This window comes from Halorubrum sp. Ib24 (assembly GCF_002252745.1).
Lineage (GTDB): Archaea > Halobacteriota > Halobacteria > Halobacteriales > Haloferacaceae > Halorubrum.
Genome location: NZ_NHOX01000028.1, coordinates 1 through 115,343, shown reverse-complemented (window position 1 = coordinate 115,343; position 115,343 = coordinate 1). Strand labels below are relative to the sequence as shown.

The 115,343-nt window shown below is 59.1% G+C and carries 108 protein-coding genes and 12 pseudogenes (1 of these 120 running past the window's edge); 66 read left to right on the top strand and 54 right to left on the bottom strand.

Translation table 11 applies throughout. The annotated features are described in order from the left end of the window. The 3 genes in view from DJ82_RS07630 to DJ82_RS07620 are tightly spaced (at most 57 nt apart) and all read left to right on the top strand, a layout consistent with a single transcriptional unit that may run on beyond the window. A protein-coding gene (locus DJ82_RS07630; protein WP_094581484.1) for a helix-turn-helix domain-containing protein crosses the window boundary here: on the top strand, positions 1-672 show its 3' portion. Its footprint begins 63 nt before the window's first position; only the last 672 of its 735 coding nucleotides appear in the window; its start codon lies off the left edge, out of view; it ends in the stop codon at positions 670-672. A 57-nt stretch (positions 673-729) separates the two neighbouring features. Continuing rightward, the gene (locus DJ82_RS07625) at positions 730-1,335 is read left to right on the top strand and encodes a class I SAM-dependent methyltransferase (protein ID WP_094581483.1); all 606 of its coding nucleotides are present in this window, start codon (positions 730-732) and stop codon (positions 1,333-1,335) included. Positions 1,336-1,373: 38 nt separating this feature from the next. Next, positions 1,374-2,183, top strand: coding sequence for a nucleoside phosphorylase (locus tag DJ82_RS07620; protein WP_094524483.1), 810 nt, complete (start codon positions 1,374-1,376; stop codon positions 2,181-2,183). 742 nt (positions 2,184-2,925) lie between these two features. Here DJ82_RS07620 and DJ82_RS07615 read toward each other — a convergent pair. Continuing rightward, entirely contained in the window at positions 2,926-3,270 is a 345-nt protein-coding gene (locus tag DJ82_RS07615; protein ID WP_241881461.1) for a co-chaperone YbbN, read from the bottom strand. A gap of 159 nt (positions 3,271-3,429) precedes the next feature. On the opposite strand from DJ82_RS07615, the gene DJ82_RS07610 reads away from it, so the two are divergent. Next, complete coding sequence (locus DJ82_RS07610) at positions 3,430-5,484, top strand: glycoside hydrolase family 15 protein (RefSeq protein WP_094581482.1); 2,055 nt, start codon at positions 3,430-3,432, stop codon at positions 5,482-5,484. Positions 5,485-5,659: 175 nt separating this feature from the next. Beyond that, entirely contained in the window at positions 5,660-6,601 is a 942-nt protein-coding gene (locus DJ82_RS07605; protein WP_094581481.1) for a 2-dehydropantoate 2-reductase, read from the top strand. Positions 6,602-6,618: 17 nt separating this feature from the next. On the opposite strand, the gene DJ82_RS07600 is transcribed toward DJ82_RS07605, so the two are convergent. From DJ82_RS07600 to DJ82_RS07580, 5 genes are all read right to left on the bottom strand, one after another. Then, complete coding sequence (locus DJ82_RS07600; RefSeq protein WP_094524480.1) at positions 6,619-7,035, bottom strand: helix-turn-helix domain-containing protein; 417 nt, start codon at positions 7,033-7,035, stop codon at positions 6,619-6,621. After that, the gene (locus DJ82_RS07595; protein WP_094524479.1) at positions 7,028-7,459 is read right to left on the bottom strand and encodes a helix-turn-helix domain-containing protein; all 432 of its coding nucleotides are present in this window, start codon (positions 7,457-7,459) and stop codon (positions 7,028-7,030) included. The genes DJ82_RS07600 and DJ82_RS07595 overlap by 8 nt, the downstream gene beginning before the upstream one ends. 91 nt (positions 7,460-7,550) lie before the next feature. Beyond that, positions 7,551-9,977, bottom strand: a complete 2,427-nt coding sequence (locus DJ82_RS07590; protein ID WP_094581480.1) for a PAS domain S-box protein — start codon at positions 9,975-9,977, stop codon at positions 7,551-7,553. Between the two features lie 161 nt (positions 9,978-10,138). Beyond that, positions 10,139-10,504 (bottom strand): DsrE family protein, encoded by a 366-nt coding sequence (locus DJ82_RS07585; protein ID WP_094524477.1) that lies wholly within the window; start codon positions 10,502-10,504, stop codon positions 10,139-10,141. Positions 10,505-10,624: 120 nt separating this feature from the next. After that, a complete protein-coding gene (locus DJ82_RS07580; protein ID WP_241881460.1) occupies positions 10,625-12,247 on the bottom strand; it encodes a methyl-accepting chemotaxis protein in 1,623 nt (540 codons plus the stop codon). 255 nt (positions 12,248-12,502) lie between these two features. Here DJ82_RS07580 and DJ82_RS07575 point away from each other — a divergent pair, with 255 nt between their 5' ends. Beyond that, the gene (locus tag DJ82_RS07575) at positions 12,503-12,808 is read left to right on the top strand and encodes a putative quinol monooxygenase (RefSeq protein WP_094581478.1); all 306 of its coding nucleotides are present in this window, start codon (positions 12,503-12,505) and stop codon (positions 12,806-12,808) included. Positions 12,809-12,843: 35 nt separating this feature from the next. Here the strand turns inward: DJ82_RS07575 and DJ82_RS07570 are convergent, their stop codons facing one another. Next, on the bottom strand, positions 12,844-13,626 hold the full coding sequence (locus tag DJ82_RS07570) for a methyl-accepting chemotaxis protein (protein WP_241881459.1): 783 nt from the start codon (positions 13,624-13,626) through the stop codon (positions 12,844-12,846). Positions 13,627-13,704: 78 nt separating this feature from the next. On the opposite strand from DJ82_RS07570, the gene DJ82_RS14795 reads away from it, so the two are divergent. From DJ82_RS14795 to DJ82_RS07565, 3 genes are all read left to right on the top strand, one after another. Then, positions 13,705-13,845, top strand: coding sequence for a hypothetical protein (locus DJ82_RS14795; RefSeq protein ID WP_158217296.1), 141 nt, complete (start codon positions 13,705-13,707; stop codon positions 13,843-13,845). A gap of 22 nt (positions 13,846-13,867) precedes the next feature. Continuing rightward, positions 13,868-14,014 (top strand): hypothetical protein, encoded by a 147-nt coding sequence (locus tag DJ82_RS14790; RefSeq protein WP_158217295.1) that lies wholly within the window; start codon positions 13,868-13,870, stop codon positions 14,012-14,014. A gap of 260 nt (positions 14,015-14,274) precedes the next feature. Beyond that, on the top strand, positions 14,275-15,366 hold the full coding sequence (locus tag DJ82_RS07565) for a PAS domain-containing sensor histidine kinase (RefSeq protein ID WP_094581477.1): 1,092 nt from the start codon (positions 14,275-14,277) through the stop codon (positions 15,364-15,366). Between the two features lie 263 nt (positions 15,367-15,629). On the opposite strand, the gene DJ82_RS07560 is transcribed toward DJ82_RS07565, so the two are convergent. Continuing rightward, positions 15,630-15,986, bottom strand: coding sequence for a YbjQ family protein (locus DJ82_RS07560; protein ID WP_094581476.1), 357 nt, complete (start codon positions 15,984-15,986; stop codon positions 15,630-15,632). 196 nt (positions 15,987-16,182) lie between these two features. Here DJ82_RS07560 and DJ82_RS07555 point away from each other — a divergent pair, with 196 nt between their 5' ends. The 3 genes from DJ82_RS07555 to DJ82_RS07545 all read left to right on the top strand — a co-directional run bounded on the left by DJ82_RS07555 (position 16,183) and on the right by DJ82_RS07545 (position 18,592). Then, on the top strand, positions 16,183-17,097 hold the full coding sequence (locus DJ82_RS07555; protein ID WP_158217294.1) for an alpha/beta fold hydrolase: 915 nt from the start codon (positions 16,183-16,185) through the stop codon (positions 17,095-17,097). Between the two features lie 122 nt (positions 17,098-17,219). After that, positions 17,220-18,041, top strand: coding sequence for a CPBP family intramembrane glutamic endopeptidase (locus tag DJ82_RS07550; RefSeq protein WP_158217293.1), 822 nt, complete (start codon positions 17,220-17,222; stop codon positions 18,039-18,041). A gap of 80 nt (positions 18,042-18,121) precedes the next feature. Then, complete coding sequence (locus DJ82_RS07545) at positions 18,122-18,592, top strand: sensor domain-containing protein (protein ID WP_158217292.1); 471 nt, start codon at positions 18,122-18,124, stop codon at positions 18,590-18,592. 596 nt (positions 18,593-19,188) lie between these two features. On the opposite strand, the gene DJ82_RS07540 is transcribed toward DJ82_RS07545, so the two are convergent. Then, complete coding sequence (locus tag DJ82_RS07540; RefSeq protein ID WP_143420525.1) at positions 19,189-19,644, bottom strand: DUF5518 domain-containing protein; 456 nt, start codon at positions 19,642-19,644, stop codon at positions 19,189-19,191. Between the two features lie 784 nt (positions 19,645-20,428). Between DJ82_RS07540 and DJ82_RS07535 the strand changes: the two genes are divergently transcribed. The 3 genes from DJ82_RS07535 to DJ82_RS07525 all read left to right on the top strand — a co-directional run bounded on the left by DJ82_RS07535 (position 20,429) and on the right by DJ82_RS07525 (position 22,421). After that, positions 20,429-20,998 (top strand): hypothetical protein, encoded by a 570-nt coding sequence (locus DJ82_RS07535; protein ID WP_094581472.1) that lies wholly within the window; start codon positions 20,429-20,431, stop codon positions 20,996-20,998. Positions 20,999-21,086: 88 nt separating this feature from the next. Next, positions 21,087-21,770: a helix-turn-helix domain-containing protein gene (locus tag DJ82_RS07530; protein WP_094524464.1), complete on the top strand. Its 684-nt coding sequence runs from the start codon at positions 21,087-21,089 to the stop codon at positions 21,768-21,770. Between the two features lie 231 nt (positions 21,771-22,001). Beyond that, positions 22,002-22,421 (top strand): DUF4260 domain-containing protein, encoded by a 420-nt coding sequence (locus DJ82_RS07525; protein WP_094524463.1) that lies wholly within the window; start codon positions 22,002-22,004, stop codon positions 22,419-22,421. 174 nt (positions 22,422-22,595) lie between these two features. Here DJ82_RS07525 and DJ82_RS07520 read toward each other — a convergent pair whose 3' ends face one another. Continuing rightward, positions 22,596-23,258, bottom strand: a complete 663-nt coding sequence (locus DJ82_RS07520; protein WP_094524462.1) for a hypothetical protein — start codon at positions 23,256-23,258, stop codon at positions 22,596-22,598. Positions 23,259-23,631: 373 nt separating this feature from the next. Here DJ82_RS07520 and DJ82_RS07515 point away from each other — a divergent pair, with 373 nt between their 5' ends. The 6 genes from DJ82_RS07515 to DJ82_RS07490 all read left to right on the top strand — a co-directional run bounded on the left by DJ82_RS07515 (position 23,632) and on the right by DJ82_RS07490 (position 28,632). Continuing rightward, entirely contained in the window at positions 23,632-24,657 is a 1,026-nt protein-coding gene (locus tag DJ82_RS07515) for an ABC transporter ATP-binding protein (RefSeq protein ID WP_094581471.1), read from the top strand. Then, complete coding sequence (locus tag DJ82_RS07510) at positions 24,654-25,220, top strand: ABC transporter permease (RefSeq protein WP_094581470.1); 567 nt, start codon at positions 24,654-24,656, stop codon at positions 25,218-25,220. The genes DJ82_RS07515 and DJ82_RS07510 overlap by 4 nt, the downstream gene beginning before the upstream one ends. Then, a complete protein-coding gene (locus DJ82_RS15480; RefSeq protein WP_094581469.1) occupies positions 25,166-25,504 on the top strand; it encodes an ABC transporter permease subunit in 339 nt (112 codons plus the stop codon). Before DJ82_RS07510 ends, DJ82_RS15480 begins: the two co-directional genes overlap by 55 nt. A 1,085-nt stretch (positions 25,505-26,589) precedes the next feature. Next, positions 26,590-27,363, top strand: a complete 774-nt coding sequence (locus DJ82_RS07500; protein ID WP_141212018.1) for a CPBP family intramembrane glutamic endopeptidase — start codon at positions 26,590-26,592, stop codon at positions 27,361-27,363. Between the two features lie 73 nt (positions 27,364-27,436). Continuing rightward, entirely contained in the window at positions 27,437-28,213 is a 777-nt protein-coding gene (locus DJ82_RS07495) for a CPBP family intramembrane glutamic endopeptidase (protein ID WP_158217291.1), read from the top strand. Next, positions 28,210-28,632, top strand: a complete 423-nt coding sequence (locus tag DJ82_RS07490) for a twin-arginine translocation signal domain-containing protein (protein ID WP_094524457.1) — start codon at positions 28,210-28,212, stop codon at positions 28,630-28,632. Before DJ82_RS07495 ends, DJ82_RS07490 begins: the two co-directional genes overlap by 4 nt. A gap of 390 nt (positions 28,633-29,022) precedes the next feature. On the opposite strand, the gene DJ82_RS07485 is transcribed toward DJ82_RS07490, so the two are convergent. Beyond that, on the bottom strand, positions 29,023-29,982 hold the full coding sequence (locus tag DJ82_RS07485) for an NADPH:quinone reductase (protein WP_094524456.1): 960 nt from the start codon (positions 29,980-29,982) through the stop codon (positions 29,023-29,025). Between the two features lie 280 nt (positions 29,983-30,262). Here DJ82_RS07485 and DJ82_RS14970 point away from each other — a divergent pair, with 280 nt between their 5' ends. The 9 genes and pseudogenes from DJ82_RS14970 (at position 30,263) to DJ82_RS07435 (ending at position 36,627) form a co-directional block, all read left to right on the top strand. Next, a complete protein-coding gene (locus DJ82_RS14970; RefSeq protein WP_198948036.1) occupies positions 30,263-30,937 on the top strand; it encodes a helix-turn-helix domain-containing protein in 675 nt (224 codons plus the stop codon). 375 nt (positions 30,938-31,312) lie between these two features. Further along, the gene (locus DJ82_RS07470; protein ID WP_094581467.1) at positions 31,313-31,594 is read left to right on the top strand and encodes a helix-turn-helix transcriptional regulator; all 282 of its coding nucleotides are present in this window, start codon (positions 31,313-31,315) and stop codon (positions 31,592-31,594) included. Between the two features lie 427 nt (positions 31,595-32,021). Then, complete coding sequence (locus DJ82_RS07465; RefSeq protein ID WP_094524455.1) at positions 32,022-32,318, top strand: DUF6516 family protein; 297 nt, start codon at positions 32,022-32,024, stop codon at positions 32,316-32,318. A 72-nt stretch (positions 32,319-32,390) separates the two neighbouring features. Continuing rightward, positions 32,391-32,786: a hypothetical protein gene (locus tag DJ82_RS07460; protein WP_094524454.1), complete on the top strand. Its 396-nt coding sequence runs from the start codon at positions 32,391-32,393 to the stop codon at positions 32,784-32,786. Between the two features lie 250 nt (positions 32,787-33,036). Next, a complete protein-coding gene (locus tag DJ82_RS07450) occupies positions 33,037-34,005 on the top strand; it encodes a site-specific integrase (RefSeq protein ID WP_241881458.1) in 969 nt (322 codons plus the stop codon). A 321-nt stretch (positions 34,006-34,326) separates the two neighbouring features. Next, positions 34,327-34,497, top strand: a pseudogene (locus tag DJ82_RS15275) (PadR family transcriptional regulator); the annotation flags it as partial. A gap of 116 nt (positions 34,498-34,613) precedes the next feature. Continuing rightward, complete coding sequence (locus DJ82_RS07440) at positions 34,614-34,937, top strand: hypothetical protein (RefSeq protein WP_094581466.1); 324 nt, start codon at positions 34,614-34,616, stop codon at positions 34,935-34,937. A gap of 319 nt (positions 34,938-35,256) precedes the next feature. After that, positions 35,257-35,397, top strand: coding sequence for a DUF2080 family transposase-associated protein (locus DJ82_RS14535; RefSeq protein WP_141212017.1), 141 nt, complete (start codon positions 35,257-35,259; stop codon positions 35,395-35,397). Positions 35,398-35,406: 9 nt separating this feature from the next. Further along, complete coding sequence (locus tag DJ82_RS07435; protein ID WP_094581465.1) at positions 35,407-36,627, top strand: RNA-guided endonuclease TnpB family protein; 1,221 nt, start codon at positions 35,407-35,409, stop codon at positions 36,625-36,627. Positions 36,628-37,630: 1,003 nt separating this feature from the next. On the opposite strand, the gene DJ82_RS07430 is transcribed toward DJ82_RS07435, so the two are convergent. Beyond that, complete coding sequence (locus DJ82_RS07430; protein ID WP_170938201.1) at positions 37,631-39,100, bottom strand: orc1/cdc6 family replication initiation protein; 1,470 nt, start codon at positions 39,098-39,100, stop codon at positions 37,631-37,633. A gap of 851 nt (positions 39,101-39,951) precedes the next feature. Here DJ82_RS07430 and DJ82_RS15710 point away from each other — a divergent pair. Beyond that, positions 39,952-40,071 (top strand): annotated as a pseudogene (locus tag DJ82_RS15710) (RNA-guided endonuclease TnpB family protein); the annotation flags it as partial. Between the two features lie 951 nt (positions 40,072-41,022). Here the strand turns inward: DJ82_RS15710 and DJ82_RS07420 are convergent. From DJ82_RS07420 to DJ82_RS07410, 3 genes are all read right to left on the bottom strand, one after another. Continuing rightward, on the bottom strand, positions 41,023-41,358 hold the full coding sequence (locus DJ82_RS07420; protein WP_094524451.1) for a winged helix-turn-helix domain-containing protein: 336 nt from the start codon (positions 41,356-41,358) through the stop codon (positions 41,023-41,025). Positions 41,359-41,481: 123 nt separating this feature from the next. Further along, a complete protein-coding gene (locus DJ82_RS07415) occupies positions 41,482-41,871 on the bottom strand; it encodes a winged helix-turn-helix domain-containing protein (RefSeq protein ID WP_094524450.1) in 390 nt (129 codons plus the stop codon). A 99-nt stretch (positions 41,872-41,970) separates the two neighbouring features. Continuing rightward, positions 41,971-43,143 (bottom strand): NAD(P)/FAD-dependent oxidoreductase, encoded by a 1,173-nt coding sequence (locus DJ82_RS07410; RefSeq protein ID WP_094581464.1) that lies wholly within the window; start codon positions 43,141-43,143, stop codon positions 41,971-41,973. A 226-nt stretch (positions 43,144-43,369) separates the two neighbouring features. Here DJ82_RS07410 and DJ82_RS07405 point away from each other — a divergent pair, with 226 nt between their 5' ends. Further along, positions 43,370-43,750: a winged helix-turn-helix domain-containing protein gene (locus DJ82_RS07405; protein ID WP_094524448.1), complete on the top strand. Its 381-nt coding sequence runs from the start codon at positions 43,370-43,372 to the stop codon at positions 43,748-43,750. Positions 43,751-43,820: 70 nt separating this feature from the next. Here DJ82_RS07405 and DJ82_RS07400 read toward each other — a convergent pair whose 3' ends face one another. From DJ82_RS07400 to DJ82_RS07355, 11 genes are all read right to left on the bottom strand, one after another. Then, the gene (locus DJ82_RS07400) at positions 43,821-48,287 is read right to left on the bottom strand and encodes a PAS domain S-box protein (protein WP_094581463.1); all 4,467 of its coding nucleotides are present in this window, start codon (positions 48,285-48,287) and stop codon (positions 43,821-43,823) included. Positions 48,288-48,377: 90 nt separating this feature from the next. After that, on the bottom strand, positions 48,378-49,127 hold the full coding sequence (locus DJ82_RS07395) for a sensor domain-containing protein (RefSeq protein ID WP_094581462.1): 750 nt from the start codon (positions 49,125-49,127) through the stop codon (positions 48,378-48,380). Between the two features lie 72 nt (positions 49,128-49,199). Next, positions 49,200-50,042 (bottom strand): DUF4097 family beta strand repeat-containing protein, encoded by an 843-nt coding sequence (locus DJ82_RS07390; protein WP_241881457.1) that lies wholly within the window; start codon positions 50,040-50,042, stop codon positions 49,200-49,202. Between the two features lie 46 nt (positions 50,043-50,088). After that, positions 50,089-50,775, bottom strand: a complete 687-nt coding sequence (locus tag DJ82_RS07385) for a sensor domain-containing protein (protein WP_198948035.1) — start codon at positions 50,773-50,775, stop codon at positions 50,089-50,091. Positions 50,776-50,885: 110 nt separating this feature from the next. Continuing rightward, the gene (locus DJ82_RS07380) at positions 50,886-51,158 is read right to left on the bottom strand and encodes a hypothetical protein (protein ID WP_094524443.1); all 273 of its coding nucleotides are present in this window, start codon (positions 51,156-51,158) and stop codon (positions 50,886-50,888) included. Further along, complete coding sequence (locus tag DJ82_RS07375) at positions 51,155-51,514, bottom strand: hypothetical protein (RefSeq protein ID WP_241881456.1); 360 nt, start codon at positions 51,512-51,514, stop codon at positions 51,155-51,157. Before DJ82_RS07375 ends, DJ82_RS07380 begins: the two co-directional genes overlap by 4 nt. Then, positions 51,511-51,867, bottom strand: coding sequence for a helix-turn-helix domain-containing protein (locus DJ82_RS07370; RefSeq protein ID WP_094524442.1), 357 nt, complete (start codon positions 51,865-51,867; stop codon positions 51,511-51,513). Before DJ82_RS07370 ends, DJ82_RS07375 begins: the two co-directional genes overlap by 4 nt. 501 nt (positions 51,868-52,368) lie before the next feature. Further along, positions 52,369-52,542 carry a hypothetical protein gene (locus tag DJ82_RS14785; RefSeq protein WP_158217290.1) on the bottom strand — a complete coding sequence of 58 codons (174 nt, stop codon included), beginning with the start codon at positions 52,540-52,542 and terminating at the stop codon, positions 52,369-52,371. 515 nt (positions 52,543-53,057) lie between these two features. Further along, positions 53,058-53,762 carry a YqjF family protein gene (locus DJ82_RS07365; protein WP_094527439.1) on the bottom strand — a complete coding sequence of 235 codons (705 nt, stop codon included), beginning with the start codon at positions 53,760-53,762 and terminating at the stop codon, positions 53,058-53,060. Positions 53,763-53,824: 62 nt separating this feature from the next. Then, positions 53,825-54,274, bottom strand: coding sequence for a hypothetical protein (locus DJ82_RS07360; RefSeq protein WP_094581460.1), 450 nt, complete (start codon positions 54,272-54,274; stop codon positions 53,825-53,827). Positions 54,275-54,709: 435 nt separating this feature from the next. Then, positions 54,710-55,897 (bottom strand): sodium:calcium antiporter, encoded by a 1,188-nt coding sequence (locus DJ82_RS07355; protein ID WP_094581459.1) that lies wholly within the window; start codon positions 55,895-55,897, stop codon positions 54,710-54,712. A gap of 319 nt (positions 55,898-56,216) precedes the next feature. On the opposite strand from DJ82_RS07355, the gene DJ82_RS07350 reads away from it, so the two are divergent. From DJ82_RS07350 to DJ82_RS07335, 4 genes are all read left to right on the top strand, one after another. Then, a complete protein-coding gene (locus DJ82_RS07350; RefSeq protein WP_094527442.1) occupies positions 56,217-56,867 on the top strand; it encodes a DUF998 domain-containing protein in 651 nt (216 codons plus the stop codon). 298 nt (positions 56,868-57,165) lie between these two features. Beyond that, a complete protein-coding gene (locus DJ82_RS07345) occupies positions 57,166-58,419 on the top strand; it encodes a trans-acting enoyl reductase family protein (protein WP_094581458.1) in 1,254 nt (417 codons plus the stop codon). A 289-nt stretch (positions 58,420-58,708) separates the two neighbouring features. Then, entirely contained in the window at positions 58,709-59,983 is a 1,275-nt protein-coding gene (locus tag DJ82_RS07340; RefSeq protein ID WP_094581457.1) for an RNA-guided endonuclease TnpB family protein, read from the top strand. A 381-nt stretch (positions 59,984-60,364) separates the two neighbouring features. Continuing rightward, entirely contained in the window at positions 60,365-60,820 is a 456-nt protein-coding gene (locus DJ82_RS07335; protein ID WP_141212014.1) for a hypothetical protein, read from the top strand. Here DJ82_RS07335 and DJ82_RS07330 read toward each other — a convergent pair whose 3' ends face one another. The 3 genes from DJ82_RS07330 to DJ82_RS07320 form a co-directional block, all read right to left on the bottom strand. Continuing rightward, the gene (locus tag DJ82_RS07330) at positions 60,821-61,297 is read right to left on the bottom strand and encodes a hypothetical protein (RefSeq protein ID WP_094581456.1); all 477 of its coding nucleotides are present in this window, start codon (positions 61,295-61,297) and stop codon (positions 60,821-60,823) included. A gap of 24 nt (positions 61,298-61,321) precedes the next feature. Continuing rightward, the gene (locus tag DJ82_RS07325; RefSeq protein WP_094581455.1) at positions 61,322-61,522 is read right to left on the bottom strand and encodes a hypothetical protein; all 201 of its coding nucleotides are present in this window, start codon (positions 61,520-61,522) and stop codon (positions 61,322-61,324) included. Positions 61,523-61,972: 450 nt separating this feature from the next. Beyond that, positions 61,973-62,512, bottom strand: a complete 540-nt coding sequence (locus DJ82_RS07320; RefSeq protein ID WP_241881455.1) for a hypothetical protein — start codon at positions 62,510-62,512, stop codon at positions 61,973-61,975. 416 nt (positions 62,513-62,928) lie between these two features. Here DJ82_RS07320 and DJ82_RS07315 point away from each other — a divergent pair, with 416 nt between their 5' ends. The 5 genes and pseudogenes from DJ82_RS07315 to DJ82_RS07290 all read left to right on the top strand — a co-directional run. Beyond that, complete coding sequence (locus tag DJ82_RS07315; RefSeq protein ID WP_158217289.1) at positions 62,929-63,648, top strand: CPBP family intramembrane glutamic endopeptidase; 720 nt, start codon at positions 62,929-62,931, stop codon at positions 63,646-63,648. Positions 63,649-63,984: 336 nt separating this feature from the next. Beyond that, positions 63,985-64,446 carry a hypothetical protein gene (locus DJ82_RS07310; RefSeq protein WP_094581453.1) on the top strand — a complete coding sequence of 154 codons (462 nt, stop codon included), beginning with the start codon at positions 63,985-63,987 and terminating at the stop codon, positions 64,444-64,446. A 328-nt stretch (positions 64,447-64,774) separates the two neighbouring features. Continuing rightward, entirely contained in the window at positions 64,775-65,701 is a 927-nt protein-coding gene (locus tag DJ82_RS07305; RefSeq protein WP_094581452.1) for a helix-turn-helix domain-containing protein, read from the top strand. Between the two features lie 6 nt (positions 65,702-65,707). Beyond that, positions 65,708-66,346, top strand: a complete 639-nt coding sequence (locus tag DJ82_RS07300) for a helix-turn-helix domain-containing protein (RefSeq protein WP_094581451.1) — start codon at positions 65,708-65,710, stop codon at positions 66,344-66,346. Positions 66,347-66,586: 240 nt separating this feature from the next. Continuing rightward, a pseudogene (locus tag DJ82_RS07290) lies at positions 66,587-66,787 on the top strand (IS5/IS1182 family transposase); the annotation flags it as partial. A gap of 103 nt (positions 66,788-66,890) precedes the next feature. Here DJ82_RS07290 and DJ82_RS07285 read toward each other — a convergent pair. Continuing rightward, positions 66,891-67,082, bottom strand: a complete 192-nt coding sequence (locus DJ82_RS07285; protein WP_141212012.1) for a hypothetical protein — start codon at positions 67,080-67,082, stop codon at positions 66,891-66,893. A gap of 150 nt (positions 67,083-67,232) precedes the next feature. Here DJ82_RS07285 and DJ82_RS07280 point away from each other — a divergent pair, with 150 nt between their 5' ends. After that, positions 67,233-67,523: a hypothetical protein gene (locus tag DJ82_RS07280; protein WP_094524424.1), complete on the top strand. Its 291-nt coding sequence runs from the start codon at positions 67,233-67,235 to the stop codon at positions 67,521-67,523. Between the two features lie 520 nt (positions 67,524-68,043). On the opposite strand, the gene DJ82_RS07275 is transcribed toward DJ82_RS07280, so the two are convergent. Further along, positions 68,044-71,241, bottom strand: a complete 3,198-nt coding sequence (locus DJ82_RS07275; RefSeq protein WP_094581450.1) for a PAS domain S-box protein — start codon at positions 71,239-71,241, stop codon at positions 68,044-68,046. Between the two features lie 679 nt (positions 71,242-71,920). Here DJ82_RS07275 and DJ82_RS07270 point away from each other — a divergent pair. From DJ82_RS07270 to DJ82_RS14780, 7 genes are all read left to right on the top strand, one after another. Then, entirely contained in the window at positions 71,921-72,190 is a 270-nt protein-coding gene (locus DJ82_RS07270) for an AbrB/MazE/SpoVT family DNA-binding domain-containing protein (protein WP_094581449.1), read from the top strand. A gap of 11 nt (positions 72,191-72,201) precedes the next feature. Then, entirely contained in the window at positions 72,202-72,675 is a 474-nt protein-coding gene (locus DJ82_RS07265) for a PIN domain-containing protein (protein ID WP_094524421.1), read from the top strand. Positions 72,676-73,097: 422 nt separating this feature from the next. Next, on the top strand, positions 73,098-73,394 hold the full coding sequence (locus DJ82_RS07260) for a ribbon-helix-helix domain-containing protein (protein ID WP_094581448.1): 297 nt from the start codon (positions 73,098-73,100) through the stop codon (positions 73,392-73,394). Further along, positions 73,384-73,671 (top strand): type II toxin-antitoxin system RelE/ParE family toxin, encoded by a 288-nt coding sequence (locus DJ82_RS07255; RefSeq protein WP_094524419.1) that lies wholly within the window; start codon positions 73,384-73,386, stop codon positions 73,669-73,671. The genes DJ82_RS07260 and DJ82_RS07255 overlap by 11 nt, the downstream gene beginning before the upstream one ends. 614 nt (positions 73,672-74,285) lie before the next feature. Further along, entirely contained in the window at positions 74,286-74,498 is a 213-nt protein-coding gene (locus DJ82_RS07250) for a helix-turn-helix domain-containing protein (protein WP_094581447.1), read from the top strand. A gap of 603 nt (positions 74,499-75,101) precedes the next feature. After that, complete coding sequence (locus DJ82_RS07245) at positions 75,102-75,611, top strand: methyltransferase (RefSeq protein ID WP_158217288.1); 510 nt, start codon at positions 75,102-75,104, stop codon at positions 75,609-75,611. Positions 75,612-75,643: 32 nt separating this feature from the next. Continuing rightward, positions 75,644-75,832 (top strand): hypothetical protein, encoded by a 189-nt coding sequence (locus DJ82_RS14780; RefSeq protein WP_094581445.1) that lies wholly within the window; start codon positions 75,644-75,646, stop codon positions 75,830-75,832. A 147-nt stretch (positions 75,833-75,979) separates the two neighbouring features. Here the strand turns inward: DJ82_RS14780 and DJ82_RS07235 are convergent, their stop codons facing one another. Further along, positions 75,980-77,047 (bottom strand): methyltransferase, encoded by a 1,068-nt coding sequence (locus tag DJ82_RS07235; RefSeq protein WP_094581444.1) that lies wholly within the window; start codon positions 77,045-77,047, stop codon positions 75,980-75,982. Positions 77,048-77,613: 566 nt separating this feature from the next. Then, a pseudogene (locus DJ82_RS15270) lies at positions 77,614-78,015 on the bottom strand (transposase); the annotation flags it as partial. 1,607 nt (positions 78,016-79,622) lie between these two features. Between DJ82_RS15270 and DJ82_RS07225 the strand changes: the two are divergent. After that, the gene (locus DJ82_RS07225) at positions 79,623-80,618 is read left to right on the top strand and encodes a helix-turn-helix transcriptional regulator (protein ID WP_094524414.1); all 996 of its coding nucleotides are present in this window, start codon (positions 79,623-79,625) and stop codon (positions 80,616-80,618) included. Between the two features lie 235 nt (positions 80,619-80,853). Next, complete coding sequence (locus DJ82_RS07220) at positions 80,854-81,396, top strand: cupin domain-containing protein (protein WP_198948034.1); 543 nt, start codon at positions 80,854-80,856, stop codon at positions 81,394-81,396. Between the two features lie 420 nt (positions 81,397-81,816). Here DJ82_RS07220 and DJ82_RS07215 read toward each other — a convergent pair whose 3' ends face one another. Then, complete coding sequence (locus tag DJ82_RS07215) at positions 81,817-82,626, bottom strand: winged helix-turn-helix domain-containing protein (protein WP_094524413.1); 810 nt, start codon at positions 82,624-82,626, stop codon at positions 81,817-81,819. A 181-nt stretch (positions 82,627-82,807) separates the two neighbouring features. On the opposite strand from DJ82_RS07215, the gene DJ82_RS07210 reads away from it, so the two are divergent. Further along, positions 82,808-83,239 carry an ester cyclase gene (locus DJ82_RS07210; RefSeq protein WP_094557101.1) on the top strand — a complete coding sequence of 144 codons (432 nt, stop codon included), beginning with the start codon at positions 82,808-82,810 and terminating at the stop codon, positions 83,237-83,239. 827 nt (positions 83,240-84,066) lie between these two features. Here the strand turns inward: DJ82_RS07210 and DJ82_RS07205 are convergent. Next, positions 84,067-84,840, bottom strand: a complete 774-nt coding sequence (locus tag DJ82_RS07205; RefSeq protein ID WP_094524411.1) for a hypothetical protein — start codon at positions 84,838-84,840, stop codon at positions 84,067-84,069. Positions 84,841-85,189: 349 nt separating this feature from the next. On the opposite strand from DJ82_RS07205, the pseudogene DJ82_RS14530 reads away from it, so the two are divergent. Continuing rightward, a pseudogene (locus tag DJ82_RS14530) lies at positions 85,190-85,621 on the top strand (hypothetical protein); the annotation flags it as partial. Here the strand turns inward: DJ82_RS14530 and DJ82_RS15265 are convergent. Then, positions 85,608-85,822: pseudogene (locus tag DJ82_RS15265) on the bottom strand (hypothetical protein). The pseudogenes DJ82_RS14530 and DJ82_RS15265 sit on opposite strands and share 14 nt — an antisense overlap. A gap of 437 nt (positions 85,823-86,259) precedes the next feature. Here DJ82_RS15265 and DJ82_RS07195 point away from each other — a divergent pair. Then, positions 86,260-88,980, top strand: coding sequence for a type IV pilin N-terminal domain-containing protein (locus DJ82_RS07195; protein WP_094581494.1), 2,721 nt, complete (start codon positions 86,260-86,262; stop codon positions 88,978-88,980). Positions 88,981-89,382: 402 nt separating this feature from the next. On the opposite strand, the gene DJ82_RS14525 is transcribed toward DJ82_RS07195, so the two are convergent. After that, positions 89,383-89,586: a hypothetical protein gene (locus DJ82_RS14525; RefSeq protein WP_094524410.1), complete on the bottom strand. Its 204-nt coding sequence runs from the start codon at positions 89,584-89,586 to the stop codon at positions 89,383-89,385. Positions 89,587-89,609: 23 nt separating this feature from the next. Here DJ82_RS14525 and DJ82_RS15705 point away from each other — a divergent pair. Continuing rightward, positions 89,610-89,948: pseudogene (locus DJ82_RS15705) on the top strand (heavy metal translocating P-type ATPase); the annotation flags it as partial. On the opposite strand, the pseudogene DJ82_RS07185 reads toward DJ82_RS15705, so the two are convergent. Together DJ82_RS07185 and DJ82_RS07180 are read right to left on the bottom strand one after the other, a co-directional pair. Continuing rightward, positions 89,934-90,353 (bottom strand): annotated as a pseudogene (locus DJ82_RS07185) (RNA-guided endonuclease TnpB family protein); the annotation flags it as partial. The pseudogenes DJ82_RS15705 and DJ82_RS07185 sit on opposite strands and share 15 nt — an antisense overlap. Positions 90,354-90,565: 212 nt before the next feature. Next, positions 90,566-91,054, bottom strand: a complete 489-nt coding sequence (locus DJ82_RS07180; RefSeq protein ID WP_094524409.1) for a winged helix-turn-helix domain-containing protein — start codon at positions 91,052-91,054, stop codon at positions 90,566-90,568. Positions 91,055-91,169: 115 nt separating this feature from the next. On the opposite strand from DJ82_RS07180, the gene DJ82_RS07175 reads away from it, so the two are divergent. The 3 genes and pseudogenes from DJ82_RS07175 to DJ82_RS07165 form a co-directional block, all read left to right on the top strand. Continuing rightward, positions 91,170-91,970: a hypothetical protein gene (locus DJ82_RS07175; protein WP_094581442.1), complete on the top strand. Its 801-nt coding sequence runs from the start codon at positions 91,170-91,172 to the stop codon at positions 91,968-91,970. A 162-nt stretch (positions 91,971-92,132) separates the two neighbouring features. After that, entirely contained in the window at positions 92,133-93,449 is a 1,317-nt protein-coding gene (locus DJ82_RS07170; RefSeq protein WP_094524407.1) for an RNA-guided endonuclease TnpB family protein, read from the top strand. 49 nt (positions 93,450-93,498) lie between these two features. Beyond that, a pseudogene (locus DJ82_RS07165) lies at positions 93,499-93,825 on the top strand (PadR family transcriptional regulator); the annotation flags it as partial. Between the two features lie 34 nt (positions 93,826-93,859). Here DJ82_RS07165 and DJ82_RS07160 read toward each other — a convergent pair. The 9 genes from DJ82_RS07160 to DJ82_RS07120 all read right to left on the bottom strand — a co-directional run bounded on the left by DJ82_RS07160 (position 93,860) and on the right by DJ82_RS07120 (position 102,942). After that, positions 93,860-94,783, bottom strand: a complete 924-nt coding sequence (locus DJ82_RS07160; RefSeq protein ID WP_094581441.1) for a MarR family transcriptional regulator — start codon at positions 94,781-94,783, stop codon at positions 93,860-93,862. Positions 94,784-95,281: 498 nt separating this feature from the next. Continuing rightward, positions 95,282-95,701: a metal-dependent transcriptional regulator gene (locus DJ82_RS07155; RefSeq protein ID WP_094524383.1), complete on the bottom strand. Its 420-nt coding sequence runs from the start codon at positions 95,699-95,701 to the stop codon at positions 95,282-95,284. A gap of 155 nt (positions 95,702-95,856) precedes the next feature. Further along, complete coding sequence (locus tag DJ82_RS07150; protein WP_094581440.1) at positions 95,857-96,648, bottom strand: hypothetical protein; 792 nt, start codon at positions 96,646-96,648, stop codon at positions 95,857-95,859. A gap of 1 nt (position 96,649) precedes the next feature. Next, positions 96,650-97,567, bottom strand: coding sequence for a hypothetical protein (locus tag DJ82_RS07145; protein WP_094557056.1), 918 nt, complete (start codon positions 97,565-97,567; stop codon positions 96,650-96,652). Positions 97,568-97,660: 93 nt separating this feature from the next. Continuing rightward, positions 97,661-98,602, bottom strand: a complete 942-nt coding sequence (locus DJ82_RS07140; protein WP_143420522.1) for an FAD-binding protein — start codon at positions 98,600-98,602, stop codon at positions 97,661-97,663. Positions 98,603-98,605: 3 nt separating this feature from the next. After that, on the bottom strand, positions 98,606-99,850 hold the full coding sequence (locus tag DJ82_RS07135) for an ABC transporter substrate-binding protein (protein WP_094581439.1): 1,245 nt from the start codon (positions 99,848-99,850) through the stop codon (positions 98,606-98,608). A 71-nt stretch (positions 99,851-99,921) separates the two neighbouring features. Then, a complete protein-coding gene (locus DJ82_RS07130) occupies positions 99,922-100,680 on the bottom strand; it encodes an FAD-binding protein (RefSeq protein WP_094581438.1) in 759 nt (252 codons plus the stop codon). A 3-nt stretch (positions 100,681-100,683) separates the two neighbouring features. Continuing rightward, complete coding sequence (locus DJ82_RS07125; protein WP_094524378.1) at positions 100,684-101,871, bottom strand: ABC transporter substrate-binding protein; 1,188 nt, start codon at positions 101,869-101,871, stop codon at positions 100,684-100,686. Between the two features lie 60 nt (positions 101,872-101,931). Then, positions 101,932-102,942 (bottom strand): HEAT repeat domain-containing protein, encoded by a 1,011-nt coding sequence (locus tag DJ82_RS07120; protein WP_094557053.1) that lies wholly within the window; start codon positions 102,940-102,942, stop codon positions 101,932-101,934. 268 nt (positions 102,943-103,210) lie between these two features. Here DJ82_RS07120 and DJ82_RS14965 point away from each other — a divergent pair, with 268 nt between their 5' ends. Together DJ82_RS14965 and DJ82_RS07110 are read left to right on the top strand one after the other, a co-directional pair. Then, positions 103,211-103,723 (top strand): hypothetical protein, encoded by a 513-nt coding sequence (locus tag DJ82_RS14965; protein WP_198948033.1) that lies wholly within the window; start codon positions 103,211-103,213, stop codon positions 103,721-103,723. A gap of 285 nt (positions 103,724-104,008) precedes the next feature. Continuing rightward, positions 104,009-104,646: pseudogene (locus DJ82_RS07110) on the top strand (IS6 family transposase). Positions 104,647-105,575: 929 nt separating this feature from the next. Here DJ82_RS07110 and DJ82_RS07095 read toward each other — a convergent pair. After that, positions 105,576-105,923 carry a helix-turn-helix domain-containing protein gene (locus tag DJ82_RS07095; protein WP_394338190.1) on the bottom strand — a complete coding sequence of 116 codons (348 nt, stop codon included), beginning with the start codon at positions 105,921-105,923 and terminating at the stop codon, positions 105,576-105,578. A 228-nt stretch (positions 105,924-106,151) separates the two neighbouring features. Here DJ82_RS07095 and DJ82_RS07090 point away from each other — a divergent pair, with 228 nt between their 5' ends. The 3 genes from DJ82_RS07090 to DJ82_RS07080 all read left to right on the top strand — a co-directional run bounded on the left by DJ82_RS07090 (position 106,152) and on the right by DJ82_RS07080 (position 109,736). Next, positions 106,152-107,060, top strand: a complete 909-nt coding sequence (locus DJ82_RS07090) for a CPBP family intramembrane glutamic endopeptidase (protein ID WP_241881454.1) — start codon at positions 106,152-106,154, stop codon at positions 107,058-107,060. Between the two features lie 232 nt (positions 107,061-107,292). Beyond that, positions 107,293-108,162, top strand: coding sequence for an ABC transporter ATP-binding protein (locus tag DJ82_RS07085; RefSeq protein WP_094524372.1), 870 nt, complete (start codon positions 107,293-107,295; stop codon positions 108,160-108,162). Next, the gene (locus DJ82_RS07080; RefSeq protein WP_094581436.1) at positions 108,159-109,736 is read left to right on the top strand and encodes an ABC transporter permease; all 1,578 of its coding nucleotides are present in this window, start codon (positions 108,159-108,161) and stop codon (positions 109,734-109,736) included. Before DJ82_RS07085 ends, DJ82_RS07080 begins: the two co-directional genes overlap by 4 nt. A gap of 21 nt (positions 109,737-109,757) precedes the next feature. On the opposite strand, the gene DJ82_RS07075 is transcribed toward DJ82_RS07080, so the two are convergent. Next, complete coding sequence (locus DJ82_RS07075) at positions 109,758-110,768, bottom strand: hypothetical protein (RefSeq protein ID WP_094581435.1); 1,011 nt, start codon at positions 110,766-110,768, stop codon at positions 109,758-109,760. 184 nt (positions 110,769-110,952) lie between these two features. Between DJ82_RS07075 and DJ82_RS14520 the strand changes: the two genes are divergently transcribed. After that, positions 110,953-111,408 (top strand): MarR family transcriptional regulator, encoded by a 456-nt coding sequence (locus tag DJ82_RS14520; RefSeq protein WP_394338191.1) that lies wholly within the window; start codon positions 110,953-110,955, stop codon positions 111,406-111,408. Positions 111,409-111,579: 171 nt separating this feature from the next. Here DJ82_RS14520 and DJ82_RS07065 read toward each other — a convergent pair. From DJ82_RS07065 to DJ82_RS07055, 3 genes and pseudogenes are all read right to left on the bottom strand, one after another. Beyond that, positions 111,580-111,903, bottom strand: a pseudogene (locus DJ82_RS07065) (site-specific integrase); the annotation flags it as partial. Next, positions 111,900-112,358, bottom strand: coding sequence for a hypothetical protein (locus DJ82_RS07060; RefSeq protein ID WP_094524368.1), 459 nt, complete (start codon positions 112,356-112,358; stop codon positions 111,900-111,902). The gene DJ82_RS07060 and the pseudogene DJ82_RS07065, both read right to left, overlap by 4 nt. A gap of 3 nt (positions 112,359-112,361) precedes the next feature. Then, a complete protein-coding gene (locus DJ82_RS07055; RefSeq protein ID WP_094524367.1) occupies positions 112,362-112,943 on the bottom strand; it encodes a hypothetical protein in 582 nt (193 codons plus the stop codon). Positions 112,944-113,125: 182 nt separating this feature from the next. On the opposite strand from DJ82_RS07055, the gene DJ82_RS07050 reads away from it, so the two are divergent. Then, positions 113,126-113,869, top strand: coding sequence for an ATP-binding protein (locus DJ82_RS07050; protein ID WP_198948032.1), 744 nt, complete (start codon positions 113,126-113,128; stop codon positions 113,867-113,869). Further along, the gene (locus DJ82_RS07045) at positions 113,866-114,420 is read left to right on the top strand and encodes a response regulator (protein WP_094524366.1); all 555 of its coding nucleotides are present in this window, start codon (positions 113,866-113,868) and stop codon (positions 114,418-114,420) included. Before DJ82_RS07050 ends, DJ82_RS07045 begins: the two co-directional genes overlap by 4 nt. On the opposite strand, the pseudogene DJ82_RS14515 reads toward DJ82_RS07045, so the two are convergent. Beyond that, a pseudogene (locus DJ82_RS14515) lies at positions 114,401-114,499 on the bottom strand (IS200/IS605 family transposase); the annotation flags it as partial. The gene DJ82_RS07045 and the pseudogene DJ82_RS14515 overlap by 20 nt on opposite strands. Positions 114,500-115,343 lie beyond the last annotated feature (844 nt).

Here is a 115,343-nt window from a genome sequence, read left to right as displayed (position 1 = left end):
CGACATCCGGACTTGACCATCCGTGAGTGGCCGCTGAGCGACTGCCAAGTGCTGGAGATCACGTCAGAGACGACCCCGACCGACGGGCTGCGTGACGATATCGACCACCTCGGAACCGTTCTACACGAATCGAAAGATGACGACGGGTATCACGTTGTCACACAGTCGTGTCTCTGTTCACTCGAACGGTCCATCATCGACCGCTTCGAGAAACACAACTGTCTGTATCAGTCGCCGACGATCTACCGCCAAGGCTGGGAACACTACACCGTAGTAGCATTCGACGGTGAAGACGTCCAGGAGTTACTCGGTGATCTGAGATCCGACAGAGAGATCGAACTGCTCTCGAAGACCTCGATTTCGGAGACGCAGATCCCCCACAGCATGCTGGCTCCGGCGAGTGAACTGTTCGAGGACCTCACTGCCCGACAGCTTGCGGCACTCCAGTTAGCACTGGAAAGTGGGTACTACGAGCAACCGCGGGGGACCTCGCTTCGAGATCTGGCCGATCAGACGGCCGTCGCTCGTTCGACGTACGAAGAACACCTCCGGAAAGCGGAGAACAAACTCCTCACGAACGCGGGACAGTTCCTACGACTGGTTACCGCGACATCCACCGACGACCCGCTACAAGTAGAGAAGACCCGACGAACCGAACGAACCGCCGACTAATCTGTCATCAGTTCGCCAGGCAATAAGTTATTTATTCAATAGCAATCGCCCAATGAGATGAGCGACGTCCGGAGTTTCGTTCGATTCTGTGAGACCGAGTTTGGGACTGCGGTCATGGATCGAGAGGCCGCCTATATCAGACAGCACGTCACCGAAGATGACCGAATTCTGAACGTTGGATGCGGCATCGGGTCACTCGAAGAGCGCCTTTTAAACTACGAAATAATCGGTTTAGATCGCTCGGAGGATATGGTTCAAGCAGCCCGGGACCGAGTTGCTGCACCGATTGTTCTCGGTGATGCGACCGCACTTCCCATTGCAACGGCGTCGGTCGGTACTGTCGTCTTCGTTTCAACGCTCGAATTCATTCCCGAGGTCGATTCAGCGCTTGCCGAGGCGACCCGCGTCCTCGCTTCCGAAGGAGCCCTAGTTGCACTGGTGTTGAACACGCGCTCCGAGTACGTGCAATCGAACCTGCAGCGAGAGGGGTCCTATTTACGGCGGATGATCCACCGAGGTTCTGAGACGCTGACCCAAACGATATTGGAACACGTCGATGGCGAGCAGGGGTTCTTTTTGGGTATCTCCGACGAGGAAGTCTTCGAGAGCTCTGATCCGACGACTGCCGCCATCTCGGCGATAGTCGGGACCCCAACCGGCTGACCACAATATCCTTGTCTGGCCCCGCGAACACGAAAGACATGACCGACTCGCCCGGTTCAGGTTCTTCTCCGCTTTTCGACGCGAAAGAATTCGACGAACCGTCCGTTTTCACACCAGAAGCGCTGCTGGAGAACGCCCGACGGCAAAAAGACCTCCCGGAACGCTCCGTGCCCGATATCTGTCTCCTCGATCCGGACGGTGATATCGTGCGCCACCTGAAGGCCACCGGAGAAGCGGACAAAGTCGAAACGTGGCCCGGCTACCACACTGATCTCTATCGGTTCGAACGGAACGGTAAGGTGTTCGGTATCGTGGGATGCGCTGTTGGGGCATCGTTCGCCGTTCTCGTTGCGGAGCAACTGTTCGCCGCTGGCTGTCGATTTCTCGTTAGCGTAACCTCTTCGGGGCAGATTGTGCTGAAGGATGATCCACCGTACTTCGTTCTCATTGAGCGTGCGCTCCGCGACGAAGGAACGAGCCACCACTACCGTTCGACCAGCCGTTATGCGACTCTCGGTGACGAGCTCAGCGCTCCGGTCGAAGAAGCGTGCAAAACTGTGTCACGTCCTGTGTACACGGGAACGACGTGGACGACGGATGCGCCGTTTCGGGAAACGGAGACTGCGATTGAACGTGCTAGATCAGAAGGAGTTCTTGCCGTCGAAATGGAGGCAGCGGCGCTGTACACGTTCGCCGAGGTTCGAGAGTTGCCAGTCGTTTGCGTCGCTCATGTAACCAATCAGATGGGACAGACCGAGGACGATTTCGAGAAGGGGGAAGCAGCTGGAAGTCAAGATGCGTTAGAGGTGATTGATGCAGCCGCTGCCGCCTGGCAGTCTCTCAATTGAGTAGAAATTCATCAGACGGAGAGGCGGTTACTGACACGAAGTTAGTGGAGCAGCACTGTACGTTGATACGTGTGTTCCCTGTACTGAGCGACTGTTGGTGAAAAACAATCGGCTGCTGAGTATTTCAACAGAGCGGTCGCAGTTCTTCGCCTCCCAGTCGAGAAAACCCCAGCAAGAACGCGAGACCCTGTCGGGAATTGCTAACTTTCCTGTACGAGGAGGAAGTAGCCAAAACGATGCGGGTTCGTGGCCGGCCGTTCTCGTTCTGGCTCCTGTTACGGAGAATCAAGGAGAAAGCCTCGCGCTTCAGCGCGCGGATGAATCCGACAATTCTCTACAGTAACCAGGAACTTCTGGTCGGGTGGTTCAAGTGAGTGATTCTCGTACTACTCGGTAGCCGAGGCGGTCTACCCGCCCATCTAATCGGACAATATCGGGATGGCCCGAACCCACACAGAAAGCACCCTTTCTGTTGTGGATTTCAGGGTGCAGTAAGAAGTACCTCTGAATCCCAAGTCGGGATAGGAGTAACGGTTGATTGACACAGCCAGTAGCCGTCACCGAGACAGCTACAAACAGTAAACACCCCAACCCAGCGGTACGGTGCCGTGGGAATCTTCGCCCTTCAGGGCGGAGAGGATGTCAAGGGCTGAGAATACATCGGGTCCGAACTGATATGCGAAGACGCGTCGACGCCCGCCGCGATCCGATGTCCGCCAGACCGTCTCAGCGCTCCCCGTCCTCACTCCAGCGCCGCCCGAATCGTGTCGGCTCCCGTGACGCCGACGAACCGCTCGATCTCCTCGCCGTCGCGGTAGACCGCGACCGTGGGGATCGACCGGACGCCCGCCTCCGCGGCGAGTCCGTTGTGTTCGTCGGTGTCGACGCCGAGGATCGGCGCGTCGATCATGCCGGACAGCTCCTCGAGGATGGGCGTCTGCTGTTTACACGGACCGCACCAGTCCGCGAAGTAGTCGACGACGACTTGATCGTTCTCTGCGACCGCCTCATGGAACGACTCCGCGCTCTCCACGTCGACAATACCGTCTGTCTTCGCACCGCCGCCGGAAGCCGCGTCAGATGACATATCGGATCGGAGGGCCTACGCCTTCATATCGCTTCCCGAACCACGAGGTAAACGGGTTACCATCGGCTCACCGGCGAAGAGTCGAACATGATCATGCCGAATGGTAACGCAAGTACATTATCGCCTCGGTCTTATCAACGCACCAATCGTTCACCGACCATGCCAGTCGAGTCGAACGCGCCGTCGGTACCGAGTGACAAGGACGCGATTCTCAGCGCGCCGCGCGACGACGGTGCGAACGTCCTCTTGACCGCGAACAGATACGACGATCCTCAGCGCGACCGTCACGGCGCAATTATCGAGGAGACGTCGGCGTTTCGGTCAGACATCGAGTTATTCTACGATCTCCACACACTCGCGTGGAACGCCGACGAGGAACACACGCTGGACGCCCGCGACGACGCCGTTGAGAGCGACGTCTCGTACGCGTCGAGCGAGGTCCCGGAGATAACCCTCGAGAACCGCTTCGACGAGGACGGATCGACCGGGACCCTCACGCAGCGCGTCGTCGCGAGCGTGGACACTTGCGGCCTGCTGATCGAGACAGACGTGGCGTTCGAGACGGTCGCGGAGCGGACCTTCTACACCGTCGCCGACCTCGGAATCCACGGCCACGACCACGAGGACCCCAACGCGGTTCAGGAGGCGTTCGTCACTGAGCGCGACGGCGCGGAGCTAGTGGTCGCGACCGACGGCGACCGGTGGGTGGCGATAGCACAGGACCGCGACGGGGACCGCGATTTCGACGGGCGCCGGATCGGCCACACCGGCGTCACGGAGGGCCCGGACCGGAGCGCGTGGGCGGATATCTACGAGAGGAACCACGGATTCATCGACGACACCGACCGGGCCGAGGGGAACCTCGACGTGGGCGTCGGGCTGTACGTCGGCGAGACCGACGCGGCGTCGTGGCTCACTGGGGTGGGATTCGGGTACGGCGAGGAGGCGGCGGTCGAGCACGCCCTCCGGCTCCTCGACCGCGGTTACGAGTCGGAGCGGGAGTCGTTCGCGGCGGCGTGGGAAGACTGGCACGAGACGGTCTCGGACGGGCCGACAGACGACCCCGATGTCAACGACCTGTACGAGCGATCGCTGACGGCGATGAAGTGCGCGCAGGACGGCTGCTGTGGCGTCATCGCCGGCGCGTTCAAGCCGAGCGATATGACGTACAAGTTCATCTGGCCCCGCGATCAGGTTATCATCACGCAGGCGCTGGTCGCGGCCGGGGCCGAACGCGAGGCGCGACTCGCGCTACGGTGGTTCGACGAGAACCAGATCACCGGCGACGTCGTCGACGACCGCGGCATCGACCGGCACGGGACGTGGTGGCAGAACTACTTCGTCACCGGCGAGGCCCACTGGCGGGCGCTCCAACTCGACCAAATCGGTGGGCCGATATACGCCCACTGGCTCGTTTGGCGGGAGACGGGCGACGACGACCTCCTCGACGAGCACTACGACATGTCCCGGCGCGCCGCCGAGTTCCTCCTCTCGTACGACAACGGCTACGGCTTCCCGGAGAAACACCAGGACCCGTGGGAGGAGATCTGGGGCCACAGCACCGAGGGCACCGCCGCGGCGATCGCCGGACTGCGCTCGATGGGGGAGCTCGCCGACGCGCACAGGGACGAGGCGTTCGCCGAGGAGTGCCGTGAGCGGGCGGCGGTGTGGGCGGATAACTTCGAGAAGTACTGTTTCAAGTCCACGCCGTACGGCGACGCCCTCGTCACGGCGGACAGCCCGGAGACACCGGCCGATCCGCCGGCCGACGCCCGGCCGGACGCGGCGTCGTTCATGGCCGTCTGGCCGTGGAACGTCGCCGACGCCGAGAGCGACGCCGTCACAGCGACCCTCGACGCCGCCGCCGACGAGGCGTGGGTCGCTGGCGACTCGCCCTGTCTCGGGCGGTACCCCGGCGACCGCTACACGCCCACGGGGACCGTCGAAGACGGCGGCTGGCCGCTCTGCGAGGCGTACGCCGACGTCGCCAGGCGGCTCGGCGGGAGCGGCTCGGACGCCGTCGCGGACCACGTGTTCGAGGACGTCCACGAGTGGACGACGACGGCCGGGCTCCTCCCGGAGCCCGTCGACGGAGGCGGTCGGGTCCGCTGGAACTCGAACCTCCAGTGGAGCCAGGCGACGTACCTGCTACTCGTCGAACACCACGTCCGCGACGAGGCGTTCGGGCTCGCGCCAGACGGCGGGACCGACTGACCGGCGTGCGGGAAGGCTCTCCGGCGACGCCCGCCGCGACGAAGAAGTCGTGTCGATCGGCGAACCACCTGGAAACTGCGCGACCGGCGGGAGTAGACAAGGGTTAACACGACCGGTCCGAACCGTACCGAACGATGTCAGACTCCAGTCCGATTCCGACGGAGAGTGAGGGCCGGTGAAGGTCGCGGTGTACGGGGCGGGCGGCGTCGGCGCGTACTTCGGCGGTCGTCTCGCTCGGGCCGGCGCCGACGTCCACCTCATCGCGCGAGGCGACCATCTCGACGCGCTCCGCCGCAACGGCCTTCGCGTCGAAAGCGTCGACGGGGACTTCTCGGCGGATCTCCCCGCGACCGACGACCCGGCCGACGTCGGCCGCTGCGACGTCGTGCTGTTCACGGTCAAATCATTCGACACCGAGGCGGCGGCCCGTGAGCTTGGGCCACTTCTCGGTGACGACACCGCCGTCGTCTCGCTGCAGAACGGCCTCGACAACGAGGAGACGCTCGCCGCCGAGATCGGCCGGGAGCACGTCATGGGCGGTGTCGCCTACATCTTCTCGACGATCGCGGAGCCGGGCGTCGTCGAACACACCGGCGGTCCGACTAGCTTCACCTTCGGCGAACTGGACGGCGCGCACAGCGACCGGGCCGAGCGGTTCTTGGAGCGGTGCGACCGCGCCGACGGAATGGAGGCCGAGCTGTCCGACGCCATACGGACCGATCTCTGGGAGAAGGCCGCGTTCATCTGCGCCCAGGCCGGGATGACCGCGGCGGTGCGCCTCCCGCTAGGCGAGATACGGAGCCACGAGGAATCCCGGGAGATGTACCGACGGATCGTTCAGGAGGCGTGTCGGGTCGGCCGGGCCGCCGGGATCGAGCTCCCGGAAGGGACCGTCGGCCGGTGGATGGAGTTCGCCGAGGGCCTCGGCGCGGACTCGTACTCGTCGCTCCACTACGACATGACGCACGACAAGCCGATGGAGCTCGAAGCCCTCCACGGCGCGGTCGTCCGGCGGGGTCGAGAGCACGGCGTCGCCGTCCCGATGAACGAGGCCGTCTACGCGGTTCTGCAACCGTGGGCGCAGCGAAACCGGTCGAGCAAATCCGACGACTCCTGACTGCTGTGAAAACTGCGCTACTCTGACACAACCGCGTTGAGCGCGGCCGACCGCCAGCGGTCGACCGCCCGCGCGACGACGTCGTCGCTCGATCCGACGGCGGAGTACTGGTAGACGTGCCCGCCCGCATCGAGTAGGCGACGGTTCCGCGTCACCAGTCCCACCTCTCGGAGCCGGTTCAGCGACCGGTTCACGTTGCTACGGTCGCGGTCGAGGTCGTCTGCGAGCTCCCGGGTGGTGGATCCCGGCGACTCGGCGACCGCGTCGTACGTCCGGACGTCGTGGCCGCCGAGCCCGAACACGGTGCGGAGCACCTCCTCGCGGGAGGGCTCCTCCACTGCGAGCCCGTCGTCCCGGTCCGACCGGCCACCGGTCCCGCGCGTCGCGAGAGCGTCTGCGGTCGCGCTGCCGCCGCGGTCGGAGCGACTACTCATCGGCGACCTCCTCCCCGCCGGGGCGACCCGGGAGACGCGGGCCGGCCGGCTCCCGCGGACGGTCGACTACATCGCCGGCGAGATGCTCGCGACCCCACCTGAGCATCGGATCGAGGACCGACTCTAGTTCCCGCCCGCGGCGGGTCAGGGTGTACCGGACCCGGACCGGCTTCTCGCTGACGACCTCTCGGTCGACGAGCCCCTCTGATTCGAGCGTCGAGAGGCTGTCCGAGAGCATCTTGTTCGACACGTCGTCGATCGCCGCCCCGAGCTCGCTGAACGTGTGCGGCTCCCCGTTCAGCAGTTGGGTGAGGATGACCGGATGCCACTTGTGACCCAAGACGTCGGCGACCTCGATGAGGAGGCGCTGCGTGCGCTCGTGTGAGCCGTCGAGACGGGATATCGGGATCGGTTCGGTGCTCATGGTTCTGGGGTCACTCCCCAGTAGTATGGTCACCCACGCTACGTGTCTCGGTGGAGGGGTACCGAGACACATAGGGTCCCGGGTCACTCCGTCACTCTCGCTCGTCGTCGACGAACGACGAGACGAGGGTGTGCTCCGCCGCGCGCAGGTGCTGGTGCAGCGTCGCCGAGGCGATACCGAGGCTCTCGGCAACCTCTTCGGCCGTGTGCCTACGGGGCCAGTCGTAGTATCCCTCCTCGTAGGCCGTCTCCAGTACCGACCGCTGCCTGTCGGTGAGGCCCGCCGCGCCGTCTATCGGGACCGGGAGGTCCGCCCTGCGGGTCGGGGTCTGGCGCTTGGCGACCAGTTCGACGCCGTCCCAGTGCTCCGAGAGCGTGTCGAGTACGCGCGTAACGTCCTCGTCGCTTGGGACCTCGGCCATCAGTCTCGTGTCGCCGTCGCTCGCGTGTAACGACACCAGACTGAACCCGGCCTCGGCAAGCAGCCCCGGTGGGGCGCCCGCCACCGTGATCTCGACGACGCACGTCGCGCCGCGACGCTCGACGAGGCGACACTCTCGGACCGCGGGGTAGTCGTCGAGAAACGCGCGGATCTCGGCGAAGTCGCCGTGGGTGATCCGCGTCTCGTAGGCGTGGGCGTCGCCCGCGTCGGTGACGCTCCCGAGGTGATCACACCGGCAGTCGAACGCCGCTGAGAGATCCCCAAGCGGGCTTTCGAAGGAGAACTCCAGTTCGACGGAGTCGCTCTCGATCAGCGTGTTCCGGCGCCGGTCGGCGATGATCGCGAACCCGAGCGTCTCACCGAGCAGTTCGAGGCCGCTCTGCGTCGCCTCGGCGAACCCGCTCTCTTCGGCCCCGGCCACGGCGAGCACGCCGAAGCGTTGGCGGCCGCAGGCGACGGGGACCGCCGCGGCGATGGACTCGTCGTCCGCGACCGACTCGGCTTCGTCACGGCTCTCGGACTCGAAGCGTCGGCGCTCGACGACCGCGGTGTCAGCGTCGTGTGCCTTCCGGACCAGTCGGCGCGCGAACGGCGACGTGAGGAACGACTCCTCGTCGGTCTCGCTGAACGAGCCCGTCGCGACCGCACTGGAGTCGATCGTCACGGCGTCGGCGTCGTCTCTCGTCTCCACGGTCGCGATCCACGCCGCCTCGTACAGCGACGAGCCGGCGAGTTCGTCACAGACCGACTGCCTGACCGCCGCACCGCTGGTCGCTCGCAGGACCGAGCGAATGACCTCGGTGACGAGGGTGTTGAATCGGTCCGCCGCCGCCAACTCCTCGCGGCGGCGCTCCAGTTCGCTCCGCCGGGTCCGGAGTCGTTCCTCGCGCTCCGCACGGGTGAACGCCGAACGAACGACGCCGGCGAACAGCTCGATCAGCCGGACGTCGACCGCCCCCATCGGTGCCTCGCGGTCGAAGGCGCTGAGGACGCCGAACTCGCCGAGCGGCACGTGGACTTCGGCCCGACACGGGTCGTCCGTGTACGCCTCGTCGGTCGGCGACCCGTTCCGGACGGTCTCCCCGCTCCGGTACGCCGCGCCGGCGTTCGACGATTTGAGGTCGTACGCGAGCGCCGACTCGACGAGCTCCGCGGCCGCGTCCGACGTGACCGTCCGAACCAACTCGTTGGCGTCGGCGTCGTACAGTCTGACGCAGGCGATTTCGTGGCCGAGGATATCGACGACGGTCCGGATCGCGATCCGGCTCACGTCGTCGCGGTCGGTCGCGGCGAGGAGGTCGCGGCTCGCCTCGGTCAACCCCGTGAGCCGGCGTTCCCGGCGACGCTCCTCGCTCACGTCGCGAGCGACGCAGACGAACTCGCCGTCCTCCAGTCCCGTCACCGACGCTCGGACGGGCACGTCGTCGCCGTCTTCCCGCGGGACGGTTAACTCCCCCCGCCACTCGCCCGACTCGGCGACCGAGGGTCGGCAGTCGAGTTCGAATCGGTCCGGATTCGCGTACAGTGCGCCCCACGTCGCACCGGCGATAGCCTCCGGGTCGTCGTACCCGAACAGCGAGGCGTACGCCTCGTTCGCGTGGACGACCGCACCCTCGCCGTCGAGCACGGCGACCCCGTCGTCGGCCGCGGCCATCGCCGCCGATCGACGGCGCAGCTCCCGCTCGCGCTTCGTACGCGCCGATGCGTCCCGCACGATCGCGAGTATCCGGTCGTCTCCATCGAACCGGACGGTCGTCGCGGTGACGTCGACGGCGACGACTTCGCCGTCCCGCGTGTGACACGACAGCTCCGCGGTGAACCCGCTTCCGCTGTCACGGACGCGTTCGACGAACTCCTCGAACACCTCGTAGTCGTGCGGATGGATGTCCGGCGGTCCGAGTGCGAGGAGACGCTCCCGATCGTATCCGAGCAGTTCGCAGGCCCGGTCGTTACAGCGGAGGATGCGGTTCGCCTCGGAGTCGATGACGAGGACCGCGTCCGGGGTGTGCTCGAACAGGCGCTCGAAGACGGTGGCTTCGTCGCCCGACGCGGTACCGGATTCGGAGGTCCCCGTCATGGCGTCGGAGCGCGCCGGGACGCGAGGCGTGAGTGGATCATTCGAACGTCTCTCGTCTGATTCGTTCGGTGCGCTCGCTTAAGAAACCAGCCGCACGAGAGGGTCGCCGCTCCGATGGGACGGCGGACCTGCCCCTCGTCCACAACGGGGTCGGTCCGGCCTCACGACATCGTGAGCAGTTCGTATCCGTCGTCGACGAGGGCCGCGACGTCCGGTCCGTGTTCTTCTCCGGCCGTTCCGAGAAGAGGAATGCCCTCCGTTCGACAGCCCGACGTCGCATTGAACGCGGCCGCGCAGAACGCGCAGGCGGCGATCTCGACATCGCCGGCCACTGCCCGGTCGAGGTTGTCGCGAAGCGGGTGGTCGGCTCGCGTCGCCAGTTCGCCGGGCCATCGGGTCGCCCGGCCGTCGAGGTACACCCGCACGTCGTGGCCGTCGTCGGCGAGCCGGAGCGCGTACTCCACCCCGTTAAGCGCGCTCCCGGTCCTGTCGGGACCGGCGCTGAGCAACACCGCGTACTTTCCCATACGGGCCCGCAGGTGCGTTCAATATAAACCCTATCGGGGGACTCAGTTACCTCGTTACGACCCAGTTACCGGCGAGGAGAGGGCCGGAGACCGAGACATACCGCGCCAACCAGCGCGGCGTCAGTCGTCGGCCGCCGACGGCGCGTCACTGCGTTGCCCCTCGGCCGACGGTATGTCGCCCCGGTCACGGGTCCGGAACGTCGCGAGCGACTCGCGGAGGCGGGTCGTCCGATCCGCTAGGCCCTCCACCTTCTCGGAGACGCGGTCCGAGGAGACGGCCTGCTCCTCGGCGGCGGCCGCGACCGACGAGGCGTTCGTCGAGGTCCGCTGGCTGATCTCGGCGACGTCGTCGACCGATGTCGTCACGTCGTTGACCGCACGGGCCTGCTCGTCCATCGCGTCGGATATCTCCTTGACCCCGTCGTCCGCCTCGGTGATTCGGTCGTCGATGTCGGCGAGCGCGGCTTCCGCCGCCTCCACAGTGTCGACGCCCGCGTCGATCCGCTCCTGGATCGCCGCCATCTCCGTCACGCTCTCGTCGGTCCGCTCTTCGAGCTCCGCGATGAGCGACTCGACCTCCGCGGCGGCCTCGCTCGTCTCCTCTGCGAGGCTCTTCACCTCTTCCGCGACGACGCCGAACCCGGAGCCCGCCTCGCCCGCCCGCGCCGCCTCGATCGAGGCGTTCAACGCCAGCAGGTTCGTTTGGTCGGCGATCTCCGTGATCGTGTCGACGATGACGCCGATGCGCTCCATCCCGTCTTCGAGCTGACTGACGGTCTCCGTGGCGGACCGGGAGCGCTCCTCGACGGCGTGGAGCTCCTCGACGGCGCGCCGCGTCGCCGACCGCCCCTCGTCGCTGAGTTCGGTGGCTCGCTCGGAGGTCGCGGCGACCTGCTCGGCCGAGACGGCGACCTCTTCCGTGGTCGAGGACATCGTCTCCATCTCGCCGGCGATCTCGACGAGCCGATCGTTCTGCTTCTCCGCGCCGGCGGATATCTCGTCAATCGACCCGCTCGTCTCGCGGGCGGCCGCGGCGACCTCCTCCGCGCTCGTCGTCATCGCGTCGCTCGCGTCCGCCACTTCGCCGGCGAAGCGGCGCACGTCGGAGACGGTGGTCTCGAGCTCCGACAGCGCCTCGTTGAACGCGTCCGCGATCTCGCGGAGCCCCTCCGGGTCGTCGCGTTCGACCGAGAGCCGGGCGGTCAGGTCGCCGTCCGCGGCCTCTCCCATCGTCCCCGCGAAGGCCTCGGCGCGGGTTTCCAGGGCGTCGGCGAACCGCTCCGTCTCGCGTTTCGCCTCGCGGGCGCGCTCGCGCTCCGCTTCCACGTCCTCGATCCGGGATCTGAGCGCGGTTCGCATCGCGCCGAACGACTCGTAGAGCCGGCCGATCTCGTCGTCCGTCTTCGGTTCGAGGTCGACGTCGAGGTCGCCGTCTTCAAGCGCCTCCGCCCGTCGACCGAGTTCGTCGAGTTCGCGGATCGTCGGGCGGGCGAGTCCCACCCTGACGGCTCCGAGACCGACGACGGCGACGGCGATGATCAGGAGGATGTTCCGGGTTACGGCCGCGTGCGCGGCTGGGTCGACGACCCCGGCCGTCTGCCGGATCGTAAACAGGCCCGTCACAGCGATCGCGGCGATGACGAAGGCGATCGAGAGGCCGAACTTGACGAGCCGGTTCTGTTCCACCACGGCGGGGACGAGTCTGCTTCGAACCGCTCCGCGGCGGCTTTGATCCGACGTCACGCACCCCACCTCCACCGACGGTCAAGCGGGACGCAACCTGTGATCTGTCGCGAGTCCATGTGGGTGGCTGTGACGGTCTTCGATTTAATTCGTCGGTGCCGATTATCAATCACGGGTCTCACGCGTAACGCGGACGTAACGGGATTTCTTGCGGCTCACGTTGGCGTTTGCCTCGCGAGCCGTTACTTCCGTCTGCCCGAGTCGAACGCCCTCGCGACGGGGGTTTATTCGTCGCGGCCGACGAGCGGGGATCGCATGATCGTGTTACACGCAGTCTTCCCGCTGGACCCGGACAAGCGCGCCGAGGCGCTCGAACTGATCGCCGACCTCGCAGAGCAGTCCCGCGCCGAGCCGGGCGTGATCGACTACCGACCGGCGACGGACGTGGACGATCCGAACGTCGTCCGGTTCTTCAAGCAGTACGAGGACGAGGCCGCGTTCGAGGCGCACTCGCAGACCGACCACTTCCAGGAGTTCGAGGCGGCGTTGCCCGACCTGCTCGCCGGCGAGCCGGAGGTCACCCGGTTCGAGGTCGACTCGGCGACCGAGATGGAGCTGTGAGGCGAGCGTAGCCGGTTGCCCGGGGCCGGACGAAATTATCGACCCGTCGCCTCATCCGTTCGATCGTTCAGCTCGTTCGCCTGACTGATCGCGTCGATCACGTCTCGAGCGATGTCGTCGAGGTTGTCCGCGTACGCCTGCGTCGTCTCGGTCACTTGGTCGACGTTCTCCGACGTCCGAACCGCGCTGTCGGCGATCCCGTGGAGGTCGTCAACCGCGTCCGTGATCGACGCCGCCGCGGTGTCGGTACGCGTGTCGACCGTTTCGATCTGATCTATCGTCTCGTCTGCGGTCGATCGCACCTCCTCAACGGTCGCCTCGATCTCCGTCGCGCGCTCCTGTGCCTGTTCGGCCAAGTCCTTGACCTCGTCCGCCACGACAGCGAAGCCGGAGCCCGCCTCACCCACGCGAGCGGCCTCGATCGAGGCGTTCAACGCGAGCATGTTCGTCTGGTCGGCGATCTCGTTCAACATCCCGACGATGTCGTCGATCTCGGTGACCGTCTCGCGGAGGGTCTCCAACTTCTCTTCGGCCGCGGCGGCCGCGACCTTCGCTTCGTCGACATCGGCGTTCGCCTCCCGAGCCGATCCACGTGCCGTCTCCGCCAGCGAAGCCGTGTCAGAACTGGACGCGTTCGCCTCCGCGGCGCCGCGAGACAGCGACTCGATCGCGTCGCTCGACTCGCTCAACTCCGTCCCGATCTCCGAGAGGAGCTTCGCGTGCTCGGCCGTGAGCGTCGAGAGCGGGGTCTTCCCGTCTCGATCCGCCGCCCTGTCCGATCCTCCGCTTCCGTTGTGATCGCGTGATTGTCGACTCATGAGTGTGCGTCGGCCGAGGCGGTTGGCGTACACTTCCGCGGGGGCTATTTAATCGTGGTCCGCACATTATCAGATACGATGTCAGACCACGATCACGACGACGGCGATATCCACGCCTGTGACTGCGGCGCGACGTTCGACACGCTCGACCAGCTGAAAGATCACGCCAAAGAGAATCACCCCGACGCGTACGAGGAGAACTTCGGGGACGAAGCGTAGAGCTGGACCAACGGATCGAGCCATGAGCGGAGACGCTACCTGTCCGACCTGCGGTCGAGAAACGGAGAGCAGGCTCGCGATCATCGAGCCATCGGAGCTGAAAGATGAGCGCGAGTACTGTCTCACCTGCGAGACGTTCGTCGACGACGACGCTCGGAAGCCGGAATAAATCCAGTGTTCGCGATGCCGTGGTACCACGGGGAGTCGCGACACCCGGGACGAGCCGAACCGTCGCCTCGAGAGGGGCACCGGCGATCGGCCGGCGCGAGTGACTCCCGCCCGTCGGGCCTGTGAAATATTATCTCACCCGAGGACGAACCTGCTTCAGAGTGACGGAAAACAGGCTTTCCGCCGCGGGGAGTGATATGCCGTCGTGCGGCCCGATCGACCGAATGAGACACTGGAATTTCAGACGAGGACAGCCGATACATGGGTAACGAACCGACGGGGGGTAGAGACGTCGAAGCGAGCGAAAACGGTGGCGGCCGGTCGTCCGTCGAGGAGCGGTACCGAAAGGTATTCGAGCACAACAACGTCGCCGTCATGATCGTCGACTTCGGGACCGAGTCGTTCGTCGACGTCAACCCGAGGGCGTGCGAGCTGCTGCGATACTCCCGCGAAGAGCTCCTGTCGATGGACCCCGAAGCCATCCACCCAGACGACATCGCTCGGGTCCGCGAGGAGTTTATTTCACAGGTCAAAACGGAAGGAACCGGCTTCACCGACGACCTGACGTGCCTGACGAAGGACGGAGACGAGGTCCCGACGGAGATATCCGGAGCGGCGCTGGAGCCGGCAGACGGGGGCGATGCCGCGGCGGACGCCGAACCGAAGCAGATGGTCGCGATGCTCCGGGACGTGTCTGATCGCGTCCGGAACCGCCGGCAATTAGAAGAGAAGGTCGAGCGGCTCGACCGGTTCGCCGGTATCGTCTCACACGACCTCCGAAATCCCCTCTCAGTGATTCAGGGGCACGCGGAGCTCGCCAGACAGACCGGCGGTTCGGAGCATTTCGACGCGATCGAGAACGCCGCCGATCGCATGGAAGAGATGCTGTCGGAACTCCTCCAGCTCACCCGGGAAGGCGACTTGATTCACGAGCGGACCGAAGTCGATCTGGCGGCGGTCGCGCAGACCGTCTGGGTCGACTGCGACATGGCGCCGGCGACGCTCGAGATCGAGTCCTCGACGACCCTTCGAGCGGACCGAGACCGATTCCACGAGCTTTTCGTAAACCTCTTCGAGAACGCCAGCGACCACGGCGGGTCGTCGGTGGCTGTTCGGGTCGGAACGCTCGACGGGTCGGACCGGAGTGGCTTCTACGTCGAAGACGACGGGGCGGGTGTCCCGGCGGACGAGAGGAACGACGTCTTCGAGTGGGGTCATACGACGACGGGAGACGGAACGGGGTTCGGGCTGGCGATCGTCGCCGAAATCGCGGAGGCCCACGGCTGGGAGATCGGAGTCGGAGCGTCAGCGAGCGGCGGAGCCCGGTTCGAAGTCAGCGGAATTGACCTCTGACGCGGGCTCGGACACCTCGACGCGGACGGACGCACCGCTGCCGCAAATGTCGTGAACTCGCGGCGAACGTGTCCCTTCCGTGACTGTCCGCGACATATATGTCTCGTTAATGGGTATCTCTCGGTTACTCGAGAGAGCGGTCACGGGCGTCTGTGTATTCGAACTGGACCGGCGAGAGAGTTTTTTCAATACTAATTGATAGTTGAGACCGGTGCTCTCAATGCATATAGATCGTAGGCCGGGACAGAGCGACAGGGAGTCTTTTAAGCGAGTTTGACAGCTGTGCCGTAGGCGATCACTTCCGACGCGCCCTGGGTGACCTCCGACATTTCCATGCGGACGTTCACGACGGCGTCCGCTCCCATCTCAAGTGCGTCCGCTTCCATCCGCTCGATGGCCTGATCTCGGGCATCGGCAAGCAACGTCGAGTAGGACTTGAGTTCGCCGCCAGCGAGATTCCGAATCCCCTGGGTGATATCGCGTCCCACATTCCGTGCTCGGACAGTGTTGCCCCGGGCGATACCGAGCACCTCCACAATCTCGTGGCCAGGGACCGTCTCGGTCGTGACGGTGGCGACAAGTGACTGCTCTACATCTGTCAAAACGGCTTCTGAGGACATATCTACCGCTAAGAGGGGGGCAGAGATGATAAACCAGTAGTGACCCATGCGTTCACCTAGCGCGGCTACGGCCTCGATAGAGGCGGGCAGGTCGCTATGCGAACCAGTGGCCACGCAACTATATCGCGTCACCCGACGTGTCACTAGTATGAATACACGACCTCGCTCTGGTCGCGAACCCGCTGCCACTGATAGCATGGAGTTTTCCGAGCAATCTGCTGGCTCGGTCGACGGCGGTATTCGACCTGCCAGGGTGTCTCGGTTCGGGGACCTCTACGACGACGCCATCAGCGTACTCCTCGATGTCCCCGTTACCGACCGGTGGATCGAGACCAGAACAGGCCGAACGCACGTCCTGACTGCTGGGGATGCAACTGCACCGCCGGTAGTGGTGTTCCAGGGCGGCAACGTCACGAATCCGGTGACCCTCGCGTGGGTTCAGGAACTTTCCAGCGAGTACTACCTCATCGCGCCGGATACGCCCGGACAGCCCGGCTGGAGCGACCCGCACGAACCCGACGAGTACGGTCCGTGGGTCGTCGACGTGCTCGATGACCTCGGAATCGATCGGGCAGCGATGATTGGGGTCTCTCACGGTGGGGGAGTTCTCTTGGAGGCGGCAGTTCACGCCCCTGACCGAATCGCTGCATCCGTACTGGTCGCTCCCGCAGGGTTCGGTACTCCCCTCTCGTCGGCTCTCGCCCGAATCGTCGTTCTGTCGCTGGCGTATCGAGTCGTCCCACGACGAGGGCTATTGAGCCGTGCCCTGGCCCCGATGTTCAGCGATTCGATAGAAACTGTCGACGACGTCGTCATCGAGACTGTCGGGCAAGCACTCCGGACGGGCGATCTTCAGGCTTCATTCCCCGGTCCGGACGACCTGGCAGACCTGGGCGCGTTCGACACGCCGACCCTAGTCATCTTGAGCGAACGGGACCCGTTCTTCCCGGCGAGTCGAATTCGTCCGCGTGTCGAGCAGACGTTACCAGCACTCGTCGAGTGTATCACCCTGGCTGGCGAACGGCACTTCCTCTCGCTACCAGGCCAAGAACGTGTAACCGACCATATTCGGGGATTTCTGGATGAACGGTTTGGCCCTGACGAGGAGTGAGCTTCCCGCTCGAGATACCCATCTTGTCGTTGTCGGACGGCATGGATGGTGAAGACCGAGTATATAAAACACGGATGGGTACTGTGCGAGAACACTTGTGCTGTTCAGACGTCTCTATTCATATGACAACCTTCGTCGAGCGTCGCCCGCTGAGCTTCGCGGTCGGAACCCTCGGGTTCATCGTCGCCTTATTCATCGCCACGCGATACATACTGGGCGCCGTATTCCCGAGCCTCACGCTCGATGGCATCTCCTTGATCACGAACTGGATCTTGGTCGCATTCGTCATCGGGCTCGTCGCGTGGCTCGGCTGGTGGGGCAAGATCCGCTTGGCCGCACCGGTCAATCGCCGTGCGCTGGTGTATCTCGTGCCGCTATTCGGGTTCGTGGCCCTCCCGTTCGCGTTCGGAATCGCCATTCCCGACGTTTCGCTCACTGAGGGCGCGACATTATCCGGATGGGTCGCGTTGCTCGTCATCGTCGTCGGGAGCGCACTGGGTGCTGGTCTCAGCGAAGAACTCCTCTACCGAGGAGTGTTACTCCGCGCCCTCGAATCGAAGGGGCGATTGTTCGCCGCCCTCGTGACTGCAGCACTGTTCGCGCTATCCCACGTCTCGCAGGTGATATTCGGTGCATCGGTCGGTGACTGGCTGATCGGGGTCGTCCTGATGATTCCGATGGCGATCGGCCTGGCAGCTGTTGCGTTCCGACTGGGGAGCCTCTGGCCGCTCGTCGTCTGGCACGTCGCGGCCGACATCACGCTTCCGCTGGTCCCCGCCACAATCGGTGCTGAGGAAACGACGACGTTCATACTCGCGTATCTCGGCCTGTCAGTCGTGGTCGGTCTGATGGGGATGTGGCTCCTCTGGCAGGACCGGCGTGCCGCCCAAGCTGGTGGTGAAGCTGAGATCAGTCCTGATGCTGTCGAACGGCCATCTGGATAGAACTGGGGTACAAAGTTATACCACAAAACATCATTGCACGAACTGTTAGCACGTCCGAGGATCGCCGACAGCAGTCACTATTGAGTCAGACGCTCGGATCAGTTATCCGCCCCCGAACATACCGAAATCTCCTCTATCTCCTGCTGACGTTCCCCTTAGGAAGACTGTATTTTGTCGTCCTAACAACTGGATTGACACTCGCCATCGGACTCGTGGTTACGCTACTCGGAATTCCGCTCTTGATCGCTGTCGTAATTGGGAGTCGCCGGCTGGCCTCGTTTGAACGCCGCCTTGCAAACAACCTCCTTGGGCTTGCTATTCAAGCACCCGACGATATGGAGACCGGGGTGGACGAGGGTATCTGGTCGCGAGCGAGGACTCGCTTGACGGCGCGTTCAACTTGGGTGGGGCTTTGCTATCTGCTTTTGAAGTTCCCGGTCGGCATCGCGTCCTTTACTCTCGTAGTGACGACACTGACCGTCTCAATCGGGTTGCTCACGGCACCACTCACCTATTCCCTCGTTGAAGACGGCATCCAACTCGGCGTCTGAAGGATTGATACATTACCGGAAGCGATCGTAGCGGTTCCTATCGGCATTATTGCCCTCGGGATTACCACCTACATCCTAAACCAGGCCGCACGATTATCGGGCCGAACTGCTACAGTGTTTCTCGAAACACAGTGAGCCCTCGCGGATGATCGCCGACGAGAGTGGGGAAACATCGTGGCACCGTACTAAGCCTCGGTTTCGCCACTACAGACACTCTTCCGAACAGCTATTGAGTTCAGTTGGGAACTATTATTCTAGAAGCATCTTCGGAGAGTTCCGCGTGCCACCAAGCGTCCTTACACTCTCCGAGATGTCACGGCCGAACCAGAGACGTACGGTACAGGGGTGGTACCGTCCCGTCGTATCCATCCAGTTTCCATATACTGGTACCGTCGCAGAAAGGTTTCAACCCCTAGTGCTGTCTACTCGCTGGCGTTGTCTTCGGGTTGGTGTCGCGATAACTACGACTCTCATGAAGGCTGCGTGAACCCCCGATAGCCGGAAAGGGGAACCAAGAATATTCGGAACGGGAGTAGTAGTATTTTCGGGCGAAGACGGGGCCGCCGATATCTGCTAGCCTGAACCCGATCCTCCCTCTATTCGGCGTCACCGAACGTGTTAGCGAACGATGGGTGGGTGCCCAGGTAGGCACCGAGGATGCTCAGGCCGACCATGTACGCCACAGAGATTATCAGCGAGAATGCCAGGGTAGCGACGATGATCGCCGTCAGCCCCGTGGCGCTCCCCAGGAGACTCCAGATGACGATTGCGAACACGGTGATGACCGGGATGGTGGCGAATAGGCCAGCCAAGCCACCAGTTCGAACGGCACTGCTATCCGATCCGCGGTTGAGGTAGCCAGAGACCCCGCCACCGATGACGGGGGAGAACGGCACGAACGACGCGACGATCGTGACCATCGCCCCGAGGATGGCGTTTCCGGTCGTGCTCGGCGATACAATCCCGGTTGCGTCGAAGCGTCGTCGCGCGCGGGTCTGGAACCCGAAGAACGCGATACCAGCCACGACCAGCATCACGCCGGTTAGTGTCAAGCTGACTCCGTTTCCCCAAAATGAAGGCGTAGACCGCGTCGATCAGTTCGGGGTCACTCATCTCAGTCGATGTAATCCGTCCGGAAGCTACCCAGGACGTGACCCGCCCAACGTCCGCGAACCCGGCGAGGAGGTATCCGGCAGCTCCGAAAACCGCTCTGCGAGTACGAGAAACAACGAGATAGCCACATCGAACGTTCTGCTCAGCGGCTGCGTCTGCTCGTCGCGATCCTGTACAACTGTCTCTTCATCAATTGTTGCTCAGGACATACCAATAGATACGATCTGTATGGACACATGGCTCCCGCCGTATCCATCCGTGCCTTATATATTGAGACACAGTAGGACAGTCGGTATTCTCGATGTCGTCCTGAGATTATGGTGCGATTCAGGGACTCATCGAATTGAACTGTGGAACACATCACCCGCCAGAGAAACTTCAGGAACGCCATGTATAGGACGGAATATTGCAAATAGACTCGGCTAGGTAACGAGCACGTGATTATCCTAACTGTACACCACTTACGAATGGGTACGACGAAAGGATGTTGACGTTCGACCGAATATAAGATAGCCAGTATAAATGGCTAATACCATCTTTCAAACGGCATCCTCACGCGGAGATTCACGTCTTGACCTCATAGCCTGATGATATACACGCCCGAATTCGACTCCGAACAGAGTGGACCCGTGACCGACGGGCAGGGTTTCGATGGTCCGTAGACGAGCAAGCGGTAGCAGGGTGCATTCCTCGACGATAGCGTGGTGTGGTACCGGTGCGGTCGTGGGAGTGTTCTGCTGGACCGCCTCGTCGTTGCTGGAACCCGTCGTCTTCGGTACCAGACCATACGATGCGACCGTATTCGACGTCTTCAGGCTACTGGGTTGGACGCTGATGATAGGCGGGGTGATCGGAGTGCCAGCTACTCTCGGCGACCAGTACGGGCGAATTGGCCGAATCGGCCTCGGAGTGGTAGCTTCCGGGATGGTTCTGGTCGCAGGACTACACGTTCGGGCTGTCACCGCGTTGGTGTCGGCTGGCTTCCGGGTAGTGCCCGCAGCCGGAGAGAATACGCTGTTTCTCATTGCTGCATATGGGGGATATAGTCTCGTGGTCGTCGGAGCAGGCTTGCTCGGAATCGGCCTGTGGAAGGATCCTGATCGCCCGACGATTACGGCTGTGCTTCTCGTATTCGCAGCCGTGCTTCCAATGGGGATGCTCCTCCCCTACGACGTTCTGCCGGCGGCGCTGCGAATGCTGTTACTGCAGTCCAATAATCTTCTCGTGCCGTTTGGAGTCGCTTGGACGGCTCTCGGTGGCCTCGTTCACCGTCGCGCACGCCGACAGGACTAAATTGATAATCGTGTGCCGACTCTTCAGCTCTGCTGACACTATACTGCCTCCCGAACAGTTATTCAATCCCATTTAGAATTGTTACTCTATGAGCATATTTGGAGAGTTCCGCGTGCCTCCAAGAGCCCTCGCTCTCTCCGAAACGTTCGATGCCGAGCCGACGACGGTGGTCGAGATCGACCGGCTTGTCGCCTCGGATATGGAGTCTCTGACCCCGTATTTCGTCGTCTCGGGGGTATCGAACGCGGCCTTCGAAACCGCCGCCCGTGCGGACGACTCGATCGACACCCTCCACCGGATGCAAGACGCCGAGAATCTCACTACGTACCGCGCGACGTGGGGTGACCACGTCGAATCCCTCGCCCAAGAGTATACGAGCGATGGAACATCAATCCTCAAAGCCAGGGGAGACGCTAATGGATGGGGTCTCCGAATCCGATTCGACAGCCAGGCACGTATCGGCGAGTTCACCCGTTTCCTCCGTGACCGGGGATTCTCGTTCGACTTGGTGCGCCTCCACGAGATGACCTACGCCAAGACCGGTAGCAGATTCGGGCTCACCCCGAAACAACAAGACGCACTGGTGACGGCCTGGCAGATGGGATACTTCGATCTTCCGCGTGAAGCGTCGATGGCGGCCGTGGCCGAGGAACTGGGTATCACGCCGCAGTCGCTCTCCGACCGCTTGCGCCGGGCCCATCACACGCTCATCGGCGACACGCTACGTGCGGCTATGCCCATCGATCGAGATGGCACCTCAAAAACTGAGTGAACCTTCAGGTCTGAAGATTCGAGTCGTAGCCCGCTCAGTAACAGACACGAGCCACCGGTGACGGCTTCAACAATTACGCGGTCGGGCTTGTTGAAATCTACTGTCGGTGTCAGTATTGGCATGCAAGATACAGAGGATGTAGTCAGCAGAGCGGGAATGACGACAACCGTCACGCGACTTCGTTCACACACTTCACTACGAGTATTTATTCTCGGCCAGCGTAATCGTGGCATGTACCCGAAATTCATACTTCGGTTAGAAGGGGCTGGGATCGCCGCTGTGGCGACGGTAGCATATTTCACGATTGGTGGCCCGCTGTGGCTGTTCGTGATCCTTGCGCTCGCCCCCGACATCTCGATGGTGGCGTACCTCGCTGGCCCTCGGGTCGGCAGTGCCGTCTATAACGCGTTCCACACGTACCTCACGCCAGTCGCACTCGGGGCGGCTGGGATGTGGTTCGGCATGGCGACCGTCATATGGGTCGCACTCATCTGGGCCGCTCACATCGGAGTTGACCGTGCGGTTGGCTACGGACTAAAGTATCCGACCGGATTCAAACACACGCACCTCTCCGGTGCGACCGACCCCGGCACTCCGGCGGGGAACCCCGCCGAAGCTGTCTCCGACGCCGCCGGGACGAGAAACGACTGAAACGAAGCCACAAACAACGTTTCCGAGGCTCGAACTGTCCGTACAGCGGCTCCTCAACGAACCGTTTCGGGGCTGCCGGTACCGGGGTAACCGATTCTGTGACTGATATCGCCAAATTCGGATTTCTAAATTTAAAATAGGGGCCATTCGATACGTCCTCGACACCCCGTCTCCTCACATCATCCGCAGGGAGACCTCGCCCACGTCGCTGAAGACGTGGAGGCGGGACCCGCCGGCGTTGAGCCGACCGGTAACCCGCCGGCGCTCGGACCGGCCTCCGGTGAGCGGGAGGTCGGAGTCGACACTGGCGTCGGACTCGGCTACCACGTCGAGGTCCAGCGTCTCGGCGACGCCCACGACGACGTCGCCCATCCGGGTGCCGATCTCGACATCCGTTCGGAGGCCCGCCACCTCGACTTTGATCTGGCCGAGTTCGGTTCGGACGCGGTCTAACCCCGTCACGTCGTCGGCGAGGATCGTTCCGAGCTCCGACTCGAGAGTGAGGTAGCCGTCGACGCGCGCGGCAGTCACGTCCCCCAGATTCGTTCGGGCGATCGTATCGCCGCGAGTATCGAACAGGGAGACGTTCCCGAGCCGAGAGGCGGCCGAGGAGACGATCGGTCCGGCAGTGCCCTGTGGCACGGTAATCGATACATCCGTCCCCGGCGAGGAGCGGGTGAACCACGTCACCTCGTCCGCGAGACTCGTTTCGACGGTGAGGACGCCGCTCTCGACCCCGATCCGAACGGTAATGTCTTCGAGACCCCGAGCACCGACGACCGAACGTTTGAGAACGCGGACCCCGATCTCGTCGGTGTTCACCGCTCGTACGGTCACGTCGCCGATGGCGTTGGTGACCCGTATTTCTTGTACATCGGGTGGCGCAAATGTACCTGTAACGGCCTCTGTCACCTCGTCCCGCTGGAAAGGGCCGCGAGCGAGACAGCCGGACAACGATCCGACGGCCACGAGGGCTCCGGTGCCGATGAACGCGCGGCGAGTCAAGAACCGTCGATTCGACGGACTAGCTTGAGTACTCATCTCAACCAAGTATATGACGGGGGTTGACTGATGATTGGTGCCGTACCCATACGGTAGTTAAATAATCAGGCGACGGCCGTCCTCTGCGTTGGTGAAGACAAAGAGTATATAAAACGCGGATAGGTACGGCGAGCACAATCTTGCGGCCTCCTCCCGTATTGAGTGCTGTATGAGTCAGCTTGATGAACAACTCGGCCACCGTTCTGACGGAATCGCAATCGAGCTTGTCGGACTGAGCAAGCAGTACGGCGACGTCACTGCGCTCGATAACGTTTCCTTGACAGTCCGCGAGGGAGAGATTTTCGGGTTCCTCGGGCCCAACGGCGCCGGGAAGTCGACAACCATCGACATTCTCCTTGACTTCGTCCGCCCGTCGGCAGGGACGGCGACCGTTTTGGGCGACGACGCACAGACGGAGTCGCTGGCCGTGCGACAGGCGGTCGGCGTACTCCCGGACGGCTATCACCTCTATGATCGGCTGACGGCTCGACAGCACCTCGAATTCGCAATCGCGTCGAAAGAGAGTGATGACGATCCGATCGAACTGCTAGAGCGCGTCGGTATTGCCGACGCGGCCGACCGGAAGGCCGGCGGCTTCTCGAAGGGGATGAAACAGCGCCTCGTCCTCGCGATGGCGCTGGCCGGCTCGCCGGAGCTGCTGATCCTCGACGAGCCGTCGACTGGGCTTGACCCGAACGGGGCGCGCGAGATGCGCGAGATCATTCGGGCGGAGCGCGACCGCGGGGCGACGGTGTTCTTCTCCTCGCACATCCTCGAACAGGTCGAGGCAGTCTGTGACCGCGTCGGGATCCTCCGGAACGGCGAACTGGTCGCCGTCGACACCATCGACGCGCTTCGGGATGCGCTGGGGACCGACACTCGACTGGTCCTCACCGTCGAGTCAGTGACCGACGATATGGTCGACGCGGTCGCTAATCTTCCGGACGTGACCGGCGTTCACGCCGACAGCGAGACTCGCGTGACCGTGACGTGTGCGCCGGACGCGAAGACGGCGGTCATACACGCCGTCGAGGCGGCCGGCGGGACCGTGGTCGACTTCGATGTCGAGGAGACCTCCCTCGAGGAGATGTTCGCGGCCTACACGACGGATGACGACACGGCCACGAGCAGCGCAGACGAGGACGACCGCGAAGTCGTGACTCCCTCGGCCGACGGCCAGGAGGTGCGCGCGTGAGCTGGGCCGTCGTCGCTCGGAAGGATTTCCGGGACGCGAGGCTCTCGAAGGCCCTCTGGGCAATCACCGCCGCGTTCGTCCTCCTTTCTGCAGGGCTGGCGGTCCTCTACGCTACCGTCCCGGAACTCAGTCAGGATATCGGTGAACTGAGCACCCTCGGCTACCTGACGCTCCTGCTGGCCGTGATGACGCTGTTCGTCTCGGTCGCGGCGATCGTCATCGGTGCGGGAGCGATCGCCGGCGAACGCGAACGCGGCTCTAGCAAGCTCCTGTTGGGCTTCCCACACAGCCGCGCGGACGTGGTTCTCGGGAAGCTCATCGGCCGTACTGCGGTGCTCGCGGTTGCCGTCCTCGTCGGCCTCGCCGTCACGCTCGCGGTGATCGTCGCGTTGTTCCCGACGTTCTCGCCGGTCGACTACGCGATCTTCGCCGCGGTTACGCTCCTATTTGCCCTCATGTACGTGGGCATCATGGTCGCCGTCTCCGCGACGACGAGCGGCGGGCGGGCATGGCGTTTGGGGTCGGCGTGTTCGTCCTCCTCGAGTTCCTCGGCGATCTCCTAGCCCCGGCAGTCATGTTCGTTGTGAACGGGTTCGCCTTCGGCGGAATCGCGACGGTGCCGGGCTGGTATGCGTTCCTCAACATCGTCACGCCATCGGCCGCCTACCAGAACGCCCTCGGGTGGTTCCTCGGTGACGGTACCGCGGCGGCCCTGACTCTCGGCGGAATGCTGGACGGTGCGGTCCCGTTCTATCTCACGGGGTGGGCTAGCATCGCGGTGCTCGCGCTCTGGCTCGTCGTTCCGCTGGTGCTCGGCTACCGGCGCTTTGCCGCCGCAGACCTCTGACCACACTATTCACACACATCACAATATCTCATAAATACGACAAACTGGCTGTTACTGGGCCTCTTGTTCGTCGTTACTGGTGGTTTCCTCTGGATTCGTCCCGTTATCGAGATACCCGCTCGGTTGGCCGTTTGGCTGATCATTCTCGGGTTTACAATCGGGGTGCTCGGTGCGATTATCTCCGAGTATCGAGATTAGGATTTCCTTTTTCTGGTATCTGGTTTGATTTCAGAAAACTACAAAGCGGAGCTTCTCTGACCTAATTACTGGATCGTACTCGACCCCGACGCAGCCGACAAGTTGGTGAACAAGCTTATAGAGATTCGAGGAGAATACCTGCGGCTTCAGCCGCAGGATGAATCCGACAGAACTCTCCACGAACCATTGTTCGGTGGCATTCCCGAGTTTCCAAAGTCCGCAGTTTCAAGTGGAGTCTATTCGTATCAAAGAGTACGGCCAGGTCGGAACGAAGCGATTCCGAACGGCCTTCGGAGGTGGCCTCGCCGCCGCTAATGAGACAATATCCGAAACACCAACACGGTGAACGCGAATGCCAGAAGCGTTCGTCTGTGCCTGTTGGTCGAGCAAGCCCAAAGGTAACTCCAAGTCCACTGACGTGTCAGCCATTCCCTGCTGGCAAAAACAACCGGTGGAAATCAACGACATAGAGGATAGGAGTACCGGCGGTTTGGCACCGCCAGTCAGCCACCGTTTCGTGATGGGTTAAACGAGTTCCCGAAGAAGAAACCGGACTCATGGTTGCGAACCTGAAATTCCCAACGCTCGGGATTCCTCCGCGTTCACGCGGAAGAGGATGTCAATAGTGACCTCGCTGCCATTTTCAAAAACGGTTCCGCCTCGACCGTCATATACTCAATCGCTGGGTTGCCGAGCTGGTAGTACCCAGCTTACCGGATTCCCCGCAGCAACCAGAACAGCACAGTACCCGCGCGGGCTCGATTCCGACCGGATCAAGAAGGTGTATTTAAAAGGCGGATGGATACGGCCTACGTCTTCAGGAGTCGTCCTCCCGTATATAGGTTCGAGCAATAACGGAAGCATCGCGCTTCGTTGCGGTGTTCATCATGTCAACTTCAAATCACAACCAGCCGGATATACAGCCCCGAACTGCCGATAGCCCGCGACGGGCGATTCTCGTCGCACTCGGGCTACTATTTGCCGCCGCGATCCCGCCGCTGGCCATCGTCGAGGGCTTCAAGCTCGTGCAGGCACAGTTCGGGTACGGTGGCGACCTTGCGTTTACGTACATCGGCGGTGGCCTCCTCGCAACTATAGCCATCGGCCTGATTGGCGTCGCGTACCACCGTATCCGACCGGTTACCGTCCACGTGCCGCGATGGCTCCCGACGGTGCGCGAGAGCGGCTGGATTGTCGCGGGTATCGTCATTTCGCTTGTCGCCGCAATCCTGATCGAGATCGGGATGCAATTGGTCAATGCGATACCGCCAACGAACTTCATCACCGCTGCTGCCGCCGAACGACCGGTTCTGGTGTACGGATTTGCGCTCTTAGGCGTACTGTTCATCGTCGGCCCCATCGAGGAGTACTTCTTCCGGGGTATCGTCCAGGGCCGCCTCCGCGAACAGATGGGACCAGTACCGGCCATCGCCATCGTTTCCGTCGGCTTCACGCTGGGACACGTTCCGAGCTACTGGATCGGCGGCTCGGATCTCCTCTCGCTGGGCGTCTTCTTCGCCCTTCTGAGCATCGCCGTCGGGTCGGTCATCCTCGGTGCGATCTACGAGCGCACCCAGAACCTCGTCGTGGTCATCGCGATCCACAGCCTGATCAACGCGATCGGCGTCAGCCTGGCACTGGTCGCTGCTCTCGGAGCGTGATTAGGGGATGCAACTGAGATATTTCCAATCGCGCCCGGTACAGTTGTACGTCGGTATTCTTTCGGCGATGCTGGTGTTCGGCGTACTCGCCAGACCCCTGGTCGAGACGCTCGCACCCGGACTCTCCGTCATCGGTATCCGGGTCGTCGTCAACTGGCTGTTCGTCGCACTCGTCGTCGGCCTGGTCGCCTGGCTGGGCTGGTGGCAGAAGGTCCGGCTGACTACACCGATAGCGTTCGGGGGTCGCCGGTATCTCCTCGTGTTGGCCGCCCTGTTGCTCGTCCCGCTGGGAGTAACCCTTGCGCTCACGCCGGCGCCCTTCGCGGTCCCGGAGTTCACGATCCTTGATGGACAGTCCCTCTCGACGGCCGGTGTCGTTGTACTTGTCGTCGTCGGGTTCGCTCTCGGCGCGGCCGTCTCAGAGGAGCTCCTGTACCGGGGTGTCGTCCTCCGGAGTTTCGAGTCGCGAGGCCGGATTCTCGCCGCCCTCGCGGCCAGTTTCCTCTTCGGCGTCTCCCACCTCTCGCTGCTCGCGGTGGGCGTACCACTGAGTGAAGTGCTGCTCGTCGGCGTGTTGAGCGCCGTCTCGGGGATCGGGCTCGCGGCAATCGCGTTCAGACTGGGGACGCTGTGGCCGCTGGTCGGATGGCACTTCCTCCAGAATTCCTTTCCGGCGTTCCTTACCGCCGAGGCGATGGCGGTGTTCGTTCCCGTCAACATCGTCGTCGTCCTCGGGGTCGCCATTCTCGGGACGTGGCTCCTCTGGACTGATCGCAACCTCAGGGTCGTTGACGATGGAATGCTGGCCAATACAGCCACACGGCCCGCTGGGAGCAGGACGAGGCCATGAATCGCCGCAGCTTCCTCGGCGCCGTGGCGGGAACCACGGCTGCCGGGTCACTCGTGGCGCTGGCTGGCTGCGTCGGCTCGGAGGACGGCATCGGCGACCTCACGGTGATCGTTACCAACGAGGAGGAGGTCACGCACACAGTCGCAGTGACCGTCACGAACCAGGCCGGTGACGTCGTCGAATCGCTCGCCGGCGAGGACATCGAACCGGGCATCGGGCGGACGTTCACCAGTGTAGGGTATCCCGACGACACCTATCAGGTCGCGGTTGAAGACGACAGGGAAGACCGCCCCACCTGGAAGCAGGTCACGCGGTGGTCGAACTTGGCGGAGTGTCCCTCGTTAGTGTTCGAACTCCGGCTAACCAATCGGGACGGCGTGAGGAATGTGGTCCCATCGAAACGGTGTGAGTCGTCATGAACGTGCGTCGGATTCTGAAGACGGCACATCCCCGAGGGTTCGTCTGGAACGCCACCGAAGGCCGACTCCGGATGCCGCTACGCATCCTCGCCGGACTCGCCCTCTGGGCTCCTCGGAATCATACTGTCCGGTCTCTTGGGAACGGTCGTTACGGGACGGTCACCCCTCTTCGAACTCCGAGGGACCCCCTTTGGCAATATCGCCGTAATCCAACCGTCGCTGCCGACTCGAACGGTCCCGTTTTTGATGATACGGTTGTCTCCATCGACGGTAACGATTGTTCCGTTGTGAAGCACGAGGGAATCCATGGGTTGCTCGATCCTGTAATCTACTGAGTGGCGGAACCACAACTAATCATACAACCAACGGTATTTTATTATTATTCGCTGGTCACGGGGTTACGACGAGCTTCCCCACGTACCCGCCGGCAAGTATCTCGTGGTGGGCCCGAGCCGTATCCTCGAACGCGTACGTGTCGGCGACGACAGGCGCCAGGACGTCCTGTCTCATCAAGCGGGCGAGCCGTTCCAGCACCGGTCGTCGGGTCGGATGGTTATCCATCTTGAGCGGCTGGATGGTCACTTCTTTGTTGTAGAGTGGCCGCCCGTTCGTCTCAGGGATGTGGCCCATCGTGCTGATGACCGTCCCGCCATCGGTGACGACCGATAGATCGAGGTCGAGATACTCCTCGAGCCGATGGTCGAGGACCGTGTCGACACCGGCACCGTCGGTCGCAGCGAGAATGTCTTCAGCGAGCGAGTCACTCTCGTAATCGAACGCCACAGTCGCGCCGAGTTCCTGAAGCCGGGCCCGAGCCTCCTCCGATCCAGCCGTCGTGATAACCTCGGCCCCGCTGTGTGCAGCAATCTGGACTGCGGCGTGGCCGACACCGCCGGAGCCGCCATGGATAAGGACCCGATCACCGGCCTGGATGCCGGCGAGGTTCTCCAGTGCCATCCAGGCAGTAGCACCGACGTTACCGATGGCACCACCGGCCGTCCACGACACATCTTCTGGCAGACGCGCCAGTTTCTCCGCCGGGATTGCGGCGTACTCGGCGAAGGTGCCGCCCTCGGCACGATCCATGCCGGATGCGAAGACTCGGTCACCGGGTTCGAACGCCTCGACATCCTCGCCGACCGCCGCAACGACCCCTGCACCGTCACCGCCGGGAATCGACGGGAGCGGAAGCTCGCCGTACTGACCGGAACGGAACATCACGTCGACGCGATTGACACTGGCCGCCCGCATTTCGACCAAGACTTCGTCGTGGTCGGGCGTCGGCCGGTCGACCTCATCGACCTGGAGCACGTCTGCACTGCCGTAGTCGTGGTAGCGAACGGCTCTCATGATTGGGTCACTTCAGACAGGTGGGTTACCGCGATGGTACTCGCCAGAGCGGTGCGCCCTCGCATGTCGTTCGTGGTTTGGTTCATCGCCATCACATCTAACGCATGGGAGGCATCTCCAGTAGCGGTTCTGTGGATGATACTCTAGGGGTTTATGTTGGAGATGGACAGCAGCAGATGGCCCCATGGGGTGAATAGAGGGGTCATATCTACAGAGGCGCTCAGTGGAGGGAGTGAATTTTAGCCGTGACGGCGTGTCATACAGAACATCGTCAACAGCTATGAAACACATCCGGATCACGGTCTGTCCAGATCTCGACCGTGCACCCCCGTTCCTGCGGTACCTGTTGGATGCAGAGGCTCACGACGAAGCACGGGCTATCGACTGGAACCGCGGCGACTCGGAACTCTCGACCCATATATATGCGATCGCCGGCGATGGAAGCCGGTTCGCTGAATTAGCACGGGAGACGACTGGTGTCGAATCGGTCGAACTCTCGGCCGCCGAGGCTCGGGTATCGTACGCACTCATCGAACTACGTGACGCGGAGCTCCCGATATTCGGAGGATCCGCAACCGCGATCGACCGGACTGGAATGGTTGTTCGACGACCACTCGTCTACCGTGATGGCCGTATACACGGTCATATTGTCGGGGACCCGGCGACACTGCAGTCGACGGTTGATAGCCTCCCAGAGAGTGTTTCCGTCCAGATTGACGCAATTCAGCAGTTCCCAAGTGCCGACGTGAACCCGGCAACGACGCTGAGCGACCGACAACAGGAGGCGCTCCGAGTCGCCGTTGAGTTGGGATACTACGATACGCCGCGCGAAGCTACCCACGCCGACATCGCCGAAGAGTTAGGCTGTGCGCCAAACACGGCAAGCAACCATCTCCAGAAAGGCGAGGCAAAACTCGTCAGAGCCGGACTGGCCACGTTCTCGTCATCGCTGTGACGAACTGTCCGGCACTTGAATAGCACACTCTGTAGTGCCGACAAGTAGCCAAGGAGGGGGCGAATAGGAGGCAACACTCTCGGCAAGAAAGTCTGGGGGAACGTCTGTCAGCACTGTGATTCTTACCAAGGAAATCATTTCATCCAGCAAGAGGCACTGGAGATTGACCCTCCACTGGTAGACTGTCCACATTGTGGGGATGAACACGAATGGAGCCCGGACCAAGGGATGGGTGGGCATTCGGACAGGGATGGGCCTCATGTCCAGAATATGGTGAAATACCGGTTGGTGACCCACGGGAAGAGTGATGTATCTCTTAGTTCCATACAGGACCAGATCAGTAGTATTTCAAAACTCGAATGAGTAAATTGCGACATGTACGATCTCACTGACTTTCAGCGCGATCTGCTGTACGTAGTTGCCGGACTTGACGACCCCCACGGGCTCGCGATCAAAGACGAGCTCGAGGACTACTACGAAAAGGAAATCCATCATGGTCGGCTCTATCCCAACCTCGACACGCTCGTTGAGAAGGGACTCATCGAAAAAAGTCAGCGGGACCGACGGACCAACGAGTACAGCACTACTCGCCGGGGCACTAGAGAGATCGAAGCTCGGACTGAATGGGAAGCCGGGTATATTGACCACGACGGGTGATCGAACCGCTGCGTTCGAGGACTGTTCGACTCTAGTATTTCACGCTCTTCTCGCGTGAGCTCCACTTAGCATCACTAGACATCGTAGAAAGAGTATTTTAGATTAATATTATGGTTAAGATTAACTCGTGTCGCTTCAATTGCCGGACTCTACTGTTTTTCAATGGAGTGTCCAAAGATGGAATCGAGAATCTGTTCGAGAAGGGTATCAGCCGGGCAGTAGCTCAGACAGGCAACGGACAGTTTCCTAGGTCTCGTCGATGACGACTCCGATGACGAGTAGTACCGCATTAGCCACATCTGAGTATAGCCTCACAGCTGACAGAGCGATCGCTCGATGTTGCCGTCATGGATGCTATCTGTTTCTTTGCTCTTGTTAGGTTTCACCCTAACACTTATCGGAACAGAGTGCATCGACACGTGTGTGGATGAGCGATGATGTCACCGTACTTGAAGACGAGATTGAAGCCTACGCCGACGGCACCGTTGCGCGGATACGCGTGCTTTCGGTCCCGACCTCAGACCGGTTCGAGGACGGGATCAAGTACGCCTACCACTACGGCGAAGCCGGTGCAGATGATCCGATCATCCGGTTCGACAACCACCACGGCGTCCACGAACTCCACCTCGGCGGTGAGACCTTCGAGATCGACTACCCCGGCCTTGCGGAGATCTTCCGCGCCTGGCGGGCGGCGCTCCCAGAAGAGAAGCGCGACGACTGGTAGCCCGTTCAACTACGGTGACTGACGTACAGACCCGCGACCAATCACAACCGACCATCTCACGCCCCACCACCCATGACCCAGACACTCCACGTTCAGATCAAGTCCGCCGACCGTAGTGACCTCGAAGAGCGTCTCGAAGCGATCGACGCTGGCGAGGACGTTGACCCCAGTGAGCCGACGCTGTCGATCGAGAACCTCGAAACGTTCGGTCGCGTTTTCCGCTCGACCAACCTCGAGCTCTTGGAGGCGATCGTCGAACACGAGCCGGAGAGCATCCGCGAGCTCGCACGCCTCGTTGACCGGAACCCGCCAGAGGTCCTCGAGAACGTGAACGAGCTGGCCGACTACGGCCTCGTCGAACTCGAAGAAAATGGCCGAGCAAAGCGCCCAGTTGTGTGGTACGACGAGATCAACGCGGACCTCCCGCTCACGACTAAGTCCGGACAGGGCCCGAAGGCGAACGCCTGACTCTACGGAGAAACACGAGGGGTGACGACATCGATCCCGAGGAGCCGCGACCTGACGGACACTACCACGTCGATCGGGACGCAGAGTGGTACTACGTCGACGACGACCTCGCGGGGACGGTCGCCCTCGGGCCAGCGACCGACGGTGAGCCCGGTGACGACTGGGTCCTCACGCTCTCGGCTGCGACGCCGGACGGGGATCCCGACCCGGCCGAGCGTGTCGCTGTTCGCCTCACGCCGTGGTGACGCCGATGCGCTCCATCCCGTCTTCGAGCTGGCCGACGGCCTCCGTTGCGGACCGAGAGCGATCCTCGACGGCGTGGAGTTCTTCGACGGCGCGCCGCGTCGCCGACCGGCCCTCGTCGCTGAGTTCGGTCGCCCGCTCGGAGGACGACGGCCGCAAGCCCGGCGACCAGCAGGCCTGGACGTCGGAACAGCGCCACGCCCTCACCCGCCACGTCGACGAACGGGCCCGCGCCGCCGTCGAGGCGTACACGACACTCCCACAGGGTACTGACCGCCTCAACAAGCAGCGAGCGCGCTACGCGGCACTAAAGACGGCTCGTGACCGGGCTCTGGTGTTCGTCCTCGCGTACACCGCCGTCCGCGTCGGCGAACTCCTCCGGGACCCCAATGACCCGCGCCGGCACGGCGTCCGCTGGGAGGACCTCTCACTTGACGACGGGAGTATGGACGTCTATCGGAAAAAACAGCAATGGGACGCCGCGAGTCTCCCCGACCCGGTGCTCTCGCCGCTGCGGAGCTACCGCCAGCTGATGGACCGGCCGACGGACCGGTGGCCAGTGTTTCCGACGTTCGACCAACGGACGCTTGCGGAGCTCGTTCGGGAAGAGCTAGCCGAACGAGGGGAACGCCCAGAAGCAATTACTGAACACCGTGAAGAATATACTCGCGACCTGCTGCTGGCGCTTGATGAGAATATTCAGCCGCCGTCGATCACGACTGACGGCGCTAGGTCGATTCTCCAGCGGCTCTCGGAATCTGCAGAAATTGACATCGACCATCCGAAACACGACTATCTCGCTCCGCACGGTGGTCGACGCGGGATGGGTGAGGTCCTCGTCCGTGCGTTCGGGTACACGGTGGCGGCCCGGTATCTCGATAACTCCGAAGAGATGGTACGAGAGCGCTGCTCACACATCGAAGCCGGCGAACTCGGTGACGCTGCAACCGAAGCTCTAAATCAGATCGACGGATAAGCGGCCGTCCAACGCCTGAGAACGCCATCTCAGGAGTATCTGGTGGGAACGAGGAATGGAACTTATTGTTGCGGTCTCTCCTTGGTTTGGCTTTGCAGAAATGGATTCGATACCATCGAAACCACTCGCCGAACTGAGGGTGTTCATCGGCAAAACGCGTCAAACGGTCGTCGACTTCGAAACCGATCGCGGGAAGGTTGCGAAATTCGGCGATTAAGAGCGTAGACATCTTTTTCCATCAAGAATGGGCCTACGAGTGCGAATACCGTTGTACGTCCGGAACTAAATGATTAAGAATCCTACATTCAAAATCTATCAGCGCGAGGTCACCCCTGGAAGTTTTATCAACTCACGGAAGAGGGTCTGGAGTTCTTGGAGGAGCACAACCTGCTCGCAGCGGAGTAGACGCTCGAGCAGATCTACGACACCATCTCTGACAAACCCGAGAAAATGGTCAAGTACGACAACGCGCCCCGCCCCGACGACGTCTAACGGCCCGTTCTATTCCCGAATAGTTTGCTATTCGTACTCTTTAGCCCGTGACGGGATGATTAACCAACAAATCTATGCCAATACGCGCTCTGTTGGTTAACACGAGGCGACCGCTGATGTCTTACGAGCCACCGACGCCACCGGCGGAACTCCCGACAGATATCGTCAACACACTCAACGGCTACTCGCCGGACCAACTCCAGCACGTCGCACGCTACGCCCAGGAGCTGGCAGACCACAAAGCTCGCGAAGCCCGCCTTGAGGAGGAGTCGGATGCCGACGAGATCGACGAGCGGCCGGACGATCTTCCGGACGACGTCCCGTCGAAGGCCACGATCACGATCAAGGAGATCAACGACAACCGCTACTACTACTGGCAGTGGAGAGAGGGGGACAAAGTCACGTCCAAATATAAAGAGCCAGTCAATCCGGACGAATGAGAGGCCAATACGTCCGATTATAGAGTTCCCATACCCCGTGTGCGATTTGATTTTGGTGCACTTGGAAAAGTGATGACCACACACCCCTCATCCAGAGTGAAAACAGTGGGACGAGAAAAAATTTTAGATTAGATTAAGCCGTTAATAGTCGATAGAGCCGTTTTACCTGAATTGAGGCGCTAAGGCCCCTTCCTCAACGAGCGAGCGGAGCGAGCGAGTAGGGAGCGGATACAGCGCCGCACGAGTAGTAAACACGTTCGATGCTCGGCCCACAGGCCCACCGTCATCTGCATGTTGAAATATGGTGTAAACACAGGTGATGGATAGACACGAAATCGAAGGTCACGAAGTCATAGACGGGACGGCTAAAGCTACTGGTAACAGCGCTCACGTCCTCGTCCCAAAGGGTTGGCGTGGTGCGGACGTGAAAGTTGTCCGGACCACCGAACCCGACGAGTAACACCACTCGATGAACTACAACTACAGGTATCGGCTCCGACCGTCCGACGTGATTGAAGAGCAGCTAGCGTGGACTGTCGATACCTGTAGGCAGGTCTACAACCACTTCCTTCACCGACTCAACCGAGCAGACGACATGTCGGCATACTCCGAACAGAAACTCCTGCCGAGTCTCAAAAAGTGGTGGAACGACCTGAAACAAGTCCACTCGAAAGTTCTTCAAAAAGTCGTTCAACGGCTGTACGACAACCTCTCGACGCTACGCGGACGCAAAGAGAACGGCTACCGCGTCGGGACGCTCAAGTGGAAAGCGCCGGGCGAGTACCGCAGTTTCACCTACAGTCAATCCGGCTTCAAGCTCAAGAACACGGGCGGTCGGACCCGACTGTGGCTCTCGAAACTCGGAGAAATCCCACTCACTTTCCACCGCGACCTCCCCGACGACGCCGAAATCAAGACCGTCACGGTCAAACAGGAACCGACCGGCAAGTGGTACGCTATCCTCGGCGTCGAAACCCCGGACGACCCACCTGCGAAACCGGAGACTCCCGATCGGTGCGTCGGTATCGACGTGGGGATTCTCAAGTACGCCCACGACACCGACGGGACCGTCGTCAAATCGCTTGACCTGTCTGACGAACGCGAGCGGTTGGAACGCGCACAGCGTGACCTCTCACGGAAACAGCACGGGTCTGCGAATTGGGAGAAACAGCGTCGAGTTGTGGCCGAACGACACGCCGACCTGAAGCACAAGCGGCGAGACTTCCTCCACAAGCTCTCGAACTACTGCGCCACCGAGTACGACTTTGTAGCGGTCGAGAACTTGGACACGAAGGGATTGGTCGAACTACCGGGCAACTCGCGGAACCGGGCAGGTGCGGCGTGGGGGACATTCCTCTCGTTGCTCGAATACAAGTGCGAACGCGAAGGCACGCACTTCGTGGCCGTCAACCCAAGAGGGACGACAAAAGAGTGTGCGTCCTGCGGCGTTTCGACAGAGAAGCCGCTGTGGGTGCGCGAACAGTCCTGTCCGGCGTGTGGGTTCGAGGCGGATAGAGACGCGAACGCGGCGTGGAACATTCTTTCTCGCGGCCTCGAAGACGTAGGAGTGGGATACTCCGAATCAGCGCCTGTGGAGACTGCGCTCCCTGTAGATACATCTGTGTCTGCAAAGCGCGTCGTAGAAACAGGAAGCCCCACCCTCAAGCGCGAGCCGTCAGGCGAGCGGTAGGGTGGGGTAGTTCACGCACGAACAGTCGAACAGAGTTCCACAGTTGAAGCATCTTTTTCTATTTGAGACAGACCACACCCCTGATCACGAGTGTATCCGCTGATAGATTCTCACCACACACACCGTGTACAAAGTGTAAATATGCCGTATTCCGACGACAGAGTGCTACTAAGCTGATTTTGTATTTTGGAAGAGACCTACAATCCGTAGGATAGCACAGCCTTAGCGGGGGACACCGTGTGAGAGATGAGCTGAGTAACAAGTCGAGTGAAAACAGCCCATGGGAAATGAAATTCGAACGATGACATCAGAAAAGCCGGAGACTGAACCAATATTCACATCAATGCCGGGAAGACGGTCGACCCTGAATTTACACTTCGATGACGGAGGGGGGAGCAGCTAGTTTTGATCACAGATACGTAGATATATTTGAGGGGCACCGATTCTGCGTTACACATCGATAGGAGGGTGTATCCGAATGCGATTTCCTGAACACATCGATAGAGGGGTGTCCACAAGAACTACTTCTCATGAACACGTTGACCGGTATTCTGATCTAGCGGTTTGATGTCGTTCGCTTAACTCAGCAAGACTGGATGGGCCGGATTACCGCCTAATATTTATTTTCCCGAATATATTCGTTTTGGCGGGTTTAACAGCGAATTACATATCGATAGAGGGGTGTATACGGGGACTAATAGAAACGCAATAATTGGCCTCAGATAGGTGACTCAAATAAGAATTGTGGCCCGATAACAGACAGCCAATACACATCGATAGAGGGGTGTATACGAGACCAAATGGAAAGGTAGCATTGTAGGGAAATGTCAACTGAAATGATAAAGAACGTGGCTTGGTAGCAAACACATCGAACACATCGATAGAGGGGTGTGCGGAAACTAATGGAAACTACTCATTAGGGGGGAGGCGGCCAGATACACAGAGACGGCCCTCTAAAAGAGCGCGGAGCGGACAGCTAACTACAATATGGCTGGAATCTCTACTACGTCTGGTTACGGATCTGCGCTTTGACGACAGAGGTGACCTCATCCTCAGAAATCGCTTCAATACGCGAGTCCTCTCGAAGGGTTTCAAGAATCGTCTCTGGCCGTTCTCCAAACTGGAACTCGAGAAACATCCCGGAGCTAGGGCCGTGACTCCGCCGCTCGAAGTCGACCAGCGAATACGTCGTGAGCTCTTTCATCTTATTCACATACGTTTCCTGGTGGTACTGATCGGCGTCAATAGCGTCGGTCAGATACTGATACACACGATAGCCAGTTGTACTCCTAGCGGTCCCGCCGTCAGTGTGGGAAGCAACCGCCGCAGTGGCGTACAGACAGAGCTTCTTCTGTGTGCTAATGCCGCGAACGACCTCCAACACCCGATTCTTTTCGACCTTTTCTTGTGCGGTACGGACGTGCTTTTCGCGCACGCGGGTGTCGCCTTCACGTTCAGCTAATTCGCCGGCGACCCGCATGAGATCGATCGCCTTTCTGGCGTCACCATGCGTCTGTGCTGCGAATGCCGCTGCGAGTGGGATCACGTCGTCGTCGACAACGTCGTCATGGAACGCGTCCTGACGGCGTCGAAGAATTGCTTGGAGTTGGTTCGCGTCGTAATCGTCGAAATGGACGTCTTCAGGAGTTAACGAACTGACAGCGCGACTCCCAACAGACTCCATCATCTTCGTGTCGTTTGAGATCGCAACGACCGAAATGTATGCGTTCAACTCATCGTTTGCCCCAGCTCGGGAGAGCTGATACAGCAGTCGTGAAAACGCGGGCTCCTGTTTGTCTCGCCGTCCGACGAGCATATCCAGTTCATCGAGGACAAACACAACAGAGTCGAAGTGCTCGTTGACGATCCGATAGAGCTCATCCCACTTCTCTTTCGTCGCCACGCCGTGTTTAGGCACCTCGATAGGGACACCTGCCGCATCGGCAGCCTGCTGAACGAGTTCATACACGGCGATACCAAGCGTATCCAAATCCTGGCAGTTCACTTCAATAGTGCCAAACCGGATGTCGCGGCTTTCACAGATACGGCTGATATTATGGCAAACAGCTTTTGTAATGAGGGATTTGCCTGTCCCGGACGGTCCGTAGAGAAATAGATTGGGGGGGCGGTTGTCACCGAGCGCAACGCGAAGCATCTTGGTGACTTCTTGGAGTTGCTCGTCACGACCCACGATGCGGTCCTCTTCGACAACGTAATTCGGATCGAGTAGCGCTCGGTCCCGAATCAGCCCGTCCTGATCGTCGAACTCGAGGAGCATGTCCTCGATAGACTGTGATGACTCCTCGGAGTCAGCCTCGTCTTCAGATTGTGAGTTACCATTTGTGACGTGAGAGGATGAAGACTGTCGCGAAGGATCAGACTGCGACGCATTCGACAGCTCAGCTTGAGCCGTCAACTCGTCCTCCGACGGTCCCCGGGTATCTGCGGGATCATCGGAGTCGTCAGTACCCATATGCCAATTGATACCCGCCTCTATCAAAAAGGTTCCCCCACCTCTATCGAAGTGTGATTAGCCGTGTGAAACCCGTGATGCCGGATTAACCGCTTGATAATCATGATAATGGGTTAACTGGCGGTAGCCGGTGACGATGTGTTCGTGAGTACACGGTCGAAGACACACACCCCTCTATCGATGTGTTTTGCACAAGAGTCCAGAGGGATATCTGCGTTACGTCAGGTCAATCCACCGGTGATCGGTAGAAACCACACGCCTAACATCCTCTTGAACGGGTTTGGACGATAGAATGGTAGGATAGAAAACGTTGTCTGATAAACCACAGAACACAAAGGGCGCAACACATCGAACACATCGATAGAGGGGTGTGTGTGTATCGTGTTAGTAGTAAAAGAAGAAGAAGAGAAGAAGACGATTTCAGCTACGGATAGAGAACTGTTAATAGAGGCTATCCCGCTCATACGACTTCGTGGCGCCGTCAAGTGGCAGTTCCTCGACGCAAGATTTAGGTTTATCCCCCACCCCGTGAATACATCGAACACATCGATAGAGGGGTGTGTGTCTCGACGTTCGACGAGTAGACAGTCGCGTTCGTTGGGATCGCACCGATGCCTGCGACCAAGCGGTGAATGCGGCACTGACGGATCGCCTCTTCCCGCCTATCTCATGGCTCCCACGACAGAACGTGAACACATCGATAGAGGGGTGTCTCTTCGATCACGGGCTCCATACAATCGAGACAAAGTGTGTCAATCCGAAATCCCTTGCAATCATATTTAACCAACAAAATTCTTTCATCCGCAAGCGTGTTGGTTAAGACTGAGTCACGTTCGCGAACGCATTTAGTTACGGCACCTAGTTTGGGTGTGGATAGGAGTACCGGCTGGTTGGCACAGCCCGGTGTCTACCTGTATGATCTCACCTACGGATTCCAACCGCAGGCTGAGGTGGTAGACTGCAAACCTTGACATCCTCCCCGCGCTGAAGCGCGAGCATTCCTTCGTGGGGCGTCGGGCCGTTCCGTCAGCCCCCGAAGGCAACTTCCCCTCCCGCTGGAGGGTACCGAGTTCGTGCGCTACACGTCGGCCCTCGAAACGAGGGTATGGTGTATTCAACGTCCGAGAGGGACGCGGTATCCGCTTGTGCCGTACCCGATACCGCTTGACCGAAGCGTCCGAATACCTGGCAACCACCCACGGTTGGAACGTGGACGGACACGGGTCGTGCCATCGACCGTACTCCGCCGACGAAGGCGGAGTGCAACCGCGAACGGGGCGTGTTTTGATGTGCTGTCGCCCCCTCGTGTGCGCGGTCGTTGCCGACCGTCCCCAGTGACGGGTAGGGTTACTGTGAGGACGGCGGACGAACCCTAACCACGTACTCCCCACCGGGTTTGCCGGTGGTGGGCGTGGAACCGTCCGTATCAGCGGGAAGCAACCCCGTGTCTTCCGATTGAGAGTTTACGCGATTGGCTTGCTGCACGGCACGACGCCGGGCTACTTGATAATGTCGGTTGTTGAGGGTTTGTCGGATTCATCCCAGCGCTAAAGCACGGGGCTTTCTCCTCGATTTTCCGTAATATCCCCATCTCGGGATTCCTCCGCCTGAAGAGGAGGACGATGTCAATGCCAGCCGAGTTGATGAAGCCGTTCGGTTACCACTCGTTGAAGCTGATCTCTATTCTTTGAATATATTCTCCTCCGGAACAGTTTGTCGCTAAATGTAATATATTAAACACTGAAGAACCCATCAACTCAGAAAATATCTAAAATTATTCGAGATAAACAGACCGAATGAAGAATATAGTTCGGTTTTAAATAACTAGTGGTAGTTCAGTGTAGAACATCTATGATTCACGGCAGGACTGGCGATCGATGGCCGTATCGAACTTTGATCGATCGGGGCAAACCGAGAACCTCCTAGTCACAGAATCGAATAACGAGTTCGCGAGTTCGGAGCGCGTAGACGGTCATTTCTCGCCCTTTTTTCGAGTACCACGTCTGGGTGGGCTCGATGAGGTCCCCATCGACGAGGCGGTCGAGATGATAGCAGGTGTTCTGAAGCGATGTCCCGACTGCCGTGGCGATCTCCGAGGCCGGCTTGGGCTCTTCCTCAATCGTGGCAACGATCGCTCGCGCCGTCGTTGAGGAGAGCAGCTCCCAGACAGCTGCGGACTCGTCTCCGGTGACAGAGAGTCGTACTTGATCTTCCGGTACGTGTTCGACCGGCGGCTGTCGTGGTAACGCACTATTCATTGTCTCGTGTCAGATCGCCATTGTCCATTGGCTTGGATGGTCGTGAGGAACACCATTCGCATAAAACCGACCTAGCGCTTCTTGACCGGAGACGGTGTCTGGTCTCATCATGGTTTGCTGCGGTCACCGTCGTTCCTCGGTCGTTAACCGTACCGTGACCGACACCGTGCCCGATTCGACTGTCACGTGGAGTCGGTCCATCCGTATTTGGTACGTTTCACAGTGGTGTCCGTCGGGGTCGACGTACAGTTCGGTCGCGACAAGCCCGGCCGCTTCGAGGCGGTCAAGCCGGCGGTAGACCGTCGCCCGCGACGCCTCGCAAGCGTCTATCAGGTCTCGTCCACGCTTGGGACCCCGACAGAGTGCTTCCAGTATATTCTGCGTGTGTTCGTTGTCTAATAGCTCGAGTAGTACCGGGGCCGAATCGGCCGTCCGCGGCCCTTCGGAACCATCCCCAGACGTACTGTCACCGTCCGGTGATGATTCGGTCGCCAAATCGGCAGTCGTTGCCATCGTATCACTTCATTATCGCTCTCTCCCCTATCCCTGCTGGCTACGTGTACTACCACCGACCACCAGACGGGGCTATTCAGATAGATGTGTGATGCATTATCAACGATCTGCAGCAATTCCATGTTTAAAAGAATGAGCGGCTCCAGTCACGTGACTAAACGCGAGCTGTCGAGCGAAAAACAGGAGCCGAAGCTCCGGTGACAGTGACAGATCGGGTGCTTGTACGTCGTCAAGCCAGGTTCGGAACCGGGCCGAGAGCTTTCGGCGACGCTGTTCGTACGACGAAAGCGCCTCCGTCATCGTTCCGGACGCGTCCGTGATCGCCGCTGCGAGCGACCATGACGTTTCGATATCCGTGCTGGGACCGAGATGCGTTCCGGGGAGGGCTGTTCGCGCGGCCGGCCCAATAAGCCCGATCTGTCCGGTCGATACGGACGTCGGAGCCGCGAGCCGTACCCGGCGGTACTCGAACCCGCCGTTTTTGAGCACACGTCTGAGGTCAGCCGGCGGCGAATTGAGGTGACTAAACCGATCGGCGATAGCGTCGGCTGATACGGCCGCGCGAGCGGGAGTCTCTGCCGTCGTAACGAACCGCAGGGAGGTGCTGTCACCAGTTGGAGTCGAGAATGTTGCCGCCGAGGGACCCCACGATTCGGTCGCTCTCGACGTCGTTTCGAATTGGTGACATTCCCACGTGTGGACGCGTCCGTCGGGTTCCGCCGTTTGATCGGCGCTGAGAGACTGGTCCGCCGTCACTGCGACGTCGAACGACTCTGTCCCTTCGTGATCGAACGTCGCTTGGACTCCCGATGCGGCCGACTCGAGTGCCGTCACGGCTCTGTTGGTCTCTCGAACACGGCCACGGACGGCTTGCTCTAACAGGGCCCGCAGTTGATCTCGTTTAATTGCGACCAATGCGATCTCGGTCGACCCGTCCGCCTCCCACGACTTCTCGCTGCTTGTCCGATCGAGTTCCGTCACCGGCGTGCCACACCGCTCCACCGACTGCCGCAGCCCCAGCTGGTCGAGGACACGCAACCCGGGCTCCCAAATGACGGTCACACGCGGCGGTGATCGGTCGCTCGGGGACGGAGCGAGCAGCGGATCGAACCCGGCTCGGTCGAGCAGTCCCGCCGTCACGAGCGCTGAAAAGCCGGTGTCGGCTATCAGTATCTCCTTCTCCCGGTCGCGGTGTGTTCCCGAGACGCCGTTGTCATACTGCCGCGATACGACGGGCGGTGCTCGTGTCGACCGTTCCTCACCGGCGTTCATTGCCGGTCACGCAGGGATCCGGGCGTCCGATCGCTTGGACCGATACAACACACAGACCGTCTGGACGACAGCATATAACAACCGATGGACGGTGGTCTCCCTAAATCGGCAACCGCTGTTTCTGTGTATGAGAGGAAGGCGGGTAATATGAATAGCCCTGTTACTCCGCCCCAATCAGTTCGGACTACCAGTACGCTTGGGTAGAGCGGCGTCGTTGTCGTCTCTAATGACGGCGCACCTCCTAACGACCGACCCAGACGAACGATCAGAGACCCTCGGAACCGACGCGAATCGCAACCCCGAAGTCTCGGCGGAAGAGCTACTCGCACTGTTCGGTGATGAGTACACGTGCGACATTCTCACGTCCCTCGAGGGGGAGCCGAAGCCTGCGCGGGCACTGGCCGAAGACTGCGGCATGTCCCGTCCAACCGTATATCGACGCCTCAACCGCTTAGCCGACGCCGGCCTCGTCGATGAACGGCTACAGTTAGCCTCGGGCGGCAACCACAGAAAGGAGTTCCAGCTCGTGATCACTGCCGTTACGTTCGACGTGAATGAGGACGGATTCGCTGGCTACATCGATTCCCCTGGTCGCGATATCGACTGACCGTCGCTCGAGTCGAGTCACACCCATTACTCGTATACGCCTCCCGCCTCGGGTCAAACGCACGGGCGACTTACCCCGACTCGGTGTCGCCGAACAGCAGGTCGAACACCTTGCGCTCGCCGAGTCGGATGTGTTTGTTCACCGTCGGCTGCGTGATTCCGAGCGCGTCCGCCACGGCCTCCCCGCTGCTGTCGCGCGGCCTGTTGAAATACCCCATCGCGTGACCCGTCTTGAGCGCCTCGTACTGTCGTTCGCTCAATCGGTCTTCGAGCCGACTTCTGATCCCTCCCGGTGTCGCCTCTGTCTGGCGGTTCTGGCGCTGTGCGGTGAGCTCCAACGCCGGGAACGAATCGGTAATGCGGTCGACGATCGTGCGAGTGTCCGCTTCTCGCGGGAGTTCGACGATCAGCTTGACGACTTCCGGCGTCGCTCGACTGTGACGAAGGACTCCACCGTACTCAGGAATAGGGGACCCGAACCACGACGAGCCGCGACGTTCGAGGACGGTCTGCCCGCCGCCACGGGACACGACGGTGACCGACCCGGGGAGTAACTCGTCGGCCCGCTCGGCGACCTTCGACGGCGAGTCCGACTCGAGCGTGTAATAGACGCTGATCGACTCGTTTTGCCGCCGGACCGTCCGTTCGAGCCGGACCGGACACTCGAACTCCCGGGCGAGCCGAGCGAACGGGAGATCCATGTCACTCCCTTGGAACTCCAGCTCCAGCGTGTCGTCCGACTCCAGCGCGCGGCGTCGTTCGATGGCCGTGATCGCGTACCCGATCGAGGTGCCCAGCTGTGAGAGGATGTCTCTGTCCCGATCACCGAACGCGTCGGTCTCGTCGGCAATAACGGTCAAAATGCCATAGGTGATACCGTCGTACGCGAGCGGAACCGCACAGACTGCGCCCGCTCCCGCCCGCAAGAGGTCGCGCCGCCAGTCGCTCCGACGACCCCCCGCTGCGGGATCAGTCACTACGCGCGACTCGCCCCGTTGCCACGCGTCTCTCGCCGGATGGAGATCCGAACGATCACGGTCTCCCCCAAGCGCTCTTTCGACGTCTTCACGCGTCGTGCCGACGACGGCCCGGGGCGTCAGTCGGTCAGTTCCCACCTCGGCCGTCGCGACCCACGCGGCGGTAAACGGACCCGTCTCCACCAGCTCCTCACAGACGGCCTCCTGGATACCCTCTTGAGAGGAGCGAGTCGTGATCGCGGCTTCGACGCGGCTCGTTACCTCCGTGATAGATTCCAGGTGTTCGGCACGCTCCGTCTGTTTCGCCAGCTCCTCACGCCGATCCTCCAGTTTGCGTTCCCCGTGAAGCCGATTCAGCGCGGCCTCGAGCGTCGCGGCGACGATGCTCGCAGCCTCCGTGTCAAACGCCTCATCGGCCCTCCACACGGCGAGGATACCGTTCCCGCCGAGCGGGACCAGCAATACGGTGTCGTCACTGTCGATATGAAGCACCGACGCCGCCTCCGCCTCCACCCGTCGGATGGTCTCGTCGACGAACACCTCCCAGACAGCGGTATCGGCGGCCGTCACCGAGTCCAACTCGCTCGGCGGCGGCGCCTTCGGGCCCGTCGCAATCGGATCGAGTTCCCCGGCCGACGATCCGTAGTGGTACACGGCGGTCGCCGGCATATCGAACACCGTTGCCGTGGCCTCGGTCGCGACGGTACCGGCCTCGGTCACGGTCTCAGCCGTCGTCAGTTCCGCGGTCGCATCGTGGAACGACTCCAACGACCGCTCGCGTTCCTTCTGTTGCGTGACGTCACGGCTTACGATGACGACCCGCGGAGGCCCATCCTCCCACTCGGTCGGATAGAAGTCCGAGCGGACCCATCTCCGCTCCCCGTCCGGTCGTTCGATGCGGAACTCCCTCGTGTACCGCTGGTCCGCGTCGCCCTGCTCGACGGCACCGCTCACCCGCTCGACGAACGCCATGTAGTCGTCGTAGTCGTCGGGGTGGATCGTCCCGAAAAACCCCTCCTCGTGCGTCTTTTGGAGCTCATCGAGCGATCGCCCCCAAATCTGGTCGTATCCGGAGCTGACGAAGTCCGGGGCCGGCTCCGGCTCCGTCAGTTCAGCGGCCGGCGCGAGGAAAATGGTCTCGTCGATACGGTCGACGATGGCCTCGAGTCGGCGTTGGTTCTCCCGAAGCTGCCGAGAGTTCGCGACACGCTCGAGCGCACCGGTGACGTGGCCTGCCAGCACCTGCATAATGTCGACGAAGTACGACGCGTACTCGTCTCGGTGCCCGTGGCCCGCCGCCAGCAGCCCCCGGCCGCCGAGCCGCCCGAGGACCGCGGCTGTCAATGGGTTGTGGTCACGATGGCGGCTCGGATCATACGTCGTCGCCTCCCCGCGCTCGAAGAGCTCGTACTCACGGTCACCGCGCGTAAATGAGTCCGGACCGATCGGCATCTCTTCGACGGGCTTCGTTCCGGCGGCGTACTCCAGCCGCCGCCGATCATCGTCGAGACGCCAACACGCCGCCATCGGTAGGTCGAGCACGTCACTCGCCGTCTCGACGGCGATCTCGTACACCGCGTCCGCCGTCTCTGCGCCCTGAAGGCGTTCGGTGGCCGTCTGGAGCTGCTCGACGGCTCGTTCGCGCTGGCGGCGCTCAGTCACGTCCCGAATCGTCGCTAGGGTTGCCGGCGAACCTTCATGCTGAATACGCGACACAGACGTCTCCAACGTCAGCCGTGTCCCGTCGGGTCGTTCGACTTCGAGATCGTACTGGTCTGGCGGAGATTCTCCCGCTACCCGCCGCTGGTAGCGTTCCCTGACGAGATCGCGATACCCTTCGGTGAACACACGCTGGAACGGCATCCCGAGCAGCGCCGACTCCTCCCGGCCAGTCATCGCCGTGAACTGCTCGTTGACGAAGACGTATTCGCCGTCCCTGACGACGACCACGCCGTCGGTACTCTGCTCGACCAGCGTCGAGTATTTTTCGCGTTCCTCCTCGATCGTCCGTTCCCGACGCTTCCGTTCGGTGATGTCGGTGTACCAGACGTACGCGTGTCGTCGACCGTCCACCTCGAACGGCAACACCCGAAGCAGGAAGTCCCGGACCCCGTCCGCCGATTCCCGTCGGACTTCCGTTTCCACCGGCTCGCCGTCGATAACCTGTCGGCGGATCGCATCATACCCTTCCCGTTCAGAGTCGGGGACCACAACGTCGGCTATCGGCCGGTCTGCTGCCGTTTCGTCGTTGACGCCGAAATCGGTCTCAAACGCTGAGTTGACCTCGGTGATATACGGCTCTCCGTCGACGAACTCGACGGTCATAATCGGATCGGGCGTGTTTTCGAAGAGAATAGACCGCCTGTCTCGCTCGGTTTCGAGGCGGCGCTGCCGCCTACGGCGTTCGGTGATATCTCGTGAGATGGCGAGGAACCGTTCCTCGCCGTCGATAACCGCGCTGGTCGGATTGACCTCTAGCCACCGACGCTCGCCGTCCGCCGTCTCGATGGCTTGCTCGTACGGCTCAACGTCGTCCCCCTCCGCTACTCGCTCGATAATTCGTGGTATCCGCTTGGGGTCAAACGATTCAGTCGCTACCGTGATCCCCTTCGCACCCCGCTCTAAGAGCGTCTCACGGTCGTACCCCGTTATCGAACACAGCGTCTCGTTGACTCTACACAGCTCTCCGGTTTCCGGGTCGTGAACGGCGATCGCGTCGTTCACCCCGTTGAATATCTGCTCGTACTCGCGTTCCCGTCGTTTCCGTTGCGTAATGTCCCGCTGAATGGAGAGCACACGGGGTTTCCCGCCGATCATCGCCGGCGCTAACGTCGCTTCTAACCATACTTTCTCCCCGATTCGCGTCCGGCCACGCCACTCGACTGTCACCGACTCATCGGTTTCCGCGACCTCCTTGATAAGCTCCCAGCCGCGGTCTGCTGTGTACCCCTCCGCCGAGACGCTGAGCCCGTCAATACCAAGCTCGCGAATCGTCTCGATGTCGTCGTATCCGAGTAGCTCGTGATAGGATTCGTTGACGTCTGCGAACTCACGGTTTTTCGGGTCGAACACGACGATGGCGTCGTTCACGCCGTCGAATATCTGCTCGTAGTCACGACTGCGGTACTCTCCCTGTGTCAGTTCCGGAGTCGTCGCGTCGTCCTCCGTCTCTCTGCGCTCATCCGCCCGTTCCCGATCAGCGATCGTTTTCAGCCACTCAGCCGCCACCTTCGGGCTCGACAAGATCAGTGACCGCGGAACATGGGCCGTCGCACCGCCCCGGATCGCCGTCTCAACGCCGCCCGTATCCGTGGTAACCGCAACGACGGGAAGCGGCGATATTTCGTCCGCGAGCCGGTCGATAACCGATCCCCACGACGCCGACGGGAGGCCCTGCTGAACGACGACGGCGTCGACGCCGGAAAGCCGGGCGGTATCGGCAGACGACGACAGGGATACTACCTCTACCGAGAAGGAGTCGGGATCGATGGAGCGGAGGAGGCTCCCGATCGCGGCGTCTCCGACGACACCGATCCGATACTGTTGTGAGACGTTGCTCATTGAAGAAAAACCAATTTAGGCAATATGTTCGCTCGGTACACAAAACTATTGCCAACTGAAAGGTCGCTGTGAACGCCCCCACGCCGAGAGTTATCTCACCGTTTTCCCGGGACTGAGCGTTAACTCTGCCCAGCGTGCGCAGATCCACCCCCCTGCGGTTATGATATTCATCCCGAGCAGCAGAACGAATACCCCGAGTACCGACAGCAGTAGTGCTCCCGGAAGCGTCGAAACTTCCCACGACGTGAGACGAACGATGAACGAGATCCCGACCTCGAACTGTTCCCAGGGGACGACGAGCGAGAGTTCCCGCTGAATCGGTTCAGGCAGGAAGACTCCGACTGAGGTACCGGGCATATCGTAGTACAGCGGGGCTCCGAGCAGCGACAGTCCGACGGAAAGGACGACCACGATGACCGTGAAAGCGGCGACACCGATAGCCAGCTTCGAGAGTACGAAGATAAGCGACCCCCACAAAACGGGATTCGTCAGCACCGTCAGTACCTGGTCACGCAGTCGAGACGCTTCCGAAAGCCCCCACGACGGGGCAGGGATATCGGCGCCGAGCAACCGCCGCGCTACAACACGTTCGGCGGCGGCGACAACCACGACACCGCCTAACGTCGCTGCGAGAATCGGCAGGCCGATCAAGAGCACTGACAGGCTGATTCCGAGTGACAGCCCGACAACGGTGCCAACGAAGTACCCGATTCCGAGCGGGAACGCGAGGGCGAGATACAATATCACCCCATACGTCCGGCGTCGAAACGGAACTAACACCACCTGTCGAACTGAGGGGAGGGTGGTCGAGACGTCCGATACCGGGTCCGAGAGAGCCATCAACGGAACGTTTGGTGTGTCATCGTGTATAAATTCCCGTCTTGTCGTCGGGGAGAACTGCTCCGGCGCTGGTCAGGCCCGAAGCAAGACGTCTCCGTCGTTGGTATGCGCCCGTAGCGGCGTGGTACCGTCGCCGACGACCGCCTCCAGTTGGGACTCCGTCTGACTCCGGATCTGCACCCCGGAGGCCACGTCGCTGACGAGTATTTCACCGTCGGCCGTGGCTGCCGTGAGTACCGTATCGAGCGTCTCTCCTATCCGCAGGACCAAGTTGCCGTCCGACGACACGACCTCGGCGTCATCGGCCACAGCCGGGACGTCAGTCGCAACGTTCCCGTCTCGGGTGCTGATCTCGCCGACACGCGCCGGGTCCCGCACCTGTATCGACCCGTCCTGCGTGGCCGCCGAGAGCGTACCGTCCGTCCCGTCGACGGAGATGTCTCCGTCGCTCGTCTCTGCTGTGACGTCGCCCCGAGCGTCAGTGATCTGAATCGCGCCGTCTCGGGTGCGGAGCGCGGCACCGTCCGGGACTCCCTGTGCCGTCACCGCCCCGTCAGCGGTCTGGAGCCGATCAACAGCCATCTCCTCGGGCACATACAGTTCCAAAGACACGCTTGCTCCGCCGAGACCGATAACGTCCGGCTTGTCAGTAGTGATCTCGACGCGGTCAGCAGTCGTTTCCACGTCGACCGTCAGTTCGTCGAGCGAAACGCCACCAAACGCCTCCTTCTCGGCGATGATCTTGACGTCATCGCGCGGTTCGGCCGTGAAGGCGATCGCGTCCGTCGCATCGACTACCGCGAGCGTCGCGTCCGTCGGCGGGTCGACCGTCCGCTCGTCGGTCGTTCCGTCGCGTTCGATCCGGACGAGGGACCCGCAGCCGGCGAGCGTGCTCGCGATTGCGGCGCCGGCCACGCCGAGCACTCTCCGCCGAGAGGTATCGGCGTCTACCGTGTTGCGGTCAAGCATCGGCACCAGCTGTCACCGACGTCTTCGAACCCCCGAGTAGCGCGTTCGTGAGGAAGCCGCCGAACCGGGCCAGCCCGTTGAGCAGGTGGAGCGACACGATGACGAGAACGACGCCACAGCCCGCGCCGACCACCGCTTCGCCGAGCGTATCGACGACGTACGGTCCGAGCGTGTAGGTCATGCCCGGCGCGTCGTACAGTATCGGGAGCGACAGTAGCGTCACCGATATCGCACCCGCAGTGACGACGGCCGTGAAGGCGACGACGCCGAACACGAACTTCAGCCCGACGAGTAGCAGCCCGGTCCACGTCGCCGGGGTCGTGACGACGCGTTTCGTCGTCTCGATGACCTCGTCGACCGATCCGAAATCTAACTCGACGTTCGGCGCCGACCGATTGACCTCCACGTCGAGGAGCCATTCGGCCAAGTGGGCCTCGAAGGAGCCGATGCCGAGCGTCACCACGAGCGTCGCGACGATGATCGGGACGCCGATTAGCGTCACCACGAGACTGAGACCGGTCGAGAGCCCGGTCGTGATCACCGTGAAGTACGCGATCCCGAGCGGGAACGCTAACAGGAGGTACGCGAGGTTGCGATACGTCTGCCGCTGAAACGGCACACCGACGAACTGTGCGAGCGCGTCGATCGGTGAACTTGGGGACCAAGCGGGTTCGCTCATGTTGCGACTCTACCTTGTGGCGAGACCCACGTATAAAATACTGAGCGCTACAGCGCGGGCAACGCTCCCAAAAATATAAATACGAAAACTGGTACCCCAAGCCCCAGACGTTACGACGTCACCGACCGTGCCAACGCTCCGAGTCCCGCCAGGTGGGCCACCGTGACACCGAGGACGGTCACCGCGTCCGAGAGCGAAAGCAGGGGTGTCAGGACGTAACTGATCCCGTACGGTACCACGGCGATGCAGACGACGCCAACTGCCAGCAACAGCATCGTCTGGCTCTCGTTGCGCCGGTGACCGTCGTACGCGAGATACCCGACGTACGCTCCGAGACAGGCGGTCGCAATCCCGCCCGCCGTCGCGATCACGGGCAACGTCATCGGTATACCACCCCGAGGATGACGAGCAGCCCGCAGAACTTGCTCGCCGTCACCAGAATCGTCCGTTCGGTACCCGTCACCGAGTCCACGTTGCCGAACGCCAACCGAAGGAACATCGGGAGCGGAGCTAACAACAGCAGTCCGATTGTGAGATACAACAGCGGACGCCGACGCGTCCGTAGGTACCCGCGTGCGAAGCGGTACGTGACAAACACCGCGAGGACGACGGAGAGGAAGAACGCGGCGATCGTGACGGCCGCTAACGCGGCGTTGTCGCCGACGACCTCCACTTGTAAGGGAAGCGCCGACTGTTCGGCTTCGGCCAGTCGTGCCACGGTGAGACGGAACAGCATCATCCGGAGAGTTCCTCGTACAGTCTGGTCAGTCGGTCGGCGGCCGTTTCGTCGACGTACTCGACGTCGACCTCGAAGCCCGCTGCGGTCAGATCGATCGAGACGTGATCGAGCCGTGCGGCGTACACTTCGTGAGGCCCCTCGTCGGGGTCGATCTCTTGGACGCTCTCGACGAGATCCTGCTGTTGGAGCCGTTCGAGCCGCCGATATACCGTCGCCTCTGACGCGTCACAGGCGTCACAGAGCGCACTCGCCGAGCGCGTCTCCTCATATGTCTCGATGAGGATCCGCCTGGCGTACTCGTCGTCGAGCAACGAGTACACTTCGCGGGCGTCGACCACCAGCTCGGGGACCATCCGCTGGGGAGTCATTTGGACGCAACTTAACACTCCCGACACGACGAGTCTTATCGGCGGTTGAGACGAATATCATGGGGCTTGACCCCGAGGTGATTCACCGGCTGGTCGGAATCATTCAGTAGAGAAGCCTCAGTGGTGAGAGACGTCGCGGTGTTTCTCAGACTGAGACAGTGGAATACCCTTCTTGATACTTCCGCCTCAAGGAGTACATAGCCGCCGACCGGAGGCGGTTGTCACAGTATCCGGTTGCTTGGTAGCCCCCCTCCAAACTCTTGCCCCGGTTGGATCGATCTCTCCGCTCGATCCCATCGGTTGCTTGCCCCCCTATCGCTTCGGCCCTCCTTTGAGCCCGGTTCTCTAATCGCTATTAATTACCCCTGCCTTGGTCTGTTGCAATCTTCAACCGGTGATATGCTCTTAGAGCCGTGCTGAATACAGGGCGCTAGTCAGCGCTGAACTGTCGGTAAACGATGGAGGAATACTCTCCGTACCAGTAATTCAGACGTTCAGGGCATTCGATAGCCTGTTACCACCTTCGGTGGCCATGAACACGGCGAGAATCCGCCAAGCGAGCGCCATATCGGCAAAAGCGGGAACCGTGAACGTCGTAATGACAAGGGCGACCGCCCCGAGGACTTCTGCGGCCCCGATGGCAACAGCCGTCCTGTTCATGAGTATAACTACTGTTAGAGACTGTCTCACTACAATATACCGGTAATTGTGGCTCTGTTGAAATCCTATTCTTCAGATATGTTATCGCCTGAAACCCCCAGTCGATGAGAACTGCGTATCGAGCGTTGAAGATTCTACCAGCTCAACGAAATGTCCCGATAGTCGTGCGAGATACAACGCGCGTATCGGTCACGGACTTTCTGGCGAGCAGTGATACACTGAATCGTTCGATACACAGGATGTACTGACTGAATCAGGTGATCCCCTTCTCGGTGTGCGGTGTGCTGAAATATGCGTCTTGTATGTGGCACTGCGTTGGCTACATGCTTGATTTCGGCCTTGTTTAGACGCTCCTGAACGCCTCGGTTAGTGGCTACGCAGGGCGAACAGAACCAGTCCCTGAGCGCCTCTCGACCAGCTCTCGCTGTGTAGACATCGGCCGTAGCGGACGATCTCCACCGCGTCTAAACAAGGCTCTTGATTTCTGTTCCTCGTATCGGCGTCTGTCTCAGCGGTCATCCTGTGTCCGCTCGCAGTCGTTTGCTTGGAGACGCGATGACATCGAGCCCAGGACTGTAGTAGTACACCGGTTCTGTGTCTGGGCGGGCGAAGCCATCGGCCCGCAATAGTGTATCGGTTTCGACGGTTGCGTCGGCCGGGTACAGCGTCCATGTGTTGTGATCGACATCAGTGTAGCGGAGAGACCCGTCAGGCGCTTCGGTGTAGAATCGGTAACGCTCGACGAGGAACTCCGCCAGCGGGTTGGTGGGCGCGTCGAACGGTTCGCCGGTCGGCCAGTAGGTGCCCTCGTAGCGGCCGGGGCGGGCACCAGGATGGTGGCGCCGGCTCTCGAACCGGACCCGGCCGTCGTTCATCTCAAGCGAGATTCGGGCGTAGTAATACGGCAGGTGATGGAACAGCCGGGCGCCGGTAACGCTGGTGAGTCCCTGTGCGTCGAGGCTGAAGAAGTAGACGCTTGGCACGCCGTCGTGGGTGACGTACGTCCGGACGTTGATCTCTGGGAGCTGCACGCCGAGCGGTCGCGGGACGCCTTTTGGTCGGACAGCAACGTTCGTGAACGGGATCACCGAGAGCCACGCGCTCCCGTCGTGGCAGTCTGCGGTGAGTGACGCCGGGAGATGGGCGTCCATCAGTTCCGGATCGACCGGCCAGTTCTCAAACAACAGGTGCCGCCACCCCATCTCCAATGGAACGACCATACAGGGCAGTGAGGGTCACCGACAAAAATTCCCTCCGTTACACTCGGGGTTCCGAACAGAGTTCACTTGGCAGCCGAGCGAGCGCGTTCGTATAGCGTCCCAGTGAGGATGCTGGCCGGCAACGCAATCCACGACGAAGCGAGGAACGCAACAACAATGATACTACTGCTGCCGATGACGGAGTCGACGAGGGGACTGCCGGTGGCGACGGCGGAGACCGCGGCGAGTCCAACTACCAATGCGCCGGCGACGAGATAGGCCAACGCCATCGCCAGCAGACCACCTATCGCACCACTATAGCGCTGTGACGGGGGGACGACTCGCCAGGCCACGATACCGGTGACAAACAACAGTGGGGCGACGACGGCGGAAAGACCGAGAGCACCGGACAGGAGCCCGACTGCAGCGTTGGTGAAGAACGACTCACCACCAAAACCCACCCCAATCAGTAGGATCCCAACCCCGACAAAGAGATAGTAGAGAGTTGTGACGCCGACTGCCGTCAGTGCCATCACGTACCCCGCACCAACGTCACGATCTCCGCCACGTGGGAGTTGGGTGAAGCAATTGAAAGGGGAAACTGCGAGTCGCGGGATGGAGACCATACAGTTACTTCAAGTCCGAATCAGTTAGTGTTTGACTGCCTCAACGCAGGCTATAACGTGGAACTCGTAGCATACACTTCCCGAGATTAGGTAACTGAGGAGTCGGAGAGAGTCGCTCTGTTCGCTCTTCTACCTATTCACAGTCTGTCAGTAACGGTGTGACCGACTCAGAGGGTGAGTTCAGCACGACATCCCCATTTCTTTCACGCTGAAGTCAGCGAACCAGCTGTTCAGTAGACCTGCGAACTGATCGATGAAGAAACTACCAGAGAAGAGTGGTATTCGTCCTGGTATGCAAGATGGAACGTGCATATCTCGCACAGAAAGACCGAATTCGGGTCGCTATTCGCCGACCGGGACGCCGCTGAACACGATGAGCGCGATGACCCAGTAGGCGACGTAGAGTCCGCCGAGTAGGACACCGTGCCACCGTTTGACGTTGCCCGTGGAGAAGAAGTAGGCGGCGAGCGCTGTCACGATAATCATGAACGGTAGATGGAAGATGAGGACCGAATTAGAGATGCTTACCTCACTGAGGAACATTATCACGCCGATGTTGCCAGTCACCGAGAAAAGAACGCTCCCAATGACGTTGCCGACACCGATCTCCGGGAAACCCCGGCGGACCGGCTCCAGCGTCAACATGATGTCCTCAAATGTAAGGATCAGGGTGAGTATGGTCGCCCCGAAGACGGTGCCGGAGAGGCCCAATCCTTCGATCACGACACCGGAACCGCCCTCAAGAAGCATGGCCGCGAAGACGATACCGACGAGTGCTAGAATCGAGAGGCCGAGCCATACGACCCCAGAGTTCCCGTGGTCACCGAGGAACCGTTCCTCGGGGATCTCTTCGAGTGAACCGGGACGGGCCATGCCGCCATCGGCCCGCAAGTCCTCGACTTCCTGCCCGAGTTCCGTGTTCCGGAACACCGGTACGTCGCGCTGACGTTCTCGGATGATAAAGTACCCGAATGCGAAGACGAAAAAGATCGTCAGGATGACCCCGTGAATGGCCGTCAGTGTTCCGAGCAGTACGAAGGGGACGAGGATGAGCGGTCCGAGGCCGAAGACGACGATGTAGTCTGTAGGCAGGTCAACCGGGAACGGTTCGACGAGCGCCGCGAGCGCGAGCGTCAGACCGATGATCGCCAGCCCTGTGCCGAGTGCCGACCCGAGCGCCGCCTCCTCCAGACCCCCGGCCGACAGGACCAGCGCGAGGACCGTGTCGTCGAACTCGAAGCCGGTGAAGATGATCGCCAGTGCGAACAGCGACATCTTCAGGTTGAGTGAGGCACGTGCGAGGTAGCTGATGAGCTTCTCTGTAGACAGCGCTAACAGGAGTGCACCGCCGAGCAACACGATCACCGCCCCGATGGTGCCCTGTTGTTCAATAAACCCCTCAATAGCTCCCTCGATGCCACCTTCTTCCTCTCCGGTTTCGCCGCCCTCCTGTGCCGCGACGGGCGCGGCGCACAGCGAGAGGGCGAGGATACCGACCAGTACGACTGCGAGTATGTGGGCTTTTCTCATACATTACCGAATGGGTGGCCCAAACATGAAGCTGAGTTTTCAGGTAGGGGGTTTCATTGAATGATTCTACACGGAGATTCCTACACGTAGCGGGTGGATAGTTGTGGAGATGGGTCGGTTCACCAATCACACCGGTAGATACGCAGACACACTGAGCAACTGCCGTATTGTCTCTAGCACCGTGACCGATAGACTCTCTGCATCGGTCACGCCCGTACTGACAGACACTGAGTAGATCGAAGCGAGATTGCTGCATACACAGCGCGTAGTCAGCACAGATCACCTGGGTATTTTTATGGGTAGTAAATCAGATTGATGCATGATAACACGCAACTCGGCCGGTAAATGGGGTGGTCTCGTTGGTGTTGTCGGGATGGTTATCTGGTGGGTGGTTGCGACCGTGTTGGGACTCATGTGGCCCTCGTACAACGCGGTGACTAACGTTATTAGCGCGTTAGCCGGGGTTGGAGCTCCGTACGCTGGTGTCCAGCAACTCAATTTCTACATCTTCGGTGCGAGTATTATCATATTCGCAATTGGGCTCCTCGCGTGGAGTGATAGGGGCTGGCGACTACTGGTTGGTGTTCCGCTCCTTGTCGTATTTGGAACTGGCGTCATCGTGGCTGGATTCTTCCAGTATGATCCGAACAACCTCGAAGCGGCGACCACCCAATACCACAACACCGCATCACTCGTGACATTTCTCGCAGCAATACCGGCAATCTCAATCACCTCGTGGGGACTCAACCACGATGCTCGATGGCCGAACTATCGAAACAAGTTCGTCCCGCTAGGCATCGCCATCCTCACCATCGGTGGATTGGCCATCTTTCTCGTGAGCACAGGATCTGGCCCGAGCGGGTGGATGGGCCTCGGCCAGCGGATCTTCCTGCTTCTATTGACGGGCTGGCTTGCGTACCATGCATTTTTGCTCTATGGACTCAGCGATCGGAGTAATGCATCCGCATAACCACGATCGAAGCCACCTGAACCGGATGATAGAGAGAAACCGAATTGCTGAATTCATCCTCTGTATCTCGCACGTAGCTTCTATCAGCTCCGAAGGATTTCAACAGAGCCGTAATTGTGTAAACCGACTAGACGACTGGTTCGCTGGAGGGAGCGGACGGGTAGGCACTGCTGAATCCATCATCTACATCTGACACAGCAGTTCCTGATAGAACCCCGATAAGATGGTTCCACTATCTTCGGTCAGAGCCTCGCCCAAACAGTTGAGGTTCTTTGCGTCATATTGGTAGTAGAAACCCGTGTCATCTACAACAACCAACTACGATATCGTGGTCTGGGGAGCCACCGGATTCGCTGGCCAACTCGTCGCCGAACATCTCACCAGTCACTATCCCGCTGCTGAACTGTCTGTTGCTCTTGGTGGTCGAAATGAATCTAAGCTCCGCCGACTCGCAGAAGGGCTTGCGAATGAGTCTGATCGAGAGGGGGTCCCCATTGTCGTCGGTGATGCCACCAAACCGGCGAGCCTCCGCGGGATAGCCGGCCAAACGAAGGTCGTCTGTACGACAGTCGGGCCCTACACAACATACGGAACACCACTCGTCGAAGCCTGCATTGAGGCTGGAACCGACTACTGTGATCTCACCGGGGAGATTAACTGGGTTCGAGAGATGATCGACCGCTATCACGACGATGCTATGGCTGCCGACGTGAAAATTGTCCACAGCTGTGGGTTCGATTCGATCCCATCCGACCTCGGGGTCAAACTGTTGCAATCGTACGCTATCGAGGAGTTTGGAGACTCTTGTGAGTTCGTTCGTATCTATCTCGAAGATGGAAAGGGTGAGGTGAGTGGCGGCACCTTAGCTAGTGCGGCCGAATTATTCGAAGCCGCCGCAACTGATCCGATTGCCCGAGAAACAGTATCGAATCCGTACTCGTTGGCTCCACCGGGCGAACGCTGCGGTGTCGATACAGGCGAACAACGACGACCACAGCGAGATTCCATCCGCTCGATATGGACGGCTCCCTCGCCGATGGCCGCCGTCAACGAACGGGTAATCCGACGGAGCAATGCCCTCTTGGAGTATCCGTGGGGCCGAGAGTTTCGGTGTACAGAGGTCATCCCAACCAGTTCTGGGATCGGCGGTGCCGCAGCAGCCGGCGGGATCGCACTCGGCTTGGGTGTCGGAACCGCTGCGATGAAGAGTCGGCTGCTTCGGCGTGGATTGCGTCGGTTCGTGTTCCCTGAGCCGGGCACAGGGCCCTCGGAAGCGGAGATCAAATCAGGTCACTTCTTGATTCGCGTCATCGGCCGAGGGACAACGACCGACGGGCCGTTCACTGTCATGAGTGAGATCGGAGCCGAACTGGATCCTGGGTATGGCGCAACCGCCCGGATGCTCGGAGAGGCTGGGATTTGCTTGCTGCGAGGTGAGACGGTGTCACCGCTAGACGGTGGCATTCTGACGCCCGCTTCGGGGATTGGTGATCCACTCGGTGATCGACTTCGGGATGTTGGCTTCACCGTGACCGCTGGTGAGTGGCAATGAGCAACACATCATGGCGATGACTCTCGGGAGCTAATCGTGGTATTCAACCGCTTACCGAAAAGCCGTGAGGACTCATTCTGCACACTGGAGCCCGCTGGGTGTCAACTTCATTCCAACACGTTCTTCGACGTATTCGTTATGAAAGTTACAAGGCTAAAACCCCGTGCTTCAGGGCGGGGATACAGCCGACAAACCCTCCACTGACCACGTTCGATAGCACAGCCAGATATGCCACGCCAACCGATATCATTAACAAAACGGTACGCATAACCAGTTATGAAGCCAGAAAATGGGTCGAACCATCCGAACCTTCGAGGCTACGATTACGAACCAGCAACAGGTTCGTGACGGCCTCGACCAACTCGGATGGGCTGCCTCAAAGCTCTGGAACGTCGGTCGCTACTACGCACAAGAACAGTGGGACGAAACGGGCGAGATTCCCGATGATGGGGAACTCAAAGCCGAACTCAAAGGCCACAAACGCTACACGGACTTGCATTCTCAATCCAGTCAGCGCGTTCTCGAAGAACTCGCTGAAGCGTTCAACGGCTGGTTCGGTAAGCGCCGGAACGGCGACAACCGTGCCCGACCGCCCGGCTACCGCAAAAACGGAGACTCTCACCCACGTTCAACCGTGTCGTTCAAATCGGCTGGTTTCAAGCACGACGGACAGTTCACCCGTGTCCGCCTCTCGAAAGGCCGTAACCTCAAAGAACACCGTTCAGACTTCATCCTCTGCGAGTACCAGACTCGTCCGGACGTTGACCTGACCAACTGGGACATTCAACAAGTTCGAGCCGTCTACAAACGCGACGAGTGGCGGCTTCAATTCATCTGTCGCACCACCATCGACCCGGAACCACCGGGCGATGAGGTAGCTGGTGTAGACCTCGGGATATGCAACTTCGCCGCCGTCTCGTTCGGCGGAGAATCCGTGTTGTATCCCGGTGGCGCACTCAAAGAAGACGAATACTACTTCACGAAGAAGAAAGCCAAGTGCGACGATTCTTCGTCCCGTGAGGCTACCCGTCTTGACCGAAAGCGAACGGGTCGCCGGACGCACTTCTTGCACGCACTCTCGAAAGCAATCGTAGAGGAGTGCGTCGAACGAGGCGTCGGAACCCTTGTCGTGGGCGACCTCGGCGGCATCCGAGAAGGCAACAAGAACGGCAAACCCCGAAATTGGGGCGACCACGGTAATCTCGACTTGCACGGGTGGGCGTTCGACCGATTCACGACGCTTCTGCACTACAAGGCTGAAGCGGAAGGCATCGACGTGGAGTTGGTGTCCGAACGCGATACGTCGAAGGCGTGTTCGGCGTGCGGCCACACAGATGACAACCAGCGAGTTGAACGCGGTCTGTACGTGTGTGAGACGTGCGATACGGTTGCGAACGCGGACGTGAACGGTGCGGAGAACATTCGACAAAAGGTACTCCCGAGTCTCGCCACAGATGGCGGTGATAGGGATAACGGCTGGTTGGCACAGCCAGCGGTTCACCTGTTCGACCGTAGTGAGGGTGTTTTCGCCCCACGAGAACAGGTTGTTAACCGCGAATCTTAATATCCCAACGCGGGAATCCTCGCCCTTCAGGGCGGGGAGGATGTCAACTTCGGGACGATATACGCCCTAACACACAACCTGTTTCTGGTCGCCTTCCTGCACGGCATCGGGAACTTCTGGCCGCTGGTCGTCGATCCTGGCCTGGGAGCCTGGCCCAACTGGGGTGTGATCATCGCCCTGTACGGACTAGTCGTCGTATTGTATCGTCGGTGGGCCTCTGTTACGGTGCGGACACCGGAACGCGCCACGATGAAAGGTAACAAGCGGTGTATTGCGACTCCGATAGATCTTGTACACCCGTATCACTGTGGGGGGTTCGTTTGGTACAGGCGTCGTTTGTTCGAACATTCGCTTTAAGATCGTTCGCGGCGAAGCCGACGTATGACACGAAACTGGTCCCGTCGTGGCGCGCTTACAATAGGGGTGAGCGGGCTCGCAACCGCACTTGCCGGCTGTCAAACGTCGTTCGCTTCAGATGAGACCCCGATGCTGGACTTGATAATCAATAATAGTACACCCGAACCACAAAACGTAGATGTCGAGGTTATTGATCCCGACGAGAACGACAGCGAGGCGTTGGTGTACGAGCTTAGCAAGGACTCGGGAGGGTCGGGAGGAGAGTACATTGAAATTCCAGCCAACTCGGAACGGACGTTTGAAGCTGTTGCCGAGGACGAACGATATACCATCCGTGCTACGGTCGATCGGGCGTTCGATAAATGGCGGCACTATCACTATACTACTGCTCCCGTAGACTACGACGGCCAAGTCTTCGTTCTGATTGCCCGGCTTGAAGAGACCGGGAGGGATGTCATCCGGTTTGGTCCGGGGCCGTAATCACAACCGCTGTACGAGCCGGTATCCGCCGAGGCCGAGAAGGCCGATCCAGACGCCGGCAAAAAGTAAGAACCCGATCGTCTTGGCTTGCAGCACGCCGACCATCTCGATGTAGGGGGCAGCGAAACCAACGGTGGCGACGACGGCTCCAGCCCCGATAGCACCGGCGCGCATGCCCTCACGCTCGGAGGTCAGTGCCACCCACCCAACGAAGATACCGAGTGGGATCATCGTCAACCACGCCGTCAACAGTCGGAATGGGAGGTCGAACCAGCCGTGGCCGACCATCCCAGTCTGGAGCAGGAACTGGTCGTCACCGTCCTTAATCACAACGGCTGCTTCCCTCAGGTCACGTTCCTCACCGTACGTGAACTCCTCCGAAAGCTCGTCTTGGGTGTAGGCGTCACAGGTGAGGACGAATCCCTGACAGACGACCGGGGTATACTCGTTGTCCGGAGCTGCTCTCGTCCGGTCCACGAAGGTTTGGGCAGTCGGTGAGAGCTAACTATAGCGGTAGGTCGGTGCCTGCTCGACGGTTTCGTTGTATTCGGCTGCCGTGTCCGGGACGATTTGGTGGTGGTATCGGTAGGAGTCCTCAGCCACGTAGGGCGAGGCGACCGTCCCCGGGTAGGAGGCGAGCCATAGGAGGAGGACCGCGACGGCGATACCGGCGACTTGGAAGGTTCGATTGGAGGGCGACATCGAAATACCACCCTCATGTCCCTAATCAACAGTCAAGTGCTTTCGGAAACACTCTCATACGGGCAGTGTCGGTACACCTTGTTGCTGGCTTGGGTGGAAGAATGCAAGCAGAGGGATGTTTGGACGCCGGATCTCGCTCGATTGATTAGGGAAAGACGGCTCTGTTGAAATCCTCTATTCGTTACAGTTCTCAATGTCCCCGCTGTATACAACGCGCATATCTTCGATAAGCCAGATTGGCGGCTCTGTTGAAATCCTCAGAAGTTGATAGTTTCACATCCCCCAATCGCTCAGTACAGAGGACTCACATACCGACGTAGAACGCTGATATACCGATATTATGTCAGAAATCGTGTGCGAGATACAGAGGATGAAGTCAGCACAACGGCTTCGTTTATTTCGCGTCAAATCGGATGGATCACCCGTTAGTTGAACGTGCGAATGTATCGGCTATTCTCCGCTACGACTGCGCTCGTAGACGTAGCTGAAAACGAGGCTGAGTGGGACGGCTATCCAGATCGTCCACACTACCACTACCAAGATGGTATCGGGGTACAGCTCAAAGAACGCTCCGAGGAGCTCGGTGAGCGAGGTCGGCGGGTCAACTCCCCCGTATGGGTTCAAAAACTCGTAGCCGTACACCGGAGCCAGTAGCAACCACACGGCAGTTCCGGCAGGGTAGTTCCCGGCGACCGTGACCAACGCTGCGACGGCACTGTAGTATGGGACACTCGACGGCAGGGAGCGCCACGTGAGCGCCCCGACCACGAATCCCGTGGCGAGGTACACCGGGACCGCAGACAGAATCACCCCTGCGGAACCCAACGAACCCGCAACCAGCGTACTCACCGGAGCAAACACGATTCCACCGGCGAGGACACCGGCGGCCATACTGTAGCCGGCCCCGACGTCCTGTCGGTCTCCGAGCGGCAACCGTGACGGTCCGTATCGACCGTACAGCCGCACCACTCGGTCCAGCCTGGCTACCATGACACTCTCTCCACATAAATTGTACTTGAACGTACTTTGTTCCGTCGGCTGTACAGTGTCTTGCTGTCTATCTCCCCATTCGGGGCAGCCTCGGCTCCAGGGTAGCCCAGATACAAGGTAGAACAGTCTACTCGCTGAATAATCGAAGACAATCCAATCGATATATTTCTAGTCTGTATTGACCGATCCGACCAGCTCGTTTTCTGAAGAGCTTCTGTGCGAGATACGCGCGCTGTATTCAGCAACGCCAAGGAGATCTCCTCAGTTTCTGTCGGTAGTGAGGTGCGAGATACAGAGCATGACTACATCACCTTGGCCGAGCTGAATTGAGCGGTAACTACAGAGGAGAAAGTTACCGAGGGATGGAAGAATGCTTAACACGAAATTTTACAACAGTTGTCTTTGTATTCGCCCTTATGGGGATAGGGCGTTTGGGTAGAGGTCGGGACACGGTTTGGCTCGCTCTCGCAGGGATCGTAGTTTCCCTTTTCTTCTGGATTTGGCTCAAACTCGTTGGATTTGTCATCGGTCCGAGTGATGCGTTGATATTGAGCGAGTTCCCTGTCGCCCGTGACGTGGTCAGTCAACTACTTCGTGCGCTCTTCGCGGTCGGAACGGCGATTGCGGCTATTCGTTATCTGGACGTGCCGTCTCCACTCGATTGGATGGAAGTCCGTCCTCCAGACGTGTGGGATTTGGGGTATATCCTTCTTGGAGTGTTTCTCCTGATTATAGCGGCTCTCGGATCGAATATCCTGATTCAGAACGTGCTCGGATTGGAGCGGACAATGGACGGCGCGTCCCTGTCGAATGCAGTACTTTGGTCTCGGGTGGGGACGCTGCTGTTACTCGTCGGTCCAGCCGAGGAAGTGATGTTCCGAGGAATCATCCAGCGTTCGCTCCGAGATGTGATCGGTAGATGGCCAGCTATTCTCTTTGCAGGAGGGTTGTTTGGATTCTTACACATCGGTATCGCGGCGACGGCTCCCGGAGATATGCTCTGGCTTGTTGCTCTCAGCCTACTCGGTGTGATCTTGGGATGGGTGTACGAGCGGACCAACAATCTCGTAGTCCCGGCGCTTGCCCATGGAAGTTTTAATTCTCTAACTACTGCACTGCCGTTGCTGCTGGGCTGACTGTCCCTATCAACCAATAAAAGTTCGATGGCGGATACCCAGGGCACTAGGATGAACTACGCCGACCTCCATTTATCAATTAAATGGATGATATTTTTTCTAACAACAGGCGCCTCAATGACTCAAGATTTGGTGCACTCGCGCCCTCTATGCAGCACGGTCCGTGAAATCTACCCCGAGGCTGTCAGGAACCTCGTGCTGAATGTAGAGCCTGAAGTCAGCAGTCGGTGACCGTTGGTTTCACACCGATCCGGATAAATCAGCCGGTCAGTAGAACTGCGTATCGAGCACTGTATCTTTCGAAGATGTATTGACGTTCGCATTTGTTTGACCTGTATGGTCCCTCTGCAATCACTTCTTGATGAGTTGGTCGGCTACATCAGTCTCATTAGCATCCTGTTAGGAGTGGGTGTTTTTGCAACTCTCTGTTGGTCTCCATTTCTCCTGTCGGGACGGTTTCGGCAACTGTTTGAACGACTTCCGCCGTTCGAATCGTTCTCTCTCACGTACGGCGTTGTTGGTGTCGGAGCAGCAGTTCCGTACCTGCTCGGTCTAGCAGCTTCTCTGGCGGTCGCAGATACAGGGCGTGCACTGTTTACCGTAGTGGTTGTCGTCTCAGCCGGTTATCTCGTCGCTATCCCGCTTCTCGGTGCTGTCGTGCTTCCGCGGGTCGGCGTTGACTGGGATTCGACTGGATATGGCCTGTCAACGTGGGCGCTACTTTTAGCAGGGGCTATCTGGTACACGGCGCTCTTTGCAGTCCCACTTACTGTTATTTCCACCGTCTACTCATTATAATAATCTCATACTCACCGACTTTGATCTTCGATTGAGTGAACAGCATCTCGGTGGCATATCGAGTCGTGGTTCGTCTGGACTGACCGATTCAAGCGCCGAACCATAGCCGGTGAGTCACTGCTTCATTCGCGCGATGTATCTCGCACGGCTACCGGGACATCTCTTTGAACTGGTAAAACCCTCGGTAGTCGATATGCAGTTCTCATCGAACGCCTGTTTCAGGCGAGAATGTGTTTGAAGAATAGGATTTCAACAAAGCCGGAAAGACAGGAATCGCACCGCCTCCAGACAGCCCTACTTTCACTGGGATACCAGTCGTCAGACCTGTATGGAGACCGATCGGACAGCGGACGATGTCTTTGGACTGCTGGCCGACGGGATACGACTCGATATTCTTCGGACCGTCGCCAGGGCCCAACAGGAGAATCGAAAGACAGGAGTCGCCAAATTGTCCTTTTCCGATATCTACGACCGCGTTGACGTCGATGGCACGTCCAAATTATCCTACCACCTCGGGGAGCTGACCGGCACGTTTCTCAGGAAACACGAGAACGGCTACGCGTTCACGCACGCCGGCGAACAGATGGTCCGGTTCGTCCTCGCCGAGAACTACCGACATCCCTCGGATATCGGGACAATCGAGACTGACGGCGCCTGCTTGCACTGTGGCGAGACGGGCCTCCGGGCGGCGCTTCACGACCAGTACTTCCTACTGCAGTGTCGGGCCTGTGACCGACCGAACTTTTCCTACACCGTTACGCCGGCGCAAGTACAGGCTCACGACGGGGCTGCCTTGATCGATGCTGTCACGTGGACGTTAGTTGGAGATCTGGTCAAGATGCGCCAGGGCGTCTGTCCGGACTGCGCCGGGCGCATCGACACCGAGGTATTGGATGCGAGCGACCAACCGGTCGGCGACACCGTTCCAGCGTCCTTTGCGACGAGCAGCGAGTGCCAGCAGTGCCTGCGATTCATGAGTCTCCCGCTCACGCACGCGGCTGCGTATCACCCCGAATCGGTCGCGTTTCACTGGGAACACGGCGTCGACATCATGGGAACAGGGATGTGGGAGTTCCATCGCTATCTCCACGACGGGGAGTGGACCGCCGAGCAGATTGAGACCGACCCGGACGAGTACCGCGTCGCATTGCGACGCGATGCTGCAACACTCAGATTGTACCTCGATGAGAATGCCGCGGTCACGCGAACCGAGCGCGTCCAGCGACGAGACCGGCGCGACCGCCGATCCAGATAAGAACCGATGCGCGAAGTGACAATCCACCTGTCCAAAGAGGAGTTGGCGGCGTTCGGGATCGAGGAGTTCGTCTCAGTGATCCAGATGACCGGGCTGGAACGGGTCACCGAACTCCAGTGTCAGCGACCTGGGTGCCTCCTCGCTATCGAGGTGACGGAGCCGATCCCCACCGACCAGCTCTCGACGCTGGAGAACTTGGAGTGGTGGGAGCGTCTCAACCGCGAGGGCGGCGTGACCTACCTCTGTAAGCTCGCGGTGCCAGCCTTCGATGAGGGATTCGACCCGCACCACGAGACGGATGCCTCACAGAGTGCTGTCGAGGTCGCCGGCGACGGCGTCGACGTAACGATGGTCGGGAACCAGGATGCCCTCTCCGAGCGAGTGCACGAGTACGGCGACACAGGCGCAGATCCTCTCCTCCGGACGTTGACCGATTACGAGGGGCCTGCTGACCCGCTCGATGCGGTGACGCCACGCCAGCAGGAGGTGCTGGAAACCGCCTTCGATATGGGCTATTTCGAGGTTCCCATGGAAGTGACGACTGATGAGTTCGCCACGGCACTCGATCTCGATCCGTCGACTGTGCGTGAACACCTCCAGCGGGCACAAAAGAATCTTCTCACGGACATACTGGAGGCGATGTAGTGTGACGCTTCTCCGAACAATCGTGTCTGTGATCGGTATATCGGTCTGTGAGAGAGTATAAACCCACCCACGAACGTGGGAGATAATCCGACCGCCCCTCCCGTCCTATGAGAGAATGCGATGAGCGAACCCACCAGTTTCCTTGTCAAACAGGAACGTCGATAGCTGTGCCAACCAGCCGTTACTCCTATCACCGCCATCCGTGGCGGGACTCGGAGATACTTTCTGTCGAATGTTCTCGCGCTTGACAAAGCACACAACGCCCGCCACGACGAGGACACCTACCACCGCTGGTCGCTCATCGAGGCGATCTTCTACGCACTGAAGCGTCGGTTCGGCGAGACATTACGGGCTAGAACATGGTTTGGGCAGTTCAGAGTGCTCGTTCTAAAGGCTGCCGTCAGAAACATAGAACAAGCTGTCAGCACCTCATCACCGTGATCGTCCACGTCTAAACAAGCCCCAGAGCGCGTATCCGGCATACGATAATTACGTACATGTCGGAGGATTGACCAACAACCGAGCCGATTACTGTGCTTCGTGATCAGTCCTTTCTCTCCCGGTACGCGGCTGCATAGAGCCCAAGCGCGGAGAGAATCGTCACCATCGCTGCGACGAACATCACACCTGAAAACAGCCCTTCGGTCGTTCCTGCAGCAGCAAACATAATTGCAGCACTGCCTGCGACAACACCACCCTGCTGTGTCCTGTTCGAATTCTCTGTCTGGAGGGCCATACTCTCCATTATCTGAGGCTGCATAATAAATTTAGTAACCGTGTTCCACTGCTGGCAAATAGATCCCCGGAAGACGCAAATGAAAGAGAGAGTACAGGCCGGTTTTCAGTTATCCGCACGCTTTACACGGCCGAACTCTTGCTGGTACATATGGAGTTACTTCCACAGATGGTGTTCCGTGAGCCAGATGGACGAAGGAAGGGGCTCATCATGCTGTTCTTATCGTTCATCAGCCTCCTTATTTGGGTATACATTGGTGTCGTGCTCAACGCTTCTGACTTTTTCATCTTTTTTGCTATCGGGCTTGGATTCTCCGGAGTCGCCGAGTCGCTGCCACCGGACCGACGACGTTCAGCAGGAACACTTCGAATGCTAGCCGTCGGTACCTTCGTTGTCTTCCTCGGTGTCCTTGCATCGGTCCCTGGATTACTATTAGCGTAAGGGATGGCACCCGGTACTGATATATCTCTGATATTTCTCGGTGGCAATCCGGAACGGTCGGTCGGTAACTACGCAAGCGTGTTCTATCGGCTGATTCAGGATTCAGATAAAAAAGTAACTTACCCCCGTGCTGACTTGAGCCTCTGTATCGGTCATCCGCCATCTAACGTAATATTGATATATCGATTCAGAGATGCAAGATAGAGAGCGCGAACCGGGCACAAACAGGGGTCAGTTTGTAAAGAAAGAGTGATCGGTCAGTACAGGGTACACATATACCGCGACGAATAAAGATCTATCTTATATCCATTAGAAATCTGGTGAAATATGTGGGTTACAATCAGCACAAATAATTGAACATCGGCAGCGTCCCGATAAGATATCCCAGCCACCGTTTCACTCTCAACCGTGTTCTCGCATGAACCAACACTTATTCAATTTGACGCAGATTGTCTCTGATGATAACTACGCCGCCACAGAGTTCTCTTCACCGCGTACGCTGTTGGCTCACAGCAACAATTTATGAACTTCTCATAGCCGGCACCCGCAAATTAACCTCCGTCCCGTCGGTTGTCGCTACGGACACATCACCGCCGGCTTGCGTGACGATCATTCGAACCATCCACAGACCGAGCCCTCCGCCGTGATTGAGCGGCGTCTCTTCTCCCGTTTCGAGGATATCCGCCTCCATTTCCGGCATTCCGGGGCCGTCATCTCGCACGTGGACCTCAATCCACTCGTTTTCCAACTCGACGAGTTCGATCTCGACTGTAGCGTTATCGTTCAGCTTCACGGCATTTTCTACCAACTCACGGATAGCCTCTCCGAGCGTCGTCTGTAGCTGCACCGACCCATCGCCAGATATCTCAGTCAGGATCGTTGCGTCCTCGTGTTCCTCTCGGATTTCATTAACGACCTCTCCGATCAGTGGGCCAGCCTCTGTCGTGGCTGCCCCACCACCTTCCGGATTGAGGACTTGTTTTATTTGTTTCATTTTCTCTATCATCTCCCCCCACTTGTCAAGAATCGGTTTGACGGTCTCGAACTGTTCCGCCCGTTTTTCTGCGTCCGTCTCTCTGCTCATCAGCTCTGTCCAGCCTCGGACTTTTGTCAAATCGTTCCGCATGTTGTGTCGCATCACGCGCTGCATGACGTTCAAGTGGCGACCATACCGCTGCTGGGCTGTGATATCGCGCCCCTCAGCAACGAGTAGGGTAATCTCGTCGTCTTCATCTGTCACGGGTTTTATCGAGAAGTCGATTGTTGCGAAGCCGTTAGCGCCCCGCACTTCCGTTTCGTAGCGGACGAAATCCCCGCCTGAGGCTCGCTCAATTGCGTCCTGAACCCGATCGTAGACTGTCTCGGAGTGTGTCCACCACTGGGCTTCATAAAAGGGGTTCCCGACGACGTCGCTGCGCTCGAGCCCGCCGAACTCGAGGGCGGCGTCGTTGACCTCGATGACCGTCCCGTCGGTGTCCAACAAGCCCGTGAACTGGAACGTCTGGTTGAAAATGCTCTCGAACCGCCGAGCACGGTCTTTGGCTTCGGTCACATCCCTGAGGTAGACGATCACCCCGTCGATGGCGTCGTCGTCAAGCATGTTCCGGTATCGACTTTCGATGTTGAACCACCCGCCATCCGGAGATCTGAGTCGACACTCTGCTGTGACGCTTTCGGTTTCCTCAACCGAACTAAAGAACGCCTCCATCGCGTGCTCGCGTCCATCAGGGTGGAGGTAATCAAAGAGATTCTCACCGACGAGGGCGTCGGGGTCGTAGCCGAACACCCGCGTCACCGACCCGCTGGTGTAGGTGATTGTCCCGTCGGGATCGAGGACTGTAACGACGTCCTCGGACTCTTCGACGAATCGCTCGGTTCGGCGCCGTTGGCGACGGCGTTCGGTCATGTCGCGGACGATCACCGCATACCCGCGAAACACCCCATCGTCGGATTCGAGCGGCGCGTACCGGACGTCGGCGTAGAACTCCGACCCGTCGGCGCGAACTCGCCAGCCCTCGTCGGCGCTCTCGCCGGCGAGACGCGCCTGTTGTATCAACCGCTCTGGGAGGCCGGACTCGCGGTCGGACTCAGGATGGAGTTCAGCCATCGACATTCCGACCGCCGCGTCACCGTCGTACCCAAAGAGGTCCTCGGCACCGGTGTTCCACGTTTGAACGATTCCGTCCTCGTCGACGATGAGAAAGGCGTACTCGTCGACGCTCTCGGTTAGCAGGCGGAACTGTTCGCGTTCCTCATACAACCGCTGTTTGCGGCGCACTTCATCGGTTACGTCTTGCTGGACACCGATGTGGTTGACCAATTCGCCGTCATCGTACACCGGCGTCACCGACAACCGATTCCAGAACTGCTCGCCGTTTTTGCGGTAGTTCCGCAGGTCGACAGTCACCGGTTCCTCGGCGGCAATCGCCTCACGGAGTTCGTCAAGCGCCTCCTGATCTCTATCGTCTTCTTGGAGAAATCGACAGTTCCGTCCGAGTGTTTCCTCTCTGGTGTAGCCGGTCTGTTCGACAAACCCGTCGTTAGCGTATATCAGCGGATTGTCCTCGCGGTCGGGATCGCTGATCGTGATCCCGACGATAGCCTCGTCCATCGCTCGCTCTTTCAGTTCGAGCTCTCTCTTCCGCTCCTCGAGTTCGCGCTTTCGCGCTCGCCGCTCGGTAATGTCCCGAACGGTTGCGACCGTCCCGACAAGTTCAGCTCCGGTAGCCATCCGGTTCGTTATTACCTCGAAGTATCGGGTGGAGCCATCAACTTCCACAGGGACAGGATCCGTATCCTCAAGCTCGGTATTCGGACTGAACGACCGCTCGAACGCCTCAATAGTCGTAAGGTCTTTATCGGTCGCTGAGTGTAACTCCTGTCCCTGCGTGTTCGTTTCGACGAGTTCACCGTCAGTATCGTACACGAACGTCGCGTCGTCGGCTTCCTCGAAGAATCGTGAGCGGGCAGACTGCTCGATCTGTCGGAAGGGTTTCCCAACGAACACTAACACTCCCGCGAGAAACGCGGTCACACCGACCGGTTCGAAGCTCAATCCCAGCATAATAGGCGGTAGTAGCTCGGTCGGTAGCGTGCTGACAGCCAACCGCGGTATGATCGGTGACAGCGCGAGGACTCCGAGCGCCCCGAGACTCCCAGTTGGAAACGCCGATTCACGCAGCGTCGTGAGCAACCAATAGAAACTGAGTGCCACGAGTGCGTACGTGAGCGAGAACGAGACCCAGTAGAACAACTGCGGTTCAACCACGAGGTGTAGATACGGGCTTTGCTGTAGTTCCGTCGAGACGTACAGTCCGTACAGCGGGTTCGTGAGCTTAACGATGAGGAGCCCGAGATAGGTGCCGACAGCGAGTCCACGGTAACGTCGGTCGCGATGGTATGACCGACCGGTGTACGCGGAGATAAAATACATCCATGCACCCACGCCCGTGAGCCCCCAGATGAGTCCCCCAATGTAGAGCGCGTTGCTAAGCGACTCGCTGGTGGTAACCAGCCCAAGCGCTTGGAACCCCAGCCACAATCCGTTGGTAAGGAGGACCGCTCTGAGCCCGAACTGCGTATCTCGTCGCCGTAGCCGTGAGCCGTACGCAGCACCCACGAAGCAACTGACCGCAATCCCGGTGAAAATGAAAAAAAGCCCCCAGCGAACCGTACTTGGGTCCCCTGAGATGGTTAAGGGTGTGTAAAAAGTTAGCATACTATTTAAAATAGATGAGTTGTTTTATCAATTGCGGAATGCGAGACCGTGAGCGCAAGATTCGCAAGCGCATTCTATCAGGTGGTTCAGGATTCAGATGGAGAAATAAGCAGTTCCATTGCTGACTACATCCTCTGTATCGGTCACGCCGACCGTGTCAGTTTCAATATACAACGGTGCTAGTGACCTCTGTGGTGCTTATAACTATCGCGCAAACCGACGGACAGCACAGGGATTAAACGGATTCTTTGAAGCAGCGTAACGGATTCCCGGCGAGTCCACTTCTACCTTATCCGCCATTTTCAGTCGATTCGACCCCTCTACTGTCTTCTGAGTATGTGGTTGCTGAACTCGGCGAGAATTCGTTACGAGTCCTGTCGGAATCCGTCTTGACCTCGTTTGGTGCTCCGGGGCTCGAAGACACGAGAGATAATCGATCGGTCGATGACGCTGTGACGGTGTGTTTGGTTCTTCCCGAAGGCAGTGACATAGTGGTGTGTATGAAATTTCGCAGGTAGAGTAGCGCAAGACTCAGAGCGTGTAGTCAGCACAGCGCCTTCATTTGCTCCAGATACCTCGATCTGAACCAACTGCTCACTGTGGATGCGGACGTATCGATACTCTGTGGGGCACAACAGTTTTATCTATCAGTATAGTAGTGGGTATTAGGTAAAGAAAAATGGGAAAGACGTCGATCGATGGAAACCACGAGGAAGAGCTGACACTCACCGTAGACGATAGGGGTCGAGTCACTCTCCCGAAAGAAGTCAGAGATCGGTTGGGAATCGAATCGAACGACGAGCTCCCGGCGACACTCGTCGGCTCCGTGCTTGAACTCAACCCGAAGCCGAGTTCGAAGCTTGAGCCAGCAACAGCCGGGCGGGATGACTGGGATGAGACGACACCAACCGATGCGGGAGACGCACTCTTTGGGCCGATGGATCAGTGATCGGAGAACCGATGACTGATTCACTCCCGACCGAGGTAACCGTCCTCACTGATGTGAATATTCTTGCCATCGGTCTGACTGACGATCATCCGGCGCATGACGATGTGTATCCGTGGATCCAGAACGCTCTTGATGGGCCAAATGTCTTGCTCGTCTTCGACTACTATCCGCTCCGGACACAGTATCTCATGACGAATAATTTCGGAGTTGACGAAGTTGCTGCTCGAAACGCAATCCAATCGCTCGTTCGGAGTCCGGCACGAATCGTTGGTGCGACCGCGACCACGCTTCTGGAGGCATACGAGATCAGCGCCGAGAAAAATCACGATGTCTACGATTCGTTCATCCTGGCGCTCGCACGGGCATATGATGCTGACTACCTGATTACGACTGACGATGATTTCGAGGAGCTGTGCGATGGTGAGGACGTTACATACACCAATCCCATTCCGCCCGACAAGCGCAGCAAATTAACATTCATCTAGGGTTAGCGGTCCGTGGACGCTCTTTCCTGACGAGTCTGCTGATTTGCCCTGATCACAGGGCATGCGAGATATGCGCTGTATGTCTTATACGGTAACCAGTGAAAATATCATTACATCGATAGCTATTCCACAAAGAGGCTTTTGAGAATCGTTCACACGCGGTGGTGAAACGCACGAATACACCAGAATCGCCGATCCGACCATTCGACGGACAGCGCCGGGACTAAACGGATTCTTTGAAGCAGTGCAACGAAACCCCCGCGAGTCTACTTCTATCTCAACCGCCGTTTTTAGACGTTTCAGTGGCTCTATTGTCCGCTAACAGAAGCAATACTGGATTCGGGCAGAATTCGTTACGAGTCGTGCCGACATCCACACGGCGACGATACAACTTAGTATATACGGACGCAAAGCATCTGTATATGTCTGATGCGGATACCGCAAATGGTGACGATGGGCCCGAAATGGTCCAGATCAATCTCCGACTCAGCAAAGCGTTCCTCGAAGACATCGATACGACGTGGCAGGAACAGGGGTTCAACTCCCGGAGCGAGTTCCTCCGTTACGCTGCCCGAGACGCGGTGAAACATCCAGAATTTTCCCGCGAGGGGTGGAAACAGATCGCGGCGAGCGAGCACGATCTCCGTTCGGGCGACGCCGAGCTGGTCTTTCGTGAGGAAGTCGTCGAGATGATGGATCGAGACGAAAATGACGAGTGAGGACGACTGGACCTGGAAATTCACGCCGCGAGCTGCGGATCAGTTCGACTCACTCGACCCACACGTGCAGGACCGCATCGTCTCGAAACTCGACGAGGTGGTCGAGTCGGAGTGGCGCGACCCCGACGAGTACCTCGAACCGCTGACCGGCGGTCCGTTCGCGAAACTCCGCGTCGGTCAGTATCGGCTCGCCTGCATTCTCGACCGGGGTGAGTCGGTGCTGGAGGTCCATCGGATCGAACACCGAAGCGGTGCCTACACCGCTGACGACGACTGACGGAATCCGATCTGCAACCGAACGACAGCACGGGGATTAAACGGATTCTTTGAAGCAGTGTAACGAAACCCCCGCGAGTCCACTTCTGCTTCATCTGGCATTTTCGGATGTTTCAGGCCCTCTGCCGTCCACTGAGTATGATATTGTTGAATTCGGGTAGAATTCGTTACGAGTCGTAACGGTGGTCATGGCTGGTTTGGATTCGCGTTCCCTAACTCGGAGACGGGCGAGATAATCGATCAGTCATTGCTCCCGATTGCACTCGTCTTGTGACGCCGCCTATACCAGAAGTAATGTAGCCCCGGTGAAATGAGTAGGACTGATAGATTTTCCAGATGCTGTTGCATACAGGCGCGAGTCTTGCAAGAAGTTTTCGACAAATCGGATCGGTCGTTACAGACAAATGATATACCGGTGCGGCTTTCTATCTCTGTGAATTATTATTAGAACCACATACAAGACGTAGAGGCGGTCTATTTATCAGAATCGCATTCTAGTACAGAATTTGGTCCGAACCAGTCTGTTCAAGATGGCCAGAAAACGCTCTCCCATAATTTTGGCACAGTGGGTGTTATTGCCTTCTGTGTTAAACATTCACACGCAAGTGAGCGCCGATGACATCGAATCCCCACGGGTCCGAGACCGACGACGAAGACCACTTTGAGGTGTGTCCGATGACACAAGCATTCGAGGAGATTGGATCGAAATGGCGACTCGTCGTCTTGCACTACCTCGTGATGAACGGTGAACAGCGGTTCAACAACATAAAAGAAGAGACACCTGCCGATCCCTCGAAGCTCTCTCACAAGACGTTCTCAAGGAACTAAGAGGAGCCGAAACCCAACTCCCGAGCGCTTAGAAGATCGCCCCGATGCCACTATTCGAATCGACCGAGAAGGGCGAATCGCTCGCAATCAGTCGATGATATCGAAGAGTGGGCTGATATTGGACCGCAGCGGACAGCGACGATCATTACCCCAACCGAATAGTTGAGGTTCGGACTTACTTCTATTACTACACAATACTGCGCTCATCACCCTAACCTTCTCCTAGTAGTATCCACAAAAATTAATAAATCTTCGCAGGTGTCGGCTGGAAGATAATTCCACTTCGTGTCAGGCGACCACTGAGGCGAATACACATCCAAAAAGACGGCCAACCGCCCGGTCCACTCATGGAACTCGGGTTCGGTTTCCAAGCAATCGAAGACACCTCCTGGCGGACTGTCGAACTCGGGTTTCGACGCGCCTGGCTGCTGTCCAGACCAGTGCAGACATTGAAGAGAACTCGCCTCCACCCACGGAGCGGAGATTTCCTTGACACTCCGTCGCATTAGAGTCCTCTGGACCGTGAGAATGGCCAGTACGCGGAAACAACGCCCCGCCGACCGATGCATTTCTCGTCCGGGAAAAGCCATCGTACATCGGCCGGTGGGCTGTAATGGCCACGACCGCCTCTACGGCTTTTGGGGTGACCTCGAAGAGGCGCTCCGGACAGGACGACCCACCAACGAACTTGAAGATGATCAGACCCACCCCTTCGAGGAAGCCATCTACCAGAACGATGAGAATCTCGAACAGTTCGTCGGCGCGATGACGGGACTGAGTATGGGCGTCGCGAACACTCTCGCACACGAGTTCCCGTGGCAGGAATACGATACGATGGTCGATTTAGGCACCAGTGAGGGAGTAGTTCCAAAGCGGGTCGCCGAAGAAAACGACCACATCACTGCCATCGGCTTGGACCTGCCACGGGTCGAACCCCACTTCCGTGAATTCACGAGTGACAGCCCCGCAACCGACCGTATCGAGTTCCGGACGGGCGATTTCTTTGGGACCGACCCGCTCCCGGCAGCAGATGTCTACATCCTCGGGCACATCCTGCACGACTGGAGTCTCGATCGGAAACAGGAGGTTCTCAGGAAAGTGTCGAAGCAGTGAACCCCGGCGGTACTGTCATCATATACGGGACAATGATCGTCGAGGAGCGTCGTGAGGCCGAAATGCCACTGCTGATGAACTTGAACATGTTGGTCGAAACGCCGAACGGATTCGACTACACACCGAGTCAGTGTATCCAGTGGCTGCACGAAAGCGGGTTCGAAGGCGGGGAAGCCAGGGAGTTACCAGGTCCCGAAACGATGGTTCTGGCGCGGAAATAAATCTGTCGTGTGGTACATATTCACCCTTTCTCTTGCACGGGAAGTGCAGGTCCACGTATCGGTTGTAATAAAGTACGGTTTTGAGACGGCCGAATTAGATTGCCTCTTGTCCGGAGAAATGATTGTTTAACAGTCGAACCGGAGAATTCAATGCTTGTGCGCGATGCCCATGCTCGCTGGCCCGTTCAAATGTTGAATCTGGACGTCCTCGAAGCCCGCCTCCTCCGCCCATGTCATGAACTGCTCGCCAGTATAGTCGAAGGCATCACCGTAATATACGAGCATGTTCAGCGACATCATCAGACCCATGGTATTCGCCTGGCGGTCGTCGTCGATGATATGGTCGATAGCGACGAAGGTTCCGCCCGGGTTGACGGCATCGTAGAACTTCTGCATGAGCGTCTTCTTCGTCTCCAGATTTTCCTGATGGAGGACCAGACTCGCTGTCACGAGGTCCGCGTCGGGAATGGGTTCCTCGTTGTAATCGCTACTGACGGCGTCGATCCGATCCTCAAGGCCGTCTGTCTGGATACGCTCACGGGCCAGTTCAGTCACCTCCGGCAGGTCCGTTGTCGTGATCGAAAGGTGGGGTTCGCGTCGGGCCACGATCCGAGACAGATCGCCGAGGGCACCCCCAACGTCCGTCATCGAGTCGTAGTCCGAGAAATCGAACTGCTCAGCGAACGCGACGAAGTTCCCCTTCGACAGCCCGGCCATCCCCTCGACGAACGCCTCTAGTTCCATGGGGTCATCGTACATCTCCTCCCAAAACGGCTCGCCCGTCTCGTCGATGACCCCCTGTGGCTCGCCTGTCTGCAGACTCTCTTCGAGCCCTCCCCACACGTCGTATACCTGCTGGTTGAAGATGTCGATCGCGCCACCGATGTACCGTGGATCGTTCTTGTTCAAGAATGCCGCAGTCTCCGGCGTGTTCCGATACCGGGGATCGTTCCCATCGTCGTCACGTTCAAGGAATCCGAGCGACGCGAGCGTGTCGAGGAAATCTCTGGTCGCCCGGGGGTGCAAACCGAGCTCCCGTTCGATCTCGGAGGCTCGAAGCCCTCCGTCTGAGAGGACGGTGAACAGTTCGAGATCGACGGCTGCACCCAACACTTTGGTCCCCCAAAACCCCGTCGCCACCTGCATGATGTGTTCCGGGTCCGGTTCGCTTTCTTCGGGCGTGTGTTCTCTTTCGTCTGATGTTGTTTCTGCCATGTGTACTCACCGTGTAATCGGTTGTTGTCGGTTCTGCTTCACATCCTACGTAATCCTCTGTGCCAGTGGTCGTCCACGGGGTCGTTTAGCGGGCATTGGCGGCCGACATCGTTCCCTCACGACTCACCTACTGATACTGTTGGGCGGGCTAAAAGTGTAATCTGTATTGGATTTCAGTTAGCACACTGTCTGTCTGATTCACTCTGTACCCCGTGTCTTGGCGACACAGGCGCGTTGCTGGTCACGGCGCGATTCTGATGACACAGGGAATGGAGTTCGAAGACTCTACGAAGTCATATGTAGAAACCAGGACTCGGACGAGATCAGAATAAGGCATCGTATCATACTTCTGTCTCGTCGGGTGAACTCGGCTTGCCGTCCGAGAGAACTGACCGCGGATCTGGCTTCGTCTGTGACCGAGTGATAGAACAGGTATAGGGTGATTTCAGTGCCCCGGAGCACTTGCGGGCATCCGGTCACGTCCGTTGTTTATCGAAGGCTGATCGTCAGGCCAAGTTCGACCGCTTTACGGCTGCCAGGACAGTCGATTCGGAACTCGCTGTACTGCTGTCCCGGACCTCGTGAGCGAATTCCAGGACGGCTTTGTAGGAACGATCGAGCTGTTGCGAAATTTCTGTCATCTCTGCTGTGTCCATCTCTCGGGCGATATGGATCATTTCTGGAATGGAAAGCTGATGGTCGGCGAAGAGCGTCCCCGTAAGGTCGTTGAATTTGCGATCGCAGGCGTGGCACTTGTACCGTTGTGCGCCCTTGCTCGTCGTTCCTTTCTTGATCGTATCCATACTGTCGCAGTTCGGGCAATGAGGTCCATCCGGCCACCGAGAGCGTCGGAGTGCCTGTAGGCAGTCATCGGTGTCTGGAAGACTGACCGGATCGTCGCTCTCCTGTCTTCCCGAGGGTGGGATGTCAGGAGAAGAATCACTCGTCCCCCGTTTACTTGCATCCATCGCCGAGTCTCGGTCAGTCCCGAGGTCGTCGAGGCCGATATCTACAACAGTGAGACTCCCATCGAGGGTCAGGTAGAGCTCCGCTCCATCACATGTGGCGGTCACGCGAATCCGAACGGGATCTCTGGACACGACCGTCTGGTCTTTTTTGAGGCGTTCGAACAACCGGCCACAGACCTCGGGGTCGTCCAGATCGTAGGTCATGTCGAATCCGTGTTCGTGGTAAAACGTGACAACGGCGGGGTGATCGAAGACAGCCACCCACGCCGGATAGGACGCGCTGTGCTTGCAGACCGAGCACACGTACCTGACCCGAGCTTCGTTCCAGCCGCCACGCACCGACGTGCCACAGTTGGGGCAGAGTTCCCCCGCCGGAGCGTCGTGAGAGTCACAGATGTGGAGTGATTCCTCGATCGGCCCTGAACACTCCGGACACACACCCCTGATGAGCAACTTGACGCCCTGCAGGTACTCGATCGTTCCCGCCACGAAGACCTCCTCAGGCGTCCGGTGAGCCAAGCCGGCGGGATTGAAATCGTCGTACACAATGAGCGTCCCCTCTGGCGTCCGTTCGGCTGACTCGGGGCCGATGTTCCCCTCGCACTCCGAACAGATCTGGTAGAGTCGCTCGTCTTCGTAACTGAGTTCCACTGGAGCACCACAGTGGTAGCAGGATCGAGGGATCTCGGTTGGTGGGAGACGGCGCGTTTCCAGACCCGAGCCCGCGATAACTGCCCGGACGATTTTGAGTCCGGAGTTCCGAAGTCGGTAGCCGTCGTCCGTTTTTTCGACGTAGTGACCGACCAGCTTGTCGAGATGGTAGCTGAAATTCCCGCTGTCGTGAATGCCGATGCGGTCGAACAACTGCGAAAACGAGACAGCGTTGTTCTCGGCCTGAGGATCGTACACCTCCCACAGCGACAGCAGGATCGCAAGCCGGATCTCATCGCTCAACAGTTTGAACGCCTCAGTTACATGGGGTTCAGCGGCCCCGGCCGCTGACTCAAGCGGCGACTCGGATACGGTCGAATCGGTCATGTGGGTAGTTACCACGTAGCGAGTCAAAAGAGATGGGGCGAGTGTAGGAGCTCGCCTTGTGTACAGGACGTATCCGATAGTGTATCCTGATTTCAGAAGATCGTCTGGTATTCAAACGGTGGTCGAACCGGAGCCTACAGTGTACAAATTTAGGATCGCATGATCGACCGACAGCACCGGGATTAAACGGATTCTTTGAAACAGCGTACCGGAATCCCGGTGAGTCCACTTCCAGCTTATCCATCATTTTCGAGTGTTCCAGACCCTCTAACGCCTGCCGAGTATGCGATTACTGAAACCGGGGAGAATTTGTTACGAGTCGTGTTGGGATCCATTGTTGGTTTGGATTCGCGTTCCACGACTCGGTGGCGGATGAGATAATCAATCGGTCATTGATATCAATACGAACCCTCTCACGGCATCCTACACATTACCAGTACACTGTTCATCCATACGGACTGGACAGTTATCGAGATTCTAATAAATGCATACGGATATCTTGTAATTGGTTCAGCCTGCGGAACCCTCCTGGAGGTACGTTTATTCGTTCTGCCACGCGATTAGTTACCATGGATCAAACTCGGTTCACTCCGGATCTGGACTTGGATGGACTCTCGCCAAATGAGGCCTTTGCCATTCTAGGAAATGAAATCCGGTTAGAGATTATCCGGGTCCTCTGGCGTGCAGACGCTGCTCACGAATACGATGACGGCTCTGATACTGCTACTACGATGTCGTATTCAGGGTTGCAAGATGAGGTCGATATTGATGATAATGGGAAGTTCAACTATCATCTCTCACAACTCGCGCCTCATTTCATCCGTCGTACTGACGATGGATACCGCCTGAGCGGTGCGGGCAAACAAATTGCCAGAACGGTAATAGCTGTTTCCGGAACGGACCGACTCGACTTCTCTACGGAGATCGAAGACGATTGTCCGTTATGTGGAGCAGACTTAGAGGCCACTTATGAGGACCAGTGGCTTCGGATCAGGTGTACTGAGTGCGACGGACTGTTCGGGGACCAGGCACCGACGGGGACCCTCTTCCTCACGAGTTATCCGGCCGCTGGAATGATGACCCGCAACCCTGACCAAGCACTCGCAACCGGCCTCTACCGGTGTGCGCTGGATATCACCTATCTGATGTACGGTATCTGTCGGGAGTGTGCGGGCCACATCTCCTCGTCCGTGACGGTCTGTGATGCTCACGAAAGTCAGGGGGGCCAGCCCTGCGTCACCTGTGGGACGCCGTTCCCGGTGTGGGCAGACATGCGGTGTGATACCTGCGGGTTCGCCAAGCGGTTGCCGGTCGAAATGTTTGCCACCGGTCTGGCCATGGCAACCGGGTTGATAGACAGTCAAGAACTGGATATCCACTCCCCCTCCTTCGAGGAGGCCGTCAGCTTGCTTCAAAGCAGCGTCGAGACCGCTGTTTCGAAGGGTCCGCTTCGTGTCTCGATCACCATCGAGGGCGTGACGAGTACGTTCACTATCACGCTGGACGACGACATGAACGTCCTCGATCTCGACCGAAGGCCTCGATCTGAAACCGCTACCTCGTAACCCGGATTTGCCTCGGTTCGATAAGAGAAATATTATTCTCCTAACATATAAGTCCACTCTCGCATCTAGTATCGTCTGCCAGTAGCAGACCAAGACCCGAGCGACTTGGCGTCCGTCCCGTGGAAGGACCGAAAAGAAATATCGAGACCTCGGCTGGATGCCACAGGAGGCAGCCAATGACACCACCAAACAACACGAACCCACACATCGACCGTCTCTGGTTGGGGGCGACAGCATGACGGCCACAGAGCAAAGCAGGCAGAATCGTATTCTCGATTGGGGAGATTTCCCTGGACGGTGGGAAATCACGAGATCGACTGAGGAGACGGACGGCGAACTGTTGGAAATGCGATTTGAGATCGAATCCGTCCCCGAGGACGGCCCGTTTGTCCACACTCACCCAAACGCCGAGGAGAGCTACGAAGTGCTCTCGGGTGTTCTGGAAGTGTACGAGGACGGAGAGTGGATGGACGTGCCCGCAGGCGAGAAACACACCGTCCCTCCAGGGAACCCGCATACGTTCAGGAACAAGACGCCCGTCGAGCTCATCAATATCCATGAGCCTGCGCTACAGCACGAGGAGTTCTTTCGGAGGTTTCATCAGCTCGTAGCGGAGCGAGGAGTGTCATTACCGCCAGGGGGTTTCAGTGATATCGTGTTGATAGCGATGCTGACGACAGAACATGAAGAGGATGTCCGCGCAGTAAACCCACCGCAATGGGTTTTTAGAATCTTGGCTGGCATCGGCCGCGTGCTAAGATACGACATACCAGACTAATCGGCGACGTTGAGTTACGGGAAGCGAATCTCTTCGCAACTCCGAATATCACCTGTGCTCTCCGTCTAACATGCAAACAGTGTCAGTCTTTGAGAGTTCAAAAGTGCCAGCGGCGTCTGTGACATCATTCTGACCGACTACTCACGAACCCCCGGACGAGGCAGGAATTAAACGATTTCTTTGAAGCGGTGTAATGGATTCCCCGCGAGTCCACTTCCACCCCACCCGCTATTATCGAGTGTTTCATGGCCTCTACCGCCCGCTGAGAACAGCATTGCTGAATTCGCGTAGAATCCGTTACGGGTCGTGTCGGGGTTCGTCTTTGGCCCGGATTCGCGTTATACGACTCGGGGATGGATGAGATAGTAAATCGATTGTCGTCCCCGATTGGAAGTGTTGTGTGACTTCGCCCCGCGTATCTCAGGCCTCGGGCAATACCTCTGGATCGAGTGGCTCAGCCTCGGCCCGATATTCCTCGTAGAGCGACTCGGCCCACTCACGGACGACCGGGTTTTCGGTTTCTAGCAGCCCCGGACCTATCCATTGATTATCCTCAATGTAGCCCAACCACAACACCACTGTTTCATCTATGATGTGCATGCTGAACGTGATGGGACCATCGTACAGCCACACCTGATCGGCGATCGAATGCCACGGAGTCGCCCGTTCCGGGTCGTCAGTGAGATACTCAATAAATTCGGCTTCGATAATTGCCTCAAACTCCAGTCGCCCTTGGTCAACCAAGTCAGCGAGCGTCCGGACGAATATATCCGGAGCGTTCTGTGTAAGTCCTTGATATGTGTCGCCGGTCCGGTACAGCTCCAGTGCCCGATTGAGGTGAGCCTCCGGCCAGTCTTCTGTTGGAACCGTGATATTGGCATCGCGGAAATGGCGGATATCGAGTTCTTGAGCCGGTTCCGGGAGGTAATTGACCGCTTCCCCGAGTTGCTGGACCCCCTGAACCGTCTGCCGATAAGCGCGAAACTTTTCGGTCATAATTTCTCCCATGTACGTGAGTTCATACTGACTTCCCTCGGATTCGACCCACCCCCGCGATTCCCCCTTATCAAGGATCCGGGCAACCGTTGACCGCGATGCACACGTGCGCTCGGCGAGGGCACTGCTCGTCGTCACCCCGTCGGCGAGTGCCTCGAACACCCGGACGCTGTTGGCCGAATTCGCAAAGAACTGGATGGCCTCCAGCGCAGAATCCATGTCATACGTTGCCATATACAGAGCATACGGTCACGTTCTATCTAATAGTTGGTCTGGGAGAAGCGCGGGACAGTATAGAGAGGGGGGTGTCCGACAGCCTTTGCACAGGGCGCAAACGTTCGCAGGGGTTGGGAACGCATTCATCGGGTAATAATATCCGCTCGTGTCACCGACTCTGAATCGGGTGGATCAACCCATGTCGGAAGCCAGCACCACCGAGCACGAACAGACCCTGAATACCTATCAGGACTACGAGGACCTGTGGAACGGGGACCTCTCGAAGCTAGATGTGGTTGCCGAGTCGATCGCGCTCTCCGATCCGGCTCTCCCCGAAGGTGAGCTCCATGGACGCGAGGCATTCGAAGCGTACCTCCGAGAGGTTCGGTCGGCGTTTCCCGACTGGCACGTCGTCGCCGAGGACTTGCTCGTGGATGACGGGATCGTTATGAAAGAATGGACAATAACGGGAACACACAAAGGGGAGTATAAGAGTGTGCCACCGACCGGGCGTGAGATCGAGATCAACGGCATGGCGAAGGATATAATCGCGGACGGCAGGGTGCAGGAAGCTCGGCTCTACTACGACCCGCAGGAGGTACCTGAGCAACTCGGCCTCACGGAAGACTGAGGACGAACGTTCGGTCACTGTGACTTCCGTGTTCAGCACGCTGATTGTGCCATATTTTGACAAACTAACAATTTCAGTGTGTCTATGACATCATCGTCCTGTTCTCTCACACAAACCGCTAGACAGCACGATGATTAAACGGATTCTTTGAAATAGCTTGCTGGAATCCCCGCGTTTTCATTTCGGTGGAAAAATCGACTCGCGTCACAGCTTCGATCTCCGCCAGGTCGGGCTTTAGATACGGCTGACCGACCGACGAAAGGACCAGTTCGTCTGCAATAAGCGCGTACTCATCGAGGCTATGTGGACTCAAACAACCACTGTTGAGGTCGGAACTGCGGAAGCGCCGGGCAGTTAGAGGGCGCGGCGGCGGGCACAATACATGTCCGGGCAAAAATACAATCCTCTAAACAGATTCTTTGTGGTTGATGTCTACACCCCATCGACGGGCGGACATGGGAACTTCCTCGAGACGTTTGTCTCTGTCCACTGTGGGCATCTTATCGAAACGAGTTGGCATATATTTATCATATTTGAATACAGAGCCCCGGAAATCAGCAGGACGGCCCTGATCAGTACGGATTTCATTACCCACAGTGGAACAGCTTTCGAGTTCTGAACCTCCAGTGCGTACAAATTAGTGAGAGATTTAATATATCTCTCAGCTGGCGGTCATGTTGCGAAATGAGAGTGAACTGTTATTTTCGTGAAAGTCCTCGTTTGACTGCTGAGCGAATTATCCGGTATCACGTGAAGATACTGTGGTGACCGTACCCGCACAGGGATATATTGCGTACCGAGGGTTTCAGCAGGGGTGAGCGAACCGACTAGAGTTCAGGTACCTGTGACGCGTCGATGGGCTCTGTTGTCGACCGGTTGGAAACGTCTCGGTCGTCACGCAGTTGGAGGTACGCCGACGCGATGATCGCATAGTACGGCAGGAAAAATACTGTCGTGAGAACGACCGTTACGACATCAGCGGCGACCGGCACACCAGCGAGATCCAACAGCGGTGCGACACCACCGATAACCCCGCCGAACAGGGCGGACACAACGACAAGGACGCCGAGTTTAAGCCGGGAACCGCGAGCCAGCCCCCAACTCCGTTTGAGACTACTGATGATGCCGCGATCTTCGACGGCAACGGCGAAGATGAAAAACAGGAACGAGGCCGCAAAGAACAGCCCCGGGATGAACAGGAGGAAGAAGCCAATCATCACCGTGATGCTCACGATCAGTCCACCGACCAGCGCGATTGCCGTGGCTCGCCCGAGTCGCTGCGTCGCCGGCGCGGGAAACGTCGACATCTCGCTCAGTGGTTGAGCAAACGTTCGAGAGAGAATCACAAAGTACACCGAGCTCAGAATGATGAGCACACCAAACAAGGCAAGTCCGACATTTCCAGACATCGGAAGCGCGAGCCCAGCGTTGCGGCTAAACTGCGCCGCGGCTTGGGGCGGGAGATACCCGAGAACAGTACTGTTGACAGCTGTTTGAATCCCGAACTGAATCACGAGGAACCCAACGAAGAGGATTCCACCAGTTCGGGTGAGTGTACGCCGAATACCGTCGCTAACCGCATGGCTGAGTTGGAGGGCCATTCGAGTAGTATCTCTTAGTCCCCTCCAATAAAATGCCCGAAATAAGAGCGATATTCTCACTCTGAGGGGGTATCGGTACGGAATCGTCCCTGTTTCGCTGTCTCAAGAGCGCAGTGTACACACTCTCTTCTCTAATTCGGTGCTGTCGCGTCAGAAACTTTGCCATCGGTGATGTACGAACCATCTTATATATTCAAGAGTCGACTCAATCGGTCAATACCCGTACCGAAGTATGCACGCATCGCCCTCCACCTCGCCACTCCGCTCGCTCGAAAGCCTCGTCCTCATCGGTGCAAATCTCGTGCCGCTTATCGGGGTTATTGTTTTGGGATGAAACCCCTGGGCACTCCTCGTTATATATTGGATTGAAGCGTTCAGCACGGTGCTGTTGGGAGTCAGAAAAATACTCTTTGATGAGCGTGACTCCCCCGACGTTGTCGGTCAGATCGAACCGTTACACGAACTCCGCGAGAAACGAGGCGGGTGGTGTCCTCGACCCGGATGGCCGCCGATCTATCCGCGAAACGTCCCGTTTGGACTCTCAATGCTTGGCACATGGGCGCTCTCAGTCGTCCCACCAAGCGCGTTGTACTGGCTGTCAGTTGATCGCTCAATAGTGCTGTCTATCAACCTTCTACTCGGAATTGGCGCGTTGGTGTTCGCACACGGTGCCGAGTTCATGATCGGGTATCTCGGACGGCGAGAGTACACCAACGTCTCTGCGCGAGAACTACTCCGAACGCCCGCTCAGTTGACGCTCATTGTCATTATCGGTCTCTGAAATCTACCGTGTAGCCGTTGTTGCGGAGTGCTTCAACAAGCTCGCCTCTAGGCACAATTTTGAATTCGTGGAACGAGTTGATGTGGCATTCTGCCGAATACAGCTCTGAGTCGATATTGTCTGGTATCTCGTTCTGATGGGTACCTCCTGAACAACAACCGGTTGACTGGCAACGTGGTTGGAACTGCTATCTCCTGTCATTCGAACATCTCTCATTACAACTATTCAGCTCTGGTGAGCTATTATCCTCCAGATACAATGCTGCATAAAAATGCTATTCGTTGAACTATCTGTACTGAGCGATCAGTCTCACACGCAAATAGCGAAGCTGGCGGTCAGCGATGGCATAACGGGAGCAGCCGATGCTTGAAGACTACAATAACGATTTGTATTATCGGCCGTTTTTATGTGCGGTGTCGGTATCTCTGCGTATGGTACGACCCTCCCGTCGGGGCTTCCTCGGAGGAAGCGCCCTGACGCTCGCAGCGCTGACAGGTGTTCTCACCTCTGAAACCGACGTGAACGTTTCTGGCCGACCGGCCGGGACACCGACCGCCCTTGACATCGATATTTCGGCACCATTCGCCGACGCCTTCCTCCCTGTTCCGGCGGGCGACGCGCTGTCGACGACGTACGCGATAGTCATTGCGGAGCGCATCGACGCCGACGCGGCAGAGGAACTGAGCCACCGCGCCCGTTCCGCGACTGAGCGGCTCGACATTGACGCCGACGAGTTGTCTGCGACGGTCGCGGTCACTTCGGCCGAACGTGGGTTCCAGCTGGTGACGGCAGCTGGCGGCTTCGACCGACTCGACCGCGGTGAGACGATTGCGGTCGGCGAGGGAGGCGGTGATACCGGCGGTGAGTCGGACGACGAGGTCCCCGCGGAGGCCGAGACGACGGACGAACTCCCTGCCGACTGGCGACTCGCCGATGACGGTGAGACCTCGTTCCTCACCGGTGACGGCGTGGCGGCCACTGCGACCGGCAGTGGGGATTCGCCAAGTCCTCGCAGTCGTTCGGACTCGGCGGAAGACGACAGGAGCGATCGGCGGATCGAAGTCGCTCGCGCCGCCGGCCGTGCGGCCGCCGACGATGTCGATCGCCTTGCGGAATCGCCGCTGGGCGCGGCCGCCCTCCCTCGACTTGGTGGATTCGAGACGGTGCTTTTGATTCCGGACGCTGCCGATGGTCCGTTTCCGCCCGCGGTCCCCGAGGACGTAGACGCGTTCGCCGCCGGCTTCGAGACCGATCCTGACGACCTCAGAGACCTCGACGGAACGGCGGAGAACGCGTATGTGATCCGCCCGGCTGATGATGCCGACGGGCTCGATGACGAGACCATCGAGCGACTCGTGCGTACCGTCGACCCCGCCGTCCCGGTCGAGATGGACATCACCCGAACCGACGGACTCGTACTCGTCGACACCGTCGTCGAGGCCCCGCCGGAATTTGACCGTGAGGCGTCACCGGATGCCCACATCCGGTCGCAATACGACCGCGCTGCCGGCACCGTGACGTTCGAGCATGTTGAAGGCGAGGCGGTGCCGGCCGACGAGCTGGAAGTGTGGCACGACGGCGATGAGGTGAGCGACACGGTCTTCGACGGCGAGGAATTCACGGCCGGCGATGAGATCGCTGTCGAGACTGGACTGATCGCAACCGTGATGCTGCGGTGGTTCGACCCGGACGCGAATGTCTACGACACGTACGCTCGCCCACAGGTCGACCGCGAGGCGTTCGACATCGAGTACGAGATGAATGCCGAAACGTTGAAACTCAGCTACGAGGCCGAGCGCCCCGCCGACGCAAGTAGCCTTCAGCTGGTCCACCGCGGCGAGGGAGGCGTCCAAACAGTCGGCGAGGAATTCACCGACGGAACCCTCGAACCTGGCGATACAGTCACCGTCACGGACGTGTCGATTGGCGACAGTGTACAGCTAGAGTTCGACGTTGAGAAACCGATGGGTGGCAGGTCGCTCATCCATTACCGTGCCCGCCCCCCGCGTGTTTGGATCCACTCACATGCCGAGGACGGGACCACAGTCAGGTACGACGGAGAGGAGTCTCGCCCTGCTGACGCGTTCGTGACGCTGGTCGACGGAGAGACAGCTGACACGCAGTTTGCTGACGAACACGATACACTCTCGGGCGACGAGGAGATGGTTCTCGGCGAACTTCCCCTGAGAAGTACAGTCGCAGTCGAGTGGCAGGAGCCAGACGAACCGGTTGTCATTGCCGAACATGAGGTCGTTCCGAACACGCGCGCATCGATCGAATACGACCCGGACGCCGGCGAGATTACGGTCCAACACCGAGGCGGTCGGGCGCTTCCAGCGTCAGAGTTAGCGCTCCAGGTCGGTCGCACCCCGGCCGATGTCCAGCCCGCGGACAAACTCGACGAGTTTGGTCCGGATGACTCATTCACTGCTCCAGTACCCCCACTCCTGCGGGTCCGACTCGTGTGGACCGGCGGCGACCGCGAACACCATATTGGCGGCACAACCACGGCACGCGACGCACTCGCGGCGACCTACGATATTGACTCCGAGGCGATGACGATCGAGTACGTCGGCGACCAGCCTGCCGACCCCGAACGACTGCGCGTGTCGGTGAACAGTGCTGGTGACTTCCAGGGACGAGAAGACGATCAGGAGTCGGCGTTTGCGTCCGAGCACGACAAACTAACGACGGGAGACACGATCACGGTCGACGACGTCGGGCTCGACGACACCGTTGTCGTCAGCGTCCACACCGAGTTTGAGAACGGGTCGGCGACCAGCTCCGTCGCTCACTTCTCGGCGGCACCCCGCCGCGGATTCGTCGTTGACGAAGGAGACGGGGGCGACAACGAAGCGTCGGGGACGACGCTCCGCTACGTCGGCGAGGTTCGTCGCAACGCCGATGTCTTCCAGGTTCTGATCGATGGTGAGCCCACAACAGACCAGCCCGCCGATGAGACGGACCGACTGACCGGTGGGGAGACGCTGTCGCTTGGTGATCTGTCCGCCGGCACAACGATCACTGTCGAGTGGACTGCTGGCGAGGAGACCCGAACCGTAACCGAGCACGTGATCTCCCCGCAGGCGACGTTCGAGGTCGTGTATGAACCGGCTGAGGATGGCGACGGGGGCGTCGTGACGTTCACGCACGCCGGCGGTGACGCGCTAGACGCTGACCAGGTTGACGTGGTCGTGGAACCCGCGACCGACGGATTGCGCTCTTGGGATTCCGACGCCGACGAGGTGACCGCCGGCGACGAGACTAGCGTTACGATCGACTCGGAGCCTGAGATGGCCATTGTCGTCTTCAATGAGAGCGAGGTACTCCACCGCGAACCGCTTAACCAAGACAGGTAGAGGACTGTAACTCTCTATTCGAACACAACTCCAATACACTACAGATGCAGAAACAGAACGCATCTGTGTAAGTAACTAAAGTATCCGTATTTTCTAAACATCTATTTTATGCTCTCCCGTTCAAACCGCATACATGGACGGGAGAGCATATCTGTCTGCAACAAGCGTGACTGTAGCATCTGCCCCCGGGGAGTTGTTCGGCATTGAAAAGAGGCTCTGATGATGTCCGTGTCGATGACACGACACAACGAGATCAGACAATTAGACCTACATAAGGGTGATACGGTGAAAATTATCGCCGGAATACAGAATGGGTCCGGTGGAGAAGTTGCTCTCTCATGGACCCCAAGATGTTCTCTCAAAAGAGCTCGAAATTGAGCGTACAATCAGAGGTGACAGTGTTCACGAACTCTTAGTGAGTTCGTCATCGGTCTCGAACCACGTTGTTTCGATGTCGAAGGCGGTCGTCATCAACTTAGTCATTTTCACCTCCAGCGTCACGTTCGACCTCCTCACAACGCGGCGGACCCTCAGCGGCTGTGCGACGCCGTCCGAAGATGAGGTCCTCCCGTGGAACCGCCTGCTGTCCCGGGTGATCGACGACACGGGGTATCTGGCGAGTGTGAGTGCTGACGAACGCGGCAATCGCGATACCGCTCCTGATCGGGAACGAGTTTACCAGCACGTTCAATCGTGCGATAACCCTGATGGTCGCCGCGTCGCCGTGTGCCGTCATCATCTCTACGCCGGCGGCGGTGTTATCAGCAATCGCCTCCGGTGGCCGGCAGGGCGTTCTATTCAAAGGTGGCGAACACGTCGAGACGGCCGCGAACATCGACGCGGTCGCATTCGACAAGACGGGCACGCTCACGCGGGGCGAAACACAGCTGACGGACGTGTTCGTGCGGGACGGCCCCGCGGACGAGTCGCTGACTGCCGACGAGTTGCTCTCGCTCGCGGCCGCCGTCTGGCAGGATGTACTCGATTTCGATACACCCGTCAACAGTTGCCAGCGAGACGACCTCGTCGTGGAAGGTCGCGCATCGCTTGTCGTAAACGATAGTCGGGGTCGAGAAGTGCGGTTTCCCCGCATACTCGCCTTGCTTCCAACGGGCGACGACGCTCTGTATGGCGTCGGCGGCCTTGTTGCGAGCGTTCTGGACGAGATTGGCGTGTAATCGCGTCTGGTCACGCACGTCGCCGTAGGTTTCCTCCTGTAACTGGGCCTTGCTCGTTGTTTTGTATTCGCCCTGCCAAGCGTGATCAACGACGTAGTTGGCGGCCCATTGAAATTCATCGACGGTTTCACGGAGAAGTGCGGCGTCATCACTATGTACGTTGAGTTTGATCGGGACGGTCCGCCGCACCTCCATATGTCAGATGTGTGTCTGATAGTTTATAAATACTGGGAGAGAGAACGGCAACAGTCCGTCAAATGTGGTGGAGTTGTCGACTTGCTCTCTGGCCTACTCGTTCGTTTCGCCCACTCCTCAAGGCTGGAGGTTCCGCCCCGGATACGCTGACCAAGGTACGAAGTCGACGTCCCGTCTCTGCAGCGTCGAGAACCGTGCTGTTCGACAACGAACTACGAGTTTGTGCCACCATCGACTGTGTCGAGAACGGGCTCGTCGAACTCGAGGGCTGCCGCGACAGCATCCGGAAGCTCCGGACGTGGGGCCGATTCGTGGCGCTCGATTTTCTCGGTCTTACGCGTGTTCTCGTAGAGGGCACGTGCGACCGGAAGGCCACGGAGATACTTGTAGTCGTGGAGGACCTCGACCCCCCGCTCTGTGAACCCGTAGAACTGAGAGGGGAGATCACGCTTTCCCTCGCTTGGATCGTACGTGTAGCGTGCGAGGAGCCCGGCGTCGATCAACGTCTCCAACTGGTCTTTGATGGCCGCCTGGCTCTTCCCGGTCATATACTCGAGTTCGGCGAGCGACATCAGATGGGCGGGATGGCCCAGCAGCTCCTGGATGATAAGGTGGCGCGTATCTTGGGACAGCAGCTTGAATAGCCGCTGCTGTTCCGCGAACGGCCCTCCATCGGCCGGGCCAGCGTCGGTTTCGCTCATACGTGGCAGTACGGTGTAGGACGCTATAACAGTTAGGGTCGTCCAAGTTAGTTAAATCAGAAAAAATCAAAGTGGTTCAGAAAGGATAAGGTGATGTGGTTTGAATCAACAGCTAATGACCGACCCAAGCCCGCCGCCGGACGCTGGGGATATTATGACCGTTGTTCACGAGGCCGTCGGGGGCATCGAACTTGAGCCTGCAGAGAAACGGGAAATCTGGCGGTTCACCCAGCGTGAATTGCCGTATCTCTGGAGTCAGCGGACATCGTATTTTATTTTGGGGAGCTATCGCGACCCCTATATCCGCCGGCTTCGCGCCGTCCAGAACGAACTCACGAAGCAGCTCGGTGCCTATCCGTTCATCATGGGTGATCTCCTCGAACTTTCGACTGACCGCCTCAATACGTTCGATATCATGTTTTCGTTGCTCGCGACGTACAGCGACTACATCGTTGGGGTCTTCGAGAAGGAGAGTGGCGGAGGCCACTGGAATTGGGCGAGGATCGATGACCCGCCGTATTTCGACAAGTCGTACGTGTTCCCACGTGATTACGCGTGGGTGACTGACGAGAACCTTGACTCGCCACAGCACGTCATTCAGGCCGCCCTTGAGATAGCGTTCACAGAGGATTTGTCGACGGATGAAGTCAAAGCAAACGTCGAGTCGCTCGTCGATCGCGCCCAAGAGAGCGGTCTCGACATCGACGAACAGGAGGTGTGGGATGTGATCGACGAGCGGGCAGATGAGGACGAAGAGCCGACAACGTACAGTTGGGTCCATCTCAACAAATTCCGTAAATTCGAACTCCACGAACGATGCTTCCCGTGGACGACAGAGGACGAACTTCGAACTGAGGTTGACGAACTCCCGTCCCCGACACCACGTCCGGAGTGGGAAGAGCGTGAGGACCAGTGAATTATACGCTGAATTGGCGCAATACCACGGCCTTCAGGCCGTGGATACGCGCCGTCACTCCGTGACACGTTCTACTGACTTCGACAGGACTGGATATTCCACCGTTCTCAATCCCATTCTTTAGAAGAGAAGCGATTATAAGCAATTATACAGGCGTTCAGAATGCTGGAAGTCCACCGAACCCATCGAGCGAAAATCCTCAATTACAGTCAGGTAGAGGGCTCGCTTGACCGACACGGGTGGAGTGCCAGCAAACTCTGGAACGTCGCCAACTACCACTCCCGCCAAGTCTGGGAGGAGACCGGGGAGATTCCCGACCACGAGGAGTTGAAAAACGAGTTGAAAGGTCACGACAAGTACAAGGGACTGCACAGTCAGTCCAGTCAGCGGGTTCTGGAGGAACTCGCTGAAGCCTTCAACTCGTGGTACTCCAGTGATGACGAACGAGACAATCCGCCCGGCTACCGCAAACAAAACTACTACGACCAACAGGGTCGTCGCGTCCACGAAGAACACCCACGCAGTACGGTGACGTGGAAACAGAACGGCATCCGACACGACACTAAGAACAACCGTGTCCGCCTCTCCAAGGGAGCGAGCCACAAAGAACATCCGAAAGCGTGGGAGTACATCCTTGTCGAATACGAGACACGCCCCGGCGTCGAGGTTGAGAACCTGCAACAGGTTCGTGCTGTCTACGACCAAACAAAGGAGCGATGGGAGTTACACCTCGTCTGCAAGGACGAAATCGAGACGCCCGCCGCTCCCGGAACCGAGACTGCGGGCATTGATCTCGGTATCAGCAACTTCGCCGCTGTCGCCTACAGCACCGAAGACGCCGACCTCTATCCCGGCAACCGCCTGAAACAGGACGGGTACTACTTCCCGAAAGAAATCGCCAACTGTGACGACAGCAGTGGCGACAGGGCCACGCGACTTCATCACAAATGGTCGGAACGCCGCACCCACTTCTTCCACAGTCTCGCCAAACACATCGTGGAGAAATGTATCGAGCGTAGTGTGGGTCGCATCAATGTCGGGGACTTGGAAGGCGTCCGCGAGGACGAGAACGGCAAGTCGAAGAACTGGGGTCGGCACGGAAACCTCGACCTACACGGGTGGGCGTTCGACCGCTTCACGTCGATCCTCGAGTACAAAGCGAAAGTTGAGGGCATCGAGGTCATGGAAGTGTCCGAACGTGACACGAGTAAAACGTGTTGCGTTTGTGGAAGAGAAGACGACAGCCAGCGTGTCGAACGCGGGTTGTACGTCTGCGAGTCGTGTGATGCGGCGTTCAACGCGGACGTGAACGGGGCGGAAAACATCCGTCTGGACATCAACGAGGAAAGTAACTCCGAGTCTACCGGGCAGTTGTCCGGGGATAGGAGTACCGGCTGGTTGGCACAGCCCGGAGTCTACCTGTACGACCTCTCCTGTGGATTCCAACCGCAACGAGAGGTGGGAGACTCCAAACCCTAATATCCCAACCTCGGGATTCCTCCGCGTTCACGCGGAGGAGGATGTCAACAGCGATATTCTTGCTCACCCCCAACAGCTCCCATCGATGTACGAACTCGAGGAGCTCAATCCCAGTGTGAGCGATGCGACCGTCGACAAGCACATCCAGAAGCTGATCGATGAGGGCATCGTGAAGGAGGTCGCCCTGGACGACGACCAGCGCCGACAGGGCTACCCCTGGAAGTTCTACGGTCTCACCGAAGAGGGTCAGGAGTTCCTGGAGGAGCACAACCTGCTCGCCGCTGAAGAGACACTCCAACAGATCTACGACACCACCTCCGATAAGCCCGAGAAGATGGTCAAGTACGAGAACGTCCCACGACCGATCGACGCATAACTCTTCCACCCGTGCCGGGCTCCAAAAGCGGCCACTATCCAATTTCGATTTCGTAGTCAGCCGCCAGTTCCTGAAACTCGTCCCACTCCGGGAGCCGGTCGTCGTCAACCTCGCCGTGCGTCTCGAGGTAGCGCAGCAAGGCGTCGATTTCGTCTTCGAGGCCATACTTCGCCGCCTGCTCTCGGAGGTCCGCCTCGTCGATGTCGACGTGGCTGAGCAGGAGGAGACAGTACGAACGGTAGCGGCTACCGTTGTCGATCAAGAGAGTGTGACAACACAGCTCCGCCGGCGAGACTGCGTCGAGTTCCTCGGAGTAGACGTAGTAGCGGTGGCCGGTGAGTAGGAACTGGAGATCAAACATCGAGAACCGAGGGAGGCCGGTTTCGTGGAATCCGTCTGCGTCTATCTCCGTCTCGGTTTGAGCAAGAAATTCGTCGTAGTCTTCCCAGAGAATCGTGCCCTTCGAGGTAACGGCTTTGAGGCGTTGGCGGTGGAAATGATGGGCGAGTTCACGGGCGAACTCGTGTAGGCGGTCAAAGTCGGCGTTGAACTCGTAGCGGCCGTCGACGGTCCCGACAAGCCCACGGTCGCGAAACCGCTTGAGGGCCCGGTTGACCGTGTTGCGGTAGTTGTCGCTCCGGTCAGCGATCTCGGAGACGGTTCGCGGCTGGTCGAGGTAGTACAGCACTTCGAGTGCCTTCCCGGTCAGCAGTTCGGGGAGGTCGATGTGGGAGTGCTGGCGGACGAGGTTCCGAAAGAGTTGGACGGCGCGAGCATCCGACGGTACGACTCGTTTTCGCCGGCCATCGCGTTCCGTGTAGACGAGCCCCTTCTCGACGAGTTCGGCGACGGCACGAGAGAGGTAACTCTCGCTGTGGTCGAGCTTCGTCGCGAGCTCGGAGATCGTGTCGCCGCGGTCAACCGTGGCGAGGACCTCGAGTTCGATGCGCCGGAGCACGGTGTAACATAGTACGAAACTTGTATATAAAGAAGTTTCGAGTAGTGTTACAGCCAGCAATCGCGAGAACCGCCCCCATCGTCTTAACCAACAAAACTATGGGTTCATGGGCCGTGTTGGTTAACACGAGAGTAGCCGATGTCCTACGAACCCCCGACCCCACCGGCGAACCTCCCGACGGAGATCGTCAACACGCTCAACGAGTCGAGCCCGGAGCCTTCTGCGCTCATTACACTCTCACGCTGGAACCATAGTATCATAAATCTTAGTATTACGTGGGACTAAAAATATCTCTTACAGCGCCTTTGTAGCCAAAATTCCGAGACTATGGGTGTATCATTAATGGAGTGTATCAATTTTTCGCATCGCCTGAACTTGGGACTGGACCACTGCCGGTCATACGACTTGGTCTCACGCTACCGTACGGCGCCCACTACCGCTTGCTTGTGCTGACCGATATCGGGGTCAGGAAGCATCGCTCATCGATATCGGTTGTAGTCAAGAACTCTCGTAATCGGTCGCTGCCGACGAGTTTGCTCCGTCGGAATGTGATGGGGCGTCCGTCTCAATGGGCAATGTGTTCGCCAGGCGCTCGGCAACGGTCGGACTCACGAGTCCGGCCAGTTCCATCGCCTCCTTCTCGTAGTCGTCTAACTCCAAGAGGCTCCGGAAGAACCACGAGATGGTCACGTAGGTTTCGTGTAGTTCTCCAGCACGCTCGCGCCCTGCGTCTGTTAGAGTCACTCCGTTGTACGCCTCGTACTCAACGAGCCCATCTTCCTCGAGTCGCTGGAACGTTTCAGTGACGGTCGCCGGCGAGCGGTCCAGCGTCTCGGCCACCGCATTCGTCGGGATCGGTGGATCGTCCTGATGACCGAGGATATACACGGCCAGTAGATGCTGTGCGGCTCTACTCATCGTTCGTCCGGCTGGTCTCGTGAGAGAGTGCTGTTCGCCGAATCCTCGCCACAGTCTTCTGTGTCAGCATCAGAACAGTCATCGGGGCCGAACAGTGCAGCGTACACCCACGCCCACGCCTTTGCACGCTGTCGACGAGGTCCCTCACCCATCGGTCATGCCCTCCGGACCAAGTGGTCTCGCACGGTTCGTTGGCAATCTTCACACGTCTCATCGAGCGTCGCGACCGTTGCGAGCACCGGATGGTCGACCGAAAAATCCTGATACAGGTACGGGATGAGGCTTCTGTGACGGATGCCGGCGTCAACACCGTTGTTCGTCGTCTTCTGGAGGAATTCCTGCCGGTCGCGAGCCACCTCCTCACAGTAGTCACGATGGCTGGCCAACGTCTCGTGACGTTGTTGTAGCGCATCGAAGCCGAGGTCAGTCAACGGCGTCTCGTTCGCGTCGACGATCCAGGCGATGATGTCGTCGACCGCTGCATCCGCCTCGTCGAGGTGCGCTTCCTCGCGTTCGAGCGCTTTCTGTAGCGCCGTCGCTTCCGCCCGCGGAGATTGTGCTTCGGCGAGAACCATCCGTTTGAGGTCGGGAGTGAATGAGGCCTCTGTCGTCGGAGCGAGTGCGACTGCGATTGCGTCAGTGAATTCCTCGCGGATCGTTTTCAGCAAAGACTCAGTCTCGTCGATGTCGGCAACGCTGTGAGGGCGAATCGTCTCGGTGAACACCGTTCGGACAGGCCGACAGCTATCGGTACTGGACGCGTCTGCGGAGAGGTGGGTGACCCCACCGGCTGTCGAGAGGCTGGCGACCGATGATGGTGTCTGCTCGGGCTGTAGCTTCTGTACCCGACGGATGAACGTGTCGTAGGCGTCCAGCATCTCGTCGATGGGCTCCCGCTCGGATCGAGCGCGCGTTCGCGCTTGCTGGATATAGGTGTCGACGGTCATCTCACACCTCTCCCTCGATTGGAGCACTCACGAGGCCGTTCTGCTCTCCCGTGTCCGCGAGGCCGAACGTGAGTTGCCAGTCGCCGTCCACGGCGGTCACCTGAACAGACTGTGGGGACTGCTCCGCGTGATGTCGACAGAGTTCAAGCGTCAACGGTAGCACAGGGAGTCGGCCGTCCTGCGCTGAAAGCGCGTAGCCAGAGATCTGTACGACAACGACTCCTGAACCCCCATCGAGGTCAACGGAGTACGGCGAGCGCGTGTAGCTCTCGATGACACCTCGTTGCTGGAGCGCGGTCAGGCTCCGCTCGAGTGAATCACCGTCTTCGCTGGGTGACTCTAGTCGTGTCGCAGCGTCGGCGAGAACTTCGGCCTGGTCAGCAGGAAACAGGCGCTCGTCGAGTTCGCTGGCCATGCTCTCGAGGAGACACAGACAGAGTTCGTCGGGATCACCGACGGTCTCGGCGAGCTCGAAGTACGTGTCCATGACGGCGCCCTCGACACTGTCGTATCCCGCTTCGGAGAGCGTCTCGAAGACCGCGCCGGCGACGCGGTGACAGAACTCGACGAGGTCGTGCCGCTCGGGCGTGGCGCTGTCGGTGAGATCGGGCTCGGAGAGCCTGTCTGGTGGGCTGCCTGTCTCTGAGTTACGTTCGTGCGCTACTGTCGTGTCTTGGGCCGTCTCCTCACAGACGATTAGGTCGTAGAATGGGACTTGCGGGTCGTAGCGTTGTAGTGCCGAGCGGTACTGCTCGGTGGCGCGAGCGGCAGCTCGCGCGGTGACCCGATCCGGGAACCGGGTACCGGCCGCTGGGACTGGCCGGTCGCCCATCCGCCCACAACGGAGGTAGTACTGACCGTCCTCGGTCGCGAGGGCTTCGATGTGTTCCCTGATGTCGATGAGTGTTGGGCCGACCATGGTGGTTTGGTGTCTTACGCGCTGTGTTGATCGAGTGGGGGAGAGTCAGCGTGGCGACTCCCGAATCCAGCGGTCACAGCCACGAGATGGCGCTCAGTTTCTGTCATCGGTGGTGTCGAGGCTCGCAGCGTATTCGGAGACGACATCGTCGTCCATCGTCTCGAGCAGTGCCCGCTGTCCGTCACGATCCCGACGCGCCCGCTCGTCGGTGCCGATCTGTCGGTCCAGGAACTCGGATTTTAGATGTTCGAGGGCCGCATCTGCCAAACCGGAGTCCACGTCGTCAACGAGAATCTCGTTTTCGAACCACTCGCGGGTGTGGTCGTCCCACGCTTCATCGCCGGCGTATCGCCCGTCGTGGACGACCCAGTCGACGTAGTGGTCCGCAACGGCAGGCCAGTAGCGGGCGGCGATATCGTCCCGGATCAGCGAGAGCGCTGCGTGCGCACCGTGGCCCGCACTGACGATGGCTTGATGTACCGTTTCGGTCGTCATCCATCCGGCCGCGTACAGCCCGTCGACCGGCGTGCGCCCGTTCTCGCTGTCGACCATCCCGAACGCCTCGTCGGTCTCTATCTCCTCGATGAACGGCTCGAACATCTCCCCGTCGTACGCGGTCGCGGCGAGGACGTACCGGACGCGATAGTCGCCGTCGTCACTCTCTATCTCGAACCCATTCGAATCCAGCGGCTCACCGCCTGCATCTGTCGGTGGCTCCTCGATGTCGACCCGCTCGACGCGCTCGACAGGCTCCTCACGGACGGTCCCACCCTCGTACTCGACTTGTGTTCGCCCCAGTTCGAGAAATCGGTCGGGCGTGATACCGACCGGAAATCCAAGGAAATTCTCGAGGACGGCACATTGCTGGATGGCTGACTTCCCACGAGCGAGGACGAGCGTGTTCAGTCCGTAGCGTGCGAGAAACGTCGCTGCGGACAGCCCGGCCGCTCCGCCCCCGACGACCAGTACGTCGTGATCGAGTGTGGAGTCCGGGGAGTCGGCTCCCGTCGGTCCGATAGTGTCTGTGCGTGCCATGCCTCAGATGTCGCCCGCGATAATGTCCTTGACGCGCCCGCGGTCGAAGAGCTGATTCTCCTCAGGGACCTCCGGGAATGACTCCGGGTCGAACGCACCGAACTCGTCGGGATAGAGCTGCTGTGCGACCATCTCGGTTTGCAGGAGGTTCACGATGGGGCCCTGCTCGCCGTACTGGCCCGGAAACACGCGGCCTTGCTGAACGGCCGTCAGTTCCTGTCCCACGGAGTCTTCCTCCATCGGAGTGACGTACTGCTCCCGAAATGCCTCGGCGGAGAAGCTATCCGTGTCGCCGGTGGTACCGATACCCCAGTGGACGACGATAATCTCCGGGTCCACCTCGAGAAGCGTTTCGTAATCGATCTGCCCGCCGTCTTCCATCTCCTGGGGGAACGCACTCGCGACGTTCAGATCCCGATACGGCTTCATCTCGTACCCATCGTCCTGTGTATTCAACGGGAAGAATTTCCCCTTCGAGGGTTCCGAGCCGGCGTTGACGAGGCCGATCGTCGGCTGTTCGTCGGGCGTACGAGAAGCGATCTCTGACTGCACCTCGTCGTGTAGCGTGGCGAACGCTTCGTATCGCTCCTGTTCTTGGAAGGCGTGAGAGAGCTGCTCGAACGCGCCGTAGAGACTGTACAGTTTGTAATCGTGGAACTCGCGTCGGCGGCGGCAGTTGTTCCCGAAGAACGGCGCGACGTTCTCGATGATCTCCTGCGTGTCGTCCTTGCTCCAGGAGTCGTCCCAGCCGGTCCCGTGGAGGTAGTTCGGATCCATCAGGAACACGTCCGGGTCGAGTTCGTAGAAACTCTCCTTGTCCCAACCGCCCTCGGACCACATCGAGGGGAGCGCGTCCTGGTCCGGGACGTCGATGTCGAACGGATCGAAAAAGAACCCCGGAATCATATTGCCCGCGGTGAGGAACCCCTCTCGCTGCCCCAGCGCGAACGCCATGTCGGCCCAGCCGCCGTTGTAGACCGTCCACGTCTCGGGAACGGCATCGAAGTGGACCTCTCCCGCGGGGACGATGGAAGCGGTGTATCCGGTATCGGTCTCGGTCGACTCCGTCTCGGTCTCGCCGGTTTCGGAATCGGTCCCACTCTCGCCGGTGGTCGTTGGCTCCTCTGTGGCCCCGCTACCGTCACCCCCCGTACAGCCAGCCAAGAAACTCGTACCCAGTAGCGTACTCCCGTACTTCAGATAGCCTCTACGTGTCGATCCGGTATCACTGCTGTCGTGAGCAGTCATACGTTTTAGGCCAGCCTAAAAATTAAAAAAACTATCGATGGGGCTCTACTGAGAGACCCTTCGCGTCGCCTCTACCCTCCGTCCGAATGGCTCCCCTCGTTTTCGAGACGCGGGTGCGTTTCTTGTTCGTCCGGGTGGGGCTCGGCAAAACGCTCACCCATTACGTCGAGCGCGCGCGCTTCGCGGTCCGCCCGCTCCGCCTCGTCGATCTCCTCACAACCGGGCGGCAAGTCCCGCCCACGGTCTGTAAAGTAGCCCTCGGGCGCGACCCAGTCGTGGTAGAACGGCCGCTCGTCGTCTTCGAGGATCGTCACGCCGACCTCGGCGCCGTGGCCGGCACAGACCGCTGCTTGGTGTGGCTTCTCGGCGAGCCGACCGGCCGAGTAGAGGCCGTCGACGCCGGTGCGCCCGCGCTCGTCCGTGTCGAGGAACGCTTTCCCGCGGTCGCTGATGCCGACGCCGTCGACGTCGGCCAGATAGCCGACCGCGTTCTTCGTCGCCGCGACGACGTACTCCGTACGGTAGCGGTCGACGGCGTCGGTCTCGACGGCGAATCCCTCGTCGGTATCTTCGACACTTGCGACGGTCGCGGTCACCTGCTCGCAGCCTGCTCCGGCCACTTGTTTTTCGAGGAGATCGAGTAGCTGGCGGCCGTTGACGCCGGCGGGGAAGCCGGGGGAGTTCTCGAGGTGGGCGTTCCGTCGGAGGATCGACTCGCCGGCGGCAACGACGAGCGTATCCAGCCCGTGTCGGGCGGTGAAGACGGCTGTCGACAGGCCGGCAACACCGCCGCCGATGACGACGACTTCAGGTGGGCTGGTCGTGCTCATTGGTCAGACGTCGCCGTTGATGATGTCCGCGACCCGCTGACGGTCGAACAGTTCGCCCGTGTAGACCTCGGGGAAGTACAGCCTCGCGTAGCGCTCAGTCAGGAACAGGTTATGTAACGGCCCGGAGTAAATCGGCCCACCACGGAACACCATGTCGTTCTGGACAGCAGCGAGTTCCGAAGCCGCCTCGTGGTCTTTCATGAACGCCAAGACAGTGTCTTCGAACTCCCCGTGGCTCTTGTTTTCGTGTCCCCGGACGAGAATGGAGTCTGGGTCGACTTCGAGCATCGTCTCGTAGTCGATCTGACCCCGATCGGTCGTCGAGAGCCCCTCGACTCCCGTGTCTGCGAGGGCGTCGCTAAGGCCGAGATCGCGGAAATGCTTCTTGTTCGCCCCTTGGTCGCTCAGCCGGTAGGGGTAGAACGCCTCCGGCTCGTTGCCCGCAGCGAACGTCAATAGCGCGTTCGGTCGATCGTCTGCTGGAGGAAGATCGGCTTGTACCCGAGCGATGAATTCGTCGTGGAGCTGTTTAATCCGGGTGAACTTCTCTTCTTCTTGGTAGATATGGGCGGTTTTTTCGAAGGCCTCGTACAGCGTGTAGTACCGATAGTCGTGCCACTCGTCGGTTCGGCGGAATATCGTGTTGCCGACGAACGGCGCGACGTTGCTACTGACTTCCTCGACGTCGGACTCCTCAAGCTTGAACGAGCCGTTGTTGATGAGCCACTGCGGATCGATGAGATGGATATCGCCGTCCAGCTCGTAGAAGAGCTCCTTGTCGACGCCGCTGTCGCTCAGTCGCGTCAGCGACTCCGCGTCGACGCTCACACCGTCGAGTTCGTCGTAATGACTGGTGTGGAACCGCGATGGCAGTCCCATCGAGAGGATCGAATCGCCGTGGCCGAGCGCGACGGCCATGTCGGCGTAGTCAGGGAAGTAGTGTGTGACCCGCTCTGGGGGCTCCTCGAACTGCACCTCCCCGACCGGAGCCATCTCGACAGTATATGAGCTGTCTGTCTCTGTCGATGTCTCCGTCGTCGACTGATCGTCCGCGCTCGTCTCGTTCGGCGTCGAGTCGGAATCGGACTGGCCCGCACACCCGGCGAGTAGTCCGCCGCCAATGACTGCGCCGCCGTACTTCATGTAGTCACGCCGTGTCGGTGCCTCGTGACCGCTGGAATCGTCTGTCATATTTTTTAGGCCCACCTAAACATTGAAAAACGTTCCGAATTTTAGGCCGGCGAAAAAATGTCAGCGAGGAGTACCGCACCGCGGACACATCGGCGGCCCACTCTTCGGCAGATCGAGTCCGCAGTGCGGACATGCGTCGCCGTCAAGGGCGTTCATTTCTTCGACTACTTCGTCCGTCCCGTCTCGAATCGACTCGATCGTGCCGACTCCATCGGGAGTCCCGCCAGATCTTTCGGTGGCTAACTGCCGCCGACAGAACTCTAGCCGGTCGGTCAGGAAGGTCGGTGGGTCCTCGTGCTTGGCCTCGACATCATCGAGGTCAGGCCCCGACTCGACTCCGGGCTCTGACGCTGCGAGTAGTCCAAGCGCTTCGGCCGCCCGCCCCTGCACGTACGGGTCCTCATCACCGAGTCGCCCTTGGAGCGGTTCCGCCGCCTCGGCAAGCTTTTCTGGATACTCACACCCGACGACCACCAATGCCGTACAGAGGTGATACCGGACGAGTTCGTTTTCATCGCCGAGGTGCTCGGCCAGCGAGTCGACCTGGTGGCGGAGTCGAGCCGGATCGCCGAGCGCGACGTACGCCAGCGCCTTCGCGAGTTTCTCTTTGACCTCGGGTTCGTCGAACTCCAGTCCGATGCGGAGGTCGGCCAGCGTCTCTGGATCAGTGACTTCCTCGAGTGACTCGACTGCGACGTAGCCGAGTGCTTCGGCACTCCTAGCACGGACATAGTAGAACTCCTCGTCGTCGGCCAACCGCTCGGCGAGTGCGTCGACGGCAGGCAGGACGGCTGCCGGTTCGGACTGCGCGAGCGTGACGAACAGCTTCGCGGTCGTCAATCTGACTGCTCGATCATCATCGGTCAGGAAGGTGGAAAGCGGGTTAGTGAGCTCTTCAAAGGAGAGTGGCAGGTCTTCAGCGGCGTCCCGAACCGCTCTCAACGCACGCTTACGGGTCTCAGTATCAGCTGCGCCGAGTCGGTCGAGACACCCCACTGTCCCTTTATGATCTTGTTCCTCGAGAAGAGTAGTCAGGCGGTCAGGCGGTGGCGGCTGATCTGGGTCACTCATTGATCTGTTCGGATATGTTACTGGCTTTCACGACCAATCGCTTCAATCCGGTGGTTCTGCGCTGCCCTGCGAAGCCTATACTGAGCGTCTCTATTGAGGAAAGGTGCTGGTGCAGGCGAGACTGCGACCACCTCTATGCTGCCGACACAAGCGCGCATCAATGTCGGAGACGCTGGACCCGCTCTCGGACCGTGCCTGCCGGATGACCGACGCCTAAAACACAGGAATCGAAATCACTGAACGGCTGCGAGACGGTGACTCCCTGCTATTGAGCGTTGTAGATAGTTCAATCCAGACGGAATACCTCAGCGATAGCTATCCAGAGTGGCACCCTGCTCCACACTCCTTTCTCGGAATGGTTCGGCTCCCCATCTACCGAGAGGCAACAGGTGAGAGCTATCGAGCGCTGGCTCGGTATCAAGAACTTGCCGAACCACTCGATTTGGAACACATCCCCGATGAATCCGTGTTGTCCCGTACGTGGCGGAAACGCTTCGACGACGGCGTTCGGGAGTTCGTCCAGGTTGCTGCGCACTTCGTCATCAAACAATCTCACGACCGCGAGTTTTCAGCTCCCGCTGTCCGGTCGAAAGCAGAGATCGTCGACGAAGTGGACCTCTCCACTGATGATGAGACGGCTGGCTGTGAATTCTCCGACAAGCAAATCTACCGGACGACTCGACTCACTCGTGATCACGGCTTCGATGAGTTTGATTCCGGTCGCGCTGCGAACACGACCTACGAAGACACGCAGTTCTTCGAATTACAGACGTTCATGTGAATGGTCAACTGCGGGACACCGCAAGGAGCGGCTCGGTTTCAGTATCGACACGGTTCGGACAGCAGTCCACACGGCGATACGCATCTTAGAACGATCAAACAGTTCACGCCAGGGGAGCTGATCGATGGATTCGATACAGTGGCCGATCGGCTGCTCGCGGTCATCGAATCCGAAGCATCGTTCCGTCGGCCGGTTACCGTGCGGTCGACATCACGACTATCCCCTATTTCGGGGTGGTGTTCAGATAAAGATGAATAGTGAGGCGGTGTGTTTTCTGAGTGGTTCATGCCCGAAAACACACGCCTCACTGGTAGTATCGACCAGATCGAATTAGGTTTTGTGGAACGGCAAGCGACACCGAGATTGCTCATGAAACTCGGTATTCAGTTTCATCTTGCTGGCCTATCACTTTCAAATACAGTCTCTATTCTTGGGATATTCGGTGTCAAACGTGCTCGGTCAACCGTTCATAATTGGGGTTCACAAGGCCGATTTACAGCCCGAAGCTGGTCGGTGTCCGGATCACGTTGCGGTTGACGAGACTGTGATCCGACTCAACGATGAGCAATATTGGCTGTATGCTGCCGTCGATCCCGAGACAAACGAATTACTCCATACAAAGCTTGAACCGACGACAACGAAGGTTCTCGCTCATTCGTTTCTCACGGAACTTTCCGAGAAACACGACGTCTCCGACGCCGTGTTTCTCGTCGATGGATCGCACTCGTTACAAGCTGCGCGTCACCGCCACGGCTTCGATTTCAGATACGAGAAACATGGAAATCGGAACGCTGTCGAACGTATCTTCAGAGAAATAAAACGCCGAACTATCTGTTTCTCAAACCGTTTCAGCAACGCCGAAGCAGAAAACGCCGAACGACTGGCTCAGTTCGTTCAGCTTCGCATGGAATCAGCTCATCTGAACACGATGTACAGCACCGACAACAGCTGAAAAAAGGACGAACGGGATCACAGCGACCTGTCGCTTAGTTACATTCATACTCGTATCGTCCCTTCCCCCGGAAAAATCTCTTCGGGTGTTCAGTTCGCACATTCATCTGACGGTTATTTTGACGCTGACGAGGTGAAACAAATAACGATCAACTGCTGCATGCAACCTCTGTATCTCGCACGGCGATCATATAAGAACTTAAACATTTCAACAGAGCCACCTCTGAGGATCTCAGCAGAGCTGGACGAGTGAATATCTGGATTATCGCATTCTACAGAGTCGCTATGCCACGGTAATCGCGTACAGTACGACACTCAGGCCGATAACCGTCACGAGACCCCGTACGAGCAAGACAATCCCATTCGCCCCGCCAGTCAGGTCAGCCAGCATAACAGCCACGTACACCCCTGCCGTTAGCAGACCGATACCGATGGCTAACGCCCGCATCTTTGGAGAACTGTTTCGTTGGTATCCCCGATAGGCCAGCGTAGCGACAAACAATCCAACGAGAGCAGTCACGCTACGGGTGATCGACACCACACTGAACGGTTCCATTGCTAGCACACTCGCTACGATCACCGCATCTCACCTCTGTACACGATCCACAGGATCGTACCTAATCCAAATAGCTCACAGCCACTGACGAGTATCGACCGACCGACGGTCCCAATATCGGTCGCCGTGGGCAACCCGACACGGAGCACCTCGGGCACCGTAATCAGGAAGATGAGTCCCACCGCGAGCCAGAGCATTCCGCGGTGAGCCGGTCCTTGACGGTAACCACGAATTAGAACGACGGTAATAGTCAGTGACAGCACTACAGAGACCACAGAAAGAACGAGTACACCGAGTGCGATGAACGGGTCTGTTCCAGCTGCCTCCAACTGTAAGAGGGGCATATCAGGACAACCCCTCGAATAGATCTGTGAAGCGGTCGGCAGGGTCGGTTGCCGAGCGCGTCACTGCTACTTCGCAGCTCCCATCAGCGAACGTGACCGTGACTGTCTCAACCGTAGCTGTATACCGCTTGTAGTGATGTCCGTCGGGGTCAAGTTCCTGCTGTTCAGCCACCAGCTCTGCTTCTTGTAACCGGTTGAGACGGCGGTACGCCGTCGCATCAGACATGTCACAGGCTGCACAGAGTTCATCGGCTGACATCGGTTCAATTGTGAGGTGAGCGAGGATCGCTCGCGCGTACTCGTCGTCGAGTACCGCCAAGACGGCATCCTCGTCCTCATCCATACACATCCCAGATCCGGGTAATAGTAAAAAGCCTGCTACGACTTCTGAGTTGGAAGCCGTGCCTGTGGTGATACGTCTACTGTGCCCCTTGGTGTGAATATGTCGTTACAAACGACACTTGATCGAACGGTACCGAATCGACTGCAACAGGGGTGGCGAATTCTCACCAGCCCAGTTTGGAATCACGATTCGAAACGGCTCCGCGCACCGCTACGTGCGCTGCTGCCACTCGTGATGACGTTTCTCGCCTTCGGAGTTGTTGTGACAGTCGTCCGAGGTCGGTTCGAACACCCACTACGAGAGGTGCTCGAATTCAGCCTGATGGCCGTGGTCCTCGTCGCAGCTGTGCTACTCGGAGCACGACTGTTTGACCGTCGACCGGCAGCAGAGTACGGGCTAGCGTTAGACAGCGAATGGCTACGATCGTTCGCCGTTGGTGGGTTCATCGGGATTGTAATCAATGCCGGAACGTTGCTCATCGCGATTGCTGTCGGATGGGCAACCGTAACCGGATTCTTTCAAGGGTCCGATTCCCTCCCGTTCCTGTCAGCGATGCTTTTGGTGCTCGCATATACCGGCGTCCTGGCATCGTGGGAAGAGTTCATTTTCCGAGGAGCGATGCTGAAAAACCTCGCCGAAGGTGCCGATGGATACGTTCCACGATGGGTTGCCGTCGGCATCGCCCTCCTCATCAGCACTGGCATCTTCGCGTTCATGCACAGCGGCAAGGTTACTGGACCCGGTGGCTACAGCTATTACTTGCTGGCTGGGCTTATTTTCGGCTGTGTGTATGTTCTAACAGGGCACCTCGCTCTTCCGATGGGATTTCACGTGTTCTATAATTTCAGTATGAGTGCCGTATTCGGTCTCGGAGTCTCACAGCAGACTCCCGAAGTTTTTGTTCTCAATGTTAGCGGGCCGACAGTCTGGATCGGCGAAGAGGGGATCCTCAGGATGCTTTTCGCAGCCGTCGGTGGGCTATTGCTTGTAGGCTACATCCGTTGGCGGGATGGCTCTCTTGATATCGATCACCGTATTACGCAGTGGACACCGAGAGCTGAAAACTCCGTGGGGGGCGAGAAGCCGGTGCTGAAAACACTCACTCGCAAACTGATCAGGAGTGAAATCATTGAACGTGCATAGTCTAAAGAATGCTACTCCACCAGGGGATTCACTCAAACGCATCTTTGAGCTTCGAGAACCACTTTGCATGATTGTGACGAAGCCTTCGTATGATTAATTCCGTCCACCAGTATCGGCGGTTGCTTGCGGGTAGATTCATCGGTGGGACCACTGGCTTAACGGGATGTCTAAGCTTCAGTAGTGATTCCACAAGCACAAATTCCGAGACAGAACTCACGGTTTTGGCATACAAATGAACACGCTTTCTGTCGAGAACTTGGGGAAGCGCTACGGAGACACCTGGGCCGTCCACGGGATAGATCTCACGTTTGAACCCGGAGTTATCGGACTACTCGGACCGAACGGTGCAGGAAAGTCGACACTCATGCGGCTCATTACGACCGTTATTGAGCCTACAGAAGGTGCAGTCTACTGGAACGACACGGATACAACAAAGGTTCCACAAGCAATTCGCAGCATTGTCGGGTACCTCCCGCAGTCGTTCGGCGTGTATCCGAATTTGACTGCCGGTGAGTTCCTCTCGTATCTCGCTGCGATTCGCGGAGTCGGTAACGCTGAAGCCCGTATCGACGACTTGCTGGAACTGGTTAACCTCTCTGGGGCCCGAGAGCAACGCCTCGGTGAGTTCTCTGGCGGTATGCGCCAGCGCGTTGGAATTGCACAGGCGCTCCTAGCCGATCCGGATCTGCTCGTCGTAGACGAACCAACAGTTGGACTTGACCCCGAAGAACGCGTGCGATTCCGTAACGTCTTGGCCGATCTCGCGGACGAGCGGATTGTCATTCTTTCTACCCACGTCGTCTCTGATATCGAAGCGACAGCCAGCGACATCGCGCTGCTGTATGGCGGTGAAATCCTCGCTCACGACCAACCGGCCGACCTCCTTGCGGATGCCGATGGTGTGGTCTGGGAGTGGGTCGTTCCTCAGTCGCGCACCGAGGCCATCAGAGCCGACTACACGATCAGTAGTGCCACCCGCGGCAGAGACGGCGTTCGCGTCCGCGTGGTCAGTGAGACAGCGCCAGCACCCGAAGCCGAGAGCGTTGCGCCAACGTTAGAAGATGCCTATCTGCATGCGGTCGGAGGACACCCCCGGCCATGAGCTGGTCTCGTGATGCAGCCGCTGTCGCACTCGCAGATTTTCGAGAACGCTCCCGCACGTCGAAGCTTGTCGTCATTCCGGTCGTGTTGGCGTACTTTGCAAAGCTAGTCACCGTCGATTCGACGCTTGTCGTCGGCAATACGTACACCGGTGTTCCGACAGCCGCGTGGTACGGCGGGTTGGTCGCAGGTATCGGGACGACGGTGTTGCTGTTGTTCGGCTATCCGCTCGTTCACGGCAGCATCGCCTATGATCGTACCACGAATGTCGCTGAATTCGTAGCGTCTGCACCGTTGTCAAACAGTAGCTACCTCGTCGGAAAGTGGCTGAGTAACTTCACACTCCTGGCTGTGGTCACGACGCTTCTGTTCGGCGCGACCGCCGTGTCAATTCTGCTCCAAGGAACCGGCCCGTTCAATCTGGTCGATATGGCTCTCCCATTCATTTTACTGACACTTCCGACGATGGCAGTCGTGGCTGCCGCTGGTGTCTGTTTCGAAACGCTAGGTCCTCTCCGAGGCACTGGCGGGACCGCCCTCTACTTTTTGCTCGCGATTGCAGGCGTTATCGGTAGCATCCCACCTGAGTCCCCGGTTGATCTGACCGGCCTCGTGGCGTTGCGCCAGAGTATGGCGTCGTCGATCGCTGGCCAGTATCCGGGTTTTGAGGGCCCAATCGGTTCATTCGCGTACACAGATACTGCGACCGGCATGGAGATGTTCCGATGGGCCGGACTTTCGGTGGGCCCCGCTCTGGTCTCGCGTCTACCAATCTTTGTCATTATCGGTGGCTTGCTCGTCGTGAGTGTCTTATCGTTTGACCGGTTCGACGATACGCAAGCGTGGTCGTTTGGGCTGTTTGATCATGGATCATCAGACGCTGAAGCAACAGCCGAGCTGCCGTCTACTCAGTTGACCGAGATGTCTCGTTCAAGTTCTGACAGCGGTCCCTCGCTCGCGTCTGTCACGGCTAGCGGATTTCGTCTGCAGCGGGCATTCATAGCTGAGCTGAAAATGGCACTTCGGGGCCGGCGACGACACTGGTATGTCGGTTGTATCGCCGCTCTCGTTGGTACGACTGTCGCCCCTCTCGGATCTCTCCGACCAACCGTGGTTCCGATCGCGTTGCTGTTGCCGCTCCCAGTGTGGTCACAATCAGGAGCACGCGAACAGATACACAGGACTCAGGAGCTGATTTTTGCCACCAGTAACCCGCTTCGACTGTTGGCAGTCTCGTATCTTGCCGGTGTCAGTGTCGGAACGGCCGTGATCAGCCCCGCGCTCGTTCGGTACGCTCTCGTCGGGAGTTCAATCGGGCTGGTCGGTGCGGTCACAGCGGTGCTGTTCCTCCCGGCGGCCGCTCTCGCCGCGGGCGTCTGGTCGGGTCGCCCAAGCCTGTTCGAGATCGGATATCTGGTAGCGTGGTATCTCGGGCCGATGAACGGACTCGGGCTGCTCGACTACGTCGGTGCCACGCAAGCCCCCGGATCTATTGCGATTCAGATCGGGTATTTGACCGCCGCAGTGATCGCACTCGTTATCGCTTCGATTGGTAGACGCCGGCAACTCGCGTAATCGAATTGGGTGCGCGCTGCGTCACGGCGTCACGATCAGGTCAAACCGATAGATTGTGTCTTGGTACTCGGCGACGACGTTTCGAAAATCAACTCGATCCTCGTAGCTATCTATTGGTTCAAGATCGCTGGCGATATTGAGTGCCTCTAAGACTTCGGAGAGACCGTCTGAGGGCGGTGCTCCCTCCTCGTACCGTCGCGGGTCTTCGCTGATCGCGTCGTCAATTACACTCCGTGCGGACTCGGAGAGACCGCTGGACCTCAGGTCGTGTTCGACGATTTCGGTTCTCGCGTACTCGTCGAATTCGCTGCGTGACTGTGTGATTTCGGTGACGGTATACGTCCACTTTGGAACCTGAACCCTTCGTTGCTCCGTAACTGGCCGGAAGTACGCTTCATTAACCTCGACAAAATCAAACGGAGCCGACGGGATAAGATCACTAGCGTCGGGATCGAGGCCGTGATGGAACTCCACGGTTTGCAACTCGTCGAATTCAGGATCACCGAGGAATCCATCGTTTCCAGCATAGACCGCGTCAAGTGCTGCGTCAAGCACTCGTTCGTCTTGTGTTGACAGATCGAACGGACGAGTTTCAATTGTCGCGTCGTCAGGTGGCGTTTCATCGGTCCGCTCGACTGCAAAATGCCATCCTTCACGCTCAAGCCGCCGTTCGTCAGCAATCCGGACGTGATAGAAGCTATTGTTTCGCTGGCAGAATGTCGGGTACGGCTTCGTCTCTCTTCCCCACTCGTCCCGTCCTACGAGTGGCCACTGTTTGATAGTAACACTGCCCTGATCAAACAGTTCCGAAACGTACTGCGCTTTCATTTCGGCAGAAAAATCGACTCGCGTCACAGCTTCGATCTCCGTCAGGTCGGGCTTTAGATACGGCCGACCGACCGACGAAAGGTCCAGTTCGTCTGCAATAAGCGCGTACTCATCGAGACTACCTGAATTCAAACAACCGGCAGTTGAGGTCGTAACTGCGGAAGCGCCGAGCAGTTGGAGGGCGCGGCGGCGGGAACAATACATGTTCGGGCAAAAAATACAATCCTCAAAACAAATTCTTTGTGGTTGATGTCTACACTCCATCGACGGGCGGACATGGGAACTTCCTCGAGCCGTCTTTCTACAAGCAGGGAATCCCGGCCTTTAGAATTTTCGGGGCTTTCACACCTAACTCTCATTACGGTTGACACCGTATTTCTGCTCAACGATTTCCATCGACCGAGATACCTTCGAGAAGGCGAGCGAGGACGAACTCGAGGAACTTTCCGTCCCGGATCAGGTCCTCGGATTTCTCGCCGCCAACGATGATCGCGCGTTTAAGGCCCGCGAAATCGCCTCTCAGATCGGTCTCGATGAGGGCGCGGTCAGCACTGCGCTCTCGAGACTGAAGGACCGCGATCTCGTCGAACATAAAGCGACGTATTGGGCGATAACCGACGACACAGAGCGACTCGACGGCTACAGCGGGTACGAACGAGCGACCGCCCTGTTCAACCAGCAACTCGGTACTGAGGACAAGGAGTCTCGGCGCGAACACACCGACCTCGGAGTCAGCACGCGATCCTCGCCACCCACCAAGCCGCACAAGCCATCTCCGGCTGCCTCGAACGCCGCTCGAACGGCAAGCAGGTCAGCAAGCCCACGTTTACCGCACCCACGGTAACGTACAACACTCGAACGATGACGCTGTTCGATGACGATACAGTGTCACTCTCCACGGCGGAGAGTCGCGTCCGATGTGAACTTGCGCTTCCTGTAGCCGGGGATGGCTACCAACGACAGTATCTCGACTCCAACCACTGGAGCGTCACGGAAAGCACACTCACCGCTCGTGACACCACGCAGAGATATAGCGGTAATAGGTTTGTATCGTGTTCTGCTTGAGTCCCCGATCTCCGCCGAGATGTCGGGCGTACTCCCGGAAGACGCGTTCGTCGAGATCGTCGAAGGTCGGCTCGCGGTCGACGTCGTCGGGGACGATCCCGGTCCAGTCGTCGGCGCCGCGGTCGCCGGCGGCCCACTCGGCGAACCGGTCGAGCTCGCGTGCAGCGTTACGTCGATAGTTCCCACCGTCGCCGCCGCGGCCTTTCCCCTTGTCTTGGAGGTAGCGCTCGAAGGAACCCGTGAGTGACTGATCAGCGCGTTCTCGGGGTGTCATGGTTCCTCGTTAGCGTACTGGTAGGTCGGACGAATGTCCTCAAGGAGCTCTTCGACCATTTCCCAGAGAATCAGAGAGGGAGTCTCGTGTTCGAATGTGATCCCCCAGCGGTCCTCCGTATCGGCGACTGAGTACTGGAAGTGCGTCCGTCCCAGATCGGGATGGTCTTCGTCCTGGTGCCAGTCGGCGTGAAAGCTCGTGTTCGGGTCGGTGTAATTGATACGGAACCAATCGTGTGGGTCCTGTCGATACCACTTGACGGTCAGTTCCGGCGAATCGGGGCCTGTCGGGGGATCCAGGCGGGCCGGATCGAAGATCGCCCGCAGCTGCTTTGCCTCGATATCGTCAGGAACGTACTCGACGGCCGTGACCTGTGGAACACGGTCGAGGACGTCTCGCTTCAGCTGGGCGTAGAGGTTCGCGTTCGGATCACCACCTGGATGTGGAACCGACATTCGTTAGCTGCTGGCCTCAGCGGGCTCTGTCGTCGGCGCGAGGAAGTCCCATTCGCGGATGGCGAAGCCGACGATCTGGATACGCCGTTGAAGATGCTCCCACTCGCGGGCGATCTCACGGCGACGGTCCTCTTCGTCGGCATCGAGGGACTCCTCAGCGAGCGTGCCGCGAAGCTGGTTCGGCGACTCGACGCCGAATTCGTCCTCCAAGTCGCGGATCTGCGCCTTCATGTCGGCGAGACGGTCCGTGAGCTCCTCGACAGTGTGTCCACTGTCCCGGAGGCGCATCGCCTCCTGCATCGTCTGACGCCGGTAATCGGGGTAGTACGTCGTGTGAGTACCGCTTTCGTCACGGTGGAGGATACCATCGTCGACGAGCCGTTCGAGGACGCGTTTGGTCGGCTCGTGTGACCAGCTCGCTTCGGAAGCGATCCAGTTGACTGTCCGCGGCTCCGACAGTTGCCGGGCGGTCATCCTCACGCGGTCCTCACCCGTGGTCTGGCGTTCAATCAGGCCCTCGGAGTTCGATTCGTCTTCGGTCATACAACACCGTTCGGGCTTTGTCTTAATATAGATTGAGGTCATTAGTCTTATACCGAATTCTATTCTTCGCCATCGCCTCGACCTCAGCTAAGGGTAGCCAGAGCAAACTCGGAGCCCGGTCTTGGTGGCTCTACCCTTGGTGGAAGCGCCGTCCTGAGGCGATTGCAGCATTCCTGCTTCACCGACGGCGGCGGGGTACTTCAAAAGTGGTCGTGATTATCTGTGTGATCAGGGACATCTCAGCACGGAAGGCCCGCGAGCGCGAACTCGAACTCAAAGAACGGGCGATGGACGAAGCCAACGTCGGGATCCAGATCACCGATCCCACGAAGGCGGATAATCCGCTGGTCTACGTCAACGACGGGTTCGAGCGGATGACTGGCTACACTCGCGAGGAAGCGATCGGGCGCAATCCGCGATTCCTCCAGGGAGAAGACACCGACTCCGAACAGGTGGCGCAACTCCGTGCGGCGATTGACGCCGAGGAGCCGACGTCACTCGAACTCCGGAACGAGCGGCGCGATGGAACGGCCTACTGGAATCGCATTTCGATCACGCCGGTGAGAGACGAGGACGACGTCCTACAGAACTACATCGGTATACAGCAGGACGTCACGGAACGCAAGGAGCGCGAGAGACAGTTCGAAGCGAGGAAAGACCTCCTCGGAGAGATTTACGAGACGACGACCGACTCGGAACTGACCTTCGAGGAGAAACTCTCGGAACTTCTGGAAGCCAGCAGGGACTACTTTGACCTCCCCTATGGTTTTCTGACGCGCATCGAGACTGGCGAAGAGACGCCGCTCAATCACGGGCAGGGGCTCGGTCTGTGGATGGTTCGGATGATCGTGACTGGGGCCGGCGGTGACGCGTCGGTCGAGACGACAGATGACGGAACGGAGGTGTGTTTACGGGTGCCGGCCAGCCGAACAGTGGGTAGCGAACTGTCTGTCGAGACGCCGAGATGACACCTGGGCAGTCGAACCGGGCAGTCGTCCTCGTCGTCGAGGACGACCGGAGCGTGGCCGACCTGTATACCGAGTGGCTCGAGGGGTGCTACGACGTCGAGACTGCCTACGATGGGACCGAAGCCCTCGAACAGCTGGACGAGACCGTGGACGTGGTGTTGCTAGATCGGATGATGCCCGGGCTCGCGGGGGGCGAAGTTCTCGAGGCGATCCGGGATGCCGATGTCAACCCTCGGGTCGCGATGGTTTCGGCTGTCACCCCCGACCTCGACGTCGTCCAGATGGGATTCGACGCCTACCTCGAGAAACCGGTCGATGCCACAGCGCTGCACGAGACGGTCGACCGGATGCTGGCCCGCGCCGAGTACGACGAGAAGCTCCAGGAGTTGTTCTCGCAGATCGAGCGACAGGACACGCTCGAAGCAGTGAAAAGCCCGGCCGAACTCGAGACCAGCGAGGAGTACCGCTCGCTTACCGACCGCCTCGTGGCGGTGCAGAGGGACGTCGAGTCACTGTTGACTGAACTCCCGGACGATGACTTACCACGTTGACGAGTACCGACTGACGGTACTTCGGCAACCACACTATGTGCTAGTTGAGGTCGTAGCTCGCGTGCCGTGTGGTCTTCATCCGTGCTGTACATTATGCTCCGTCGTCATGTTAATACTCCTGATGAACCGTGGGAAATCCAGACGTGGCGTCGTCGGTGGATGTGTAGGCTATTGCCCGCTTGACCCCCGCCTAAAGACGGGGGTATGCGCTCGTGTCTGTATCACGAGGAAATCACCTCTCGTGACTGGGACAGGACAGACGCGTTCTACTGTGTGTCTGGCCAGTACTGTTCATTGTGAGCTCTGAGCCGGCGCTGAGTCGCTGATCCTGATACCATGCGCGGTAACTCTCGTAGCAACGGCAGATGGAACTGACCACACTGTCTCAGTGGGCACGGTTACCTCATCGATCGCTAGACAGACGAGTTTCCCTTGTCCCCGCCGCGCCGCAATAACAAATTCAAACTGGCGTGATAGGTTGTCAGTCGCTGTCACGTGGACCGTTGAGAGCCCGTTCGCGCTCTCCCATGTTGTCGTGTCGACGACGCTGAGATCGCCTGCGGGAGTGACAGCAGTCGAGCCACAGGCTGGACAGGACCCTTCGTGCGGGGCCGTTCCGAGGTACCCGTAGTCGGTCTCACACGCAAAGCAGTGTTCCATGGTCTGAGACTAGTATCGGTCCACGATCGTCTCTGCGATGTGTGCCCGACCGGAACACGCTGGACAGGCAACTACGTCACCACCGTCTAACCCGAACACGGTCACAAATTGTTGTGAGACGTGTGCTCCGCAGTGGGCGCACTCAGGCATCGGATTACCCCAGCGAGCCCTCCATCTCGAGTTCGACGAGCCGGTTGAGCTCGACGGCGTACTCGATGGGCAGCTCCTCCGTGATGGGCTCGATGAAGCCCGAAACGATCATC

Bases quoted from the DNA above. Each gene is read 5' to 3' on its own strand.
- DJ82_RS07255 (WP_094524419.1), top strand. From the start codon at position 73,384: ATGACGAGTGAGGACGACTGGACCTGGAAATTCACGCCGCGAGCTGCG.
- DJ82_RS07250 (WP_094581447.1), top strand. From the start codon at position 74,286: ATGACATCGAATCCCCACGGGTCCGAGACCGACGACGAAGACCACTTT.
- DJ82_RS14785 (WP_158217290.1), bottom strand. From the start codon at position 52,542: ATGAACAGGACGGCTGTTGCCATCGGGGCCGCAGAAGTCCTCGGGGCG.
- DJ82_RS07125 (WP_094524378.1), bottom strand. From the start codon at position 101,871: ATGACAGACGATTCCAGCGGTCACGAGGCACCGACACGGCGTGACTAC.
- DJ82_RS07265 (WP_094524421.1), top strand. From the start codon at position 72,202: ATGACTGATTCACTCCCGACCGAGGTAACCGTCCTCACTGATGTGAAT.
- DJ82_RS07205 (WP_094524411.1), bottom strand. From the start codon at position 84,840: ATGGCCCTCCAACTCAGCCATGCGGTTAGCGACGGTATTCGGCGTACA.
- DJ82_RS07615 (WP_241881461.1), bottom strand. From the start codon at position 3,270: ATGTCATCTGACGCGGCTTCCGGCGGCGGTGCGAAGACAGACGGTATT.
- DJ82_RS07620 (WP_094524483.1), top strand. From the start codon at position 1,374: ATGACCGACTCGCCCGGTTCAGGTTCTTCTCCGCTTTTCGACGCGAAA.
- DJ82_RS07080 (WP_094581436.1), top strand. From the start codon at position 108,159: ATGAGCTGGTCTCGTGATGCAGCCGCTGTCGCACTCGCAGATTTTCGA.
- DJ82_RS07055 (WP_094524367.1), bottom strand. From the start codon at position 112,943: ATGACCTCAATCTATATTAAGACAAAGCCCGAACGGTGTTGTATGACC.
- DJ82_RS07150 (WP_094581440.1), bottom strand. From the start codon at position 96,648: ATGACCGTCGACACCTATATCCAGCAAGCGCGAACGCGCGCTCGATCC.
- DJ82_RS07325 (WP_094581455.1), bottom strand. From the start codon at position 61,522: ATGTCGCCCTCCAATCGAACCTTCCAAGTCGCCGGTATCGCCGTCGCG.
- DJ82_RS07300 (WP_094581451.1), top strand. From the start codon at position 65,708: ATGCGCGAAGTGACAATCCACCTGTCCAAAGAGGAGTTGGCGGCGTTC.
- DJ82_RS07355 (WP_094581459.1), bottom strand. From the start codon at position 55,897: ATGAGAAAAGCCCACATACTCGCAGTCGTACTGGTCGGTATCCTCGCC.
- DJ82_RS07395 (WP_094581462.1), bottom strand. From the start codon at position 49,127: ATGGCTCTCTCGGACCCGGTATCGGACGTCTCGACCACCCTCCCCTCA.
- DJ82_RS07460 (WP_094524454.1), top strand. From the start codon at position 32,391: ATGACCCAGACACTCCACGTTCAGATCAAGTCCGCCGACCGTAGTGAC.
- DJ82_RS07135 (WP_094581439.1), bottom strand. From the start codon at position 99,850: ATGACTGCTCACGACAGCAGTGATACCGGATCGACACGTAGAGGCTAT.
- DJ82_RS07470 (WP_094581467.1), top strand. From the start codon at position 31,313: ATGTACGATCTCACTGACTTTCAGCGCGATCTGCTGTACGTAGTTGCC.
- DJ82_RS07415 (WP_094524450.1), bottom strand. From the start codon at position 41,871: ATGGCAACGACTGCCGATTTGGCGACCGAATCATCACCGGACGGTGAC.
- DJ82_RS07590 (WP_094581480.1), bottom strand. From the start codon at position 9,977: ATGACGGGGACCTCCGAATCCGGTACCGCGTCGGGCGACGAAGCCACC.
- DJ82_RS14790 (WP_158217295.1), top strand. From the start codon at position 13,868: ATGAGCGGAGACGCTACCTGTCCGACCTGCGGTCGAGAAACGGAGAGC.
- DJ82_RS07555 (WP_158217294.1), top strand. From the start codon at position 16,183: ATGGAGTTTTCCGAGCAATCTGCTGGCTCGGTCGACGGCGGTATTCGA.
- DJ82_RS07340 (WP_094581457.1), top strand. From the start codon at position 58,709: ATGGGTCGAACCATCCGAACCTTCGAGGCTACGATTACGAACCAGCAA.
- DJ82_RS07600 (WP_094524480.1), bottom strand. From the start codon at position 7,035: ATGAGTAGTCGCTCCGACCGCGGCGGCAGCGCGACCGCAGACGCTCTC.
- DJ82_RS07375 (WP_241881456.1), bottom strand. From the start codon at position 51,514: ATGATGCTGTTCCGTCTCACCGTGGCACGACTGGCCGAAGCCGAACAG.
- DJ82_RS07610 (WP_094581482.1), top strand. From the start codon at position 3,430: ATGCCAGTCGAGTCGAACGCGCCGTCGGTACCGAGTGACAAGGACGCG.
- DJ82_RS15480 (WP_094581469.1), top strand. From the start codon at position 25,166: ATGGCGTTTGGGGTCGGCGTGTTCGTCCTCCTCGAGTTCCTCGGCGAT.
- DJ82_RS07370 (WP_094524442.1), bottom strand. From the start codon at position 51,867: ATGGTCCCCGAGCTGGTGGTCGACGCCCGCGAAGTGTACTCGTTGCTC.
- DJ82_RS07145 (WP_094557056.1), bottom strand. From the start codon at position 97,567: ATGGTCGGCCCAACACTCATCGACATCAGGGAACACATCGAAGCCCTC.
- DJ82_RS07515 (WP_094581471.1), top strand. From the start codon at position 23,632: ATGAGTCAGCTTGATGAACAACTCGGCCACCGTTCTGACGGAATCGCA.
- DJ82_RS07400 (WP_094581463.1), bottom strand. From the start codon at position 48,287: ATGAGCAACGTCTCACAACAGTATCGGATCGGTGTCGTCGGAGACGCC.
- DJ82_RS07490 (WP_094524457.1), top strand. From the start codon at position 28,210: ATGAATCGCCGCAGCTTCCTCGGCGCCGTGGCGGGAACCACGGCTGCC.
- DJ82_RS07170 (WP_094524407.1), top strand. From the start codon at position 92,133: ATGCTGGAAGTCCACCGAACCCATCGAGCGAAAATCCTCAATTACAGT.
- DJ82_RS07140 (WP_143420522.1), bottom strand. From the start codon at position 98,602: ATGGCACGCACAGACACTATCGGACCGACGGGAGCCGACTCCCCGGAC.
- DJ82_RS07075 (WP_094581435.1), bottom strand. From the start codon at position 110,768: ATGTATTGTTCCCGCCGCCGCGCCCTCCAACTGCTCGGCGCTTCCGCA.
- DJ82_RS07595 (WP_094524479.1), bottom strand. From the start codon at position 7,459: ATGAGCACCGAACCGATCCCGATATCCCGTCTCGACGGCTCACACGAG.
- DJ82_RS07440 (WP_094581466.1), top strand. From the start codon at position 34,614: ATGTCTTACGAGCCACCGACGCCACCGGCGGAACTCCCGACAGATATC.
- DJ82_RS07575 (WP_094581478.1), top strand. From the start codon at position 12,503: ATGATCGTGTTACACGCAGTCTTCCCGCTGGACCCGGACAAGCGCGCC.
- DJ82_RS07235 (WP_094581444.1), bottom strand. From the start codon at position 77,047: ATGGCAGAAACAACATCAGACGAAAGAGAACACACGCCCGAAGAAAGC.
- DJ82_RS07225 (WP_094524414.1), top strand. From the start codon at position 79,623: ATGGATCAAACTCGGTTCACTCCGGATCTGGACTTGGATGGACTCTCG.
- DJ82_RS07560 (WP_094581476.1), bottom strand. From the start codon at position 15,986: ATGTCCTCAGAAGCCGTTTTGACAGATGTAGAGCAGTCACTTGTCGCC.
- DJ82_RS07095 (WP_394338190.1), bottom strand. From the start codon at position 105,923: ATGTGTATGGATGAGGACGAGGATGCCGTCTTGGCGGTACTCGACGAC.
- DJ82_RS07385 (WP_198948035.1), bottom strand. From the start codon at position 50,775: ATGAGCGAACCCGCTTGGTCCCCAAGTTCACCGATCGACGCGCTCGCA.
- DJ82_RS07305 (WP_094581452.1), top strand. From the start codon at position 64,775: ATGGAGACCGATCGGACAGCGGACGATGTCTTTGGACTGCTGGCCGAC.
- DJ82_RS07570 (WP_241881459.1), bottom strand. From the start codon at position 13,626: ATGAGTCGACAATCACGCGATCACAACGGAAGCGGAGGATCGGACAGG.
- DJ82_RS07120 (WP_094557053.1), bottom strand. From the start codon at position 102,942: ATGAGTGACCCAGATCAGCCGCCACCGCCTGACCGCCTGACTACTCTT.
- DJ82_RS07465 (WP_094524455.1), top strand. From the start codon at position 32,022: ATGAGCGATGATGTCACCGTACTTGAAGACGAGATTGAAGCCTACGCC.
- DJ82_RS07530 (WP_094524464.1), top strand. From the start codon at position 21,087: ATGAGCATATTTGGAGAGTTCCGCGTGCCTCCAAGAGCCCTCGCTCTC.
- DJ82_RS14795 (WP_158217296.1), top strand. From the start codon at position 13,705: ATGTCAGACCACGATCACGACGACGGCGATATCCACGCCTGTGACTGC.
- DJ82_RS07360 (WP_094581460.1), bottom strand. From the start codon at position 54,274: ATGGCACTGACGGCAGTCGGCGTCACAACTCTCTACTATCTCTTTGTC.
- DJ82_RS07090 (WP_241881454.1), top strand. From the start codon at position 106,152: ATGACGTTTCTCGCCTTCGGAGTTGTTGTGACAGTCGTCCGAGGTCGG.
- DJ82_RS07625 (WP_094581483.1), top strand. From the start codon at position 730: ATGAGCGACGTCCGGAGTTTCGTTCGATTCTGTGAGACCGAGTTTGGG.
- DJ82_RS07270 (WP_094581449.1), top strand. From the start codon at position 71,921: ATGGGAAAGACGTCGATCGATGGAAACCACGAGGAAGAGCTGACACTC.
- DJ82_RS07485 (WP_094524456.1), bottom strand. From the start codon at position 29,982: ATGAGAGCCGTTCGCTACCACGACTACGGCAGTGCAGACGTGCTCCAG.
- DJ82_RS07210 (WP_094557101.1), top strand. From the start codon at position 82,808: ATGTCGGAAGCCAGCACCACCGAGCACGAACAGACCCTGAATACCTAT.
- DJ82_RS07215 (WP_094524413.1), bottom strand. From the start codon at position 82,626: ATGGCAACGTATGACATGGATTCTGCGCTGGAGGCCATCCAGTTCTTT.
- DJ82_RS07380 (WP_094524443.1), bottom strand. From the start codon at position 51,158: ATGACGTTGCCCGTGATCGCGACGGCGGGCGGGATTGCGACCGCCTGT.
- DJ82_RS07060 (WP_094524368.1), bottom strand. From the start codon at position 112,358: ATGTCGGTTCCACATCCAGGTGGTGATCCGAACGCGAACCTCTACGCC.
- DJ82_RS07315 (WP_158217289.1), top strand. From the start codon at position 62,929: ATGGGGATAGGGCGTTTGGGTAGAGGTCGGGACACGGTTTGGCTCGCT.
- DJ82_RS14780 (WP_094581445.1), top strand. From the start codon at position 75,644: ATGATCGTCGAGGAGCGTCGTGAGGCCGAAATGCCACTGCTGATGAAC.
- DJ82_RS07285 (WP_141212012.1), bottom strand. From the start codon at position 67,082: ATGGCCCTCCAGACAGAGAATTCGAACAGGACACAGCAGGGTGGTGTT.
- DJ82_RS07450 (WP_241881458.1), top strand. From the start codon at position 33,037: ATGCGCTCCATCCCGTCTTCGAGCTGGCCGACGGCCTCCGTTGCGGAC.
- DJ82_RS07260 (WP_094581448.1), top strand. From the start codon at position 73,098: ATGTCTGATGCGGATACCGCAAATGGTGACGATGGGCCCGAAATGGTC.
- DJ82_RS07585 (WP_094524477.1), bottom strand. From the start codon at position 10,504: ATGGGAAAGTACGCGGTGTTGCTCAGCGCCGGTCCCGACAGGACCGGG.
- DJ82_RS07500 (WP_141212018.1), top strand. From the start codon at position 26,590: ATGTCAACTTCAAATCACAACCAGCCGGATATACAGCCCCGAACTGCC.
- DJ82_RS07155 (WP_094524383.1), bottom strand. From the start codon at position 95,701: ATGAGTAGAGCCGCACAGCATCTACTGGCCGTGTATATCCTCGGTCAT.
- DJ82_RS07130 (WP_094581438.1), bottom strand. From the start codon at position 100,680: ATGAGCACGACCAGCCCACCTGAAGTCGTCGTCATCGGCGGCGGTGTT.
- DJ82_RS14535 (WP_141212017.1), top strand. From the start codon at position 35,257: ATGGATAGACACGAAATCGAAGGTCACGAAGTCATAGACGGGACGGCT.
- DJ82_RS07565 (WP_094581477.1), top strand. From the start codon at position 14,275: ATGGGTAACGAACCGACGGGGGGTAGAGACGTCGAAGCGAGCGAAAAC.
- DJ82_RS07280 (WP_094524424.1), top strand. From the start codon at position 67,233: ATGGAGTTACTTCCACAGATGGTGTTCCGTGAGCCAGATGGACGAAGG.
- DJ82_RS07410 (WP_094581464.1), bottom strand. From the start codon at position 43,143: ATGAACGCCGGTGAGGAACGGTCGACACGAGCACCGCCCGTCGTATCG.
- DJ82_RS14970 (WP_198948036.1), top strand. From the start codon at position 30,263: ATGAAACACATCCGGATCACGGTCTGTCCAGATCTCGACCGTGCACCC.
- DJ82_RS07405 (WP_094524448.1), top strand. From the start codon at position 43,370: ATGACGGCGCACCTCCTAACGACCGACCCAGACGAACGATCAGAGACC.
- DJ82_RS07420 (WP_094524451.1), bottom strand. From the start codon at position 41,358: ATGAATAGTGCGTTACCACGACAGCCGCCGGTCGAACACGTACCGGAA.
- DJ82_RS07350 (WP_094527442.1), top strand. From the start codon at position 56,217: ATGATAACACGCAACTCGGCCGGTAAATGGGGTGGTCTCGTTGGTGTT.
- DJ82_RS07085 (WP_094524372.1), top strand. From the start codon at position 107,293: ATGAACACGCTTTCTGTCGAGAACTTGGGGAAGCGCTACGGAGACACC.
- DJ82_RS07045 (WP_094524366.1), top strand. From the start codon at position 113,866: ATGACACCTGGGCAGTCGAACCGGGCAGTCGTCCTCGTCGTCGAGGAC.
- DJ82_RS07525 (WP_094524463.1), top strand. From the start codon at position 22,002: ATGTACCCGAAATTCATACTTCGGTTAGAAGGGGCTGGGATCGCCGCT.
- DJ82_RS07175 (WP_094581442.1), top strand. From the start codon at position 91,170: ATGACCGACCCAAGCCCGCCGCCGGACGCTGGGGATATTATGACCGTT.
- DJ82_RS07550 (WP_158217293.1), top strand. From the start codon at position 17,220: ATGACAACCTTCGTCGAGCGTCGCCCGCTGAGCTTCGCGGTCGGAACC.
- DJ82_RS07310 (WP_094581453.1), top strand. From the start codon at position 63,985: ATGGTCCCTCTGCAATCACTTCTTGATGAGTTGGTCGGCTACATCAGT.
- DJ82_RS07435 (WP_094581465.1), top strand. From the start codon at position 35,407: ATGAACTACAACTACAGGTATCGGCTCCGACCGTCCGACGTGATTGAA.
- DJ82_RS07430 (WP_170938201.1), bottom strand. From the start codon at position 39,100: ATGGGTACTGACGACTCCGATGATCCCGCAGATACCCGGGGACCGTCG.
- DJ82_RS07335 (WP_141212014.1), top strand. From the start codon at position 60,365: ATGACACGAAACTGGTCCCGTCGTGGCGCGCTTACAATAGGGGTGAGC.
- DJ82_RS07320 (WP_241881455.1), bottom strand. From the start codon at position 62,512: ATGGTAGCCAGGCTGGACCGAGTGGTGCGGCTGTACGGTCGATACGGA.
- DJ82_RS07365 (WP_094527439.1), bottom strand. From the start codon at position 53,762: ATGGTCGTTCCATTGGAGATGGGGTGGCGGCACCTGTTGTTTGAGAAC.
- DJ82_RS07275 (WP_094581450.1), bottom strand. From the start codon at position 71,241: ATGCTAACTTTTTACACACCCTTAACCATCTCAGGGGACCCAAGTACG.
- DJ82_RS07180 (WP_094524409.1), bottom strand. From the start codon at position 91,054: ATGAGCGAAACCGACGCTGGCCCGGCCGATGGAGGGCCGTTCGCGGAA.
- DJ82_RS07220 (WP_198948034.1), top strand. From the start codon at position 80,854: ATGACGGCCACAGAGCAAAGCAGGCAGAATCGTATTCTCGATTGGGGA.